The organism is Polynucleobacter sp. QLW-P1DATA-2, assembly GCF_001870365.1.
In the GTDB taxonomy this organism is placed as follows: domain Bacteria; phylum Pseudomonadota; class Gammaproteobacteria; order Burkholderiales; family Burkholderiaceae; genus Polynucleobacter.
In genome coordinates this window covers 1-112899 of the sequence record NZ_LZMQ01000001.1, presented here as the reverse complement: position 1 = coordinate 112899, position 112899 = coordinate 1, and the positions used below count along the sequence as shown (strand labels likewise).

Sequence of the window (112899 nt, the reverse complement as noted above, 5' to 3'; positions counted from 1 at the left end):
GTCTTTACGATTCAAGCCCTTTAATTGAGAGGGATCATTTACAACCATCACGCCCATGCCATAGGTACCCGCATCAGCCTTTACAACGACATATGGCTTTTCTTTAATACCGTACTCACGATATTTTTTTTGCAGTCTTCTTGAGCACCTGCTCTACTGCTGCTTGAAGCTCATCTTCACCTTTGCGCTCATGAAAATTGACATCGGAACAACTAGTGAAATAAGGATTAATCATCCACGGATCAATATCCACTACCTTGGCAAATTTCTTAGCGACTTCATCATAGGCAGCAAAGTGATTAGATTTGCGACGAACATGCCAACCAGCGTGTAAGCCGGGCAGGAGATATTGCTCATGGATATTTTCTAAGATTGGAGGAATTCCAGCAGATAAATCGTTGTTCAACAAAATAGAGCAGGGATCAAAATCCTTTAAGCCCAAGCGCTGTTTTTTCAGACCTAAGCGTGACAAAGGTTCCATCAATAAACGATTACCATCGGGCAACTCAATCCAGGTTGGCTTTTTAATTTCTTCAGAGAAAGTGCCCAGGCGAACGTTAAGTCCAGCCTGACGCAAGATTGAAGACAAGCGTGCAATATTTTGCAAATAGAAAGTATTGCGAGTGTGGCGCTCAGGAATGAGTAATAAATTTTTTGCTTCTGGGCAGATTTTTTCAATCGCAGCCATTGCGGCCTGAACGGCCAGCGGCAACATTTGAGGAGATAAGTTATTGAATCCGCCCGGAAATAAATTGGTATCAACCGGGGCCAACTTAAAACCAGAATTTCGTAAATCAACCGAGCAATAGAATGGCGGCGTATGCTCCTGCCATTCGAGCCTGAACCAACGCTCAATCGTCGGGGTTGCTTCAAGTACCTTTGACTCCAATTCGAGCAAAGGGCCGCTTAGGGCAGTAATCAGATGTGGAACCATCCCACCATTGTAAGATTTTTAAAAGAAAGACGCGGAATCCTAGGATTCCGCGCTTAAAAACTGAGCAGCCCACTAAGGCCGCCCAGTGAGGGGTAAATCTACTGATTAAGACTCGTATGCAGACTCACCATGTGAGCTGATATCCAAGCCTTCGCGCTCTTCTTCTTCCTTCACACGCAAACCGATCACGATATCGATCAATTTGAAGGCAATGAAAGAAACCACGCCAGACCAGATTACAGTTGTAATCACGCCTTGAGCTTGAATCCACAATTGGCTAGCAATAGAGTAGTCAGGAGCAACAGCATTTGCTACATAGTCCCAAACACCTGTACCGCCCAAAGCTGGATCAGCAAATACACCGGTCAACAAGGCACCAGAAATACCACCAACGCCGTGTACACCGAATACGTCCAAGCTGTCATCTGAGCCCAAGATTTTCTTGAGGCCAGTAACACCCCAGAGGCAAATTACACCAGCAAATACACCGATTGCAATTGAACCCATTGGGCCAACGAAACCAGCAGCAGGAGTAATAGCAACCAAGCCAGCTACGCAACCAGAAGCAGCGCCCAACATGGAAGGCTTACCTTTGAGAACCCACTCAGCAACAGACCAGCCCAATACAGCAGCAGCAGTAGCCAAATATGTATTCACGAAAGCCAATGCTGCGCTACCGTTTGCTTCGAGTGCTGAACCAGCATTGAAACCAAACCAACCGAACCACAAGAGTGCAGCACCAGTCATTACATAAACTAAGTTATGTGGCTTCATTGCTTCTTTGCCGTAACCAATACGCTTACCGATAACGAATGAACCAACCAAGCCTGCGATCGCAGCATTGATGTGAACAACAGTACCGCCAGCGAAGTCGAGAACACCTTTTTGCCATAACCAACCAGCACGAGCAGTAATTGCCTCGAGTGATGCAGCATCTTTGATGTCATCTGGACCAGGCCAGAACCAAACCATGTGAGCGATTGGCAAGTAGCTGAATGTGAACCAAATGATCATGAATACCAAGATTGCAGAGAACTTAGCGCGCTCAGCAAAGGAACCAATGATCAAGCAGCAAGTGATAGTTGCGAACACTGCTTGGAAAGCCATGAATACATACTCAGGAATCACAACACCCTTACTAAAGGTTGCTGCAACTGAGTCTGGGTTCATACCAGCCAAGAACAAGCGATCGAGTCCACCAATGAATGCTCCGCCTTCTGTAAATGCAAAACTGTAGCCATAGATTGCCCAGAGCACAGTAATTACAGAGAAGACCATAAAACATTGCATGCAGATTGACAGAATGTTTTTGCTACGTGTCAAACCACCGTAGAACAAAGCCAAACCAGGAAGCGTCATCAACAACACAAGTGCTGTAGAAACTAACATCCAAGCAGTATCGCCCTTGTTGCACTTTTCAGAGCAAAGTACGGGTGCAGGTTCTGCAGCTGCTGGAGTAGCGGCAGGAGCAGTAACTGCAGGTTTTTTAACTTCATCAGCATGCGCTGGTGAAGTAACAATCACACCAGTAGCGCCAATAGCCAAGGCCATAGCACCACCAGCAACGAGTCGTTTCATCCAAGTTAACATTTTGAACCTCTCTTTAAAGTGCTGACGCGCCGGTTTCACCGGTACGAATACGAATGACGTGCTCAACCGGTGAGACAAAAATCTTGCCATCGCCAATCTTGCCTGTACGTGCTGATTTTTCAATTGCTTCAATCGCACGCTCCAAAATGCCATCTTCAACAGCAGCTTCAATTTTTACTTTAGGTAAAAAATCAACCACATACTCAGCACCGCGATACAACTCGGTGTGACCTTTTTGACGACCAAAGCCTTTAACTTCAGTGACGGTGATGCCCGAAACTCCCACTTCTGAGAGAGCCTCGCGCACTTCGTCAAGCTTGAAGGGCTTGATGATTGCGGTAATTAATTTCATGTGTTTCTCCGTTCAGAGTTGGAAATTAGAAAGTCTTTGTTAAGGAAACTAAACCAGTTGATTTACCCAAGTTCTTACCTTGTGGGCTAACGTATGAATATCCACCTTGTACTGTTGCAGCATTGGTACCAACATAAGCAATGGCAGCTGATAAACCACCGCCAAAGTCTTTGGTTACACCCAACTTCCAGTCTGTGTAGCTATACAAAGTGCTATTACTCAAAACAGAGTTATAAGTTCCTTTGTTTGCTTGATTCCCAGCAACATACTGATAACCAATGTGGCCATTCAAAGCCAATCCCCAAACGCCAGTGTCATAGTTCAAAGTCAAATCTGGGTAGTAAGAACCAGTGGAGTTCACGTTACCGAATAATGTAGAAACGGCATATGAAACTTTACCGAAACCAGTAACCGGGCCAAAAGTAAAGTTTTGAGCAACATAAACTTCAGTTGTATTTGGGTTAACCATGTTCGCAGTTGTTGTTAGACCGCTAGTTGGATAGTAGTACTGGAGCACGCCCAAATCAGAAGCAAAACCTTCGCCGATCAATTCTTTCTTAATACCTGCATAGAAGTCCATCTCAATAGGGGCTGATACTGGTTTAACACCGGCATTAACTGCATTGTCGCTTACCCAGCTAATTGAACTGTTCCAGTTACCAATGTAGAAACCACTCTCGTGAGCGTAATCAAAGCCACCTTGGATGGCTGGCTTAAAGTTTGACTGGCTGATACCACGATAGCGATAGTCGTTTACGATTGTTACGTTTGCTGTAATTGGGCTTGCTTCAGGGGCTTCAGCTGCTGCCTCTTCTGCGAATACAGATGAGCACGCCAAGCCGCTCAACAATGCTACTGCTGCTGCAGACATTGCTTTCTTATGTAAAGTTTTCATCTAATGCTCCTTACTGGTTGTAATCAAAAAAATAGAAAATCGGTTAAATGCTTATTGCATGGGGTGATGATGAAGCTTTGCCTCCATGTCATTTGGAATTGAATCACTTTATTAATGCATATTCACTATCTTGGTGCATATATAGGCACCAAGATAGTGAATATATAGGGAATTTTCCCAAGAAACACCTATTAAGCCATCATTGTGGGTTCAACATAAAATACGAATGTGTGTGTTTTATACAACTCTTAACTCAACTGAAAAGCCCATCATGCAAAAACCTGGCGAAATCCTCGAACAAATCCAACGTATTGCTAACGATATGCAGAACAAAGTTGGGGATGCGATTCGTAATTCACCAGCACAGGAAATTGAAAAAAATGTGCGCGCCATGATGAACCAAGGTTTTCAGAAAATGGATCTTGTCACTCGCGAAGAGTTTGAGCTTCAGACCAAAGTACTTGCTAAGACTAGAGAAAAGCTAGAAGCGCTCGAAGCCAAAGTAGCTGCATTAGAAAAAGCGTAGTCACTTTTTCAGCATTCACTTCTGAGTTTTACTCTGGATAGAACTCGCTAAAGAAGTTTGCATACGCCTCTTGAGATAGAAATACTTTAGCGTTATCCACATTACTACCGGCATGTAAAACTGAAATTTGGTAAATCCATAGGCTCCCATTTCCCATGGAACGGGTTATCCAGCGAACCCTCATTACCTGTTGAAATTTTTCGTTCGACTTAAAAGCAATGAAATAGTCTTTACTTGGCAAACGATGATGGTCAGCTGTTTGATAAAAAGAGTCTTCAATAGTGACCGAGCCACCAGATGCTTTTGCCCGATCTACTACATTACTTTGTAGCTGACTAATTAATTTTGGTGCCAGCACAACTTGAGCATTAGTTAATTGAATCGCACTGATCGAATAAATATCATCTTCAACCTTCACTGCTTCAAGTGTTTGTAAGAACTCTTGATCCTGATACGGAATACGACGCTCAAGCTTGTCTGGCTTACCCGGAAACAATGCGTTATAGCCTTGTTCTGGAGACTGAACGGTGCGCCAATTGAGAGTAGGACTACATGCAGAGAGAAGAATAAATACCGCTAAAAAGATGCAGACTTTTAAAGCGCCTCTAAACAATGCCGGCTCCATGCGCCTGTTGATCTGCGTGATAACTGGATCGCACCATGGCACCTACTGCAGCATGAGAGAAGCCCATCTCATAGGCCCTCTCTTCAAACATCTTAAATACATCAGGGTGAACATAACGCGTAACTGGTAAGTGATGGCCTGATGGCGCTAGATACTGACCAATAGTAAGCATGTCGATATTGTGCTCACGCATATCACGCATGACCTCGAGAATTTCTTCATCCGTTTCCCCTAGACCCACCATCAAACCACTCTTGGTTGGGATATTAGGAAAGCGCTCCTTAAATTCTTTTAACAACTTCAAGGAATGGAGGTAATCAGCTCCGGGACGCGCTTGTTTATACAGACGAGGCACTGTCTCTAGGTTGTGATTCATCACATCTGGCAAACCTTGCGGAGCATGCTCAGCAAAGGTGTCTAGAGCTTTATCAAGACGTCCACGGAAATCAGGCACCAATACTTCAATACGGGTATTGGGAGACTGTGCACGCGATTGAGAAATGCAATCGACATAATGCATTGCGCCACCATCACGCAGGTCATCACGATCCACGCTGGTGATCACGACGTAATTTAATTTGAGTGCGGCAATAGTGCGCGCTAAGTTAGCGGGCTCTTTTTCGTCCAAGGGATCGGGTCTACCATGACCCACGTCACAGAATGGGCAGCGACGTGTGCACTTATCACCCATGATCATGAAGGTTGCAGTGCCCTTGCCAAAACACTCACCGATATTAGGGCAACTTGCCTCTTCACACACTGTGACTAATTCGTTTTCCCGCAAAATCTTTTTAATCTCAGCAAAGCGTGAGTTACCTGATGCGGCTCTTACCCGAATCCAGTCTGGCTTCTTTAGCACTTGCTCCAAAGGCACGATCTTGATTGGAATACGTGCAGTCTTCTCGCTCGATTTTTGCTTGCGGGTAGCATCGTATTGAAGATCTTGTCGCTCTTCTACTGATGGCTTGATATCGGTCTTATTTATGGTCATGGCATTAGTTGCTTTTGTAAGTGCTCCAAAAGCCTTTGGCTAATAGTGTCTATATTGTCCTTGATCCCAAGGGTTTGCATATCTACCGTCTTTAAGCCCTCATAGCCACAAGGGTGGATACGCCCAAATGCCTCTAAATCAGTAGCTACATTCAAGGCTAGGCCATGGTACGAGCAGCTTTTTGAGACTTTTAGACCAAGAGCAGCCACCTTTGCCCCAACCCATTCAACCGAGACGCCTGGCTGTTGGGATATATAAATTCCTGGGGCGCCAGGCTTTCTTTCTGCCTGAATACCAAAATGCGCCAAGGCATCGATCAGCGCTTGTTCAATACGGAAGACCAACTCTTTTACAAAAATCCCAAGTCGTTTGAGATCAAGCAAGAGATAGACAACGATCTGACCGGGCCCATGATAAGTAATCTCGCCACCCCGATCTACTTGCACCATTGGAATGTCATGACTTGGGGAATGCAGATTGCCTGCATCGCCAGCCAAGCCTAATGTAAATACCGGAGGGTGCTCCAAGAGCCATATTTCATCTGGTGTATCGCTATTACGCTCCCTTGTAAAGAGGCGCATTGCTTCATACGTTTCAGCGTAATCTACTAGACCAAGGTGCTTTACGAAAACCGTCATGAACTCTGATTAGAGAACGATGCTCACTAATGGATGGGTTGATAACGTACGATAAAGCTCATCTAACTGTTCGCGACTAGTCGCTGTAATGGGCAAAGTAATACCCAAATAATTTCCATCCTTTGATGGTCTCTGCTCTACCTTACTCTCGTCAAAAGTAGGATCAAATTGCTTAGCAATATGCACTATTGCAGGCAAATACTCTGGATTATTTTTTCCCATTACCTTGATAGGAAAAAGAGAGGGATACTCAATCAGTGATTTTTCTTCAGCCATATTTTTCTTTCTTATTCTGATTGTTTGCGATGGTCTGGCATACCTAACCAGGCACCAGAAATAATATTGCGAATGCAATGCAGACGACGATGGAAAAAATGGTCGGCGCCTGGCACTACTTGAACGGTGAGTTCTTGGGGACGCGCCCAATCCAAGACATCTATTAACGGAATAGTTTCATCGAGCTCACCGTGAATCAAAATCGTATCAGCAGGCACCTGAGCTAATGTCCACTTACCGGCCGCACTTCCTACCATGACTAGGCGCTCTGCAGGACGACCTAACTCGGCCAATCTTTGGACCAAGTGACTGCCAACAAAACTACCAAAGGAAAATCCAGAAACTACTAATGGCAAAGTATTCGCAGAGGCAGTCCACGCTTGATTGGCGCTAGCCTCGAGTTGAGACCAGCTTGATGGTGTTTGCATCCACTCAGTCACATGTAGCAAATCTTCTAACTCACCAACGCCGTTATCATGTACGCCCACTGTGCCACCAACACCACGAAAGTTTGGACGCACGCTCACATATCCCAACTGATTAAATGCTCGGGCCATAGTTTGGGCAACTTTGTTATCCATCGTACCCCCCATCAAAGGATGAGGATGCGCCACCAATGCCAGGCCACGCACCATAAAGGCTGGGTTAGTTTTTAATTCATCTGGGAGATCGATGGACATTTCCATTGAACCAACAAGACCATCAATCTGAATTACTTTGTTACGGCTATTCATGAACACACTTTCAACAAAAACTGAATTAACTTAGCTTTTCTAAGCCAATTGCAAACGCTCTACCGGTATACCCTGGATTAAATGGGATTGAATAATTTCTTCGACGTCCTCTTTATCAATCATGGTGTACCAAGTACCTTGTGGATAGATCACCATGACGGGTCCGTCAGCGCAGCGATCTAAACATCCCGCTTTATTCACCCGAATTTTTCCAGGGCCCGCAAGCCCGAGTTCTTTGACTCTATTTTTAGCGTACTCAAATAGGGCAAAAGCATTATGACGATCACAACAGTCTTCACCGTTACTACGTTGATTCAAGCAAAAAAATAAGTGATGTGAAAAGCTCATAGAAAAATTATATGTATCAATGTGTTGATTGAAGTTCTTTGGTGTTACGAATCATCCAAAAGAAGGCCATGGGTAACCATATCACTGAAACCCACTGCATCAACTCATTAAAGTGCAATAAACGTCCTTGGTTCCAATGTCTTAGGGTGAGTATGAAATAAGGATTATCGGGCAATACATTGATGGCGATGGTTACGACGATCAAACAGAGCATCGCTAAGTAGTACTTTGTGCTTTGACGTAAACGCAATGCCCATCGCAAAGCTAGGACTGCTAAACACATTCCCCAGAAAGCACCGGTAGTGAGCCATATCAAACTAAACTCCCCTCCAAACTGAAGGGCTGTAAACAATATCTTTAGCAAAACGGTGAAACCAAGCAAACCATTGAGGATTTGCCACTGAGGCGCTTTGGGGCGCATCCCTAGAGACAATAAAAGTGCCGCGCCCAACCAACAAAGGCCGGTAATCAGTGTTTCTTGCACCACTTGATTGATCACCGTTGTTCCCCAATCGATCGATCCGAAAATCACATGCCCCCAGCCACCAATGCCCAACCAAGAACTTTGGGGGTAAATCTGTGACCATGGAAATAAAAGACACAGCACACAGATTGCCCAATTCAAACCAAACCACTGGTCAAATCTACGCCGTAGGGCGCTTCCAGATAACCACTCGGGACCCAAAGGAATCGCCAATAAGCCGCCTAATAAGCCCCCAAATACATTGGCCCACCAATCCATCAAGCTCGGAATACGGGTAGGAACCCAAGATTGCAGAGTTTCGACACTAAAAGCAACGAGAGCGCTCAGACTAATGGCCATACCCAAGGCAACAAAATTTCGCCAACGTGGATATGCAGCAAAAACCAATAGAAACCCAAAGGGGATATAAGCCAGGATATTCGCTGAAACATCAAAGAGGGTAATAAAACGTGGCAAAGGAGCATCCACCCATGCCCACGCAGTAATTCCGTTTTGGAAGTCAAAATCGAATGGATTTAGGCTTATGTACAGGATTAGAAGGGCATACATGAGGCTAGAGGCTCTAGCCAGGGGCATAGCTTGTAGAGGCCATGCCAATTTGCGAGGACGCTGAACTTTCTCGTGCATTCCACAATTCTAGGTCAGACCTTTCTACAATGGCGAAATGACTGCTAATTGCATCCTTGAACGTGTTGCTGAAACCAAATCCACCAACGATGATCTTCTTGAGCGCTGGCGGGCTGGCGCGCTCATTGACCCCGTTGCTCGCATCACCCAAAAGCAGACAGCGGGTAAAGGGCGGGCTGGACGCGTCTGGGTAGCCAACCCCGAAGACTCTCTCTGCTTTTCAATGGCTTTTCCTTTCAGCAGAAGCCCTGCTGAATTAACGGGATTAAGTCTTGTGGTGGGTTTGGCAACTATTGAAGGTATTGCTAAGGCATGCCATCTTGAGCAGGATCTTCTTCATCATGCAGGGCTTCGCCTCAAATGGCCCAATGATTTATTGCTGAACAATGCAAAATTGGGTGGCATTTTGATTGAAGGTGGACAAGCAAAATCGGGTGAGCCTAGCTGGATGATTGTTGGTGTTGGCATGAATTTACGGAACGCCAGCGCCATAGAAAAAAATCTTGATCAAAGTGACATTAAAGTCAGCTCAATAGAGCAATTGCTACCCCCAGAAGTAAAACCCCTTGAAGCTGAATATCTTTGGCTAAGCTTAATTGATTCGTTTGTGAAGCATTTCAAAAACTTTGATCAACACGGTTTTGCAGCATATCAAAGTCAGTGGCTTAAATGGGATGCTTTTGCAGGTCAAAAAGTATGCATATCAGGGGCAGGAAAAGATCCCACCTACGGTATTGCAAGAGGAGTTGATGCCAAGGGAGCCCTTATGCTTGAGCAAGCAGATAAAACCGTTGCAATTTATGCTGGTGATGTTTCTCTCAGAATGCAATCATGAGTCTCTATTTAATATTTGATGTTGGCAATACCCGCTTGAAATGGGCTGCTGTTGAATCAAATCAACAGCCATCTGACCAACAGAAAAAATTATGGGCCTATTCAGGATCTATTAGCAGCGCTTCATTGCAATCGCCCGAGCACCGAGCTGAATTAGCTGATTACATCTCTAAGACCCTTCCAATGCCGAGCGCAATTGCCTTTAGTTGTGTCGCAGGTGAAGAAGCAATCATCAATCTCAAATCACTCTTTCCTCAATGGAAAGAGATTGCATGGAAGCAATTAAGCGGTGATAGTACTTTTGAAGGGATTCGCACCTTATACCAAGAGCCTAGCAAGCTTGGCGCAGATCGCATGGCAGCCATCATAGGAGCACGTGCATTATCCAAGAGAAATACTTTGATCATCAATGCCGGCACCGCTACAACCATTGATTTGTTGGGCTCTAACGGCGTCCACTATGGCGGCTGGATCTTGCCAGGCCTAAGCCTGATGCAAAAAAGCTTAGAGACCAACACAGCGCAGCTACCCCTGGCAATCCGCGGCGATGCTCACCATGGTTTTGGTGTTTGTACCAATGACGCCATTATTGGCGGTTGTGATGCCGCTCAAATTGGTGCTGTTCAATACGCGCTCAATATTGCAAAAGAAATGAATCACCCGATTGAAAAAGTATGGCTTGACGGTGGCAATGCCAAAGTGTTGGCAAAAGAAATTGGGCAGTTGAGCAAGCTTAATGCAGTCAACATTGAAATCAGCGAAGGCTTGGTATTGCGCGGTGTGTGGGCGTGGCTCTTAAAGAACTTATAAGAAATATTAAGAGCGGATTTTTCCTAGCAAGCTAGTAGTTGACCGCTCGTATAAAAAAGGAATGGCAATCGCCTTCCCGCCCCAGGTTTTTACAAGCTGGGTTTCTGCCAAGCTATCGATCTCATAATCGCCACCCTTTACGTAAATATCAGGGTGGATTTTCTCGATCAGATTAACGGGTGTTTGCTCAGTGAATAACACTGCCATATCAACACTCTCAAGAGCAGCTAATAAAGCCTGACGGTCTGCCTCAGAGTTAATAGGCCTGTCATCCCCCTTACCCAACATCCTGACTGACGCATCAGAATTCACTCCCACCACCAAACTTGCGCCTAGCGCTCGAGCTTGAGCTAAATAACTAGCGTGGCCACGATGCAAAATATCAAACACCCCGTTAGTGAATACTAAGGGTCTTGGTAACTTAGCAATTCGAGCATCGAGCTCTGCCAAAGGGCAAACTTTAGATTCAAAAGAGGGTGGGGGCAAAGTGCTCATAACTCCATATTAATGGCTTTACGTGAGGCCCTGCGATATTGCTCATAATGTCTTAGACTTGACGCCTAATCTGCAGAACAACGAAGAGACAATATGAACCGCATCGTAAGCAATATAGTAGTTGGCTGTCTTTTTACTCTTTTTATCTTTTTTCCAGGGATCAAGCTAGCAAATGCAGCCCCTAGCTGTAGCCCACTCTTATCCCATACTTTTCCACGCCTACAAGATGAGGCGCCACAAAATCTCTGCCAATATCAAGGTAAAGTCATTTTGGCAGTAAATACTGCCAGCTTTTGTGGATTCACCAGTCAATATGAGGGCCTAGAAAAAATCTATGCCAAATACAAAGATCAAGGTTTTGTAGTGCTTGGCTTTCCTTCGAATGATTTTGGTCAACAAGAACCCGGCAGTAATAAAGAAATCGCAGACTTTTGTAAAAACACATATGACGTGAAATTCCCTATGTTTGCCAAAACCGTAGTTTCGGGCAGCAATCCAAACTCTTTTTTCAAAATGCTGATTGCCAAAACAGGTACCACTCCAAAATGGAATTTCTATAAATATTTAATAGATCGCAATGGCAATGTCGTTGACTCTTTTGGTAGTGTCACTAAGCCTACTAGTAACTCCATAACGGATGAGATAGAAAAACTCCTGAAGGAAAAAGCGCAGTGATCAAAAAAAGAATTGCCATTATTGGCGCCGGCATCTCTGGTCTAGGCTGCGCATATGCACTAAGACAGCATCCTGAAATGGAAATCACCCTATATGAAGGTGGAGACCATATTGGTGGACATAGCAACACCGTTGACTTCACTTGCAATATAGCTGGTCAAGAAATTACACATGGCATAGACACTGGCTTCTTAGTTTTTAACCGTAAGACCTACCCCCGCTTAGTCAGACTTTTTGAAGAAATTAAGGCGCCCGTGGCCCCTTCTGAAATGTCATTTTCAGTGTCTATTGATGCTTCCGAAAAAAGTCCTCATCACCCTAAAATTGAATGGGCGGGGAATGACCTCAATTCTTTTTTTGGGCAACGGTCGAATTTGCTCTCACCATCCTTTTGGAGAATGGCATATGACATCTTGCGCTTCAATCGTATGGCCACCAAGCTTGCTCAGCAGCAGATAGATGCCGGCCACCACTATGCTGAGCCAGATGAAACAATTTCCAATTTTTTAGATCGAAACCGTTTTAGCCAAAGTTTCAGAGAGAATTACTTTCTCCCCATGATTGGCGCGATCTGGTCTTGCTCTGTTGAGCAAATGTTGGCATTTCCGATTCAGACCATGGTTCGTTTCTGCCACAACCATGGCTTATTGCAAATCCAGAATCGACCACAGTGGCTCACCATCAAAGGTGGTTCACGGGAATACGTTAAACGCATTGTGAGCGCCCTCGAGAAACACCAGATTGCGATTAAACGCGAAGCGGTATTGCGAGTCAATGCTAGTCAAGGTGATGCAGCCCAAGTTGAGGTCATTAGCTCATCGGGCTCTGCAATGTTTGATGAAGTGGTGATGGCCTGCCATAGTGATCAAACTCTAGATCTGGTTCATGGGATTGACCAGCAAGCCAGAAATATTCTTGCCGCCGTTCCTTACCAAAAGAATCGGGCCATTCTGCACACAGACACGCGCTTCCTACCCGAAGCAAAGCGCTGCTGGGCTGCCTGGAACTACACAGCAAAATCAGGCACCACGCCCTCCTCTAAACAGCACGTCAGCGTTAACTACCTCATCAATCGATTACAGCCATTACCCGAGCAATTGAAAAACACACAGATTATTGTGAGTCTGAATCCCGCATCCGAGCCAGACCCTAAGCTAGTTCATCAAGAGATTCACTATTCACATCCAGTATTTGATATGAATGCCATTCAAGCCCAAAAAGAATTGCCTCTGATTCAGGGTACATTCTCCATTTGGTATTGCGGGGCTTGGACAGGCTTTGGCTTTCATGAGGATGGATTGAGATCTGGTGAGCTAGTCGCAGAGGCCTTAATAGAAAATATTCGGTCACCACTGCAAAGCACTCCCAAGCAAGATGCCCGTTAAATGAATCAACCAAAGATCAACTTTGGAGTAGTGAAACATCGGCGTCTGCGACCGGCAAAGAATGCTTTTGGCTACGGTGTATTCACCCTATCTATTCCCATGCGGACAAGAAAGCAAAATCCCCGCCTGCTTCGCGATTGCGGCCTTCGCGACAATAGCTTAGGTATCTGCTCCTTCTTTGATAAGGATCATGGGCTTGGTGAGGCTGATAGCCTCTCTTGGATTGAAAATATTTTGCAAGAAAATGGTCTTCACAACATCGATGGAGAAATATGGCTGCATACCTTTCCTAGAGTGCTAGGTTACGTATTTAATCCCGTTAGCTTCTGGGTATGCACAAATTCTGATGGCTTAGTTAAAGCGGTGTTGGCTGAAGTAAATAATACTTTTGGCGAGCGTCATTGCTACTTATTGCATAAAGATTCAGGAGAGCCCCTGCAATCTGGAGAGACGCTTAGCAGTAAGAAGGTGTTTCATGTTTCGCCGTTCTGCGAAGTGCGAGGCGAATATCAATTTCGCTTTTTATTTTCCGAAGATAGTAGCTCAAAGAAAAACTCCGTATACCGCATTGAGCTTCATGAGGACGGACTGCCCCTCATTAATACCAGCATTAGCGGCACGGGTCGCCCCCTTAGCAAGTCCAACCTATACCTAGCCCTTTTACGCTACCCCCTCATGAGCCTTGGAGTGATTTTCCGTATCCATTGGCAAGCATTGAAATTATGGCTAAAAGGTGTACCCTTTCACTCAAAACCTAAACCACCGGAATTCGAAGTCAGCAGATGAATCGCCCTGGACAGACCTTACTTTCTCGACTGAATTTTTCACGACCGCAAACTAATGCGGTTCATTTGCGCAAACAAGACCTGTGCGCCAAAGCGCTTTTGGCCATCTTAGCGAAACTGACCAACGGTCACCTTAATCTGACCCTGCCCAACGGAGAGATAAAAGAATTTGGTAATCCATCAGATTCATTAAGGGCAGATATCCAAATCTTAGATTGGTCCGTATTTAAGCAGGTCATGTCACATGGCGATATTGGATTTGCAGAAAGCTATATTCGCGGGGAGTGGAATACTTCAGACTTAAAAGCACTCTTGGAATTAGCTATTCGCAATCGCACCATTCTTGAAAAGGCCATCTATGGCAGTTGGTATGGCTCAATCCTCTATCGCCTGAAACACTGGCTGCGGGATAACACCAAAACGGGAAGCCGTAAAAATATTCATGCGCACTATGACCTAGGCAACCCTTTTTATAGCTTGTGGCTAGACCCGAGCATGAGCTATTCCAGCGCCTGGTTTTCTCAAGGTGATCAGCAAACTCTTGCGGAAGCACAACGCGCCAAAATTAGACGCATTCTTGACTCTCTCAACACCAAGATGGGTGATCGAATTTTAGAAATCGGCTGCGGCTGGGGTGGAGTAATGGAAGAAGCATTGCTTAGCGGAAGAAACATTACGGGGCTCACTCTTTCAACCGAGCAAAAAGCCTACGCAGAAGATAGATTAGCAAAAATTCATCCCCAAACATCCCAGCAGGCTACTTTTGAGGTCAGGCTACAAGACTACCGTGATTGCCAGGAGCGGTTTGATGGCATTGCTTCTGTAGAAATGTTTGAAGCGGTTGGTGAAAAGCATTGGCCTGAATATTTTCAGACTATTGCTCAATGTCTGAAAGCTGGGGGTAAGGCTTGCATACAGACCATTGTGATTGCCGAAGAGCTATTTGAACGGTATCGCCACAATACGGATTTCATTCAGCAATATGTATTCCCCGGAGGCATGCTCCCTTCGTGCGCTAGCTTTAAAGCAAGTGCGGAAAAAGCAGGCTTACAGATTGAAGAAGAATTTGCATTTGGGGCAGATTACACTAAAACGCTATGTCTTTGGCGCGAGAGCTTTAATCAAAAACTTAAGGAAGTACGTCAACTAGGATTTGATGAAGCATTCATACGTCTTTGGAATTTCTATCTTATGTACTGCGCCGCCGGATTCTCAGAACGTAATATTGATGTTGTGCAATTTACGCTCAGCCACCAAACTATCAAAACATCTCCGGATGCCCTAAAAGCATGAAGCAGCGCGGAATTGATCATTTCTCAGGCAAGCGTGTTTGGGTCATTGGTGCCTCAAGCGGAATTGGTGAAGCGTGTGCCAATGCTCTGCTAGCACAGGGCGCTAAAGTTGCACTCTCTAGCAGAAGGGTCGAGCGCTTAAATGCAATTGCAGCGCAAGCACAAACAGATCAAGCACTCGTGATCCCTCTAGATGTCACTAATGATGATCAATTTCATGGCGCCTACCAAACACTCCTCAATACATGGGGTGGGATAGATCTACTCTTGTTTGTCTCTGGAATGTATATTCCTTTGCGTGCTGATGATTTTGAGATTCAAGCAGCAGAGCAAACGATTGAAGCCAACCTCCTAGGACCCATGAGAGCGGTGGCTTTAGTGCTCCCTGAAATGCTTAAAGCACATGCCGGCCATATCGCCATTGTTGGTAGCGTTGCAGGTTATAGCGGTCTACCTAAAGCCTTGGCATACGGGCCAAGCAAAGCTGGCATTATTAACTTTTGCGAAACGCTCTATTACGACTTACTTCCGGAAGGAGTAAGCGTGCACATGATTTCTCCGGGCTTTGTTGCAACCGAGGCTACGGCTCAAAATGATTTTGAGATGCCCGCGTTAATTAGCGCTGAGCAAGCAGCAACAGAAATTCTAAGCGGGATTCAAAGGGGAGAATTTGATATTCACTTCCCCAAAAGATTCTCAAGATTTTTGAAACTCTTGAGAATTCTGCCATACCCACTTTACTTTTGGATCGTGCGTCGCTTCGTCAAAATCTAAGCAATTGCAAAATAGAACTTCAATTTTTTGTAACTACTGCTTGTACTTATCTTTACGAATTTTATCTTCTAGATAATCCATCACAACCAATGCTTTAGCTTTAGTTCCAGCAATTGAAGGGGATGTGACATATTTACCCTGCATCACAATGGTTGGTACGCCATCAATTCGATAGGCCTCTGTCAATTGTTTTGCAGCTCTTGCTTTAGATACCACCGCAAAAGAGCGGTAGGTAGCTAAGAAGGTATTGCGATCAACCCCTTGTGAAGCAACCCAGTCAGCAATTTCAGGCTCTGTTAATAAGTGTTTATTTTCTTTATGTATGGCGTACATTACCTTTTCATTTAAGGCATCGCCCTTACCCATTGCCTCAAGCGCATAGTAAAGCTGGCTGTGTGGCAAAAAGTCATCACGAAAAGCTACTGGAACCCTGCGGAAGGCTACGTCTTTTGGTTGACGCTTAACCCATGCACTCAATTCTGGCTCAAAGTCATAGCAATGTGGACAACCATACCAAAAGAATTCAATCACCTCGACTTTACCCTTGGTCTCTACCGGCTGGGGGACTGGGAGGACTCGGTAATCAAAACCTTCTTCAATTTTTTGACCTTGCGCACTAGCGATGCCGCTCAAGAAAATTAAAGTCAGTACAAGAAATGCTCTTTTGCTAAATGAGATCATGATGTTTACTTTATTTGCTAGCTTTAATCAGGGCTGGTTTAATACCCATGCCATTTAATTTATCACGCGCAGGAGCGCTTTCCTCAACGCTGCCATAGGGACCTGATCGGACACGCCATAGCGTGTTGCCGTCACTAGTCACTTCACTCAATTGCGTTTGGATACCCTGAATAGCTAAAGCAGCTTTTTGTGCATCTGCATCTGCACGCTTTGTAAATGCACCTACCTGCAAGAAATAAATAGCGTCGCCTTTAGGAGTCTGGGCTGTAGTGTTTTCAGCTGGCTTTTTACCATTGACTAAATCGCCAATAGGATCGGCAGATGCCGCAGCGGGAGCCTTACCTTGTAGCGGTTTATTTAGATCCAATGGCTCTGCCGGTGCAGCAGATTCCCCTTCAGCAGGAGTGCTTAAAGATTTAATAGTTAACGGTAAATTAGGAGCCCGTACACCAGGTCTTTCTTGAGGGGTATTTTTAGAGAGATAGAAGGCAATCACAAATGCAATCCCTAGACCAGCACCCAAGCCCAAAACAAAGCCCAAGATAGTGCCGCCATATTGAGCCTGATTGCCCTGCTTCATGAGGCCAGCTTGTTGATTCGGTCTTTTCATCATTTCCTCATCTTACATATTCACTTCATATATTGCTACTACATCTTTGCCGGCGCAGAAACCCCTAAAACCTTCAAGCCATTTTGCAAAACTTGGCGGGTTGCTGACAGCAATGCAAGACGCGCTAGCTTCAAATTCTGATCATCCACCAACACACGATCCGCATTATAGAAAGTGTGGAAGTCACCCGCTAAATCACGCAAATAAAAAGCGAGGGCATGCGGAGCTAATTCAGCAGCAGCGTCGGTCAATACCTCAGGATACTCTGCAAGACGTCTTAATAAATGATCCGATGCCTTGCTTTGCAATAAAGAAAAATCAGCATTAGCTAGATCTGCGACCTTACCGTCCCATTGCTTCAAGATAGAGCTAATACGGGCATGAGCATATTGCACATAGAACACTGGATTTTCATCATTTTGCTGTAACGCCAAATCGATATCGAATACAAATTCAGTATCTGCCTTACGAGAGATCAAGAAAAAGCGTACAGCATCTCGGCCATGCTGTAGAGCCAATTCTCTTTCTTCAGGCGTCATTTCTGGAGTGATGCCACCAGACCACTCCACTAAATCACGAACAGTGACATAAGAGCCAGCCCGCTTAGAAATTTTCACTTCTTCACCGTGACGCATTACCGTCACCATCTTATGCAGAACATAATCTGGATAAGTCTTTGGAATATCCCATCCGCGCTTTTGCGCGACCCCCTGCAAGCCTGAGCGAACGCGTGCAATGGTGCCATGGTGATCGCTACCTTGCACATTGATAACCTTTGCAAAGCCACGACTCCATTTACTTGCGTGATAGGCTACATCTGGCACAAAGTAGGTAAAGCTACCATCTGATTTGCGCATGACACGATCTTTATCATCACCATCATCGGTAGTTCTTAGCCACAAGGCACCTTCACCTTCATAGGTTTTACCAATGCTCTGCAAGTCTTCTACGATTTGCTTAACGCTACCATCGGTATATAAAGATGATTCTAGGTAGTAGCAATCAAACTGAACGCCAAAAGTTTTCAAGTCTATATCTTGCTCATTACGCAAATAGGCAACAGCAAATTGACGAATCGCTTCAAGATCATCACGGTACTCGGGAGATGCTTTAAAGGCTGCAGCAATCTCGGCAATATATTCACCGTTATAGGCTTGCTCGGGCCAATTGGTATCACCCGGCTTTAAGCCATTTAAGCGTGCTTGAACTGATAACGCTAAATTAGCAATTTGTACGCCAGCATCGTTGTAATAAAACTCACGATGTACTTGTATTCCTTGGGTTGCCAATAGGTTTGCCAAGGCATCACCTAAGGCAGCCTGCCTGCCATGTCCAACATGCAATGGGCCTGTTGGATTTGCAGAGACAAACTCAATCATGGCGCTGGGAACTGAACCACTGCCTTGTTTGCTTTCACCAAAATGAGTGCCAGACGAGAGAATCTCTCCCACTACTGCCGTTTTGGCGGCATTACTGAGGCGGAAGTTAATAAAACCTGGGCCCGCAATGTCGCACGATGCGATCAGTTGATCAAACCCCGGTTGCTGTTGTAAACGCTCCACCAAGGCCTGCGCCAGCTCTCGCGGATTGAGTTTCCAGGCTTTGGATAGCTGCAATGCAATATTGCAGGCAACATCGCCATGATCAACCGCCTTAGGGCGCTCTAAACGGGGTACTGGGGGCTCTCCTAAGCCGCGCTCCTGAGCGAGGCTCTGTAGGGCTGCGCTCAGGATTTCAATTAAACGATTTTTATTGGTTAGCAACATAGATAAGTGAGTTTATCAGGTGGTAAGCTATTGAAATGATCTATCAATTCCGCTCCAAAGCTGGTCCAGACGTCATCATGCTGGCAGATCTGACTAAGCGAATCTTTGATATTTTGGGGCGGCCGCTTGAGCCCAGAGGCATTCTGACGGAAGAACAACTTCCCGCTCTAATTACCGCCTTGGAAACAGCAATTCTCAAAGACCTAGAGGAACGCTCCCAGGCTAAAGATGAGGCGGACGAAAAAGCTGAAAAACCCAAACTGGCAGACCGTCTTGGCCAACGAGCTTACCCATTTTTAGAACTCATGAAACAAGCAAAAGCCAAAAACGAACCTGTGATGTGGGGCGTTTAATCTATCAGGCTTGCTAATTGGCGACGAACATCTTCAACAGACTGGCCGCGTCTCTTAGCTAAATCCTCAACCTGATCAGCAGTCACTTTTCCAACGTTGAAATATTGCGCGTCTGGATGCGCCAAGTAAAAACCGCTCACGCTAGAGGCGGGATTCATTGCCATAGACTCCGTCAGGGTCATGCCAATATCTTCGGAACCAATTACCCTCAATAGATCTTGCTTCACTTCATGTGCAGGACAAGCAGGATATCCAGGTGCGGGACGAATACCGCGGTACTCCTCATTAATCATCTGATCATTAGTCAAAATCTCATCGGTAGCATAGCCCCATAAATCCGTGCGTACACGATGATGCATCAGCTCCGCAAATGCTTCGGCCAAACGGTCAGCTAAAGCCTTCAACATAATTGCGCTATAGTCATCGTGCTTTGCCTGAAACTCAGCAACTTTTTTCTCTACCCCGTGGCCAGTTGTTACAGCAAAACAACCAAGATAGTCTGAAACACCAGAATCTTTTGGTGCTACATAGTCCGCCAAGCAACGATTTGGTCGGCGTACACCGTCTACCACGGGACGCTCAGATTGCTGACGCAAGTTGTGCCAAACAAACAAAGGGTGTTCGCGCGCTTCATCGCTATACAAAACAATATCGTCACCAACAGTATTGGCGGGATAGAAAGCAACTACGGCGTCAGCTTGTAGCCACTGCCCCTTGATCAACTTATCTAGTAATACCTGGGCATCGGCATATACCTTGCGAGCCTCAACACCCACAACCTCATCATCTAAGATTGCCGGAAATTTACCTGCTAGGTCCCAAGTTTGAAAAAATGGCGTCCAGTCAATGTACTTAGCGATATCGCTTAGAGCAAAGTTCTTAAAGACACGACGTCCGATGAATTTTGGTTTTTCTGGAATATAAGCAGACCAATCAATCATCTCGCGATTCTTGCGTGCTGCCTCCAATGAAATTGTTGGTGCTGCTTTTTTATTCGCATGCTGTTCACGAATGCGAACATAGTCATCGCGCAAGTCTTGAATAAACTTCTTGGCGCTCTCGTCAGACAATAGGCTAGAGGCAACTGATACGGAACGAGAAGCATCTGGTACATACACCACAGGACCGTCGTAATGCGGGGCGATCTTGACAGCAGTATGTACACGCGAAGTAGTTGCACCACCAATCATCAATGGAATTTGACGCTCACGGAAATAATCATCGCGCTGCATCTCTTGGGCAACGTACGTCATTTCTTCTAGAGACGGTGTAATTAAGCCAGATAAACCAACGATATCCGCATTCTCTTCCTTAGCGCGCTTCAGGATATCTGCGCAAGGAACCATCACGCCCATATTGGCCACTTCAAAGTTATTACATTGCAACACTACCGTCACAATATTTTTACCGATATCGTGCACATCGCCCTTAACCGTAGCCATCACAATCTTGCCTTTGGCTTTCGCTTCGCCACCTGCAGCAATATGTTGACGCTTTTCTTCTTCAATATAAGGAATCAAGATAGCAACAGCCTGCTTCATAACACGTGCACTCTTCACCACTTGCGGCAAAAACATTTTGCCGGCACCGAATAAGTCACCGACGACATTCATGCCATCCATCAACGGGCCTTCAATCACTTCGATTGGCCTGCCTCCAGACCCCATAATCTCTGAACGAAGTTCTTCAGTATCCTCTTCGATGAAGGTTGTAATGCCATGTACTAAAGCATGCGTTAAGCGCTCGCGGACTAGCGCCTCACGCCATGCTAAGTTTTCGACTTGTTTTGCACCGCCACCCTTGAATTGATCGGCAATGTCTAACAAACGTTCAGTTGGCGTTTTTCCATCTTTTTCTTTAAAGCGATTGAGTACGACATCTTCAACGCGCTCACGTAACTCTGAATCCAAATCAGCGTAGACACCTAACTGACCCGCGTTGACAATACCCATATCCATGCCAGCTTGAATTGCGTGATAGAGGAATACTGTATGAATCGCCTCACGTACGCGATCATTGCCGCGGAAGGAGAAACTCACATTTGAAACACCACCGCTGACTTTAGCGCCAGGTAGATTTTCTTTAATCCAACGGGTGGCATTAATAAAATCTACCGCATAGTTGTCATGCTCCTCAATACCGGTAGCAATAGCAAAGATATTGGGATCGAAAATAATGTCTTCCGCTGGAAAGCCGATTTCATTGACGAGGATCTCATAACAACGTTGACAGATTTCTGTCTTACGCTTAAAAGTATCTGCCTGGCCGACTTCATCAAAAGCCATCACAACCGAAGCTGCACCATAGCGACGAATCAAGCGCGCCTGTTTACGAAAAGACTCTTCACCCTCTTTTAGCGAGATCGAATTGACAATTGGCTTGCCCTGAATACATTTCAGACCCGCCTCAATCACACTCCACTTAGAGGAGTCGATCATGATGGGAACGCGGGCGATATCAGGCTCTGATGCAATCAGATTTAGGAAGCGCGTCATTGCCGCCTCAGAATCCAACATCGCTTCATCCATATTGATGTCGATAACCTGTGCGCCGTTTTCAACCTGCTGTCTTGCAACTGCAAGCGCCTCATCAAATTGATTATTCAAAATCATCCGAGAGAATGCTTTGGAGCCGGTTACGTTGGTGCGCTCACCAATATTTACAAAACCAACAGCCGAAGTGACATTGAATGGTTCCAAGCCAGAGAGCTTCATTGGTGGCATTGCTTTACCTAACTTACTCATACAGACTCCTCTGCATTTTCACGATAGAAAGCGCGGGGCTTGCGTTTAGCAACTGCGTTAGCAATTGCACGAATATGGTCGGGCGTAGTGCCGCAGCAACCACCAACTAAGTTGACCAAGCCATCTTTTGCAAAACCATCAACCAAACTTGAAGTGATATCTGGTGTCTCATCAAAACCAGTGTCACTCATGGGATTAGGCAAGCCTGCATTGGGATAACAAGATACCGCTGTATCACAAATGCGTGAGAGCTCGGCAATGTAGGGGCGCATCAATGCAGCGCCAAGCGCACAATTCAAACCAAAAGTGAGCGGCTTAATATGACGTAAGCTATTCCAAAATGCCTCTACAGTTTGACCAGACAGAATACGACCGGAGGCATCAGTTACCGTTCCAGAAATCATTACAGGCAAGCGTTCGCCCGTCTCTTCAAAAAATTCATCGAGGGCAAACAAAGCTGCTTTTGCATTCAGCGTATCGAAAATAGTTTCGACTAAAAATAAATCCACGCCGCCTGCAAATAAACCTTCGATCTGCTCACGATAGGAGGCACGTAGTACATCAAACGTTACGTTGCGTGCGCCCGGATCATTTACGTCCGGTGAAATGCTTGCCGTCTTTGGTGTAGGCCCGATTGCCCCGGCTGCAAAACGCGGTTTATCAGGAGTGCTGTATTTTTCACAAGCTGCGCGCGCCAGTCTTGCGGAGACCTCATTCATCTCGCGCGCTAGACCTGCCATTTTGTAATCCTCTTGGGCTACAGATGTGGCACCAAAAGTATTTGTTTCGATAATGTCTGCGCCAGCATCTAAATATTGCTCATGAATCGTGCTAATAATTTGTGGCTGAGTCAAAACCAAAAGCTCGTTATTGCCTTTGATATCTCCGGGATGATCAGCAAAGCGATTGTTACCAGGCAAACCACGGTAATCAGCCTCACCAAGCTTGTACTGCTGGATCATGGTTCCCATCGCGCCATCCAATATGAGAATGCGCTGCTTTAACAGATCAGGAATTGCCTGACCGCGGGTGTAAGGCTGGGACAAACCATTAAATTGCATTGCTTAACCGGGATTAATCTCTAGAATCCCTTATTCTATTGGAAAAGCGACTTTTTATTTACCTCGGAGCCCTTATGTTTGGAACCATTCCAGAATTTAATCAAAGCCTAGAAATGTTTAAAACCATGTGGGGTCAAGGTGCAGCGGGTCAAGCTGGGCAATTCCCCTTCACAACTGATGCCTCAAAGGCTGCTGGCGGCTTTGGCTCAGCGTTTCCAGGCATGGATACTGAAGAGCTAGAGAAACGCATTAAGGACCTGAAAAGCGTCGAGAACTGGCTTAATTTGAATCTCAACATTCTCAAATCGACCATTCAGGGCTTAGAGGTCCAACACGCTACGATGATGGCCCTCAAGTCGTTTGGTGATGCCGTATCCGCAGCCGGTGCCGCTGCTGCCGCTCCTAAAGAGGAAACAACTGCCAAAACTAGCAGCGTCAAAGCTAAACCACGGAAAACCGCAACACGCCGTCCTCGCAAAGCCGGCGATCCAACTTTCCTCGACGAAGTAGGTAATTCAGATGGGCAATAGCCTCACCCATCGCAAATGTGAGTTGATGAATATCTAACTCGCGTTTAAATAAAACCGGCACTATCTCACGAGCAGTTGCCGGTTTTTTACATGCGCCCAGGGCTTCGGCCAAACGCTCATCATGATGGGCATTGAGTTGCGCAATCCTAGGCTTCATTCCAGTAAAAGGCTTACCATGAGAGGGCAGCACTAAAGTATCGTCAGGCAAGGGTAGATACTTTTCCAGTGATTGCAGATACAAACCTAAGGGATCAGCATCGGGGTCAGCATCATAAACACTGACGTTTGTGGAGATGCGCGGCAACAACATATCACCAGAAATTAAAACGCCCAGCTCTTTACAAAAAAGCGATGCGTGCTCAGGAGCGTGCCCATAGCCCATGATGATCTGCCAAGAATGACCCCCAATCAAAATCGATTCGCCTTCAATAATCCGACGATATTGACGCGGCACCCCTGGCACCATATTGCTGTAGTAGTTAGAGCGCGCCCGAATTTTTTCTAAATCCTCGGGAGTAGTTAAACCATGTTTCTGAAAGTGATCTGCTGAACCACCTCCTCCAGCACGCGCACCTATCGCAGCACCACCCTCTTTATGACTCAACCATTGCGCTGTTAAATAGTCTGTCATAGAAATCCATAGTGGTACATTCCACTTTTCACATAGCCACTGAGATAAGCCAATATGGTCTGGATGCATGTGCGTCACCAGAACTCGAAGCACTGGCAAGCCATCTAATTGGCTTTTGAAGATCAGCTCCCATGCGGCCTTCGTATCATCATTCGCGATTCCACAATCCACAATGGTCCAGCCGGCAACGCCGTCAATTTCATCGCGCAAGAGCCATAGATTGATATGGTCCAAAGCAAAAGGAAGGCGCATTCTCAGCCAACGTACTCCTGGTGCCACCTCAATGCTTTCGCCTATCTGCGGTAGATTCTCACCTAAGGGATAATGAATGGCACTCTCTGCGGGGATTTGTTTTTGGGTGCTCATGATGTATTTATCGCTCTTCTATTTGATCTAGGCTTGCTTTGACAACAGTTCCATCACCTTGCATTAATTGGTGCGACATTAATCCTGAGAATGGTTTTTGTCGAGGCTGCTATCGCACGCTAACTGAAATTGCAGATTGGTCGGAACTAAGCAACCCTGAGAAGCTTAAGATTTGGTCTCAACTAAAAACGCGCAAACCTCAAGCACCCCAATAACTCAATCGAATCATTTCTCAACTTCTTATTTATTAACGTCCACAATCAAACGACCGCGCACATTACCGGCCATGAGCTCTTGCGCATATTTCAAAGACTCTTCCAAAGTAATTTCGTGAGAGATCTCGTCTAACGTTTTACGATCAACTAATTTACTCAACTGCTCATAAGCGGCGATGCGTTTTTCACGTGGGACAGTGACACTATTGACACCATACAACGTAACGCCACGCAAAATGAATGGCGCAACGCTTGATGGAAAATCCATGCCTTGCGCAAGACCACAAGCAGCGACGGCACCATTACTTTTGGTCTGAGCGCAGGCATTCGCTAGAGTGTGACTACCAACACTATCCAAAACTGCGGCCCAACGCTCTTTTGCAAGCGGCTTACCTGGCGCAGATAAAGTGGCGCGGTCAATGACCTCAGCAGCACCTAATTTCTTCAAATAATCAGCTTCAGCCATGCGGCCTGTACTGGCAACCACGGTAAAGCCCAGCTTGCTCAACAAAGTAATTGCGAAGCTGCCAACGCCACCAGCAGCGCCGGTCACCAAAACCTCGCCATCACTTGGCTTTAGGCCATGTTTTTGCAAAGCCATGACACACAGCATGGCTGTATAGCCAGCAGTACCAATCGCTAAAGCTTGCTTAGCGGTAAAGCCTGTTGGTAAAGGAATCAGCCATTCAGCCTTTACTCGAGCCTGCTGAGCTAATCCACCCCAATGCCCCTCGCCCACACCCCAGCCGTTCAAAAGAACCATATCGCCTGCTTTAAAATCAGAACTGGCACTTTCAATGACCTCACCTGCAAAATCGATACCCGGGACCATTGGGAAGCTCCGCACCACAGGGCCTTTGCCCGTGATCGCAAGACCATCCTTGTAATTGAGGGTTGAATACAGCACTTTGACCCTCACATCGCCCTCTGGCAGGCTTGCCTCATCAGCTTGCCCCAACTCAGCGCGATAGCCCTGATCATCCTTATTGATCAATATTGCCTTAAACATATCTCTATCTCTTTCTCTCGGTGGAGGTATTTTCCCCGCAACAATTGCTTAATAGGTTTATCCTAACGAGCATTGTCGATTATGGAGGTTTCCATGAAAAAAATTCTACTATTAACTGCAGTTTCTGGCTTGATGCTTACTGGATGCTATTCCACTGAAATCAACATGTCCATGGGCAATATGCGTCTCATTAGCTCTAGCGCTAACCCGCAAGACGTGATGGATTTTGCAACCAAGACGTGTAAAAACGATTTCTATGAAGGCGCTAGCTTTTTATCCAAAGCCGGCAAGGAATATCGCTTTAAGTGCGTAAAAGCGGAAGAAAACGAAGTATTGATTCCAATTCCGGGAACTACGATCACTCCAGAAGTGAAAACAGAAGCAAAGTAAGCATAGTTGATGACCCCATTTACTTCGCAAGAATTACGCAAAGGCTTTGCATCTTTTGCAACAGGGGTCACAGTCATCACCTGTATGGATGAGGATCAAAATCCTCACGGCATCACTATTAGCTCTTTCAATACAGTTTCTCTTGAGCCGCCACTGATTTTATGGAGCCTTAAGAAGCATTCTCGCCTCATGCCATGGGTTGAGGTAGGCAAAACACACCTCATCCATGTTTTAGAACGCTCTCAAGAAGATTTAGCGATGCACTTTGCCACCGTCAAGCAAGATCAGTTTATGGGAATAGAACATAAACTAGCCGCCAGTGGCTTAACCCAAATTAATCACTGCGTCGCTTATTACGAATGTGAAACAGTATCCGTTCACATTGGCGGCGACCACAACATCATCGTTGCCAAAGTGATCAACCTTAAAAATCATCCAGAAAAAGAGCCCCTTATTTTTGCTCGTAGTAAATTTGTTGGCCTCGATTTCACGGAAATTCAATCAAACTAGTACCGATTAATACAAGCAAGGAAATGCCATGATGCGTTTATGGGGTCGCAAAAGTTCCATTAATGTTCAAAAAGTATTGTGGTGTCTTGCCGAGCTAGGACTTAAAGAAGGGGTTGATTTTGAGCGAATTGATGCAGGGCTTCAATTTGGCGTTGTTCGCTCACCAGAATTCTTAAAACTCAATCCCAACGGTTTAGTTCCCACCCTGGAAGATGGTGACCTGATTCTGTGGGAATCCAATACCATCATGCGCTACCTAGTCTCACAGCATGATCAAAATAAGCGCTTTCCATCTGATATTGCCTCTCAATATGGCTCAGAAAAATGGATGGATTGGCAAGTTGGAACAATGTGGCCGGTGCTACGCCCCACATTCATAGGGCTAACTAGAACACCCGCAGCAGACCGTAATCATGTTGTCATTCAAAAAGCCTATCAAGATACCAATGAATTATTTTCTTTGCTTGATCAAACGCTAGCTTCACAAGCCTATTGCTCCGGCAATCAATTTCACCTTGGAGATATTGTGCTGGCCTTATGCGTGCACCGCTGGATATTACTGAATGAGATCTTCCCCAAAGAGACAGGGATCAGAGCAGATCTTAAAAATATCAATCGCTGGCTAAAGCAACTTAAAACTGAAACACACTTTCAAGAATTTGCCGAGAAAGAACTCAACATTATCAGCAAGTGATATTGAGTTCACCCCTAAGGCAGTATTTACTCTTGATTAAATTTCCTCTGATGGTGATCTGCGCCCATGAAGAGGTACATCGCAGGCACCACAAATAAAGTAAACAGAGTACCAATTGATAGGCCGGTAAAGATCACAATACCCATCGATTGACGACCTGCGGCACCGGCTCCTGAAGCAATCACCAAAGGCAGAACACCCAGGACCATTGCAGCAGTTGTCATCAAGATCGGCCTTAAACGTTCACTCGCAGCTTCAATAATCGCATCAAGCTTGCTGCGCCCGCCTTTTTGCAATACGTTAGCGAACTCCACAATCAAAATACCGTGCTTACTAATTAAACCCATCAGCGTCACTAGCCCAACCTGCGTATAAACATTCAAGGTTGTAAAGCCCAGATTAATAAAGATAAGAGCTCCAAAGAGAGCCATTGGGACGGATACCAAAATCACAATCGGATCGCGGAAACTTTCAAACTGTGCGGCTAGCACCAAGAAAACAATCAAAATTGCAAAGAACATGGTGACCAAAAAGCCGCCAGATTCAGCCATAAACTGACGAGATGGGCCTGCATAGTCCATAGAGTATCCATTGGGCGCAACCTCTTTTAAGGTCTGACGCATATATTCCAATAAATCTGCCTGAGAAATAAATGGTGTACTCACCCCAGAAATCGTTGCTGAATTTAACTGCTGAAAGTGATTGATTGATTGCGGTACAACCTTTTGCTTAATACTTGCGATAGTTCTTGCCTGAATCATCGCGCCACTAGGGGTGCGAATGTAGTAATCCAAAATTTGATCTGGATTCAAGCGGTCTACTTGCTTTACTTGTGGAATAACTTTGTACGAACGGCCAGCAACCGAGAAGTAATTAACATATCCACCGCCCAAGGCTGCAGATAGCGCTGAACCCACTTGTTGCTGAGTCATTCCTAAGGCAGCCACTTTTTCACGATCAATCACCAAAACATCTTGGGGCTTATCAATCTTCAAATCAGAATCTACGAAGAAAAAGTTGCCGCTACGGCGTGCTTTATCCAAAACAGCTTGAGATACTTCATTTAGCTGTTCATAAGACTCGGTTGTATTAATGACAACTTGAACCGGCAAGCCCTGGGCGCCAGGTAATGCAGGGAATTGGAATGCTGCCACGCGAGCTCCAGCAATCGTATTCCACTTTTGCTGCATATCTTCTTGGAATTTGGTTGCGTTACGACTACGTGAACTCCAGTCTTTTAACAAAATACCGCCAAAGCTAGAGGTTGGACTCGTAATCTGAAATGCTTGCTCGTACTCAGGTTCAGCCGCAGCAATTGCATAAATTTGATCTGCATACGTCTGCATTTGATTTACTGTGCTATTGGGTGGCCCGGATGCCTGCATTAAAACGATACCTTGATCTTCTGTAGGGGCGAGTTCTGCGCGAGCTGTGGCATATAAATAAGCAACGCCGCCCAAAAGAATAGCTCCCATCACCATGATTACCTGCCAAGTACTCAATAGATCCCGTAAGGTAGTTTGATAACTGTGATGCACCTTGTCAAAAATTCGGTCAATCTTTTGCACAAAGGGAGATGCCTCTTGCTCTTCGGTAAAAATCCTTGAGCACATCATTGGTGAAAGTGTTAACGCAATTAATCCTGATACTGCGACCGCGCTAGCCAAAGTAAACGCAAATTCGGTGAATAGCGCACCAGTTAAACCACCCTGAAAACCAATTGGGATATACACCGCAATCAATACTACGGTCATTGCCAAAATCGGGCTACCTAATTCACGCGCGGCAATTAAAGAAGCCTCAAGCGGAGATTTACCCTCCTTCATATGCCTATCAACGTTCTCTACGACGATGATGGCGTCATCGACCACTAAGCCGATAGCCAATACGAGAGCCAGTAAGGTTAGCAAATTAATGGAATAACCGAGCACCTGCATTAAGAAGAAAGTGCCAATCAGGGATAGCGGCATTGCAATAACTGGAACAGCCACTGCACGCACACTTCCTAAGAAAAGATAGATCACGACTGTCACAATGACCAAAGCCTCAAGCAGGGTTGAAACTACCTCGTCAATAGAGCTGGTAATAAATTCAGTGGAGTCGTAAACAATTTTCCCATTCATGCCAATAGGTAGTTGCTTTTGAATGTCTGGCACTACGTCTCTAACACGCTGTGCAACATCTAATAAATTTGCCTGAGGTGCAACTTTGATACCAATAAATACCGACTGTTTTCCACTAAACGCCACATTGGTGTTGTAGTCCTCAGAGCCCAAAGAGACGCTTGCAACTTGATCTAGATAGACGATATTGACGCCGTCTTTTTTCACAACTAATTTACGGAATTCATCAAGCGTATGGAGATCGGTACCGGCTACCAAGTCAACCGACACCATATCTCCCTTGGTGCTACCCACTGCTGATAAGTAATTATTAGCAGACATTGCGCTGTAGACATCATCCGCTCCAACCCCCAAGCCAGCCATCTTTTCACGATCAAGCCATGCGCGTAAAGCAAATTTTCTACCGCCAATAATTTCAGCGTTCTGCACCCCTTCGACCGAATCCAGTTTTGGCTTTACAACACGCAATAGATAGTCGGTAATGGCGTTATTGGGTAGCTGATCGCTATAAAAGCCCATATACATAGCCGCAGTTGACTGGCCAACCTGAACCGTGAGCACCGGCTGCTGAGCTTGAGGCGGCAGTTGATTTTTTACTGCGCTAATCTGGGTCTGGATCTGGGTCAATGCCGCATTGGAGTCGTAATTCAACTTCAAAGTGGCAATAATGGTGGAAACACCACTGACACTAGTCGATGACAAGTAGTCAATCCCTTGCGCCTGCGCTATAGAAGCTTCTAGGGGTTGTGTAATAAAGCCGGCGATAGTTTCTGGATCTGCGCCATAGTAAGCCGTAGTAATAGTAACAATTGCATTTTGCGTTTGAGGGTATTGATTGACTGGTAAAGAACCAATCGCTTTCAAGCCAAATACCAATACGAGTGCACTAACCACCAGTGATAGCACTGGTCTGCGAATGAATATGTCGGTCCAATTCATCTGCTACTTATTCCTGCGGCTTAGGGTCAGGTGAATTTGCAGGCTGCACCTTATTATTCACAATGAGTGGTGTACCGTTCTTCAATTTCAGTTGACCACTTGTAACCACCGTATCGCCTTCATTAATACCTTTGAGAATTGCTACCTGGTCGCCACGAGTACTACCGGTAGTGACAAATACTTGTTGCGCCTCTAACGCTGGATTACCTTGCTTGTCTTTTTTACCAGTAGGCTTAGCAAGAAATACTGTTGATCCGTATGGGTTATAGGTCACGGCCGTTTGTGGCAAAGTCAATAACTTCACTTGCTCACCCAAATTAATATTCACATTGGCAAACATACCAGGCAGAATTTTCTTATCTGGATTAGCAATTTGTGCCTCAACCTGAATATTGCGGGTATTAGTATCTACTTTTGGGCTTACCGCAGTAATCTTGCCAGTAAAGCTGGCATCTTTAAATGCATCTGTAGTGACAACTACATCTTGCCCAACTTGAATTTGCTCAGCATTGCTTTGCGGCAAATTGAAATCTACAAAAATTGGATCCAAGGTCTGCAGCGTTAGTAACTTGTCACCTGGATTCACAAACTGGCCAGGATTAATCGACACAATACCCACGCGACCACTAAAGGGGGCTTTTAAATTCTTCTTGGCAACCAATGCGATCTGCTGCTCTACCTGCGCCTGCTTGGATTTGGCATCCGCTTTGCTAGTATCAAAGACATTTTTACTAATCGCCTGAATCGCAAGCTGCTGTCTATCGCGCTCATTAATAACTTTTGCAAGATCAGCCAAGGCTTTTAAGGAATTGAGTTGCGCTACATCAGAGGCATCGTTTAACTTGATAAGTAACTCACCCTCTTTCACATCTTGACCAGACTTGATAGGTACTGTCTGTACTAAACCGCCGATTTCAGTGCTCAGGTCTACACCCCTAAAAGCCCGGACGTTACCAACGCTCGTTAATTTAGGCTGCCACTCAGAAGTAGCAATCACCATTGTGGAAACGCTTGCAGGCGGCAATCCCATTCCTGATATGAAATGCTTAATCATGAAGGTCTTAAATTGATTAAAAGCAAAAATCAAACCGAGTAACAAGAAAACGCCGCATAACATGATGGTCATACGACGTTGGAGTGGCTCCATCGCCATGAGCTTAGCGTGTGCTTTTGTGCCGCGCCACTTGACACCGATGCGGGCATAAAAAGCTTTTACCTTTTCCCAAAGCACAATAGCCTTCTCACGCAATTTCCATTGCACGGCTTTCAGTTTCATCCATGCCCATAGAACAAGAACGGCAGCAATGAGCTTGCTCTTAATTGTTTCCAGAAGTTTCATTTTGATCTTTGTTCGCTATGTCTTTTGGTTTGAATGCGGGGCCTTCACGATTCCACCAGCCGCCGCCTAATGCTACAAATAGTGCCGCTGTATCAGAGAAGCGAGTCGCTTGCGCAGCCACAGACTTCACTTTTGCTTGTTGATACTGGTTCTGGTAGTACAAAACTGCTAAGTAACTTGCTGTGCCTAATTTGTATTGTTGCTGTACAAGGTCTAGCGTTTCATAGGCATAACGTTCTGCATCAGACGCAGCTTTTAATGCTTGAGCACCCGTCTCAAGTGCACGTAAAGCATTTGCAACCTCTTGAAAAGCATTCAGTACTGTTGCTTGATATTGATAGGCTGCCAATTCATAGTTTGCAATGGCACCCCGACGCTGTGCCAATAATTGCCCACCCTGAAATAAGGGCTGCAAAATACCTGCGCCAATAGACCATAAAGATGAGTTAGGGCCAAAGAGGGCTGCCGAGGTAAGTGCCGCAGAGCCAATTGAGCCAGTGATATTAAATTGTGGCAATAAGTTTGCTGTAGCCACTCCAACGAATGCGTTCTGCGCCTTTAACTGGGCTTCTGCAGCACGAACATCGGGGCGTTGACGGACCAAACTGGAAGGCACTGAGAGTGGTAATTTTTCTGGCAAATGCAGCTTGGTGAGATCAAATTTAGTAATAGCCGCATTACTAGGCAATTCACCGACTAGCACTGCTAATTGGTTTCTCGCAAAAGCTAGGTTTCTCTCGTAGTTAAATAAATCTACCTGAGAATTGGCCACCAAGGTTTGCTGTGAAGTCACATCAACTTTAGAGACTGTACCAATACGTAGCTGTTTCTCAGTCACTTCGGCAAGATTCGTTTGCGCTTTCAAAATTTCTTCAGTAGCCTGCATTTGTGCACGTAAGGCAGCCTCTTTCACAGCGCCCGTAACAACGTTTGCAGTCAACGAAAGGTAGGCGCCTTCTAATTGAAACTGAGCAACTTCTGCTTGTGCTTTTGCACCCTCTACAGCACGACGAGCCCCACCGAACACATCCAGCTTATAAGTGACGTTTACCGTTGTGTTGTAAAGATTGTAGGTATCAGAGCCATATGGAAGACCATAGATTGCAGCTGGTTGAAGTTGACGAGTAGCTCCTGCACCAACACTTACTGCAGGAAAATATTGACCGCCAATTTGAGCATTCACATTTTCTTGTGCGGCTCGCAACGCTGCATCTGCAGCACCCAAATTCGGATTTTGCTCCAAGGCTTTTTTAATCAGGGCGTCAAGCTCTGGAGATTTGTAGAGCTCCCACCATTGCGCTTCAATATCGGCGCCTTCTACAAACTCTTGATCTGTGCCGCCAGGAACACCCGGGGCTTTAGCAAGCTTCTGAGATAAGGGGCCTTCAGTATATGAAGTAGTTTTAGGGGCGTCTGGCTGTTTAAAGTCAGGACCAACTGCACATGCAGACACTGCCACCGCACAAATGAGCAGAAGTGAATAAAAACGAGCGCATGAAAGGGCTTTCGACAGAAACATAAATTACAACAAATATCCTCTTGAACAAGAGTTATTTGAACACAAAAATGAAAGGGGAGCCTCGTAAAGCCCTGATTTATCTACCTAAATTTGTTCACAACTGCGAACGAAAGTCAACTTAGGAAAATTATTCGACGGTCACGCTTTTTGCTAAGTTACGCGGCTTATCAACGTCAGTGCCACGCGCACAAGCCGTGTGATAGGCCAGAAGCTGAAGGGGGACAACATGCAAGATGGGTGACAGATTGCCATAATGCTCTGGTAAACGAATCACATGGATGCCCTCACTGCTAACGATTTCAGTATCTTGATCAGCAAAGACATATAACTTGCCACCACGCGCTTTTACTTCCTGCATATTTGACTTCAGTTTTTCTAACAAGTCGTCCTTAGGCGCAACAGTGACCACTGGCATCTTGTCAGTAACCAAGGCTAAAGGTCCGTGCTTTAACTCGCCAGCGGGATAAGCCTCAGCATGAATATAAGAAATTTCTTTTAACTTTAGGGCGCCCTCAAGTGCAATGGGATAGTGCAAGCCACGCCCCAAAAAGAGTGCATTTTCACACTTAGCAAATACATCGCTCCAAGCAATAATTTGCGGCTCAAGCGCAAGTACCGCATGCAATGCCTTTGGTAAATGACGCAGTTCTCTAAGCAGCTCTTTTTCTTTTTCAGCAGAAACTTTTCCTGCACGCTTTGCGATAGAAACAGCCAATAGATATAGCGCCAGTAATTGCGTAGTAAATGCCTTAGTAGAAGCTACGCCAATTTCAGCACCAGCTTTAGTTAAGAAGTGCCAATTCGTTTCACGAACCATGGCACTACTTGCCACATTACAAATTGCTAAAGTATATTGATGGCCAAGGGCCTTGGCATGACGTAAGGCAGCTAAAGTATCTGCCGTTTCGCCTGATTGAGAAACAACAACAATTAAGGTCTTTGGATTTAGCACCGTAGTGCGATAACGATACTCGCTAGCAATTTCTACCTGAGTAGCTATACCAGCAATATCCTCTAACCAATACTTAGCAACGCAGGCCGAATAGTAGCTCGTGCCACATGCCAGAATCAAAATTTGGTCGAATGCTTTCCAGTCATCTGGATTAGCGCCAAATAACTCTGGGCCAAAAGAGGCGATGTTAGCGAGTGTGTCGCCAATAGCCCTAGGTTGCTCAAAAATCTCTTTTTGCATGTAATGCTGATATGGACCAAGGTCGACAGAGTCAGCCTGTGCTGGCATTGGCTTACGATCACGCTCTACTGACTTACCAGATTGATCAAGCACTTGAATGCTATCCGCACTCAGAATGGCAACATCACCCTCTTCCAAGTACATCATCGAGTGCGCGCGTCCTGCCAGTGCTAAGGCGTCTGAGGCTAGAAAATTTTCTTGCTTACCGAGGGCAACTACTAGAGGTGAACCTACGCGTGCACCCACCAAAGTTTGAGGGCTATCTTGTGCAATAACACCAATTGCATAGGCGCCATGTAATTTTGGTAAAACTGCTTTCACAGATTTCGCAATATCTTTTTGATTGCTACCAACGTACTCCTGATGAATAAGGTGAGCGATTACCTCTGTGTCAGTTTCAGAAGTAAAAACGTAACCAGCTGCTTTTAATTCTGCACGAAGTACTTCATAGTTTTCGATAATGCCGTTGTGGACAACCGCAATCAAGCCATTTGAAATATGGGGATGTGCGTTTTGAGTATCAGGCTTACCATGCGTTGCCCAGCGGGTATGCGCAATACCTAAGGTGCCATGAAAATCTTTACCCTGTTCCGCCAACTCAGAGACGCGAGCTGTAGTGCGAGCTCGTTCAATCGGATGCTGAGGGTCATCGCCGTTTATTACTGCGAATCCACAAGAGTCATAACCGCGATACTCTAATCGGCGCAAACCTTCAACCAAAACATCCACAATGTTTGTATGAGAAGCTGCGCCAACAATACCGCACATTATCTTTTACTCCTAACCACTTTGTTAGGAGCTTTCTTGACCCTCTTTTTAGTTGCTACTTTTTTTATAGCAGCTTTTTTGGGCGCAGACTTTTTAGTCGTCACTTTCTTTACTGGACGCTGCCATTGCAAAGAGATTTGTTTGGCTCTTGATACCGTTAACTGATGAGGAGGCGCATCTTTGGTAAGAGTGGTGCCGGCGCCCAATGTCGCACCACGCCCAACGCGCACTGGTGCAACTAATTGAGTGTCCGATCCAATGAAGACATCATCCTCAATAATGGTCTGGTGTTTATTTACACCATCGTAATTACAAGTAATCGTGCCAGCACCAATATTGACTCTTGATCCAACAATAGAGTCGCCAACATATGCCAAGTGATTTGCTTTGCTATTCGCAGCAATTTTGCTGTTCTTCACCTCAACGAAATTGCCGATGTGCACATCGTTTGATAAGTCTGCGCCAGGGCGCAAACGAGCATAAGGACCAATCAATGACTCGCTACCTACTTTTGCACCATCTAAATGACTGTAGGCATGGATAGCTACATTTTTACCGATAGCACTGTTACGAATCACACAGTAAGGGCCAACCTTAGTGCCCGATGCAAGGGTTACAGCACCCTCAAATACACAACCTACATCAATAGAAACATCCGTGCCACAGTCCAGCGTGCCACGTATATCAATACGTGCAGGATCTGCAAGTGATACACCCGCATCCATGAGTTGATTGGCAATGTTCAATTGATAAACTCGTTCTAGAGCGGCTAACTGGTCTCGACTATTCACTCCAACAGTTTCAAATTCTTTATCTGCTTGGGTTGTACGAATCGGCACGCCATCTTTCACGGCCATTGCAATCACATCAGTTAAGTAATACTCGCCCTGAGCATTGCTTGCACGCAATCCTTTGAGCCATTTCTTAATGGAATTTGTTGGTAAAACCATAATGCCGGTATTAATTTCTTGGATTGCCTTTTGAGAAGATGTTGCATCCTTCTCTTCAACAATCTCTTTGACAGAGTCATCAGTATCACGCACGATACGACCATAACCCGTCGGATTGCTTAAGTTTTGAGTAAGAAGAGCAAGTGCAGAATCTTTGCCACGAACGCCATCAGCCAATTTAGCTAATTTAGTAAGTGTCTTTTGGGTGGTCAGCGGGACGTCGCCATATAAAACTAAAGTAGGCTCGTGAATATCTAGCTTTGATAAGGCTTGTAGTAATGCATGGCCAGTGCCCTTTTGTTGAGCCTGTAAAACAGTGCTGACCTTGCCAAACTTAGCATCTTCATTGGTGGCGTTTACGAGGAATGCTTTGACATCTACAGCGCCATGGCCAACCACCACAATAGGCCCATTTTTAGTGGACTTTCCTTGAAGGGATAAAGCAGTATCGAGGACATGCTGCAACAGGGGCTTACCCGCTAAAGTTTGCAGGACCTTGGGCAACGCGGATTTCATCCGCTTTCCTTGACCAGCAGCCAATATGACGATATTCATAGAAGGGGATTATAAGTCCCTTGAATGAGGGTTCCACAAGCCAATTCGTCCATTTCAGCCTCATCGATTGCCTTATCGCCCGAAGATCTGGCAGCAATTCCAGTTAACTCGGTAGAAATTTCTAAATTTTGGAAATCAAAAGCTTCGCCATCCATTAGATGGGAGGGAACAATGTGATGCATTGAGCGAAACAAGTTCTCTACTCGGCCAGGAAACTTCTTTTCCCAATCCCGGAGCATCTCTTTCATTACCTGGCGCTGCAAATTAGGCTGACTGCCGCATAAATCACAAGGAATGATTGGGAAGTTCATATCACCAGCGTAACGCTCTAATAATTTTTCTGGCACATACGCAAGCGGCCTAATCACAATATGCTTACCATCATCAGAGCGCAGCTTAGGCGGCATCCCTTTAAGCTTGCCCGCATAAAACATATTGAGCATCAATGTTTCTAGAATGTCATCGCGATGATGTCCTAAAGCAATCTTGGTAGCACCCAACTCATCAGCAACCCGATACAAAATACCGCGACGCAAACGTGAACATAAACCGCAAGTTGTTTTACCTTCTGGAATAACTCGCTTCACAATGCTATATGTGTCTTGTTCTTCAATATGAAAAGGGATATTTAGGCTCTTAAGGTAATTAGGCAATATCTCTGCAGGAAAATTGGGTTGCTTTTGATCTAAGTTGACTGCAACAATTTCAAAATGAATTGGCGCGCGCTCGCGCAACTTCATCAGGATATCGAGCATGGCGTAGCTATCTTTACCGCCCGATACGCACACCATTACCTTATCGCCATCCTCAATCATGCCAAAGTCACCAATAGCTTGCCCCACTAAGCGACAGAGTTTTTTCTCTAGCTTATTTTCCTCAAAGACGACTTTGCGAATATCACCCATAACAATTGAATTCTTCTTTTTTCTCTGAACTTTTAAACTGACTTCATTCGAAACATCTCAACACCCACCGAGTGACAGTCAGGATAAACATCTGGCTTAGCAGTGCTTACTCGTGCAGCCAATACCTTGGGATGCTGCAACATAGCCGAAACAATATCATCACAGAAGGTTTCCTGTAGCTGAATATGGCCTTGAGAGGCACGCGCCTTAATGGTCTCACGCATAAAGTCGTAATCAACCACTTCATCTAATTGATCGTTTGCTGGGGTATTTACAGCCAGTGGGATATACAAATCTACATTCAGAATGACGCGTTGTTCTGCTTTCTTCTCAAAATCATGCACTCCAATATTGATATAGATCTCATAGTCACGCAAAAATAAGCGGCGGCAATCAATGAGGGTAGGGTGAGAAAGAATAGCGTGCATGAATAATGGCTTTATAAATTTTCTAATTTGTTTTAAACATCACATCGCGTGATGAGGGCAATAAATGTTGGCCGCCGTCTACATAGAGAGTAGTGCCGGTAATGGCATTGGAGTCTGCTAAAAATACTGCCGCCTTAGCAATGTCTATGGGCGTAGAGGATTTACCAAGCGGAGTCATTTGGTGGGCTTTAGAGAAACCATCCTCTGTTTGATCTCCGGAAAGCAGGGAAATTCCTGGCGCAAGCCCAACTACCCTAAGGATGGGAGCAAAATCCATTGCCAACACCTCAACCGAAGTTGCCAGTGCGGCTTTAGATAAGGTATACGACAAATAATCTGGATTGAGATTGATGAGCTTTTGATCCAAGAGTTGAATAACCGATGGAAGAACATCTGATTTAGTGAGATTATTTTTATGGTACTCAAACATGAACTGAGATAACAAAATGGGTGCAGCTAAATTTATTTGCATGTGATCTTGCAAGCTTTTTGCACTCAGAGGTGAAGCAGAATTGGCGCGATCATATTCAAAAATGGATGCGCTATTTACTAAGCAATGTAAATTGGGGAACTGCTTGCTTACATCTACAAAGAGTGCCTTAACAGCTTGCTCATTCGCCAAATCAGCCTGAAACGCAGCAGCCTTCACACCAAGACCAAGAATTTGCGCTACTGTTTCTTGGGCTTCTTGCTCAGATCGCCCATAATGAACTGCCACATCCCACCCTTGACGAGCAAAATGCAAGGCAATTTCTCGACCCAGACGCTTAGCGGCGCCAGTCACTAAAACTGCTTTTTGTTGCGAGGACGGGTTGGTTGAACTAGGGTTCAATTAAATTCTCTTAGACTAGCGAGCTATGGATATTACCTTGACCAGCCTTGAAACGGAGCACAGCGAGCTTCTGAAGGCCAAAATAGCGTCTCAAATAGCCTCTCAAGGCGGCTGGATACCCTTTTCTCGTTATATGGATCTGGCCTTATATGAGCCTGGCATGGGCTACTACAGCGCCGGAGCCCATAAACTGGGCTCTGGGGGTGACTTCACTACCGCGCCTGAGCTGAGCCCTTTATTTGGAGCGGCTATCTGCTCCACCCTGATTCCCATCCTGGAGGGGCTCCAAGCGCAGGGACTACCCACCCAAATCCTTGAATTTGGAGCAGGTACTGGCAAATTAGCCTCCTCCATCTTGACCCGTCTACAGGATCTGGATTTCGCACTCGATTGCTACGACATTGTGGAAATTTCGCCGGACTTGGCACAACGCCAACAAGAACACATTAGCAAAACGATTGCACATTTGCATAGTCAAACTCAATGTCATTGGCTAAGCGAGTTACCCAAGGATTTCAAAGGAATCATTTTGGCAAACGAAGTTCTCGATGCGATTCCTTGTGATGCCATCATTTATCACAATGGATTTTGGTATTGGCATGGGGTTTCTTTTGAGAACAATAAACTCACCTGGAAAACAGGTGACCCTGTCACGCAGGAGCTACTTCCCAAGAGCCTAATCCATGGAAGCTTCTCAGACGGCTATATAACTGAATTACATACGCCCGCAAATGCATGGGTACGTCAAGTTGCAAGCCATCTTCATAGCGGCTTGTTTTTAACGTTTGATTATGGCTTTCCAGAGAACGAGTACTACCATCCGCAAAGACTTGAGGGGACGTTAATGGCGCACCATCGTCATCATGCTATCCAAGATCCATTTCACCTCCCCGGCCTATGTGACTTAACTAGTCATGTGGAGTGGTCACAAATTGCTCGTAATGCTCTTGCTGAAAATGTGGATGATGTTTACCTGACAAACCAAGCCGCCTATTTGCTCGATGCAGGCATTGGTGATATCGCTCTTGAAATCGGCGATCCAAGCAATCCAGAAATTTTCTTGCCCATCTCAAATGCATTACAAAAGCTTTTATCTGAAGCAGAGATGGGTGAATTATTTAAGGCGTTTGCATTCTCTAAAAACCTAGATCAGCTTTTGCCAGGATATGCGCTAGAGGATCTACCCGGACTTCGCGGTAGAAATCGACTGTAAGGCTTAAGCGTCGAGAGCTGAGGTAATAGCAGCCAATCTGGCTACTTCAAATGCACTGCCAATACGCTCGCCATTAGAGCGATCTTGTGCTTCAACCCCAGCAATGATCTCGGCAGTATTCAGCGCCTGTGCAGCGCGCATTGATTGAATGAGTGGCGTTACTTTTAATCCAATTGTGTCCGCAAGATCTAAAAGTGCTTGACCACGAGCAGGCTTACGCCAAACATCAGCACGATTAAACCAAGCCAATACATCAACCGCCTGAAAGGCGTCCTTACTTTTAATCAAGAATGCAATCAGTTCGCTAAAGATTTCGCAAAAGTCGCGAGTCTCAATAGGCATTCGTACATGCTCAGCCCATGACCGAATTTCTGCTGCAGGTACATGCATCAAAATAATTGCGCAGCGCTCATCAAGACTATTTCCCAGTGAATCCAAATGGGCAATTAACTCTTCACGAAATTCTTCTTGCGCAAGTTGTGTATTGACTGTTGGCGAAAGAATTGTTCTTGCTGCACCAGTATCTAACAATATTTGAAGCATATGCATCGGCTTGCTAGCAATCAATCCTCTGGCTAACTCTTGCCATATTCGCTCAGCTGAAAGCGCGTTTAACTCACCCGACTGAACAATTGCCTTTAATGCAAGCATTGTTTCGTCAGCAACTTTAAATTCGGGGAAACGTGCCGCAAAACGAGCAATACGCAACAGGCGTAAAGGATCTTCTGCAAATGCATCCGATACATGGCGAAATATCTTGGCAGCTAAATCGTCTTGACCGTTATACGGATCAATAATCGACCCCACCAAGGCTCCATCGGAATTCACCTCTCTTGCCATTGCATTAATTGTTAAGTCACGACGTTGTAAGTCTTGCTCCAAAGTGACTGATGAATCGGCATAAAAATGAAATCCCTTGTATCCCTTGCCAGTTTTACGTTCAGTTCGAGCTAGAGCGTATTCGGCTTGAGTCTCTGGGTGTAAAAAGACTGGGAAATCTTTTCCCACTGGACGAAAGCCTTTGCTAATCATCTCCTCTACGCTAGAGCCCACCACTACATAGTCAATATCGTGGATTGGCAAACCCATTAAGGCATCTCGAATGGCTCCGCCTACGGCGTAAATCTTCATTACTGCATACCCTCTAAGCTGCGACGATTCATTTTGAAGACCTCTACCAATGCATCTGTACCGTTCATAGGCAATACATTAGGCTGTTGCATGGATGCAATGTTATCGCGAGACATGAGAGTTGGGACAGGTAAGAGCTCAAATGCTAAGGCTTGCAAATATCCTACAAATCCTGGCACCGGGATAATTACGCATGAGGTTTTCACTTTGCGCGCTGCAAATTCAACAATCTCTTTTAAGGTGTATACCTTTGGCCCCACCAAATCATAAGACTGGTGAATAGTCTGCGGCATAGATAATGCTTTTACAAATGCGCCTGCTACGTCATCAACGCTCACTGGCTGAAACTTTGCCTGATAGTTGGCTAATGGCATCACTGGCAATAATTTAGTGAGCTTAGCAAATAAGTTTGTGAATTGATCTTGTGCTCCAAAAATAACGGAGGGTCTAAATATCGTCCAATCCAAGCCGCTGGCCTTTACCGCTGCCTCACCATCGCCCTTACTACGCTGATACATTGAGGGCCCCTTAGAATCAGCGCCAAGCGCACTCATATGTAAATAGCGCTTCACTCCATGCAGCTGCATTGCAGTAATAATATTTTTAGGCAAATCAACATGAGCTGACCTGAATACTTTGCCATACGGCTTGGCAGGCTTATCGTGCAGTACACCAACCAGATTGATTACGGCGCCTTTAGGCTTTACTCGCGCGCAAAGATTTTGTAACTCATGAAACTCATGAATGTCCGCCTCTTCAATATGTACTTTAGGCAGCGTACGTAGATCGCGACCTGTCGCAAGATGACTGGATGGAATTAATACTGAGTAACCAGCTCCTTGTAGTTGTGCAGCTAAAACACGCCCTACAAATCCGTTACCGCCAATCAGCAGAATATCGTATTGCATGGAATCCTTGGTTTAAGTATGTTTAAGGTAATTCAGATGGTGTTGCCGCTTTTGGAGTAATGACGCCTAAACGCTGCTTAAGTGACTGTGCCTGGCCATTCATGACCGATGAGTAGTAATTTGCATTAGACAGCACATTCTTCACATAAGTACGAGTTTCGTTAAATGGAATCGTTTCTGCAAAAATTGCACCCTCAGTTGGACCATTAAGCTTCTCACGCCAAGCCTTAGAGCGAGAGGGGCCAGCGTTATAGGCCGCAGAAGCCAAGACCCATGAACCATCAAGATCAATCAAAACCATATTGAGATAGTTACTTCCCAGAATCAGATTCGTATTGGTATCTGCCAACTTATCATTGGTGTAATTGGTCATGCCAATTTTCTTGGCGACATACTTTGCTGTATTGGGCATCACTTGCATTAATCCCGCAGCACCGACAGATGAAGAAGCATTCATGATGAAACGTGATTCTTGACGGATCAGACCATAGGCCCAAGCAAGATTCAAATCAATCTGTTTTGCAATTGGAGAAAGTTCGTCGCGATAAGGTGTTGGATAGCGCAGACTAAAGTCATGTTCCTGCTTAGTGCGATCGGCAGTATTCACTACGCGGTCATATAAATTGACCCGCTTGGCATATTCAGCAGCTGCGAGTAATTGCCTGTCACTCATATTTCGCAACTCCCAATTCCACTCGCGATTTCCTTCAAAGCGTAAATTCATGGCATACAAACGTTCGCCTCTCACAAAGCCCTTGCGGCTTCCCATCGCATCAATCTCTTGCTCAGTCACTTTAGTGCGTGTTGGGGCATGGTTTGATTTACCCAACTCCTCACGGGCTAACTGGCCATAAAAATTGTATTGCTCAGCAATGAGCTCAAAACTTTCTTTTGCTTTTGCATCCTGTCCATCTGCTTTTAAAGCGCGTCCGTACCAATAGGTCCACGCAGGATCCTTACTGCGTACAGCAGGATTCATACCATCGATAGCATTCTTAACCAGGGTCCAATCCTTGGCGCGCAGACCTGCCCGGACTTTCCATTCCTGCGACTCAACTGACAATAGTTCGTTATATCCAAGCTCTTGTTGCAGGCGATATGCATCATCCGCATTGGGATCTAACTTCTTCGCTAAAAATTGCCCAATCACACCCCAAGCTACGGCTTGATTCTCTTTGCTATAGCGCGAAGATGTCTGTAAAAAATCGCGGTAGGCTTTTGATGGGTCAGCCTTGGCTGCCTTCACAATATCCGCAATCGGATCATCTCCACCAAGACGCTTAGCCATGGTGTCAAAACCCTTTTCACTCGCAGCCCGACCAATTGCCTTCGCCTCACTTGGCGTCATTCCACCCGCCGCCACTAACGACGGTACGAGCTCCTGGCATGCCTGACCGAAATAACTCGGGTCCAATAGCACTGAACGTGAGTCCATTGCCAACTTAGTAGGATTCTCGCCTTGAGATAACTTCGATAGCAAGGAATAACACTTCACCTGCGTGTCATCATCCAACACAAATTTTGCGTACTCCACATCAAAACGTGCCCAATCTTTTCGCTTACCAAGCACTAGCAACCAATCATTACGCAGCCGATCAGCTAAGGCGGTGCCTTGATATTGATTGAGAAAGGCAACTACTTGTGCGTCTGCGGCGTAATCATTACGCGCACCACCAGCGCTATCAAATAATTGCGGTTTGATACGGAAATAGGCAACATAGTCATCAAAAGGATAGTTGGCTAAATTAGATGACAACTGCTGCGTACGAAAAACATCATTTTTTTTCGCAGCCTCACGCAAATCAATAAACATATGATCGTTGTCAGTAATTTCAGCCGGAGCAGCATTACTTTCGTAGGATTTAGGTAAATGTGGCTTTTTTACTTTTTCAGCGAATGCCTGAGGCGTACTTAGGGCTAGACCCAAAACAAAAATTTTGGCCCATTGACAACATATCTGCATTTTTAACTTCTTTTTCACCATCTAACCCTATATCGATGAGTTCAGCATTTACTTTGTAATAACTTGATTACTATATCTCTTAATTTTCGCCTGATAATGCTTGATATGCACGGTAATTCACTAAAAACTCTTCGCCAAGAACTATTAAAGCAACGCACGGAATTTGCAGGGGGAGAAAATTACACCCAAATTGCAGCTACCGTCATTGCTAACCTAAATCAGTTTCTGGTAACAGAGGGCAAATCCTTATCTTCTATCGCACTCTATTGGCCCATTCAAGATGAATTAGATTTGCGCCCCACATTAATTTCTTGGTCAAAAGATACAGCCCATTGCACATTGACTCTTCCATTTGCTCGTCCTGATAAGCACCTTGATTTTTATCAATGGAAAGATGGGGATAAGCTGATTGCTAGCAAACACGGAGTACCAGAACCGGATCCAAGTAATTTAGATAGACCAGCCATTAGTCCTGATTGCATCCTCATACCGTGTGTAGGCTGGTCAAGCTCAAGCGTTAATGGTGAAACGCATTATTGGCGCTTAGGTTATGGCGGCGGCTATTTTGATCGAACGCTAGCTGATCTCAGAAAGAAAAATTCCAAGCTCATTTGCATTGGGATTGGGTTTGATTGGCAGAAATTAGATGATTCTCAATGGGCAGCTCAAACGCATGATGAGCCTTTAGATATGCTGCTGACGGAGTCTGGTTTACATCGTTAAATTAATTTGTTAAATCCAAGTTATCAGCAATCGCTAAAACAGCATCCGCTTGATTCAAAGAGTAGAAATGCAAGCCTGGTGCCCCAGCAGTCAACAGTTGATCACATAGATCTGTCACCACTTCTTCACCAAAAGCGCGAATGGAAGCAATATCATCGCCATAAGATTGCAAGCGCAAACGAATCCAACGTGGAATCTCTGCACCACAAGCATCAGAAAAGCGTAACAACTGCGTGCTATTGGTAATCGGCATAATGCCGGCAATGACGGGTTGAGTTACCCCTAAGTCATAAGCCTCATCAACAAAACGAAAGTAAGCATCCGTGTTGTAAAAGTACTGCGTCACAGCGGAGTTGGCGCCTGCCTTCATCTTTTGTACAAAGAAATCGACATCGCTTGCAGGCGACTTGGCCTGTGGATGGGTCTCTGGATAGGCGGCTACATCAATATGAAACCAATCACCTGTTTCAGTTCGTATAAATTCCACCAATTCGTTAGCGTGATGGAATTCGCCATACTGACCCATGCCCGATGGTAAGTCGCCACGCAAAGCCACAATCCGCTTCACACCCAAAGCCTGATACTGCTTGAGCATCTCTCTCACACTTTCACGTGAGCTACCAACACAAGATAAGTGGGGAGCAACTGCAGCGCCTGCAGCATGTATATCGCTCACCACCTTTAATGTGCCAGATTGAGTAGAGCCACCGGCCCCAAAGGTCACGGAATAAAACGAGGGCTTGAGTGTTTCGCTGAAACGCTCACGCACTAGATGCAACTTATTCTCACCTTCAGGTGTTTTTGGAGGAAAGAATTCGACGCTTAATTCCATGATTTTGGGCCTAGGTATCTATTGAACAGTGATTGGATTAATAACGGTAATGGTCGGCTTTATATGGGCCTTCCTTGGTTACGCCAATATAAGAAGCTTGCTGATCTGATAACACAGTTAACTCTGCATTGAGGGTCTTGAGCTGCAAACGCGCAACCTTCTCATCCAAATGCTTGGGCAATGTGTAAACACCGATTGGGTATTTATTGGTTCCCACTGCATTCCACAATTCAATTTGGGCAATTACTTGGTTTGCAAATGAAGAGCTCATCACATAAGAGGGGTGACCTGTACCGCAACCAAGGTTTACTAAACGACCTTTAGCCAAAATGATGATGCGCTTTTCAGGCTTACCGTTGGCGGCCGGGAAAATCACATGGTCAACTTGTGGCTTGATCTCTTCCCACTTGTATTTTTCAATACCAGCAACATCGATCTCATTATCAAAGTGGCCGATGTTACAAACAATTGCTTGATTCTTCATCTTGGCCATGTGGTCATGAGTAATAACACGGTAGTTGCCTGTTGCCGATACAAAAATATCTGCTTTGTCAGCGGCGTAATCCATGGTGACAACGCGATAACCTTCCATCGCTGCTTGTAGTGCGCAGATTGGATCTACTTCAGTTACCCAAACTTGAGCTGATAAGGCACGCAATGCTTGTGCAGAACCTTTGCCTACATCACCATAGCCACAAACTACTGCAACTTTACCGGCAACCATTACGTCTGTTGCACGCTTGATAGCATCCACTAAAGACTCGCGGCAACCGTAGAGATTATCGAACTTGCTCTTAGTTACAGAGTCATTTACGTTAATTGCCGGGAACTTCAAGTCACCCTTAGCAAACATTTGGTACAGGCGATGTACGCCCGTAGTCGTTTCTTCTGTAACGCCTTTTACTTTTTCTAGGCGCGTTGAATACCAAGTCGGATCTTGTGCCAGTTTTTTCTTGATGGCAGCAAACAAAATTGTTTCTTCTTCGCTTGTTGGATTATTCAAGCAGGCTTGATCTTTTTCAGCGCGCGCACCAAGATGCAATAACAAAGTAGCATCGCCACCATCATCCAAAATCATGTTGGTATAGCCGCCATCCGCCCACTCAAAAATACGGTGCGTAAAGTCCCAGTACTGCTCAAGGGTTTCGCCTTTAATTGCAAATACTGGCGTACCGTTAGCAGCAATCGCTGCAGCAGCGTGATCTTGGGTTGAGAAAATGTTGCAAGAGGCCCACTGCACTTCGGCGCCAAGGGCCTCAAGTGTCTCAATCAATACTGCCGTTTGGATGGTCATGTGCAATGAACCAGTGATGCGCGCACCGCGCAATGGCTGTTGTGCAGCGAACTCATCACGAATGGCGATCAAGCCAGGCATTTCGGTTTCAGCAATCGCAATTTCTTTACGGCCAAAGTCAGCCAAAGAAATATCAGCAATTGCGCAACGCGTTGCTACAAAGTTATTTAAATCAGAAACGGTATTCATTAATGCTCCAGCTAAATACGATTCAACGCTGGAGTAGAAACTCGCTAGCCATCGAATCATGGGTTAGCGAGCGCAGTTGCAATGAGTAAACTTCGATTAAAAGTTCGCTCCCTTCAAGCCTGGGGAAGTGCTGGGTCTCAACATTCCTTGCAACGCTCCTTGAAGGTATGGCGTAATTGTAAACAATTACGCCATATTTCGTCTTAGTACACCTATAAACTACTTATTTACCGCTTAAAGACCTGCTGCAGCACGTAATGCAGGCGCTTTATCTGTCTGCTCCCAAGTAAATTCTGGTTCTTCACGACCAAAGTGGCCATAAGCAGCAGTTTTACGATAGATTGGGCGCAAGAGATTGAGCATCTTCACAATACCTTTTGGACGCAGGTCAAAGTGCTCAGATACTAATTGCGCAATCTTCTCATCAGAGATCTTGCCAGTACCAAATGTGCTCACCATGACTGAAGTTGGCTTAGCAACGCCGATTGCATATGAGATCTGAATCAAGCACTTGCTTGCTAAACCTGCAGCAACGACGTTCTTAGCTACATAACGACCAGCGTAGGCAGCGGAACGATCGACCTTGGAAGGATCTTTACCTGAAAATGCACCGCCGCCGTGAGGTGCAGCACCGCCGTAGGTATCGACAATAATTTTGCGACCAGTTAAACCACAATCGCCTTGTGGGCCACCGATAACAAATCGACCAGTTGGGTTTACCAAGAAATTAATCGCACCTTTAATCAAATGCTTAGGCAATACAGGTTTGATGATTTCTTCAATCACTGCTTCGCGCAACTTTTCAAGTGAGATATCTTCATCATGCTGAGTTGATAACACAACAGTATCAATAGAGTCTGGCTTGCCATCTACATAACGCAGGGTTACCTGTGATTTTGCATCTGGGCGCAACCATGTCAAACGGCCATCACGGCGCAGTTGTGATTGACGCTCTACTAAGCGGTGCGATAAGTGAATTGGCAAAGGCATGAGCTCTGCAGTTTCGTCGCATGCGTAACCAAACATCAGACCTTGGTCGCCTGCGCCTTGATCTAAGCCGTCATCATGGGCTTTATCAACACCTTGAGCGATGTCTGGACTTTGCTTGTCATACGCAACTAATACTGCACAACCTTTGTAGTCGATACCGTAAGCAGTATTGTCATAACCAATTTCACGCAAGGTATTGCGAGCTACTTGGATGTAATCAACATTAGCGTTAGTAGTAATTTCACCAGCCAAAACTACCAAGCCGGTATTACACAAAGTTTCTGCAGCAACACGTGCTGTTGGGTCTTGAGCCAAGATGGCATCAAGAATCGAATCAGAAATTTGGTCTGCTACTTTATCGGGATGACCTTCAGAGACCGACTCTGAGGTGAAGAAGTAATCATTTGCCATTGCATATTCCTTTAAAAATTAACACGATCTATGGGACAACTCGACGTGCCAGGAACCACAACGGCGACGCTTTAGCAGAATTTTTGAATCGCCCTGCAAGTTGTCTTAACTCAGCGATGGATCGATTTTATCTGAAAAGGGCCAAATTCATCAAGGTTTACTTAAATTTGGTCAATACAGCCGCTTTGAATATCATTGGGGGGTGTGCAAACTCCTACTAAAAATTAGCCTCAATACCATTGCTATGCTCCCCCTAGCGGTAGTGCAGGTATTTGGCGCTATCTTGGGTCTTCTTGCCTATGTGGGCTCTAAACAATATCGCACACTCTTTAGACCTCAATATGAGGCTGTAGTGAATGAGCACAAGCTACCTTTAAAGCTCTGGGAAGCAGTACGTGCATCAGGCATGCTGTTTTCAGATAGCTTGTGGATTTGGCGTAACCCTCAAAAAGCACTGAAATTGGTTGAGGTACAAAACTGGGATCTAGTTGAAGCAGCAATTCAAGAAGGGCATGGTCTTGTCATGCTGACCCCACATCTGGGTGGCTTTGAAATTATTCCGAGAGTATTGGCACAACATTTCCCTGCCACCATTTTGTATCGCCCATCCCGCCAAGAATGGCTTAACGAGGTTGTTGAAAATGGTCGTGCATACCCGAACATGCATTTCGTACCCACTAATCTCCATGGTGTTCGTCAAATGACAAGGGCGCTTACTCGAGGAGAAGCCATTGGCATTCTTCCAGATCAAGTTCCCAGTGGTGGTGAGGGCGTATGGGTCCCCTTCTTTGGTCGACCAGCCTACACAACACCTCTACCAGCCCGCCTTGCCAATCGTAACAACACGCCAGTAGTCATGTTTACGGCAAAGCGTAAAGCGATTGGCCAAGGTTGGCTCATGCAAGCCACTAGGCTCGCGCGTTTATCCGAAGATGCTAATGTTGCAGCCGCCGAACTCAATACTGCAATTGAAAACGCAGTCCTAGTCGCTCCCGAACAATTCATTTGGTCATACAACCGTTACAAGCATCCCGCTGGTGCAGAATTGCCTCCAAGCGCCTGATTATCTGTCTATCATTTTTAAATGACCTGGTTATCTAACCTCTTCAATTTCTTGGCGCTGAATGTATTGCGCTTATTTGCTTTTCTCCCTTATGGCATCACTATCTATTTTGGCTATGGTCTTGGTTGGCTGGCGGCCCACATTCCAAACGATCGCGCAAAAGTGGTTAAGACCAATCTACGCTTATGTTTTCCAAGCTTGAGTGAAAAAGAAATTGATGCCTTAGCACTTGAACATTGGAAATTATTTGGTCGCAGCGTGTTGGAGAGAAGTCGTATTTGGCTAGGTAGTGGAAAACAAATTACAGATATCGTAAGTATTGATTCTGCAATTACCTTAGGCGATCGCAAGCCGCGTCTTCTTATTAATCCCCATTTTGTTGGTCTTGAAGGTGGCTTCATGGCGCTCTCTGTATTGGCTAGCCAACATGACTGGCCAAGGGGTGCAGGCCTTTATCAAAATATGAAGAACCCTTTCTTCAATCAAAAGATGATTGAGTGGAGAAATCGTTTTGGCGGCAAATCCATCGAAAGACAAAGTCGTCTACGCGATCTGATTCGTGAGATTCAAACGGGTAATTTTATTTTTATTGCTCCCGATATTGATCTAGGTCCACGTGATTCTGTCTTTGTACCTTTTTTTGGCATTCCGACCAACACGATTACCTCTGTCTCGCGCCTAGCTAGATTAAGTGGTGCTGAGGTATGTCTGATGACCACGACCCTGAACCAAGATCGCAAAGGTTATACCTGTCACATCAGCAAGCCACTGCCAAACTTTCCAAGCGATGATGTGGAAAAAGATACGGTTCGCCTCAATCAATACATTGAGGCGCTTGTTAGAGAAAGGCCGGCAGAGTACTATTGGGTACATAAACGCTTTAAACATCGCCCTCCTGGCGAGCCGAGCCTTTACAAATAACGAGATATTTTGAGTAATCGCCTAAACAATGCCGGACGCAAACTACGCTTCACCAAAATGCATGGTGCTGGCAATGATTTCATTGTGCTCAATGGCATTGATCAGGATTTAAGTGACATCACTCGTGAACAATGGCAATCATTGGCTCATCGACAATTTGGCATTGGTGCAGATCAAATTCTTTTAGTAGAAAAAGCTACTCGGCCAGATGCTGATTTTCGCTATCGCATTTTTAATTCTGATGGTGGCGAAGTCGAGCAATGTGGCAATGGCTCTCGTTGCTTTGTACGCTTTGTACTTGATCAAGGTCTATCCACCAAAAATCCAATTCGTGTAGAGGTCGCACATACTGTACTTACCCTCAAATCTCATGCAGATGGCCAGGTGGAAGTGGATATGGGTGCGCCTATTTTTGAGCACAGCCATATCCCATTCAATGGGCATGGCTTAGCCAGCATGCAAGAGTTTCACGAAACACTGTATGCACTCCCCCTAGAGCATCCTGCGACACACGATAGCTTTGTTGGCGTCCTATCGATGGGTAACCCTCATGCCGTTCAAGTGGTTGGTGATATCGGGAGTGCTCCCGTACTACAAGAAGGCCCTGAAATCGAGAATCACTCTGCGTTTCCAAAAAAGGTGAATGCTGGCTATATGCAGATTGTTAATCGCAATGAAATTCAGTTACGCGTCTATGAGCGAGGCGCTGGAGAGACCCTAGCTTGTGGCACAGGTGCTTGCGCAGCTGTGGTTTCTGGCATCCGCAGGGGTTTAATAGATTCACCAGTCACAGTGCACACCCGCGGTGGCGATCTTCAAATCGCCTGGGGCGGGATTACCAATGAAATCGTTCAGCCCGTCATCATGACCGGGCCCGCCGTAACTGTATTTGAAGGCGAAACTGAAATCTAAGAAATCGTAGTACGTCGTTCTTAGATGCCGTATTTCTCGCGATAGGCTTTTACAGCCGGCAAATAATTTGTAAGCTGCGTATCGTTAGAAGCAGTTAAAAAGGACATCAAACCAGACAAGTTCGCAATCGAGATCACTGGCAAGCCAAATTCTTGCTCAACCGCTTGTACAGCCGATTTATCGCCAATCTCACTCGCAGTACCCGACCTTTCCATGCGATCTAATGCAATCAATACTGCCACAGGCTCTGCACCCGCTTTGCGAATCAAATCAACAGACTCCCGGACGGAAGTTCCTGCAGAAATAACATCATCAACGATGACAACCTTACCCTTGACTGGTGCACCTACCAGCACACCGCCTTCGCCATGATCTTTCGCCTCTTTGCGGTTATAGGCATATGAAATATTAACGCCGCTATCAGCCAAGGCAATGGCCGTAGCAGAAGCCAGCGTGATGCCCTTGTATGCAGGGCCGTAAAGCATGTCAAATGAAAGTTTAGATTCTTGCAGGGCCTTTGCGTAATAGCGGCCCAAGGCACCTAAGCGGAGCGCCATCATCAAATCCTCCCGCATTAAAGAAATAAGGCGAGAGTCTGCCGGCTTTGGTTTTAAACTCCCCGAAGGACAAAACCTTTGCTTCTAAAGCAAAACGAATAAAGTTATCTTGATTTGAATTATTTGAGCTCATAGGACTACATGTTACGCATCATTTCAGCGAACCTCAACGGTATCCGCTCTGCAGTTAAAAAAGGCTTCCTACCATGGGCTACTCAGCAAAAGGCGGACTTTATCTGTATGCAAGAGCTCAAGGCTCAGAGGGATGACCTGGAGGATGCCATTCTCAATCCTGATGGAATGCACGGTTTCTTTCACCATGCGGAGAAGAAAGGCTATAGCGGCTGCGGAATTTATACCCCACACAAGCCTGATGAAGTTCTCTATGGATATGGCAACAACGAGTTTGATGCAGAGGGTCGCTATGTAGAAGTCCGCTTCAAAGAGCTCTCAGTAATCTCGGTATACATGCCTTCAGGTTCTAGCTCTCCAGAGCGCCAGGAGGCCAAATATCGCTATCTAGATAGCTTCTTACCCCATCTGATCAAACTTAAAAAGTCCGGGCGAGAAATCGTGCTCTGTGGTGACGTCAATATTGCGCATCACGAGATCGATTTAAAAAACTGGAAAGGCAATCTTAAAAATTCAGGCTTCCTTCCAGAGGAGCGTGCATGGCTCACCAACCTCTTTGATAAAGTAGGTTACGTTGATGTGTATCGCAAGCTAGAGCCCGAAGCTGGAGACTCGTGCTACACGTGGTGGAGTAATCGTGGGCAGGCTTATGCAAAGAATGTCGGATGGCGTATTGACTATCACATCAGCACACCAGGTATTGCGGCTACTGCCAAAAAAACGGTTGTCTATAAAGATGAGCGCTTTTCAGACCATGCGCCATTGACTGTGGATTACGACTGGAACCTTTAAGCGAACTAAAAGAGGGAAGTTACTCGCCGTCTTTTTTAATCTGCACGACCTGAAAGTGAATGGTTGCCCAAATCAGCACAAGGACTGGCGCACCAATAATGGCAGTGCCATAGAAAAATGCCTGATATCCATAGTGATCAACAAATACGCCTGAGAAGCCTGCAAGCCACTTAGGCAGGAGCAGCATCATGGAGCTAAATAGCGCGTACTGCGTAGCTGAATAACGAATATTGGTCAGGGATGATAAAAAAGCAATAAAGGCAGCACTAGCAATGCCTGAGCTTAAGTTATCCGCAGAAATTACCCAAATCAAACCATGTAAATCATGCCCCTGCGTAGCAAGCCAAGCAAATAAAAGATTGCTTACAGCAGATAACACGGCACCGACAAACAAAATTCGTAAAACGCCAAAGCGCAGGGTAAGTACACCACCGACAAATGCGCCAATCAAAGTCATTACCACACCAAATACTTTACTGACTGCAGCAACTTCGTCTTTGGTGTAACCCATATCAACATAAAAAGGATTTGCCATGATGCCCATGACCACATCACTAATTCGATAGATGGCAATGAGCGACAAAATTAAGATGGCGTGCCAACGATAGCGATGAATAAATTCTGCAAAAGGCTCAATCAAAGTTTGATAAAGCCATGCTTTTGCATCACGTACCTTTGCCAACTCATAACGTGCGGGCTCTTTACTAAATAAGGTTGTTAGGACGCCAACCCCGATGGAGGCAGCCATACAAAGGTAGGCAAATTGCCATGCACTCGCATCGTAACCGGCACCCGTTTCAACCCTGGCAGCCAACCACAGAGCACCTGCGCCAGCCCAAATCAAAGCTAAGCGATAACCCGTTTGATAGGTTGCTGCAAGCGCTGCCTGATGATCACTATTAGCGGACTCAATACGAAATGCATCCAAAGCAATATCTTGTGTAGCGGAACCAAATGCCACCAGCAGTGCACACCAAACAATCGAGTTCAAGGCAAGCTTAGGATCTAGCGTCGACATTCCCACTAATCCAAGAATAATGAGCGCTTGTGCAAAAATGAGCCAGCTTCTTCTGCGCCCCAGCAACTTGGTTAAAAACGGAATTTGTACGCGATCGACTAATGGCGCCCATACCCACTTGAACGCATAAATTAAGCCCACCCAGGTGAGGTAACCAATCGTGCTGCGATCAATGCCTGCTTCACGCAACCAGAAACTTAAAGTTCCTAAAATCAATAACAGAGGGAGGCCAGCCGAAAAGCCAAGGAATAACATTCGCAGACAGGGCCATTCGAGATAGACTCGAAAGTCTTTTAGCCAAGATCGAACCGCCATTAACACCTTTGTACTTTTATCCTAGGCACGACATACGCGGAATAAAGCAAGGCTACCAAATAAATTTGGCATCAAAGTGACCTGTCGCCCATCGTGCAAGATGCATTGATCAAGTACTTTGAGGCCAAGACTAGATGCAAGCTTCTCAAAATCAGCTACAGTCAGTACGCGTACGTTCGGTGTGTTGTACCACTGGTAAGGCAGACTCTTCGATACTGGCATACGCCCAAGACCTACTGCTAGCCGATGTGACCAATGTCCAAAGTTAGGAAAGGACACAATCGACTCTTTGCCAACGCGCACGACTTCACGCAAAATCTTTTCAGTTTGGTGAATGGTTTGTACCGTCTGCGACAACACAACAGTATCAAAACTATTATCTTCAAAGAGCGCTAAACCGCCCTCTAAGTCTTGCTGAATGACGTTTAAACCTTTTTGCACACAGGCAAGCACACGCGCATCATCAATTTCTACACCGTAGGCATGCACTGGTTTTTGCTTTTGTAAAAACTCTAAGAAACTGCCGTCGCCACAACCCAGATCTAGCACCTGGCTATTGGATGCAATCCACTTAGCAATGGCCGCAAAGTCAGCGCGTTTCGTAAAATTGCTCATGACTGAACCTCGCGCATTTGCTGGAAATACGCTCTTACTAGATTGTGATAACGCTCATCATCTAGCAAGAAAGCATCATGACCATGGGGGGCATCAATCTCTGCGTAAGTCACTTCACTCTTATTGCTCAATAGAGACTGGACAATCTCTCGGCTGCGATTAGGGGGGAAGCGCCAATCAGTAGAAAAACTGATGACTAAGAACTTCGCATACACCTCAGCCAATGCGCGATTCAAACTACCATCATAGCGACGTGATGGATCAAAATAATCCAATGCACGCGTGATCAATAAGTAGGTATTCGCATCAAAGTAAGTGGAAAACTTATCGCCTTGGTGACGCAAATAACTCTCAACTTCAAACTCCACATCAAAGCTAAAGCGATAGTCGTTTGATTCACCATTAGGGCGCTGTAGTTCGCGCCCAAATTTTTCAGCCATATCATCATCAGATAAATAAGTGATGTGACCAACCATGCGAGCCAAACGCAGACCACGCTTAGGAACCACGCCATGCTCGTAGTAATTGCCGCCATGAAAATCTGGATCAGACAAAATGGCATTGCGTGCCACTTCATTAAATGCAATATTTTGGGCGCTCAGTTTTGGTGTGGAGGCAATCACCACACAATGTTCTAAGCGCTTGGGAAACTGAATGGCCCAAGCCATTGCCTGCATACCCCCAAGACTTCCGCCCATCACAGCAGCAAACTTTCGAATACCTAACTTATCAGCTAAGCGTGCTTGAGTATTCACCCAGTCTTCAACCGTTACCACCGGAAAATCTGCGCCATAAGGCTTACCGGATGCAGGATTAACGCTCATCGGACCAGTTGAACCAAAGCAAGAGCCTAAGTTATTTACACCGATCACAAAAAAATGATTGGTATCAACTGGTTTACCTGGGCCAATCATGTTGTCCCACCAACCAATATCTTGAGGGTCTTCTGGGCTAGGTCCAGCTACGTGGTGAGAAGCGTTGAGCGCATGACAAACTAGTACCGCATTACTTTTGTCAGCATTAAGTTTGCCGTAGGTCTCAATGACTAAGTCATAGCCAGATAACATAGCGCCACTCTGCAAAGGCAGGGGCTCAGCAAAATGGATAGTATTTCTAGAGAGGTTTAGCTCACTCATTCTGACAAGAGCAAGCGCAAACTAACGTCAGACGCATCTGTTGGCAACTTCTTAAAGCCGCTACGGGCAAATCGATGCCAACGTCCCAAGATAAAACTCATCAACATCGCGGCACGAATACTCACTTCTTCTTGACCCAACTGTGCCCATGCACCACCTTGAGTTTGAGCAATACGCAACGCTTGTTTGAGTGAGGCTTCTACGCGATCTAAGACTTGGGTAATTCGCTCTTGCAATCGATCATCTTCTTGCAACAAAGCATCGCCCAATAAAACACGTGTCATGCCAGGGTTCTTTTCTGCAAAGAACAAAAGCATTTGCAAAATACCGCGCGCTTGCGCAAGTCCAGATTCTTCTTTCTGATTAATCTGATTGATTAAACCAAATACGGTTTGCTCGATAAAAGAAATCAAACCCTCAAACATCTGGGCCTTACTCGCAAAATGGCGATATAAAGCTGCTTCAGAAACATCAATCTTGGCCGCTAAAGCCGCAGTAGTAACACGCTCACCCTTGGGGTTTTGCAACATCTCGGCGAGAACTTGGAGAATCTGCAGGCGACGCTCGCCTGGTCTCGGACGCTTACGTGTCTTGCCAGCATCAGCACTACTGCTGTCGATATCTGCCTGTCCAAGAGATTCACGCATGGCTATCTGCTTATCTAGAACGAATCATCGTACCGAACGCTTGCTCGGTCAAAATTTCTAACAACAAAGAATGTTCAATGCGGCCATCAATGATGTGCACTGAATTCACGCCACTCTTCGCAGCATCTAATGCAGAGGAGATTTTAGGCAGCATACCGCCAGAGATCGTACCGTCAGCAAACAAGGCATCAATCTCTCTTGCAGTTAAGTCGGTAAGTAGCTTGCCATCTTTATCCATCACACCAGGAATATTCGTCATCATGACCAACTTCTCGGCGTGCAAGATTTCAGCCATCTTGCCGGCTACCAAGTCAGCATTAATGTTGTAAGCCTGACCTTCTTCACTAAATCCGATTGGAGAAATCACCGGAATAAAAGCATCATCCTGCAATGCTTTTACAACCGCTGGGTTAATAGCCTCAATCTCACCAACATAACCAATATCCAGTTTTTTGCCCGGCTCTGTATCGCTAGGGATCATCATCTTCTTCGCATGAATGAGTCCGCCATCCTTACCAGTCAAGCCCACTGCCTGGCCGCCAAAGTGGTTAATGAGCATCACAATATCTTGCTGTACCTCACCGCCCAGAACCCACTCCACGACTTCCATGGTTTCATCATCGGTGACGCGCATACCCTGAATAAAGGTTCCGGTCTTGCCAATCTTCTTTAATGCTTCGTCAATCTGTGGTCCACCGCCATGCACAACCACTGGATTCATGCCAACTAGTTTTAGCAAGATCACATCGCGCGCGAAACTTTCTTTAAGGCGCTCTTCCACCATTGCATTTCCACCGTACTTAATAACGATGGTCTTGCCGTGATACGCACGAATGTATGGCAAAGCTTCAGCAAGAATCTCCGCTTTTAATAAGGGAGAAATGTCGCTCAGAGTAGGTAAATGCTTAGTCATTACAAATACACTTTATTCGCCAAATAATTTTTGACGGAGCTCGCGACGCTCTTGAGCCTCAAGAGATAAATTGGCTGTAGGCCTTGCAATTAAACGGTTCAAGCCGATTGGCTCACCAGTTTCTTCACACCAACCATAGTCACCAGATTCAATACGGCCCAGCGCTTGCTCTACTTTTTTCAATAATTTACGTTCGCGATCACGAGTGCGCAATTCCAATGCATGCTCTTCTTCGATCGTTGCACGGTCGGCTGGATCTGGAACTAAAATGTTTTCACGTAAATGCTCAGTGGTCTCAGAGGCATTTTTTAGAATGTCCTCTTTCAAGGTGAGCAGTTTTTGACGGAAAAAATCTAACTGCGCAGCATTCATGTAGTCCTTGTCGGACATCTTGAGTAACTCAGCCTCAGTTAAAGGTGTGCCTTTAGCTGTCTTAGTGCTGGTTGCTTTGCTGCTCGCTTTAGCAGCGCCTGCAGGTTTTGTTGCTGTTTTTACCGTCATCTCATTCTTTCTTGGGTTTAAAGCATTATTGCCTCATTCTGCCAAACTTTTGTTACCCATCAGCCAATATTCTTCAGTATTTAACAAACTTGACCGTGGCGGCGGATTGTACCCCAATCTTTTTAGGCCAAACAGCCCTCAAGCCCAGCCAGTAGGGTGTCCTTGGGCAAATCGATGCCGATGAAGACCATTCGGGTTTGCTTATGCTCAGAACCCCAAGGACCGGCCAAATCGCTGCCCATCATCTGATGAACCCCCTGGAACACCACTTTTCGGTTACTACCCTTCACATAGAGCACACCTTTATAGCGCAGCATCTTCTCTCCAAAGACCTCCAAAATGCCCCCCAGGAAGTCCTCAAGCTTTTTGTGATCAAAGGGTTTATCACTACGAAAAACAAAGGATTGGATGCGATCTGTGTGGCCTACATGGCCATGATGATGGTCATGGCTGTGATCGTGCCCACAAGTGCTGTGATCATGGCCGTGGTCGTGAGAGTGATCATGGCCACAATTGGCATGATCGTGATCATCCTGTTCCAAAAAATGCGGGTCGATATCTAATTTAGCGTTGAGGTTAAAGCCCTTGAGATCTAAAACGGCATTCAAAGGAACCACGCCTTTCGAAATAGCGCTGATCGGAGCTCTTGGATTCATGTGCATCAAACGCCCACGCAAGGACTCTACTTCAGCAGAAGAAACCAAGTCTGTCTTAGTAATAAAGATCTGGTCTGCAAAACCCACTTGGCGTTGAGCCTCTTCATGCTCGGTCAACTGTTGCTGACCATGTTTGGCGTCTACCAAGGTTACAACAGCATCTAAGACATAGTGATCGGCAACATCGTCATCCATAAAGAAGGTTTGGGCTACAGGGCCTGGATTAGCCACACCAGTAGTTTCAATTACGACGCGATCGAAACTGATCTTCTTATCTCTGCGCTGCTCCCAAAGCTCATTTAACGCCTCAACAAGGTCACCACGGATCGTGCAGCAAATACAGCCATTACTCATTTGCACAATATTTTCTTCGTGATCTTGAACCAAGATGTCATTGTCAATATTCTCTTCGCCAAACTCGTTTTCAATCACGGCAATTTTTTTGCCATGATCTTCAGTCAGAATGTGTTTTAGTAAAGTGGTTTTGCCACTCCCTAAAAAGCCCGTCAATATGGTTACCGGAATTAATGCCATGAATGATCCAATCAAAATCGAGATGTCTTACGTTCCCAGTGCGGGAAACCCACTATCTTACCGAGTTCTTTAGCCTTTGCCAGCCTTTGCCCGCGGATGCGCTTTATCGTATGCCTGAGCAAGATGCTGGAAATCCAGCGAGGTATAAATCTGGGTGCTGGCGATGCTGGCGTGACCCAACATTTCTTGGACAGCCCGTAAATCTTGTGAGGACTGCAAGACATGGCTCGCAAAGCTGTGGCGCATCATATGGGGATGCACATGAGTCGGCAGACCAGCGCGTATCGCTAAAGAACGCAAGCGTGCCTGCACGGTTCGGGGCGACAAACGTTTGCCGGTAGCCGATAAAAATAAGGCCAGCGACTCTTGGGCGTAAGAGCCGGCATCACGCATTTCTCGCCAAGCAAGCAAGGATTTCATCGCGGGTGAGCCTACAGGCACTGAACGCCTTTTCCCACCCTTACCTAAAACCGTTACTTCAGCAGCATCCCAATCTAACCAGCCAGCCGATTCATGCTGACGATCTTTGCTCTGCATCACATCGATACCCAGTAGCTCAGACAAACGCAATCCCGAGGAGTACAGCAAATCAATAATGGCGGCATCCCGAACAGACTCTAGGTCTTTCTTCTCTTCCGCCTCTTTCACCGCCTGATTAACCAAGGCAAGCGCCTGCTCCACCGATAAGGCTTTAGGTAAAGACTTCAAACGCTTAGGCGCCTTCACATCATCCACTGGATTAGCAATTAAATTACTTGTTAATTTGCCAGCACGCGCATCACGCCGCGCATCCTTTTCAGTCAGCCAGTCATACCAACCACGCCAAGCTGAGAGCGCCCTGGCAATGCTTCTTGATGATTTTTCTTTGGAATGCAAGCGCCCAGCCCAACGACGTATGTGTGCGTTGCTAACCTTTAATAATTCAACGTTATCTTCAAGTGCAAAGTTTTGTAGATCGCTAAGATCCATGCCATATGCTTTGAGCGTATGGGGAGATAGTTGACGCAATACATGTAGCTCATGCAAATACTCCTGCATGAGCGGATGAAGATCAGTCTGCTTTAACTTCATAAGCCTGGATACGATCCAAAGCTGCGGCAGTAAGTTCTGCAATTTGACGCAAATAGAAGGCGCCCATGTCTGCAGTAAATCGGGTTTCATCTTTGCTGGCTAGCATTAGTACTGCAGGTGATTGATTGACTCCAAGGCTCTTACCTATCGGCAGGCCAATGGCCACTAAGCTCTGCCACTCTGGATCAATCGTAGTTTGACTTGCCAATAAATCAATGCTGGCAGCAGCCAACTCTTTTGCCGAGCCGCACAAAGGAGTGTCAACCCAAGGTCCAAATGCAGAATTTGGTACTAGCAATTGCGCTGACTCCACTTCAAATACCTCAGCCAAGCCAGCAGTAATTGCCGCTTCAACATCAGACTTGTTGTTTGCCTTCATTAAACGCAATAACCAGGCCACTAAACTTTGTTGAGTTTTATCGTTTCGACTACCAAAGTGCAACATCTCACTTAAACGACGATTGAGCTCTTGATTCTGTGTACGCAGCACAGTCATCTGACGCTCTTGTAAAGAAATCGCACGATCTTCGTGTGGATGCTTAATTCGAATTTCGTTAAACAGATTGGCATAGCGCTCAAAGAAGCCCGGAGTTGCACGCAACCACTCAGCAACTAATTCTTCTTGCTCGGCCTGCTTTGGATCAATGGCGCTCATCTATCTCTTTCAGAAAATACTTTTGTTAACTTAACTTTTTACGCAGCAATTCATTGACCTGTCCAGGATTCGCTTTACCCTGAGAGACTTTCATAATTTGGCCTACCAAGGCATTGAATGCTTTTTCTTTACCAGAACGGAACTCTTCAACCGACTTCTGATTGGCCGTCAGGACCTGATCAATGATGGCCTCCAATGCCCCGCTGTCACTAATTTGCTTAAGGCCCTTAGCATCAATAATTTGATCAACCGTGCTAATAGATTTGCCTGCAATAGCCTCTTCCCAAAGAATTGCAAAAATATCTTTAGCAATCTTGTTAGAGATGGTGCCATCGGCCACTCTCGTCAGTAACGGCGCCAAATGTGCGGCTTGCAAGGGCGCATCTGCTGTAGCAATACCTGCGCGATTTAAAGAAGAAGCAAACTCTCCGGCAATTAAATTGGCAGCCGCTTTTGCTAAAGGCTTGCCAACGATTGCTAGCAACTCTTCAAAGACTTTTGCAGTGTCGCGATCCTGGGTTAATAACTGAGTATCGTAAGCACTCAAACCATAGTCTTGTTGCCACTGCTCGCGTAACTGGGCAGGAAGCGCTGGCATACCGTCGCGCACTTGAGCAATCCACGCATCATCAATGACTACGGGCAATAAATCGGGGTCTGGGAAATAGCGATAGTCGTTCGCATCTTCCTTGCTGCGCATGCTGCGCGTTTCCTGACGATCGGGGTCATAGAGGCGCGTTTCTTGAACGACTTTGCCGCCATCTTCAATTAATTCAATCTGACGGCGCACCTCATATTGAATTGCCTCCTCCAAGAAGCGGAAGGAGTTCAAATTCTTAATCTCACAGCGCGTACCAAACTCTGCTTGCCCTTTAGGGCGGACCGATACATTGGCGTCGCAGCGGAATGAACCTTCTTGCATATTCCCATCACATACGCCCAACCAAACGACGAGGGTATGTAAGGCCTTGGCGTATGCAACTGCCTCAGCCGCACTGCGCATGACAGGCTCAGTCACGATTTCTAAAAGTGGCGTGCCTGCACGATTTAAATCAATACCACTGGAGGGTTCGCCATGGGGACCCAGAAAGCCTTCTTCATGAACCGATTTGCCAGCATCTTCTTCCATGTGGGCACGAGTCAGTTGAACGACCTTGACATCATTTCCAACAAGGATTTCAAGCTGCCCGCCCACGACGACTGGGATTTCCATCTGACTAATTTGATAGCCCTTTGGTAAATCAGGGTAGAAGTAATTCTTACGAGCAAAAATACTAGCCGGTGAAATTTTTGCGCCTACTGCTAATCCAAAACGAATGGCATGCTCAACGGCTTGACGATTTAACACTGGCAATACACCGGGCAATGCTAAATCCACAGCACATGCTTGTGTATTTGGCTCTGCGCCAAAGCGTGTACTTGCACCGCTAAAAATTTTAGACTGCGTTTGTAATTGTGTGTGGGTCTCTAGACCGATAACGACTTCCCATTCCATCATGCCACCTCACCAGCTTGTCGCAAATGCCAATCTGTGGCTTGCTGATATTGATGCGCTACTTGCAATAAGCGCGCTTCAGAAAAATAGTTGCCAATGAGTTGCATGCCAATAGGCAGAGAACTTACATTAAATCCGCAAGGTGTACTCATTGCCGGCAATCCCGCCAAATTGGTTGAGAGCGTATAAATATCTTCGAGATACATTTGCACTGGATCTTTTGACTTTTCGCCCAGGCGCCATGCCACATCAGGCGCTACCGGCCCTAAGATGACATCGCACTCCTTAAATGCGGCCTGAAAATCGGAGGCAATAATGCGACGAATTTTTTGTGCCTGCAAATAGTAGGCATCGTAATAACCATGACAAAGAACGTAGGTACCAATTAAGATGCGGCGCCTTACTTCTGCACCAAAACCTTCGGTGCGTGACTTTTGATACATGTCACCTAGATCTTTGTACTCACTTGCACGATGACCATAACGAACGCCATCAAAACGACTCAAGTTGCTTGATGCTTCTGCAGGAGCTAAGACGTAATAGACCGGAATCGAAAGCTTGGTTTTAGGCAAGCTGACTTCGACCAACTTCGCACCCAAACCTTCTAAGGTTTTTGCGGCTTCATTTACTGACTTTGCAACATCTGGAGCCAAGCCTTCCGCAAAGAATTCTTTTGGCAAACCAACACGCAAACCTTCTAGCGGTTTTGCAGAATTTACGCTTCCCTCTTGCCAAGATTGGTTGAGGTAACGGCCATAGTCCTCACCAGAATCCGCAAGCGATGTTGAATCACGAGGATCATGTGAAGACATTGCCGAGAGGAGTAAGGCGCAATCCTCGGCAGTCTTACCCATCGGACCTGCTTGATCCAAGGAAGATGCATAAGCAATCATCCCGTAACGCGATACGCGCCCATAGGTAGGTTTGATGCCCGTCAAACCACAAAAGGCTGCTGGCTGACGAATGGAACCACCCGTATCGGTACCAGTGGCAATCGGAGCCAATCCCGCAGCAACTGCTGCCGCTGAACCACCTGAGGATCCGCCGGCAACGTAAGCAGCATTCCAAGGGTTTAAGACTGGGCCATAAGCCGAATTTTCATTAGAAGACCCCATGGCGAACTCATCCATATTGGTCTTGCCCAAGCAAACCATGCCAGCTCCCTTGGGATTATTTTCATCCGGAATCCCAAGGTTAGCGACCACGGTTGCGTCAAAGGGGCTTTGGTAGCCAGCCAAAATTTTGGAGGCTGCAGTCGACTTCCAGCCACGGGTAACGAACACATCTTTGTGTGCCACGGGAATGCCCGTCAATTTGCCAGCATTACCAGAAGAAATGAGTAAGTCTGCTTTATTAGCTTGCTCTAAGCTTAAGTGAGCATTCACATCAATATAGGCGTTCCACTGCTTTCCAGCCTCAATGCGGTCTAAAAAGTACTGGGTAAGCTCCTTGCTAGAGACCTCTTTTGCAGCAAGTGCTTTTGCCATTAATGCGATTGGGGTGTTGTGCCAGCTCATTCAATCACCCTTGGAACCAAGAAATAGCCATCCTGCTGGGCAGGGGCAGATTGCATGTTTTCAGCGCGATGGTCTGACTCGGTGACCTGATCAGCGCGCAAAGGCTGCGCCAACTCACGCAAAAATAGAATGGGGTGGGCAAGGGGTTCTAGGCCACTAGTATCGACAGCCTGCATTTCCTCAACCAGAGAAAAAATAGCCTGCAATTGTGGCAAAACTGCCTCTGCTTCTGCTTGGTTTAACTCAAGTCTGGATAGGTGCGCAATGCGCTGGACATCATCAAGTTTCATGGGACGAGAGTATCATTCCTATATATTTTTATTAACACCTTCTATTTTCCCACTACATCATGTTTGGTTTTTTCCGCAGCTACTTTTCCAATGACCTAGCCATCGACCTAGGAACCGCAAACACCTTAATTTATATGCGTGAGCGGGGTATTGTCCTCGATGAACCCTCGGTCGTGGCGATTCGCCAAGAAGGTGGCCCAAATGGCAAAAAGACCATTTTGGCAGTCGGAAAAGAGGCAAAAGCGATGTTGGGTCGTGTTCCAGGGAATATTGAGGCAATTCGCCCCATGAAAGATGGTGTTATTGCCGACTTCACGATTACCGAACAAATGCTCAAGCAATTTATCAAGCTTGTTCATGAAAGCAAACTTTTAAAGCCAAGTCCACGCATCATTATTTGCGTTCCTTGTGGATCTACCCAAGTTGAGCGTCGCGCGATTCGTGAGTCCGCATTAGGTGCTGGCGCATCACAAGTATTTTTGATCGAAGAGCCAATGGCCGCTGCAATTGGTTCCGGCTTACCAGTTTCTGAAGCTGCTGGGTCAATGGTGGTTGACATTGGCGGCGGCACAACCGAGGTTGGCGTAATGTCATTGGGCGGCATGGTTTACAAAGGCTCTGTGCGCGTTGGTGGCGATAAGTTTGATGAAGCCATCACCAATTACATCCGTCGTAACTACGGCATGTTGATTGGCGAGCAAACCGCTGAGTTGATTAAGAAGACAATTGGTTCTGCATTCCCTGGCGCAGAAGTGCGCGAGATGGAAGTGAAAGGCCGCAATCTTTCAGAGGGTATTCCTCGTAGCTTCACCGTTACTAGCAATGAAATTCTCGAAGCGCTAACAGATCCATTGAATCAAATTGTCACTGCAGTGAAAGCTGCTTTGGAGCAGATTCCACCAGAGCTAGCATCCGACATTGCCGAGCGCGGAATGATGCTCACCGGCGGTGGCGCCTTATTGCGCGACCTTGATCGCCTCTTGTTGGAAGAGACTGGTTTGCCTATTCATGTTGCAGAAGATCCGCTCACTTGCGTGGCTCGTGGTTGCGGTATCGCACTTGAGCGTATGGATAAGTTAGGCGGAGTGTTCTCGCACGAGTAAGCGACATACACGTCGAACAGGGAATTGCGACATAGCGCTCCACCACTTTTCAGACAGGGCATTCCGGCCTTACTTAAACTGATTGTCTGTCTGTCGATCAGCATCGCTCTGATGCTGATCGATTTTCGCTTCAAAGCACTCGATCCCATTCGTAATAATGTGAATTGGATTTTGCGTCCACTTGAATACGTCATGATGGCTCCCCGCAATGCATTCGAGGCTACATCAGAATATTTCACAACTCGTGGAACCTTAGATCAAGAAAATCAAGCCATGAAGGTTCGCCAAGCTGAGCTTTCATTACTTGCAAACCAATCCGAATTTTTGATGGTTGAGAATCAAAACTTACGTGAGTTAATGGCACTGCAAAAACAAGTTCCATTTAAAACATTACCAGTTGAGATTTTGTTCAATCCGCCCAATCCTATTTCACAACGCATTGTGATTAATCGTGGCAGCGATGATGGCCTCAAGCTAGGCAATCCCATTGCCAATGACGCCGGGATTCTTGGGCAGGTGGTTCGCCTTTATGAACGCTCTGCCGAGGTCTCGCTGTTAGAGGACCGAGACTTTGCAGTGCCCGTCCAGGTGGCTCGCAATGGCCTGAGAGCGGCTGTATTTGGTGCTGGGCGCGGCAATCCCTTGGAATTACGCTATTTACCCGTTGCCAGCGATCTAGAAGTTGGTGATATTTTGCTGACCTCTGGGATTGATGGTGTTTATCCCCCTGGATTTGCAGTAGCGGTCATTAGCAAGATCGAGCGCAATGCTGATAAAAATTCTTCTAATGTGTTTTGTGTGCCAGTAGCGGCAGTGAACCGCTATCGCCAAGCGCTAGCATTTTTGTATGACCCTAAATTTGACGCTAAAGCACCAACCATCAATAACAAGTCTGCATCAGGAGAGCCCCTCGGCAATAATCCGGGTCGTCGCCAAACACGCGCGCGAGGAATGCAATGATTGATTTCCAAAGCGGCTACATTCTGCGCCCGGTCAATCCGGTCTTTATTTACTTCAGCTTATTTTGTGCGCTTTTACTAAACCTATTGCCCATTGGCAACTATGGCTGGGTGCCAGATTGGCTAATCATTTGTATTGTGTTTTGGAACATTCATCAGCATCGCTATGTCAGCGTGATTTCAGCATTTATCTTGGGCTTGATGATGGACGTACACAACTCAGATTTACTAGGCTTACATGCCTTTAGTTATTCGCTGGTTGCCTACCTTGCCATCTCCTGGCATCGACGCATTGTGGCGCTGACCGTTCTCTCACAAGCGCTCCATCTACTCCCGATCTTTTTATTGGTCTCTTTGTTTCCTGTACTGGTTCATTGGGTACTTAGCGGAGAGTTTTACTGGTGGGCCCTCACTGGCGCTATTCAAGCCGTGATTGAGGCTTTGCTTTGGCCAATCGCAACACGAATATTGCTGGCGCCTCAACGTCGTCCAATTGACGTTGATCACAATCGTCCACTTTAAGAAGCTGTATGGTTTCTTTTAAAAAACCTGACCTCGATTCGTTCCAAGAGCGTATTCATATTGCGACCCTATTCGTTACTTTTTGCTTCTTACTTTTAGTAACGCGCCTAGTCTGGTTACAGCTAGTGAGCCATAGCAAGTACGCCCTACTTGCTGAGAGTAACCGTATTGCCCTGGTACCCGCTCCAGCAAACCGTGGACTGATCATCGATCGCAACGGTATTGTGATTGGTAGAAATTACTCTGCCCTCACCCTAGATGTAAATGCGGAAGAAGTAAAAGGCAATGTAGACCAGCTCATTAATGATCTTTCTGAAATCATCGATATCTCACCTAGAGATCGGCGTAACTTCAAGCGCTCCCTCGAAGATTCTCGCAATATGGGCACTTTCCCCCTGCGCTCAATGCTCAATGAGACCGAAACTGCCCGTTTTATGGCCAATCGCTACCGCTTTCCGGGGGTAGAAATCCGCGCAAGAAGCTTCCGGGAGTACCCCTATAACGAATTGGCGTCCCATTTAATTGGCTATATCGGTCGGGTTTCCCAGCGCGATAAAGAGCGCATGCAAAGCGAAATTGAGAACTCAAAGGCAGATGATCCTGATGCATTGCAGACATCCTTTTTGCCTGGCATTCAATATGTTGGAAAGATTGGCTTGGAGCAAAGCTATGAAAATGTTTTGCGTGGTGTACCTGGATACGATCAGGTCGAGATTACTGCGGGTGGTAAACCAGTGAGAACACTCTCAAGCTCACCTTCTGTGCCAGGTAAAAATATAGTGCTCTCAGTTGATATTAAGTTGCAGTATTTAGTGGAGCAGCTCTACGGAAATTTCCGCGGTGCATTTGTGGCGATTGAGCCTGAAACAGGCGATGTATTAGCTTTTGTTTCAAAACCCAATTTCAATCCGAATGATTTTGTCGAGGGCATTGACTCAGTAACTTGGAAAGAGCTAAACGACTCACCACAAAAGCCGCTATACAACCGCCCGCTAAAAGGTATCTATCCACCCGGCTCTACATACAAACCGTTTATGGCGCTTGCTGCACTGGAAAACAAAAAGCGCACTGCCTCACAAACGATTTTCGATCCTGGTTATTTTGATTTTGGTAACCATACTTTCCGCGACGATAAAAAGGGAGGTCACGGTACCGTTGACATGCAGAAATCCATTGTCGAATCTTGTGACACTTATTACTACATGCTTGCACGCGACATGGGTGTCAACATGATTGCTGACTTTATGAAGCCATTTGGATTTGGTCAGATCACAGGAATTGATTTACAAGGGGAAGCGAAAGGCGTCTTACCTTCAACCGAATGGAAACAAAATACTTTTAAAAAACCAGAGCAACAAAAATGGTATGAAGGTGAAACTATTTCTCTTGGGATTGGTCAGGGCTATAACTCTTTCACTATTTTGCAGCTAGCCCATGCAATGGCGAACCTCGCCAACAATGGCGTAGTGATGAAGCCCCATTTAGTCAAAGCAATTGAGGATCCATTTACTCGCAATAGAGTGCTAACGACCCCAAAAGAAAGTTATCGGATTGAATTGAATCCAGAGAATATTGAAGTGATTAAAAAAGCGATGATTGAAGTAAATCGCTCTGGCACATCAGCAGCAGCGTTTCAAGGTACAGGCTATGTGGCTGGAGGTAAAACAGGAACAGCACAAGTGTTTAGCTTGAACTCAAAAGATTACAAGCATGGAGCTACTGCTGAGTTCCTGCGTGACCATGCCTTATATATTGCATTTGCTCCTGCAGATAAGCCGACTATCGTCATTGCGATGGTTGTAGAGAACGCAGGCTTTGGTGCGCAATATGCAGCCCCCATTGCACGCAGCGCATTGGACTACTACATTGAAGGCAAATGGCCTAAGGAGGTTCCCGAATGGAAAAGAGCCCCTTAATAAAAATGAAGGCCGTTTTCTTTAGTTTTTTTGCTGGTTTGGATCGACAGCTAGGCCTGATTCTGCTTGGTCTAGCAGCTGTAGGCTTTTTTACTTTCTTATCTGCAAGTCAAAATACTCCCGTTCTAATTACAGATGAATTGCGCAATCTTGCGCTGTCATTTGTAGTGATGTGGATTGTTTCTCGCATTCCTCCAAAGTGGCTAGAGATGGGCGCAGTCTGGATTTATGCACTCGGCGTCACGCTCTTAGTTGCCGTTGCAGCATTTGGATTAATTAAAAAAGGGGCGCGGCGCTGGTTAAATATTGGCGTAGTAATTCAACCATCCGAGATCATGAAGATTGCAATGCCTTTGATGTTGGCTTGGTATTTTCAAAAGCGCGAGGGTCTTCAAAAGACTTGGGACTATGCCGTAGCAATCATCATTTTGGCCATTCCTGTTTTTCTGATTGCGCGTCAGCCTGATCTTGGAACCGCACTATTGGTTTTTGCTGCTGGACTTTACGTCATCATCTTGGCGGGGCTGCCTTGGAAATGGATATTGCCATTTGTATGCGTTGCCGTTATTGGCATTCTGCTCATTATTATTTTTGGTGGCACGATTTGCGCACATGAAGTGGTGTGGCCATTTGTACATGACTATCAGAAGCATCGCATCTGCACCTTGCTTGATCCGAGCAGCGACCCTCTAGGTAAAGGATTCCACACGATTCAATCAATGATTGCTATTGGCTCTGGTGGGTTCTTTGGTAAAGGCTGGTTTCAGGGGACACAAGCGCACTTAGAATTCATTCCAGAAAAGCATACCGACTTTGTCTTTGCAGTTTTCTCCGAGGAATTTGGTTTGCTTGGCAACCTAGTGTTACTTGCATTATTTTTTGCACTGATCAAGCGAGGTCTAGCCATTTCCGCAAGTGCGCCCAATTTATTTACACGACTACTCGGTGCTTCAGTCACACTTATCTTCTTTACCTATGCATTCGTGAATATTGGCATGGTGAGCGGCTTACTGCCTGTTGTTGGTGTTCCACTGCCATTTATTAGCTATGGCGGAACCGCTTTAGTAACACTGGGATTTGGGGCTGGCATCTTGATGAGCATTCATCGCCATCGTCGCCTAGTGCAAAGTTAACTCAACCATGGCGGATGTGCTTCTTCATATTCCGTAGGAAATAAAAAAGCCCGGCATGCCGGGCTTTTTTATCAACAAAGAAAGAATTACTTCTTACGCTTGTTAACTGAATCTTTAAATGCTTTACCAGCAGAAAACTTAACAGTTTTTGCAGCAGCAATTTTGAGTGGCTCGCCAGTCTTTGGGTTGCGGCCCATACGTGCAGCACGCTTACCAGATGCAAAAGTACCGAAGCCGATCAGTTGCACTGAATCACCTTTAGTAACAGCTTTGATAATTGTGTCGATAGCAGAATTCAATGCGAATTCAGCTTTTGCTTTAGAGATCTCCGCGTCGTCAGCAATCGCTGCGATTAGTTCGGCTTTGTTCAAGTGAAGCTCCTTATAGATATTGATGTCGGCGCACATTGCGCTTACATGATTTTAACCACAAAAAATTACAAAAATAAAGCTGCGGACAAGTAATTTTTTACTTCCCCCGCCTCTTAATCATTCAAAACTTCGATGCCGGAGACAAAATATTCTGTATCGCCAAAACAGGATGTTGGTAGTCCAACATGCTGAGAATATTTTAGGGCTACTTTTTTTCCTAAATTCTCATTGATTTTTTGCGCTACAGCATCTTCATGCACCGTAAAGAAGAATTTTTCCGACATCGTGCCCGGCATCGAAACCATTGCTAATTCACCTTCCCAGGTCTTGCAAATGTATCCGCGCTTGGAGAATTTCTGCACATATCCTGCCCGCTCCCCGCTTCCATAGCTCCAAGTCAGCATCAGCCAGGTATAGGCTGAAATACCCACTAAGCCAATTAAAACAAGGCTTAAGAGCCACTTTATAAAGCTATTCATACGGTCCCTCTCGATCTATATCCACATTAACCCTATGCGGGCAGCCATACTGCTTTGCTTTAAGTATATGAGGAACTCAACTCAAGAAATAGTCATTAAAAGGTTTGCTTACAAATTAGAATGTTAGTTATCACTTTAGATTGGCAGATCGAATGCAAGCTCGTCACATCATCTTTTTTATATTTATTGCCTCAGCAATTTATGTCTATTTCAGAGGAAAAGTGCGTTTTGGCGTGGTTCGATCGCTAACTGACTATCAAGTCTTACTTTCGCCAATCAATGCACTCCTCTACTTATTCTCCAAGGTAAAAGCGAGCGCCTATATTCCAGTAAGCCAGTTTCCTGAAATGAAGCCATTGCAAGATAACTGGGAAATCATTCGCGAGGAAGCGCTTTCTTTAAACGCAGATGGGGCCATTGCAGCAGCAACTGGGTACAACGATATTGGCTTTAATTCCTTCTTTAGGACTGGCTGGAAGCGTTTTCACCTCTATTGGTATGGCAAAGACCTGCCATCAGCACAAGCAAGCTGTCCCAAAACAGTAGCACTACTTAAGTCTATTCCCTCAGTAAAAGCGGCCATGTTTGCTTCTTTGCCTCCGGGGGCAACACTGGTAAGGCATCGAGACCCCTATGCTGGATCTCTGCGCTACCACATTGGATTGGTTACACCCAATGACCCCAAATGCTTTATTGAGGTTGATGGTGAGCGTTATTTCTGGAAAGATGGTGAACCCGTGATTTTTGATGAGACCTATATTCATTTCGCGGCCAATGAAACTGACCATCAACGCATCGTCTTGTTTTGCGATGTTGAGCGTCCTGTGTATACAAAAGCAGTGCAGCTACTCAATCGCTGGTTTGGGCGCTACGTCATGAGTGCTGCAGCCTCTCAAAACGTTGTAGGTGAAAAGGTTGGTTTTGTAAATGTCCTATTTACTTACTTTTATCACCTACGTGCTCAAGCGAAAAAACTGAAAGCAAAACATCGCTCTGTTTATTACGTAGGCAAATGGGTTCTAATTTTAGGAATTTTGTGGGCCATCTTTTGGTAGATTAAGGCTTTAATGCATCGGCAATTTGCTCTGCGGTAATAGAGCCCCAAATTTCTACTCGTTTCTGGCGGCTATTTTGACCCGAAAGAAATTGAATTTGCTTTTGAGGTACCTTCAATTGCTTGGACAACCAGGCCAATAAGAGCTCATTGGCTTTGTTTTCAAGGGCCGGAGCCTGCAAAGAAATTTTCAGGCAGCCATCATGCAAGCCAACCACTTTGGTCTGTTTTGCGCCCGGTTGGCAGTGCAAATGAAGGGCAATTCCAGTAGGGGTTTGTTTTAACCAAATCGGCGTCATTAAAGTACTTTAAACTCAAAGCATGCCATACAAAAATTCTCAAGCTCTTGATCACCTGTTTGCCAGTAATCGCCAATGGGCCGAGGGCATGGTTGCCAAAGATCCAGACTTCTTCAAGCGCCTAGTAAACCAACAGGCTCCGGGATACCTTTGGATTGGTTGTGCGGATAGCCGTGTTCCAGCAAATGAAATTGTGGATCTTTTACCTGGTGAACTTTTTGTTCATCGTAATGTGGCGAACGTTGTAGTTCATACCGATCTCAATTGCTTATCGGTCATTCAATTTGCGATTGACCTTTTAAAGGTTAAACATATTTTGGTAGTTGGTCACTATGGATGCGCCGGTGTTCATGCTGCGCTCAGTGATAGGCGCGTTGGTCTTGCTGACAATTGGTTGCGCCATGTAAAAGACGTTCATCAAAAACACGAGCGCTATCTCGGCGAAGTATTGCCTACCGCCAAACGTCAAGATCGCTTATGCGAACTCAATGTCATAGAACAAGTTGTGAATGTTTGCGAAACAACCATTGTTCAGGATGCATGGGCTCGCGGACAAGATCTCACAGTGCATGGCTGGGCTTATCGCCTAGATACTGGCCTTGTAAATGACCTGGGAATGTCAAGTAGCTCCACCGAAGAGATGCTAGAGCGCTACGCCAAATCTATTAAACGCTACGAATCAGAGTAAGGCGCGTTTGTTCAAGTCCTTAGCAAATTACGCGGGGGTTGCATTTCTAAAGCTCCTATCCCTCTTGCCCTATCAGCTCTTAGTGTCTATCGGCTATGGACTAGGCTATATCGCAGCCAGAATACCTGGGGATAGAAATCGCGTTGTTAAAACTAATCTCCATTTGTGCTTTCCCAATTTGAGCACAACGGAAATTGATGTACTCAGCAAAAAACATTGGCGCTTGTTAGGTCGTAGCCTGGTAGAAAAAAGCATCATTTGGTTGGGAAGCGAAAAACAATTAAGCAAAATGATTGAAGTGAAGTCTGCAGTAGATCTCTCAAGTCGCCAGCCACGCATTTTGGTCAACATGCATTTCACTGGAATTGAGGGCAGCATCATTCTGAGCGCGCTAGCAAAACGCATGGACTGGCCACGTACCTCTGGATTTTTTCAGAGAATGAAGAGTCCATTTTTCAATAAAAAAATAGTTGATTGGCGCAATCGATTCGGCGGCAATTCGATCGACCGTCAAGGCAATACCAAAGCCATCATTCGTGAAATTCGCAACGGGGACTTCATCATCATTGCACCGGATATTGACCTGGGTCTTAAGGACTCTGAATTTGTACCCTTCTTTGAGATTCAAACAAACACAATTACTACCATCTCCCGCTTAGCAAAAATTACTGGGGCGGATGTATGCATGATGATCACCACACTCAAGGATGATGAATCAGGGTATCTCTGTGAGATCAGCGCCCCTTTAGAGGATTTTCCAAGCGCAGATCCAAAGGCAGATACCGCTCGACTAAATCAATATTTTGAAAAAGAGATCCGACTTCGACCCGCCGAATATTATTGGGTTCATAAGCGCTTCAAAAATCGCCCCAATCACGAGGCCAGTCCCTATAGCCCTTCTGCGTAAAGGACTTTTGTCCTATCATTAGAGAATGACGCAACGTATTGGGCTATTTGCCGATCTTCACAGTAATTTAGAGGCTTTTGAAGCCTGCATGTCTAAAGCTCAAGAGCTTGGCGTAACCCGCATGGTTTTCTTGGGGGATCTAGTTGGCTATAACGCTGATCCGGCAGCCATCATTGATCGCATTGGCGACCTAGTAGAGTCCAAGAAAGCAATAGCCCTTCTCGGCAATCACGATGAAGCCGTATTCAAGGATTGTCAAAACCAAATGAATGCTAGCGCTAATGCCGCGATTCAATGGACCAAAAGCCAGTTGAATGAAGGTCATGTTCAGTTCTTAAAAAATCTGCCATTGATAGTAAATGAAGAGAAATTCTGCTTTGTTCATGCTTCTGCTCACAATCCTGCAGAGTGGAACTATGTTACCGATAGCATGAGTGCATGGCGTTGTGCGCAAAGCTCAGGTAAAAGCTACACCTTTGTGGGTCACGCGCATGAGCAGGCACTCTTTTATCAAAGCGCTGTGGGCAAACTGATTCGTTTTGCCCCGCATCCAGGAGATGAGATTCCCGTCCTACAACATCGTCAGTGGGTTGGTGTTGTTGGCTCCTTAGGTCAACCTAGAGATGGAAATCCAGAGGCATGTTTTGCTGTCTTTGAACCTGAGTCTGAGCTTATTACTTTTCACCGCACACCCTACGACCATTTTGCAGCAGCCGATAAGGTTCGCCAGGCTGGTTTGCCAGAGGATTTGGCCAATCGATTAATTACCGGCAAGTAATTTAATAATGCCGATCAAAACTGATATACAAGCAGTTGACGACATCTTCCAAGAAGGCAAAGTAGTAGATGGTTTTGTGCTCGGCAAAGAAGTACACCGTGGCGGCATGGCTAGCCTCTTTTCGGCCACCAAGGAAGGTATTGATATACCAATCCTACTCAAGATACCTAGAGTCGGCAGGGATCAGCCTGTAGAAAGCTTAATTGGTTTTGAGACTGAACTCACCATTCTGCGATCGTTAAAAAGCCCTTATGTGCCAAAGTATTTAGGCTCTGGAAACATGGCGACACGGCCCTATATTGCCATGGAGCGCGTCGAAGGCAGGCCTCTTGAAGATCTTATTAAAGAGGGCAAAGAGTTTACGGTAGACGAAGTAGTGCGTATTGGTGCAGACCTTGCGCAAGCAGTGCAATCGCTCCATGCACAAGATGCCATTCATTTGGACATCAAACCAGAAAATATTCTGATTGATGACAAAGGAAAATTAACCATCATTGATTTTGGTCTGTCGCACCATGACCGCTATCCTGATTTGCTTGCAGAAGAGATGCGCAAGGGTGTTGGATCTGCACCGTATATTTCTCCTGAGCAAGTGGCTGGTATTCGCACTGATTCACGCAGCGATATTTATTCAATCGGTGCGATTATGTACGAGCTGCTCACGCATGAGCTGCCATTTGGTAACCCACAAACGATGAGCGGCCTCAGAAAGCGCATGTGGGCAGAGCCATTTCCCCCGCGTGCACTTCGCACAGAAATTCCGCGTTGGTTACAAGAAGTCATTTTGAGATGTTTAGAGCCAAGGGCGGCGGATCGCTACCAAAGCGCAACCCAATTGCGTCAAGTGCTACGTGATCCCGATAGCGTGAAGATTACAGGGCGCGGCGAGCGCGTAGAGCCCCCCAGTTTTTGGGAAACATTCAAGCGCTGGTTTAGAGCGGCAGGATATGAGCCATCACCTAGCCCGCGCCCCAGCATGGGCAATCAAGATGCGCCTCTCATGGTTGCGGCTATTGATACGCGCCAATCAGATGAGGCCCTGCGTGACCGTATGCAAAAGACTGCAACGAACTTATTGCAAGCATATCCTGAAAGTCGTTTGGTATGCATCAGTACGATTGCAAGCACTCCAACCTATGAAGGCAAGCTTGAAAGTGAAACCGCCAGTGGGATTGTGCGTGGACATTTGGTGCAATTGATGGAGTGGGCTAAACCTCTGAAGCTGCCTCCAGAAAGAATCTCTTATCACGTACTAGAGGCAATGGATCCTGCAGCACGCATTGTCGAGTTTGCAAAAGACAATGATGCATCATTAATTCTGATTGGTGCATCGCATAAGCTGCCCAACAAAGTAACGCCTTGGAGAACCTCAATGACAAAAATTGTTGAGGAAGCTCCCTGCAGCGTTCATATTGTCAGGACTTAAAAGACTACTCTGGAAAACGTGGCAAACGCTCGCCCCCAATAGGTGCTGGACGTCTCGCCATATTCATTTCCATAGCTAAAAAAGTGTAATACCCAGCAATTCCAGCCAGATCAATAGCGCCTTTTTTCCCGAAGCGTTTTTCCGTTTTAGCAAAGGTCACATCTGATACCTGCTTGTATCTTTGTAACTCGATTGTGAAGTCATACACAATGGTTTGATCTTCGCTCATGCCCTCGGGACGCCTACCCTCTTTTAAGGCCTGAGCAATTTCTGGCTTAAGGCCCGCCTTTATAGCAATTGGATAGTGAACAGACCACTCATAATCTTGACTCCACTCACGCGCTGTAATCAATATTGCAAATTCACTGAGAGCACTATCAAACGCAGAGTTATAGCGGAGATAGTCGCCCATCGCGCGCGCATTATTCATGAGCTCTGGACTGTATATCAGCATTGCAAAAGGCCCCCAAGGAGCCTTTTTGCGAGCCGCTTCAAATTCTTGTGCGGCTTTTTTTTGTTCTGCCGTATATTGATCCACAGGAATCTCTGGAAGGCGAGTTTGTGCAAATACTCCGCTACTTAATGCCAATACCGAAAACAGTATTGGCCAAATGAATTTGAGATTCAAGTCGCCTCCAGAAAAAAGAATTACTTCATCTTGTCCTGTTGCTGATCCAGAATCAATTCTGGCTCCTGAGCGTCAATCCAACCGTCTCGATTCAGCACGGTAGTCAGTTGTTTTTGATCCAGCTCACCTGTCCACTTAGCAACGACTATTGTTGCAACTCCGTTACCAACTAAGTTAGTTAAAGCACGCGCTTCAGACATAAAGCGGTCGATTCCTAAAATGATTGCCAAACCAGCAACAGGCACATCACCTACCGCTGAGAGGGTGGCAGCCAAAACAATAAATCCGCTTCCAGTAACACCTGCAGCACCCTTGGAAGTAAGGAGCAACACTAACAATAGGGTCACTTCCTGCATGAGAGTCATCGGGGTATTTGTAGCCTGCGCAATAAATACCGCAGCCATCGTAAGATAAATAGAAGTGCCGTCCAGATTGAAGGAATAGCCCGTAGGAATCACTAAACCTACGCAAGTTTTCTTGGCGCCTAAGAGCTCCATTTTCTCCATCATGCGCGGTAAAACAGACTCAGATGAGGAAGTGCCTAAGACAATTAAAAGCTCTTCTTTAATGTAGCGTACGAATTTGAAAATATTAAAGCCATTGAATTTCGCGATGAGTCCTAAAACAATAAAAATAAATAGTAGGCAGGTTAAATAAAACGAGCCCATCAACTTTCCTAGAGAGAACAGGGAGCTGATGCCATATTTACCAATCGTGAAAGACATTGCACCAAACGCGCCGATTGGCGCAAATTTCATGATGATGCCAATCATGTCAAATAGAACGTGGGATGTTTTTTCAATGAGATCGAACACCATTGTTCCGCGACCGCCAAACTTATGCAGGGCAAATCCGAAGAGAATTGCAATGAAGAGAACTTGCAAAATTTCACCCTTAGCAAATGCGTCTACAGCGCTGCTAGGAATGATGTTCATTAAAAATTCTGTAGTAGTACCCATCTTGCCTGGGCCCGTATAAGCAGCAATTCCTTTGGTATCTAAACTAGCAGGATCGATATTCATTCCCGCACCAGGTTGCAATACGTTAACAACAACCAGACCGACAATTAAGGCAATAGAGCTAACAATCTCAAAATACAAAAGGGCGAGGCCGCCAGTTTTGCCGACCTTTTTCATGTCTTCCATGCCAGCAATGCCAAGAACCACCGTACAGAAAATAATCGGAGCGATGAGCATCTTGATGCCTTTAATGAAAGCATCTCCAAATGGCTTCATATCCGTAGCAATACTTGGATAGAAGTGGCCCAATAAAACTCCGATTACAACGGCTGTAAGTACCTGAAAATAAAGGACTTTATAAATTGGCGGTTTTTTTATAGTGACTGTCATTGCTTCTTCCTTTATTTAATAATGAGCAAATACTGGCGGAATGGATTAGCTAGATATTAACCCGTCCCAGAGTGGTGGTCGATACTCGATAATGCAGGGATGGAAGAAAAAGTACGCGTCTCTAAATTGCTATCCGAGCTGGGCCTATGTTCAAGACGGGAGGCCGACTCCTATATTGAGCAGGGATTAGTGACTGTAGATGGCGAGGTAGTTAATGAACTAGGGGTTCGCGCTTTTCGCCACCAAAAAATTGAGCTTCAGTCTGGTGCAAAAGCTCAGCAAGCGTCTCGCATCACTGTCATCTTAAATAAACCTGTCGGGTATATCTCTCACTTTGATGACGAACAAGAATATCAACCGGCTGCTTCTTTAATCACCCCAGAAAACTATTTCGGGCATCCGCTGGATAAAGGCAGAAGCCCACGCTTCAACACTAAAGGTCTTGCTCCCGCAGGTCGCTTAGATATTGACTCGACTGGGCTGCTGGTCTTAACCCAAGATGGCCGTATTGCTAAATTATTGATTGGCGAGAACAGCCCGATTGAAAAAGAATATTTAGTTCGCGTTGAGGGTGCGCTCTCTTTTGAAGATTTAGATCGCCTAAGACATGGTCTCGAACTCGATGGCGTTGAACTAAAGCCGGCGCAAGTAAGTTGGCAAAACGAGGATCAGCTGCGCTTTGTATTGCGGGAAGGTCGCAAACGGCAAATCCGCCGCATGTGCGAAATGGTTGGCCTCAAAGTGCTTGGCTTAAAACGCGTCAGAATGGGTCGTATCTCCCTCGGGCCTCTACCACCAGGCCAGTGGCGATTTGTAAGGCCTGAGGAGCAATTTTGAATCAATGCACCCGCTTATAATTGCTCCGAATCCAGAATAACTAGCGCAGAATTACCATCGATACCACTACCCCAAGCACTCCAGCCGCAGAAGTACTCAGACGTCGCAGCTTTGCCATCATCTCTCACCCAGATGCGGGTAAAACTACGCTGACTGAAAAGCTCTTGCTTTACGCAGGGGCAATTCAAATTGCGGGAAGTGTTAAAGCTCGAAAGGCTAGCAGACACGCAACCTCTGATTGGATGGAGATTGAAAAACAGAGGGGCATCTCTGTAGCGAGTTCTGTAATGCAGATGGAATATCGCGACTGCATCATTAATCTTCTAGATACCCCTGGCCACCAAGACTTTTCTGAAGATACCTATCGCGTCTTAACTGCGGTTGACTCGGCCTTAATGGTGATCGATGCTGCGAATGGCGTTGAGTCACAAACTCTGCGCTTATTAGAAGTATGTCGCGCACGCAATACACCTATCGTCACCTTTATTAACAAGATGGACCGCGAAGTGAAGCCGCCCATGGAGTTAATGGATGAAATCGAAACTGCGTTAGGCATTGAAGTGGTTCCGTTTACTTGGCCAGTGGGCATGGGTAAATCATTTGCTGGAGTCATTGATATTGCGAACTCCCGCATGCGCATGTTCAAGGCTGGTGAAGATCGAGTCACTGAAGACTCCCATGCGGTTGTAGATATTAACGATCCAGCGCTTAAAGTGCGCTTAGGCACTGATCTAGAAAACGCCCTAGCTGAGGTAGAGCTCATTAAGGAGGCGATGCCGGCCTTTGATCGCGAAGCCTTTTTGGCTGGACGTCAATCACCCGTATTTTTTGGCTCTGCCATTAACAACTTTGGTGTACGCGAGATTCTGAATACGCTCGTGGAATTAGCGCCATCGCCTGGCTCACGCAAAGCACTTCAACGCGAAGTGAGTCCTGCCGAAAATAAATTCTCAGCAGTCGTTTTTAAAATCCAAGCAAATATGGATCCCGCGCATCGCGATAGGGTCGCTTTTCTACGGATTTGCTCTGGCCACTTTGTGCGTGGTATGAAACTAAAGATCTGTCGCAACAGCAAAGAGGTGCGCACTAATAATGCGCTCTCCTTCTTGTCGCAACGCCGTGATATTTTGGATGAAGCATTTCCGGGCGACATCATCGGCCTACCAAATCATGGCTTGCTCCGCCTAGGCGACACGCTTACGGAAGGTGAGCAGCTGCAATTTACTGGCCTGCCATTTTTTGCTCCTGAAATTTTCCGTATGGTTGAGTCTGCTGATCCATTGCGATCTAAGCAATTAAGAACTGGCCTCATGCAACTAGGTGAAGAGGGTGCAATTCAAGTATTTAGGCCTATGACTGGCGGCACTATGCTATTGGGCGCCTTCGGTCAGCTGCAGTTTGAGGTAGTAAGCCATCGCCTACAAACTGAATATGGCGCTGAAGTGCGCTTGCTTCCGGCACGGTATAGCCTGGCACGCTGGGTTAGCTCTGACGATCCTGTTGCCTTAAAAAAGTTTATACAAGAGAACATTCATCGCATGGCTGAAGACGTTGTTGGTGCTTCGGTGTTTCTTGCATCCCATAAGTCAGAGCTTGATGTTGCACAACAGCGCTGGGAATCCATTCAGTTCCATGCTCTGAGAGAGCATGCTGGCCTCATCTACCAATCAGACTTGGCGGGCTAAGCAACGCTCTTATTGACGAGCTGTATTGCAATTAAAGACGGCGACTAATGACGAGTCGTTCTTTTTAAAAGAGGCTGTCTTGCCATATTGCGCACAATACGCATTTGCTTTTTGGGTAAGCTGATCAAGCGACTCTCCGCTACTGTTTAAAAAAGTCACATGATTTGCATCTGAAGCATCGGTATACACGGCCGCACATCCCACCAAGGCAAAGACGCCTGTCATGATTAAAAATCTCATTTTTCAACCTTTAATTTTTTTAGTATTTCTGTGGTTACTCTGCTTGCAAAGGGCCTGTAGATCAAGATGCAAATGATAGCTACTGGATAAGCTACGGACCAAACCTCAAACCACACTGAAAAGAAATTATCCGCAGCACCAACGCGAACAAAGGTGGTTGCCAAAGTAATGCTTGATGACATTAACAAGCCCATCACCAAGGAAAAAATAATGCCTGGAAGATTAATCATTCTCCAATCATAGCGCCTACTCTTTTAAGCTGTTATTCTGAATAGTGATCACTATCTCGCGCCCTAATTAGGGGAATCTCTTGAGCCTCACTCCTAGATTCATCACTCCTTTACTCTAGGAATATTCATGGCTGTAGGCCAAAACCAAAAGAACAGAAAAAACGATTCCATGCTCACAAAAACAGGCAAAACACGCCTAGGGCCCCTAAACTCAGCTCAGCTCACCAGCCTGATGGAAAAAAGCACCAAACCAAAAGAAAAGGGCAAAATTTTACGAGCGCTTAGTAAGCTCCAACTTGTTGCAGCATAAACATCAAGCCCCGATTTATCGGGGCTTTTTGCTATAGTCATTTATCTAACTCAAGAGTAAGCCTGAATGATTCAATTTCGCGACGATGCCAATATCACTGCTGAACAAGCAATTGATCTTTATATTCGATCAACTCTTGGAGAGCGCCGCCCCGTTCACAATAAAGAAACATTTGAGGCGATGCTCAAAAACGCTAATCTGACTATTACTGCCTGGGATGAAGACACATTGGTTGGGATTGCACGAACACTGACAGATTTTGCTTATGTTGCCTACCTGGCGGATTTAGCTGTTGATCAACAATATCAACACTCTGGGATCGGTAAACAACTCATTGCCAACACCCAATCTCGCCTTGGGCCAGAATGCATGATCGTGCTTCTAGCTGCCCCCAAAGCAAATGAGTACTATGAGCACATTGGGTTTGAACATAACCCGCGGGCTTGGGTGCTCAAGAAATAATAAAAAGCGTATTGCAGCTTTATTATTGCAACATGACAAAGACTCGATTTTGCTTAGTACGTCACGGCGAGACCGATTGGAATGCTCAGCATCGCCTTCAAGGCCACACAGACATTGATCTCAATCAACGCGGACTTATACAAGCAGCACAAATGGCGGCTGCACTCAAGACAATTCAACTTCAGTTTGATGTTTTATATACAAGCGATCTAACACGTGCCTATAAAACAGCCCTGGCAATAGAAAAGGTCTTTGGAGTTTCTGCAGTAATCGATCCAGATCTAAGAGAGCGGCATCTGGGAGCGCTACAAGGGCTCAGCACTCTAGAGGCGCCGCAGCTTGAACCAGATCTATGGGCTACACACTTAAGCAGAGATCTAGATCACAACTTAGGTGGCGGGGAAAGCATTAAGCAGTTTGCTCAACGCATTCATGGTGGGCTAGAAAAGATACGCCAACGGCATCTTGGTAAAACGATCTTGCTAGTAAGTCATGGTGGCGCACTAGATATGATGTATCGATTGGCTAGTAAACAAGCATTAGAAGCCCCCAAGGCTGTCGCCGTTCCGAATGCGTCTCTGAATTGGATCAGTCACGACAGCAACTCTTGGATAGTCGATAGCTGGGGAGATACCAGTCATTTAGAGGGTCTAACACTCGATAACCTCGACTTATAGGGGCAATTATCGGACCGCCCAAATAGTCTATGATGTTGCCATGAGGTCAATCCTATTACTGCTGCTGCTTGCTTTAGCAACGCCATCCTTTGCAATGGATGACGTGCCAGATGGACTCCCCGACCATATAGTTGGTGACATTGGCGCCGCTGTCTATACCTCGAATATGTCCATCGGTGCAACTGGCACTCAAAGCTTTGCGATGCCCTATGCATTTTTTGACTACGAACGGTTTTTTGCGCGTATTGATACTTTTGGCATCAAGACTGCCAAGATTGGTTATGGCTATTTGGAGCTAGCAGGCCAAGTGAACCTAGATAACTACAACCGTAAATCTACGATTAATGGCGCCACTTATTCCAAACAAGATCCGATTCCGCTTGGCATCGGAACCTTTCAGGAAACACCCATCGGTGGTTTTTTTATTCACGCCTACCAAGACGTATCTCGCTCTAATGGGCAGCTGTATCAGTTTTCTTATTTCGCTGAGATAGAAACGGCTAAGCAAATCAAGCTCTATCCAGAAATCGCTGTTGAGCGTTATAGCGGCACCTACGCTAACTACTATTATGGAGTCAGCGCAGCCGCATCCAAAAATTTAGGCTATCCGCAATACACTGTGGGGGCAACAAACAACTACACTGCGGGCCTCATGGTGGAAGTGCCAATTGTAGATAACTGGTACTTTAATGTTTTTGGTCGACGCAAATACTTAGGCAGCAATATCAGCAACAGCCCCATCATGGTTCGCTCTTTCCAAGACAGCGTTCTAGGATCTGTGGTTTATCGCTTTAAGTAGCCCACTTAACTACCAAGGTAAGGGTGGCAATAGCGGCTTTAGGCCAGCCTTCTGAATAGTTGGAGCAGCCTTAGGCGAGGCCAAATAAGCAATCAAATCTCTCGATGCATCAAGACTGCTCACATTGCTGGTGATGCCTGCTGAGAACAAAACGGTTTGTTGCACCTCCGCAGGAATTTCGCCGATGAAATCAATACCAGGGATTGGCATGAGCTCGCTGACCTGCTGAAAACCTAACTCAGCATCACCTCTTGCAACGACAGTACCAACGCGCTCGCTATAAATCTTTCTAGCAGTCTTACTCATCTGCTCTGCAATGCCCAGTTTTGGAAATACTTCTGTAGATAGATAAGTACCGCTTGCACTAGCTGAGTAGGCAATAGAACTTGCATTTAATAAAGCTTTTCAGCGCTGGTACCGTGCTGATATCGGGCTTTGGAGCGCCAGACTTGACTGCCGCACCGATTACCGAAGCCACTAAATCGACCTTGCTTCCAGGCTGCACTGCTCCGTTCTTAATAAAACCATCCAAAGCAGGTCCTGCAAGAATTAAGACGTCAAACTTTTCCCCCTTAGCAAGCCTGGATGGAATTGAATCAGGAGCGCCACCCATAGAGGATCCATAAGAAATAATCACTTTGTTAGTGGATTGTTTTTCTATATTCAGGGGCAAGCGATTTGAGCGCTTCAGCAAATGCTCCCGAAGTAATCACTTGGATTTCTGCTGCAGATACGGGGCTTACAAAAATTAATGCTGCGAGAGCAGCAAGTACAGCACTTCTTAAGAATTGAGGCATTTTCATTTTTGCTCCTAAATAATCAAATTACTTGCAATACCTTGCTTAGCGAATCGCCTTCATACGTTGGTAATTCGCCAATCTCTTCATATGGATGTCCGAGACGGTTCACCCAAAAGACATCGAACCCATACCACCTTGCGGCTAGCGCATCCCATGCATTACTAGAGACAAATAAAACCTCTGTCTTTTTGACCGGGAATGCTTTTAGCAATAGCTCATATGCCTGTGGCGCCGTTTTAAACAAGCGCACATCCTCAATGGTGACTACCTGATCAAGATATGGCTTGAGTCCATTGCTCTCAACTACAGTAGAAAGCATTTCTCTACTGCCGTTTGACAAAATAGCAGTGGCAATTCCTTGAGATTGAATTTGCTTAAGCACCTCAAGACTATCTTGAAAGCTGGTGAGCTTAGCGTATTGATCCATCAATCGTTTTTCATTTTCAGAGCTTAGCTCGAGCCCCATTCGCTTGCATACGTAACGCAAGGAGCGAATAGTAAGATCCCAAAATGGCAGGTAATACTTACTGCCTCCAGGACTTGGATCGCTCATAGTGACAAGGCGCGTGTATTCAATTTGGCGATCACGCCACATTAAAGCCAATGCATGGCCATGACTAGGAAAAAGTTCTTCAGCCAACTCCCCCATGGAATACACATCAAACAATGTTCCGTAGGCATCAAATGCGATTAACTTATACATAACTTCCTTTTAGGCACTCTTTCGTTATTGTCTTTTAAAAATACATTCTTGATTAAAGCTTGGTCTATAAATAAAACCACCCATGAGTGGTTTTATTGATTTGTTGCAGCAGGTTAAAAGTTGAATGGCGGACTACCGCCCGCCCTGACAATCCAAGGGCATTTCCCATAATGGCTTGCCCTGATCATAATTACAGTTCACGCCATCTGGTGAGGTCGTGCTGGCCAAGCAACCACCCAAAGTCAACGCTAGCAATATTAAAGAAAGAGTACTAAACAGTTTTTTCATAAGCATCCTCATGGAGGTTTATATGGTGATATTTACTAAGTGTTAGGCTTTAGCAGCCACTTCCACCGCTTTCTAATTTCTATTCTAATCCCGTAAGTAATTAAACACTATCCAAAATATGACTGCTATCAGATATAGATGATGTACATTAAAACCACCCGCAATGACTGGAGTCCTCATGAAGCTAAAATTCCTTGGTGCATTTCTTTGCACAACGCTACTATTAGGATGCAGCCCCAAAGCACCACAAACAAATTCCTCGCTTTCACTCAAACAAGTGATGGAGTGGGTAATTGATCCCAATGCAGACGTCATATGGGACTCCGTCAAATCGATTTCAAATGCGCAGGGAACCACTGAAATATATCCCCGAACAGATGCTCAATGGGAGGCCGTCAGAAATAGTGCAGCCACTTTGGTGGAGGCCGGAAACCTCTTAATGATCGAAGGCAGAGCTAAAGACAACAAGCAATGGATGGACTTCGCAAATCAACTGAGTAAAGCTTCTGAATTAGTACTGAAGGCCACCCAAGACAAGGATAAGGATGCCCTGTTTGATGCTGGCGGAAATATCTATAACGCTTGCAAGGCCTGTCACGATAGATATGCTGATTTTGATAAGCAAGCTAGTAAATAAAAAAAGACCACCCCGAAAGGTGGTCATCAATATTCAAAATGACTGTCATGAAGATTTTGAATAGCTACTGAACTGTATTTATAACACTGTTAATTTGCTAAATTCTTGGCTGCAATCAAGTAACGGGGCTTGATAGAACTAAAGTATTAGCATATAAATAAAGGGCTCTAGAGCTAAGGTTGTATACCGAAACTAGCAAACACTTTCTACGATGAGTCATTGCCAACTCAACATGAAAGGTTGCCAGCAATGAATCAAGAGTCTTCTCTAGAGCATGATAAAAATTACTTATCAATGATGAATCATCCTCGGATCCATGAGCTTGCACGCATCGTTGATTTCCCTCAAACGATAGAAGGGCCGCAACATGCAACGCAAATGAGTCTAAAAAATATTGCTCCAATTAAATTAGCAGCTCTGGCATAGGTGGCAATTTAAGTTTGTCGGCCAAGAAAGAAAAAACCACCCGAAGGTGGTTTCTATTTCTGATTGATAGCTAAGTGAAATAATCTGCGTTAAGGATGTTAGTCCTTAACCTTCACCACTCCCTTGTAGATTAAAACAGTAGCAATTAGGCCCATACCGCCTGCCATTGCCATCCAATAACCCGGGGAAGCTTTATCACCCGTTGTCTCAATAAGCCAAGTCGATACGAGAGGTGTAAAGCCACCAAACAGCGCCGTAGCTAAGCTATAGGCTAATGAAAAGCCAGTCGTTCGAATATGAATAGGAATGATTTCAGTAAGCGCAACGATAGTAGCTCCGTTATAACTACCATACAGAAATGACAGCCACAACTCCACCGCAAGCATGTGTTCAAAACTTGGATTTGCTACTAACCAATTTAAAGCCGGATAAGCAGTAAGCAATGCCAATGCAGAGAACAAGGCCATAATGGGCCAGCGACCAATTCTGTCTGATAGAGCGCCCATCACTGGTAACCAAATGAAGTTAGATAAACCAACAAATAATGTAATGATCAAGCTGTCAACGATGGACAGCTTCATGACGCTCTTACCAAATGTTGGCGTATAAACAGTAATCAAATAAAAAGATACTGTTGTCATCACAATCAACATCATTCCGGCAACCACTAATTGCCAGTTGATCGTTAACGACTTCATAATTTCTTTGAAAGTCGGGTGATGCTTCTTGGCGAGAAACTCTTCAGTTTCCTGTAATGAACGACGAATCTGAAATACGATTGGAATAATCATGCAGCCAATGAAGAATGGAATACGCCAACCCCAATCGGCAATCACTTCTTTGCTCATGGATTCATTGAGGATATATCCCAGCGCAGCTGAAAAGATAATCGCAACTTGTTGGCTGGCAGATTGCCAGCTGACATAAAAGCCTTTATGTCCAGGCGTTGCCATTTCAGAAAGATAAACAGATACGCCACCCAGCTCAACACCCGCTGAAAACCCTTGAAGTAGACGCCCTACCAATACCAATAAGGGGGCAAGTAAGCCAATCGTTGCATAACTTGGAATGAAGGCAACCATTGCTGTTCCTGTTGCCATAATGCCTAGTGTCAGGACGAGGCCTTTACGACGACCAATCCGATCAATATAGCCACCTAGCAATATTGCGCCCAATGGACGCATTAAAAATCCTGCTCCAAAGGTTGCAAAGGTCAGCATTAATGATGCGTACTCACTGTCGGTTGGAAAGAATGCCTTTGATATGTAGGTGGCATAAAAGCCAAACAGAAAAAAATCATACATCTCAATAAAGTTTCCGCTAGTAACGCGGATCACTGTTGAGAACTTAGATTGAGGTTTAGCTATAGCGGTCATTGCAGCCTTTGCTTTCTGTAGATGAGATACCAAAAGAAAATATACCGTCAATTACATTACTTCGGGAAACTACCAAGCATCGAATCATCAAAAGATGGTCAAGCCACATTCAGTCTTCCTCAATAGCTCAGGGCTCTTTGGTCTTAGACACCCATGTGGCCATCAATACAAACGCAACTAAGGCGCAAGCCCCTGAGAATAAGAATGCATACAACGGTGCAACAGATTCATATACCCAGCCAAAGATGAATGAGGCTGGAAATAGCATCAGTCCTGTGACTAAATTAAACCAGCCAAAGGCTGTTCCAGCCAAGCCCTTAGGGGCCATATCTGCCACCAAGGCTTTCTCCACTCCTTCGGTTGCGGCTTTAAATAATCCATAAATTACGAAGAGTCCAAATATTTGATAGATGGATATGCCTGGTAAACCCATCGCAATATAGAAAAAAGCAAACGCAATCCAAGCAATCAAAATAAATCGCTTACGACCGAAGGTATCTGAGAGTGCGGATAAGGGGGTGCCAAACAAAGTGGTGATTAATGAGATAGCTGCCCATAACAAAGGAATCTGTTCTTGTGGAACACCTGCCTCTCTTGCTCTCAGCAATAAGAACATGTCTGATGAATTCCCCAGAGCAAAGATACCCGCCACTACTAGATATCGCTTAAATTGATCGGGCATTCCCTCTAGTGACCAGCTAAAAGGAGCCGCTTTGGCGGCGGGCTCTCTTTCTGGCTCTTTAATACTTAAAGCAAGAGCAATAGTAATGACTGCCGGCACGATAGCCCACAGAAAAATATCTTTGAGCGGAACCCCCATTGACAAAAAGAGAGCAGCCAATAAGGGTCCGATAACCGCACCCGCGTTGTCCATTGAACGATGCAGGCCAAATGTGAGGCCCCGTTGATTTTCATGAACGCTCTCCGCTAGGAGCGCATCGCGCGGCGAGCTTCTAAGCCCTTTCCCCATACGATCCGTAAAGCGAATGGCCATGACCCATAGCCATGAATTAGCAATTGCAATGAGTGGCCTACCTATACCGGCAAGGGTATAGCCCAGCACAATCCAAGGCTTAGCTTTTTTAGTGCGATCAACAATGACGCCTGATACTAATTTGAAAATACTGGATGTGGCCTCTGCAATACCTTCAATAATACCAAGCGCTTTTGGTCCAGCCATCAATACGGACGCCAAATAAAGCGGCATTAATGGATAAAGCATCTCACTAGCCGAATCGTTTACTAAGCTAATAAAGCCAATAAGCCAAACGGTACGGGGAAGGGCAAGAATAGTTTTAAACATAACAAGCTCAATTTATCACCATCCCTCACTTTGATGTTATTTATAGTGCCGACATGCCTTTTTGCGTCGATCATTAAAGCTACTTAAGCTAGCAACTTATTTGCTCTGCCTTAGTAGTTGGCGTTTGCGATACACAATAGAGGTGAATTAAAAGTGATCTTGGGCTGACAGCTAATCAGAGAATTTTTCCAACGCATGCCAACCAAAACTTAATAGAGGGAGCATGTCCTTGGCAAAGTTAGTGACTTCCTTAATTAAGTCTTTTGAGCAAATCAATGATCGGGGCAACTGCTTCCTGATAATCCACCCTTTAAGCTTCATGGCGTCCTCTACATCTTTAGGAACATCATCAAAACCTCTGGGAATACGGGCTAAGGAGTATGAATAATCTAGCTCATAGCCCTTTCTTTTTAGAGACTTCTCAAGTGATAGCCAAGCTTTAGGGTTATCTAAAATTCCCTGCCTCAGTTTTTTTAGAACAGGGGGCTCAGGCTGCATATAGCCCGCAGCACATCTGCTTCCGAGCGGATCCAGGCGGAAATACAAAACACCTGATGAATGTTTATCCCCCGTTCTAGTAAACAAGCCGCTGGCATGCATGTTGTATGGGTGCTTAGCTTTTGAGAATCGCGCATCTCGATTAATTCTAAAGAGAGATCTTTTAGGGTCGCCCCATAGTGGCACGTCTTTTTGGGCAAGGCTATCAGACAGGGTCTCTGTAAAACGCTTCATAGGCTCACGCACAAACTGTTCGTATTCAGAGCGATGTTCAGCAAACCAAACTCTGTTTTGGTTATTAGTGAGCTCTTCTAGAAATTGGAAAGCTTTTGGATTAAAGCCTGTAAACGCGTTCATCAGATACCAGCCTTAATGTGAAACCGTATTAGAGAATAGATTGATTACTAAAACTCCACTAATAATGAGCCCGATGCCTGCTAAGGCTCCCATATCTAATTTTTGGCCAAGCCAAATCCAACCAACAATACCTACAAGTGCAACACCAGCTCCAGACCAGATCGCATAGGCAACTGAAATGGGCAGTTGATTGAGCACTTTTGATAAAAAATAGAATGCGCCTGCATAGCCTAAGACAACCAATAGAGATGGTATGAGTCTTGTAAAACCTTCACTGAACTTCAAAGCAGTAGTAGCCATTACTTCTGCGGCAATCGCTATTGCAAGATATAACCAAACCATGGAATGCTCCCGATGAATGTTTTACCTTACTTTATAAATGAAAAATACCCCAATGGGGGTTGAGATTGTCTGGGGATCCAATCAAAATGCAGTTCCCCAGGGGATGGAAAATTTATTTCCAAGATTTGGCCTGTTCGGACAAATGTTTTTTGAATATCGTAGCTATTGGTGATAACTTCTTGCCTTTAGGACTGACAATATGCCAGCTAGAATGTATTGGAAATTCTTTACATCTCAAAATAGCAACATCGTCCTGATCTGACTTTTCACCCAAAGAGTATTGTGAAAGTACTGCCAGTCCTAATCCGCCAATAACCGCCTGTTTAATTGCCTCATTACTCCCCAGCTCCAATCGGACGTCGGGCTTGAAATTTATTCGCTTGAAATGGGCGTCCGTTGTCATTCTTGTGCCAGAACCTTTTTCTCTGAAAATAAATTTTTCACTTTTTAACAAAGCCATATCAACATACTTTTTTTTAGCAAGTGCATGCTCTCTTGAGGCTATCAGCAACAACGGGTTTGGCATAAACACTTCGTCATCAATATCTAGATGAGCTGGTGGCTGAGACATGATGTAAATATCATCCAAGTTTTCCTCTAATCTATTAACCACACCATCGCGATTTAAAATTTCTAGAGAAATATCTATCTGCGGATACTTTGCACAAAAACTTCCCAAGATTCTGGGGATAAAATATTTTGCAGTACTCACTACGGCCACCTTTAATTTGCCGCGAGTTAATCCTTTTACGCTGTCAACCTCTTGCTCAAAAGACTCCCACTGACTTGAAATAGCTCTCGCTGTTTTTGCTAGTTCATGACCCATTTGCGTTAAATGAACTTTTCTGGCGACTATCTCATACAGCGATACCCCAACGGCATCTGTTATTTCTTTTAAACCCATAGAAGCCGTTGGTTGAGTGACATGAACCATCCTGGCGGCAGCACTTACGCTGCCAGTCTCAGCCAAAGCAAGAAATAATCGTAATTGTCTAAAGGTAATGTTCATAGGTTTTTATCTATATATAAATATCATATTATCGATTTTACTTTATATGAATATATTCCTAGAATTGCTGAAAAGGACAATTCATGACTAACTTACTAGACCCTTCCATTTTATTTTTCATCTTTGGTATTTTTGCTGGACTTGTTAAATCCAACCTAGAAATCCCTCAGCCCATCTCTCGCTTCCTATCGCTTTACCTCCTAATGGCATTAGGACTTAAGGGAGGATTTGCTCTAAATAAGTCCGGCTTTACCCCTGAGATTGCCATTAGTCTTGGGCTCGCAATTGCTCTAGCCGTTCTTATTCCACTGCTGAGCTATAACTTGTTAAAACATAAGCTAGATAAGCTTGATGCCGCTGCAATTGCTGCGACCTATGGGTCTATTAGTGCAGTTACTTTTATTACTACTACACAAGTATTAGATCAAAGTGGCATCGCCTATGGCGGACACATGGCCGCAGCAATGGCACTGATGGAATCGCCTGCCATTATCATTGCAATTGTTCTTGCAAATCGCATTCGGCAACAACGCCAAGGCACCACAACCTCCCATACATCATTGGGGAAGGTGCTTCATGAATCATTCACTGATGGTGGGCAACTACTCTTGCTGGGCTCACTAGTGGTGGGCTTGATTTCTGGTGACTCAGGCCACAAAGTAATGGCGCCCTTCTCTATTGATTTATTCAAAGGCTTATTAGCATTCTTTTTATTAGACATGGGCTTAGTTGCGGCTAGAAGCATTGGGGAACTCAAAGGAAAACCCCCCGTCACACTAGCGTTTGCTTTCATAGCGCCGCCGCTGCATGCGCTACTTGCGCTTGCCTTGTGCCACATGCTCTCTGTACCCCTAGGCGACACCATTTTGTTAATGCTTTTGGCGGCCAGCGCCTCATATATTGCTGTACCAGCCGTTCTTCGTCATGCAATGCCCGAAGTCAATCCCGCTTTATATATGGGCATGTCTCTAGGCATCACCTTTCCCTTGAATATTATTTTAGGCATTCTCATCTATAGCGCAATCGCTCGGTATTTTGCTTAAAGGATTTCGCTTTTAATATGTCAAAACATCTAAAACCTTATAACCGATTAAAGGCAAGCCTACTCACTCAACACGGCAAAGAATCAGTTATTTTCCCCGAACTGTTGAGTACTCATGGCCTGGAACTGATTCATGTATCTGGATTTGACACGGATAAGTTGGGAACATTTACGCGAGATATTTCTAGATATGGATCACAACTCGATGCCGCCAGAAAGAAGGCTAGGGTTGGCATGGAGCTATCAGGGGCTCAGATAGGTATCGCCAGCGAAGGCGCCTTTACCAACGATCCCTATACGGGACTACTTCCTTGGAATTACGAATTAGTGTTGTTGATTGACGATACTCGGAATATAGAAATTACCGGCTTTTTTGGAGGTGAAGCACAAAGTGCAAACAAACAAATATCAAGTTGGGATGAGCTTATTCCCTTCTTATCGGAGGCGCGATTTCCTAGCCATCAGTTGGTAGTCAGGCCTGACGATGAATACCACATTGAGTGCCGCAAAGGGATAGACTCAATTGAGTCGCTCAAAGAAGCATATGACTGGGCCACCAATCTGTCCAAAAAGGGCAATGTATTTGTAGAGAATGATTTACGAGCACACGCAAATCCAACTCGTATGGCAAATATATTAAAAGCCACTCAAGATCTAGCTAAAAAAATGGCTTGCTGTTGTCCAGAATGCATGTCTCCTGGATTCTCAATCACTGAAAGCAAAAAGGGTTTGCCATGCACTCACTGCGGAGTGCCTACTAACTTGCCGATAAGCAACATATGGTCTTGCGTAAAGTGTGATTACAAAAAAGAAGTCATGATTGCGAATCAAGCTGCTGCTGATCCATCAAGGTGTCATTACTGCAATCCTTGAGTCTTTATTTTTCTCCTAAGATGATTTTCATCATAGGTATTCGTGAAAAATCTTATCTTCAGACAAGCAAGAATCTAGATTGGGGATATACGAAGGGCTTAGCAAATGGTTTCTGAAAGTGTCCTGACTATTGACAGGCTAACGTTTCAGGGGGCTTATATTGACTAGCTCTTTGTGCCATAGACTCAAATCGTCCTCGAATACTATTTTTTATAAAGTATTCAACGATTGCCGTAGGTACGATTGAGCTGGGCTCTAATAGAGAGTCATATCTAAAGACTATCTTATCCTTTTCTTCCGTCAGTTTCCAAGTGCCCTTATACGATTTAGTGTCGCCACTGATTTGCTCAAAAGTGAGAGATTTATTTGCTAGCTCTGTATATTCCACCGTTGATTTCATCTCGATAGGGAAAAAGAGAATTTGCTCTTCAACCACTCTATACACGCGCACCTTGTTGCCTACTCTTGAAATAACTTTTGCCTCAACTATTCCCGGGATATTTTTTGAGCCCTCATAGTCCGTAATAAATGCATGGGCGCTGCAAATACTTGTTGGTAATGAATAGCTTGCCTGGATATGCAATCGACCATCGATAGAAGTGACGCTAACCTGAACATCAAAAGGATTAGTGCCCTCTTGAGCATAGCCGTGAGAGATAAAGAAGGTTAAAGCAAGCGCGAGCAACAGTTTCATTTACAGATTTTAGGGTCTTCTCTGTTTTATCGTTGAAGACGTTTTTTTGACAATCTATTAAAGCCCAATGGAGAAGGGCAAACTAGATACAATCGACAGCTTCCCGACGGAAATTTTGATATTTCTTAGTAACTGGGGTTGAATAAATTAGAGTTAGAGGAATTCTGGCTCTTTGACTCAATGATTATCTGTAACCCAATAAATCATCTTGCGTTCTCTTTTGTCCTTCCACAAAACGCTTGGTGCATATTCCAGCACCGCTATGACCACTTTGTTTTTTAGAATCAACTTGCATTTGATAAAGCGCGTCAAAACAATCCCTTCTGTTAACAAATTTTAGGGTATCTGTATGTGTTTGCTTGCCTTTATAGAAGTAGAAGAAATCTAGGGTCCAAAACTTGTCGCCCTGAATGCCTACATTACTTTGCTCAGTAGGTAGTTGATTGACACAAGAACACAGAAGGGTCGTGAGACAAAAAATAAATGGCTTATACACTTTGATGGGCTACTACTTACCAGCTTGAAGAGAATGCCATTAGTGTATCCAAATTACCCAAGCTAACGGGATCAAATTCCTTAAGCCCAAAAGAAAATAGTCCAATAAGTGGGCTATTGTTATTCCTGCTTACCGGGATGCCACCAACTAGAGCCCGAGAAAATTTAATCCTTGTCGGCATACTGCATTTCGCCATTACCAAATGACCAATTTTCTTTACTCACTTCAACCAAGTTTATAAAGATATCTTGGGGTCTGACTTTAAGGTTTTTTACTAAGGCCTCGCAAATAGCTTTATACAGATTCTTTTTAAGATCTGTAGATCTACCGAAGCTAATGGTTGCCTGAATAAAAATGATCTCCTCTGAATATTCAATGCCCAAATAGCTTTTTGGAATATTGAATTCTGATGCGTCGTGTCTAGTGATGATCTGAAACTTATCATCTTCTGGAACATTGATTTGCTCTCGCATCACGTTATAGACGATATCTCCGACTTGCTGCGCAAAGCTCTCAGAGAGTTTTTTACTTAAATCAATTCGGACCAATGGCATCTCTATTCTCCTAAGATCCATCTATCTTAAACAGATCCAAGGAATTGTGCCCAGTCTGAGTGAGTGCGCAATAAAAAACTACCCGAAGGTAGTTTTAATGTTTATTGGCTCAACTTTGAAACTGATATTGCCCTCTTGTCTATTACTAATAGTCCTTCACTGGGGCAAATAAGAACATTTCGGTATCTGGTGGGAGTGTATTCATATGCACCACTACTAGACACTTTCCACCTCGTATCGTCATATAGCGTAAATGTATCCATTGGATTGCCATAAAAACTGGCCGGCTCTTTTATGGATGACTTATAGCAAGCAACCTCATTCGCTTTTGATTCACGAGCAATTCCTTGGGGAGTCTGGGAAAAGGCGGGATTACCTAAAACCACAATAATAAAAGTCGCAAATAAACTCTTGGAGCCCTGAGAAATTATGGGTTTACTGGAACGATTGGTTGGCCAAAAAAGCATCCCAGAATGCTATCGGCTTAATTGAAAATGCTCTAGAACTATCGTTACTTAAATTTAAAATAATTATTTAGAATTTATATTGTTTTTAGAACGATAAGGATGTTTTTGTAAACCTAAGTTCTGATCGCCTTGCTTAAGTAATCAGATAGTTGTTGATAATGCTTTTCAGCTTTGGCAGTAATGTGAACCGATTTTCTTCGACCATCAGTCTTATCGCTAATAAGCTGGATAAAGCCTTTTCCGACCAAGCTCTTGAGGCGGCCATGGAGGGTTGCTTGAGATCCAAATTTCTCCAAAAGGATGACATCGCCAACCAACAACTTTTCACCATTCACCGAAGCAAGATAAATATGATTGAGCAGTTGCTCTTCAATAAAATCTAGCCTCTTACTAGCACTCATGCGGTCCAGAGAATCTAAGGCATTTAGGAATCGGGCGTAGGCTGAAGGTTTAATAGCTTTCATATCAAAATTTTACTCCTCCTTCGCAGGGTAAACACCAGTATGCTATGTGCTTTTAAATTCCATAATTATTCAATGCCATATTTACGGGCTTTCAGCCAATTTCTCCTCGAGGTCGCTATTAGCGCCGCCTTATATATGGCATTCTTTTACTTCAATCAATCCATCACAGCCCCACTAGAAGAGGCCAGGGGTGTTAATTGGATCTTTCTACCCGCAGGGCTTCGAATCTTTCTGACGCTGATATTGGATTACTCGGGCGCTATTGGTTTAGCTATTGCCTCTTTATTGATTAACTATATTGGCTTTTATGATTACGGTTTCACATCAACTTTAGGCATAGCCGTCATTTGTGGAGTAGCTCCGCTCCTAGGCAGACATTTTGTGATTCACAATTTAAAAGTACAGTCTGACTTAAGCAACATTTCATTAAAGCAGCTATTAGTGATCATCGTTGCTTATTCATTACTAAGTTCAGGGTTACATCAGCTTTGGTTTGCGGCTAGGGGATTAGACTCTGGAAGCTGGAATCATTTCGTTGCCATGTTCTGCGGAGACATTGCTGGATCAATACTATTTGTGGCCGCTATCAAATATGGCATTGACCTTGTTAAAGGTAGGCTGGGTAGAGATAATTTGATCGAGTAGTGCCTTTTTAAAAGATATTCAAAATTTACTCTATAGAAAAACCACCCGAAGGTGGTTTTAATCTTTCTTGGCAGTCCGGAGAAGAATCAACCATGGCCGAGAATGTCTGGTTCTAGTTCAGGACTTTTGTTTTGAAAAAGAAAATATTCCAACAATCACCAAGGCCGCCAATATTTCAGCAATTACAAAGCCCAATACATCACTGGGAGCAATCCCTACAAATGTATTTGTAAAACTTCTTGCTAAAGCAACGGCAGGATTAGCGAAGAAAGTGGATGAAGTAAACCAATAGCCAGCTGTGACTGTAAAGGCAACAAGCATTGGTACTCGATCTTTAGCCTCTTTGTCTCCAATTCGAATTACTGAGAGTAATACGAGCGTTGATATGAATTCACTCGCCCAAATACCGAAATCCGTTCTGACTTTGGTTGATTCTTGAATAATGGGCAAGCTGAACATTAAATGTGTGAGCCATATTCCAGCAATAGCACCTGTGAACTGGCAAGCCCAATAACCCAACATCTTTTTCGAATCAAGATGGCCCAATTTCCAAAACATCAAACTCACAACAGGATTAAAGTGAGCTCCGGAAATGGGTCCCAGCAAAGTAATTAGAACAAATAAGCCGGCGCCTGTCGCAATACTGTTACCAAGTAAAGCCACTGCCGCATTACCTGCGCCTAAGGTTTCACCCATAATTCCTGAGCCAGCAACGATTGCTAACAAAAGGGCTGTGCCTAAAAACTCACTGACATAACTTCTCATGCTTTTGTATGGATCTCTTTTAGGCTCATTGAATCTAACTTGTCTAAAGGCATAGATGCCAAAATCTCAATACGTTTTCTCAAACTAATCATCACATCTTTAAAGGCTTTACGCTTATCTTCATCAGTGCCTTGGACTTGTGATGGGTCAGGAAATCCCCAGTGAGCTGTTGCTGGATTACCAGGCCAAAATGGACATTGCTCACCAGCCGCATTGTCGCAAACAGTAATAATGAAATCCATCTTAGGAGCATCAGGCAGACCATATTCATCCCAAGACTTGGAGCGTAATTTACTCTCGTCGTAACCCATCTCTAAAGCCAACTCTCGAGCGAAAGGATTAATAGATGTTCCGGGAGTAGAGCCTGCTGAATAGCCAACAAATTTCCCATCTGAGTGAGTAGATGCCAGCGCTTCACCTAATACTGATCGGGCAGAGTTGTGAGTACACAAAAAAAGGATGTTGTATTGCTTCATTTGACTTTGGCTTTCTTCAAAGGTTTAATGGGAGTACAGGATTTACCACCACAGCAGTTATCTAATAAAAATTCGCTCAGCTTTTGAACTTGCTCGGCATTAGGTCTATAGATGAGATTGCGACTTTGACGCTCTACCAATAAAAGCTCGGCATCCAACAAATCTTTTAGGTGAAAGCTGAGGGTGGCATTCGGGATGCCGAGTTTTTCAATAATTTGACTTGGCGTTAACCCAAGGTCACCGCGCTGGACAATGAGGCGAAACACATTTAGTCGGGTCTCTTGCCCTAAGGCGAGAAAAGCAGAGATAGCGTTATCATTATCCATATTTCCAATTATATGGAAATATATGACAGTTTTATGAAATCTCGTTTCTAATAGACTCTCTTAGCAATTTCACCCTTAAATTAGTATTCATCCATGACCGATCTACCCAATATCGATAAAGCACTATTTCATAAGCCCAGTCTTGATGAATTAACTGTTCAATCTTCTCAAAGTCATCCGCCGAGAATCTTGCTTTTATACGGCTCATTAAGAGAGAGATCCTTTAGCCGCCTTTTAGCAGAAGAAGCTGAGCGAATCTTGAAAGCAATGGGTTGTGATACACGCTTTTTTAATCCCAAGGGTTTGCCACAAGTAGATGATGCTCCTGAAACACACCCCAAAGTAGTTGAGCTAAGAGAGTTGGTTCAATGGTCAGAAGGCATGGTTTGGAGCAGTCCCGAGCGTCATGGCGCTATGACAGGATTGATGAAATCGCAAATCGATTGGATACCACTGAGTGTTGGCGCAGTCAGACCCTCTCAAGGCAAGACTTTAGCTTTATTACAAGTGAGCGGTGGTTCGCAATCTTTTAATGCGCTCAATCAAATGCGCATTCTGGGAAGATGGATGCGGATGATCACCATCCCCAATCAATCATCCGTACCTAAAGCATTTTTAGAGTTTGACGACAATAACCGAATGAAGCCATCCGCCAATTACGATCGTGTAGTTGATGTGATGGAAGAGCTTGTTAAGTTCACCTTATTAACTAGATCAGTTTCAGGCTATTTGACTGATCGCTACAGTGAGCGAAAAGAAAGTGCTGAAGAGTTATCTAAGCGGGTTAATCAAAGATCTATTTAATTTGTCGTTTAAAACGACATCGACCGACACAGGGATGTTTAATTGATTTGTCCTTTTAAAGGACAGTTCTTGATGGGGATATCCGAGGCTAATGGCATCTAACCTTTTCCAAGCCCTGAATGAAAATAGCCCAACAAGTGGGCTATTGTGATTCTTGGTGGCCTGGGGCGAAATCGACCAGGGCTAAGGATGCCCAATCCTTAATCGATATTAAAAACCTTTTAACGCGCCACAATAATGGAAATCTTGATAGCGTTTTTTAGCACTAAAAAACATCATTAGAACTAAAGTACTACCCGCTCACACCAAGAAAATTGACTTAGGACAAGTTTTTCTAATTGGCCCAAGCGGAGTATTGACCCACCGCTAACAACATAATTGTGGGAGAAGAAAATGGGGATGAAACATTTAGTTGTCGGGTTTGTTATTGGATTGTTTGTAGGTGTCGTAAGCGCATCAACATTAGAGGTGGGCAAAATTGGTTTTACTAAAGACGGAATGATTGCTTACCTAAATCAAGCTTGCTCAAATTAAGAACAGTTTTCTCGCAGTAACCATCTTTGCCCGCTGTTGTGTGCGGGCATTTTTTGACCTCATTACAACGGAATCTCATTCGTCAGCCCAGATGAAAAAACACCTGCAGATTGTTTTAGCTTTTATTGGTGGCTCAAGGCGAAATCAACTGGAGTCTAGGATATACGACCCGCGACTTTTGCTACTTAAAGTAATAAAAGTCACGCGGGGAGAAAAATCACTTATAGTTATTAAAACTATAAAGGGTGCTATGAAAAAATTGCTTGTGCTAACGCTGTTAAGCTTGCTGGTTGCTTGCTCACAAAATCCTGACAACTTAACATTAAGTTGCTATGGTGCGGCTATTAAGGCCGAAGCAAAACAAGAGCTTGTTACGCCTCAGGTTACGCGAACTTATAAGTTCCAGAATTACAAGATTGATGATTATGAGTGTGCTCAACGAGCCAATATCATCAGTTGTAACTTTGTTAAAGAAGAAAACGGCACTAGAGAGCGTAAGCGCATCATTTACGATACAAGTACACAGTCATTCGCAGAAATTGATGCTATTTGGGCTGTTGGCGAAAAGATAAATGCTAATGAACGCAATATAACCAGAACAGAATTTATTGGTAGGTGCCAAAAACCCATCCTAAACTAAACACTCTTTTTTAGACAACATCTCTAGCCACGGGGAATGATAGAAAACCCAGAAGAAATGGCGTCTAACTCCGCCAAGTCATAAAAGAAAATAGCCCAACAAGTGGGCTATTGAGATTCTTGGCGGCCCAGGGCGAAATCAAACCGAGGCCAAGGAAGTCGATTCTAATTCTTGAGTCGTTCATTGCTTGGAAACAAATTCTTTCTTGACTCTTCATCGACCTCTGTCTTGAAGGGGTATTTGGCCTTAATGGCCTCAACAGCCTGGGCACTTGGCTTAGCGTTGATCTCATCCAATAGGCGTTTAACACTAGGCAACCTTTCCCAAGCGCCTTCGCCCAATACAAAAGGAATGACCCTAGCCCAACCCCATACTGACATATCCACAATGCCATATTCATCGAGCATATAAGCTTGCTTAGATAAGCGCTCTTCAATTAACAACCAATGACGCCATGCTTCAAAGTCATAACGATTGACCGCATATTCTTTTGGCTCTGGAGCAAAGTGCTTGAAGTGAACGGCTTGCCCACAATACGGCCCAATGCCAGTAGCAATAAACATGAGCCATGAATACAGCTCAGCATGTGCTTGTGGCGTATTCGCTGGCATAAACTTACCAATCTTTTCACCCAAGTAAAGCATGATGGCATTGCTATCAAATACCTTAATATCTCCATCAACCAAAGCAGGCGTCTTCCCATTAGGATTGATTGCTCTAAATTCTGGCTTATGTTGATCGCCCTTGCGAGTATCAGTCACAATAATTTCGTAAGGCGTATTGGTCTCTTCTAAATATAGGGCTACTTTTGCTGGATTAGGTGATGGGTGATAGTAGAGCTTGAGCATATTTTCTTTCATGAATTAAAGTGCTAACCAAAGAACTAAAGGCAAAGCTAGTAAAGATAACAAATGTCCGACGATGACAATCGAAGCGACTTTATCTGGCTCTTGTTTATATCGATCAGCAATCATATAGTTAAAAACTGCTGGGGGTAGTCCGGCAAACAATATCAATGTGCCTTTTTGAATAGGCTCCAAAGGAATTAGCATCAAAACTAGGTAGGTTACTAATAGGCGCGAGACTATAGACAAAATAGAGCCAATCGCTCCCACTTTAAGATGTTCAATCTTGCTATCGGCTAATCGAGTGCCCAGAGACAAAAGCATCAGGGGCACTAAGATGTTGCCGACCATTGATGCGGATATGTTTGCCCACTCTGGTAAAGATAAGTGAAGGTATGAAAATACAACTCCCAAAATGGTTGCCCAAACTAAAGGGCTGGCATAAATCAGCTTGGCATCTACCCTGCCACTCATGATTCCTACACCCACAGAGAAGTGAAGAATATTAGAAAGAACTAAAAGTAAAACGGCGGGTGCTAAACCATTTGGCCCAAAGGCAAGAACAGTTAATGGAATCCCAATGGGGCCCACATTACCAAACATCACAGAGGGCAATAAGGCCTTAGCACCAGTACCGGAATATTTTGCTAATGGCCAAATCAAAAGTCCTGAAAATATCACCACAATGGTTGCGGCCAAAACAAAGAAGCTGGCGCTTGTCAGCTCAAACTGCTTGGCTGATAACGACGTAAAGATTAAGCACGGCAAGGCTAAATCAATAATGATTTGGTTGGCGCCTGCCATATTCGGTTTTTTTACTCGCCCATAAATAAATCCCGCCAACACTATGGCAAAGATGGGCAAGGTAATACTGAGTATTCGTTCGATCATTTAATGACTTCTAAAACCTCAGTTAATGAGGTGCCTTCATAGTTTGGTTTTTCGCCAATTTCTTCAAAGGGATGATCCAAACGATTGACCCAAAACACATCAAAGCCATACCACTTGGCCGCTAGAGCATCCCAAGCGTTACTCGATACAAAAAGAATTTCTTCTTTCTTGACGGGGAATGCTTTTAGCAAAAGCTCATAGGCTTGGGGAGCAGTTTTAAATAGGCGCACATCTTCAATCGTCACAACCTTATCTAGGTAAGGCTTTACTCCATTGCTCTCAACTACGGTAGCAAGCATCTCTCTACTGCCGTTAGACAGAATGGCGGTAGATAAACCTTTTTCTTTAATAGCCTTGAGAACGCTCACACTATCTTCAAAGCCAGTGAGCTTGGCATACTGATCCATCAATCGCTTCTCATATTCTGGTGTGAGATTTAAGCCCATGCGCTTACAGACATATCGTAGCGATCGAATCGTCAACTCCCAAAATGGGAGGTAGTGTTTACTGCCGTTCGGGTTGGGATCGCTCATAGTGACAAGGCGGGTGTATTCAATTTGACGATCACGCCACATCAAGGCGAATGCTTGGCCATGCCCTGGAAATAATTCTTCTGCCAACTGCCCCATGGAATACACATCAAATAATGTGCCATAGGCATCAAAGGCTATGAGTTTATACATGCTGTCTCCTACTTTTATTATGAATTTGTATTGTCGTTTAAAACGACAAGTCAAGCACTGGCCCTAGATGAGCGTCGATTTAAGCGACGCTTTACTGGCACGGGGATGAATAATTGATTTGTCTTTTTAAAGGACAGTTCGTGATTGGAATAACCGGGACAAATGACGCCAACCCTACCTAACCATAAAAGAAAATAGCCCAACAAGTGGGCTATTCTGCTTCTTGGTGGCCCGGGGCCGAATCGACCAGGGCCGAGGATGCCCTAATCTATGGGCGCCAATTCAGCTCCAACAGGTCTTTTGTATCGGTTATATGACCACATATATTGATTTGGTTTTGATATTATTGACCCCTCAAAATAACGATTCATTTCTGTACAGGCATCAACCAAGCAATCCGGAAAAGCTTCTGTCATTAGTCGACTTTTAATGATCCAACCCCTCCCCAAACCTAGTCTTTCTGCTCCAACAAAAAGGGTTGCTACATTAGATTGACGGGATAATTTGATTGGAAATGAAGTTGTATAGGCGTATTGATTAAAAAATTTAGCCCATACTCCATCGCCAACACTAGGAACCTGGTCTGCTAATAGTCCAACTACCTCGCCCCTTACTAAGGCACGCTTAATTTGACGTACGCCACTAATATTTGCCTCAACAAATACCATTTGAAAATGCTGGCGAGATTTAAGCATTAACTTATTCACCCACCCATTTCGAGCTGGCCTATACATCACCGTCGCCCTTGTATATTGGGCAAAAATACGAGGCACAATTTCAAACCCACCAAAATGTGAAGCAAGAATAATTAATCCCTTTCCATTTTTGGATAACTCAATTATTTGATCTAAGTTTTCTATAGTTGCCTTATTAAGGGAAGACTTAGGATGCCGCCAAATCCATAAGGCGTCGGCAAACATCATTCCAGATTCAGTTGCCGCCCTCCACGGGGTAAATTTAAATCCACATTGATTCGCGGCGCTCTGATAATTTTTATATAGGCGCGACCGGTACCTAGGGGAGGACAAATAAATCAATATTCCTATACAGGCCCCAGCAATCTGAATAACCGCCAATGGAAGTGAGCTGAAAAGCCTTAATATGAAATACAACATTGGCCATTCTAGACGGTATCAATAAAAACCACCCGAAGGTGGTTTTGGTGTTTCTTGGTGGCCCGGGGCGGAATCGAACCACCGACACAAGGATTTTCAAACTAAAAATTCATTGTTTTCAACAGCTTAGACATTGTTTTAAACCTGCCGACAACTCAATTCACGATACGCAGAATGAAAATTGGAATCAGTTGGAATCTAATTTTTGCTCATTGGCATCGACAGTCATTACTAAATTAATTCCAATGCTTGACGCAAGTATTCGGCAGTTCTAACTAACTCAACTTTTTCCAATGACTCTATAAACTGCTCTGCCGTTAACTTTGGATTTTTTGCTCTTGCTCTTAAATGTTTTATCACTGTTAACGATGCAATTGAATCAAGCGTTAGCTGAAGCAGTATGAAATCATCAGGATGCAAAACTTCTATTCCATGCTCGTCAACAATATCAATTGGAAAATCTTTAATATTTTTAGTGACAATACAATCAGCATGGCCTGCAATAGCCGCGGCTAATACATGTCTGTCATCCTGATCCGGCAAAGCTAAAGCGGGAATTAATTTTTGATACTTTGAATTTGGAATTTGCCAATCAGGAATTGCTTTGTGCATATGGTCTAACCGATATTTTATTTTTTCATCAGTTAAATCGGGCTTATCTCTTTTTAATGAATTCACCCATTCACGATCTATATCATCTGTCCACTTTGCAGTGTATATGCCTTGCCATGCAAGCTCCATCAAGACATTTGCAATTGTTACTGGATAGAGTACACAAGCATCTAACACTGCCGTATATCTTGTATACCCTGCCATTTTTACTCAAGCCCCAATTCTTGAGATTGATCTATTAGAGCCTGCATAGCTTTGTCCTGCTCTTCTCGCATCCGATCTCTGTACTTCATAAGATCATCGTACTTAACTCGTCTATGCGAACCCACAATCGTATGTGCGATCTTTCCCTCTTTCAGTAATTTTGTAAAAAATGGTCGGGACACATTCAAAAGACTTGCGGCTTGAACTGTTGTTAATTCTCGGCCTTGCGGAACTAAAACAATAGTTTTTCCTTCCGCCATCGCTCCTAAAGTTCGCGCCATAAATTTAAGTACTTTAGGCGGCAACTCTAAAATTGGAGTCTCGGCTGTAATGCTATTTTCTTTCTCACCAAATAGCGCGATCTTATCTGCTCTAGAGTGGTCTAATGCGGCAATAATGCATCGCTGTGCCGCACGAGCTAATTCTGATTCTTTTTTATTAAGGATTGGTTCATCCAAAATCTTGTCAAGAATTGCAGTCACAATTTTTCCCCTACATAATTTGTAAATAATTTATTTACACACTCACACTATAACTGAAATAAGTGTAATAAGTGTAATAACCGAATTAGTAATGTGGTTATTTTGCCCTTAATGCTTGTTGCCCAGCCCTAATTTTCTGCTTTGCCTTTTCAACCTTAACAGCCTGCTTTGCCCTATCGGCCTGAGCTTGCAGTGATTTCACTCTTGTTTGCTCAGGCGTTGGCGGCTTCGGCTGGGAAAATTCATTAAATCTCATAACTATCCAATCTGTAATGGCTGGTGCGGAACATTTGAAGCTCCGAAGATTGCTTGGAACAATTTATATGCTTGGGCTTGATTCTGTGCGTACAGAATGGTTTCTACCCACATGCCGCCCGCATTGACTGTTGCCTTATATCTTTTCATGCAAGTATTTATCGGCGCCCCAAATGGGTGATGAGATAGCTCATCTCATCGTGACAACAGCTCGTTGTCACCAATAATGCTTCGGACAGCTGTCCTCCGTATATAGCCCTCAAGCTGTCGGGCTTAAATGATTTGGGGCGCCGATAAGCGTCCAATTCTTGGACGCTTCATTAAGCTCATGAACTTATTATTGATTTTGCCCAAAGAACTTGAAAGCGCGATCAATCGAATCCTCCGTTATTTGCTGATCGTATCTGTATCTAACCGTTGTATCACTTCCATCAACATAAGGCTGACTCTTGGTAAATCCGTCTTTTGTTGAACAATTCCAGCAATGGGTCGCTGTTGGGTATAAGTGATATTGAATTGGAAGTTTTTTTGCAATCATGCTTGAAATAACTTCACTATCTGCCTGAACTTTGCATTCATTGTCTTGGCCTGCCGCCAGCCATAACATTGGGATATTCATATCGTTAAATAAAAATGGAAAGTGCTCCTCTTGACCGCCAAAGGTTCCTTTTGGAAACATTCCACATCCGTAAAACCCAGCTACCGCCCTGTATCGCAATGGATCATTTGTGATCATTTTTTGAATTGCCGGACTTGTTAGAAACGAGCCGTTCATCGGACCCTCAGAGCCCCCAATTGCATACACGCGATTCTTATCTACATACGATTGTTTTGAGAGTTGCTCCAATAGGTCATAAGAGTCTTTAACCATTCGCCCCCAGCCAATTCTCTTGGGTCTAGTGCAGTTATGCTTCGCATTTCTATGGGTATCTAAAATAATTGCGGCATAACCCCTACTTAAACCCTCGGTCATTAAATACTTGTCGGACGCATCGGGTCCACCACAAGTGGGTATCACAACCAACACAGGGAAGGGGCCACTGCCATTGGGAATAAAAACTCGATTGGTGTAGGTAAAGTTATTGTCGTAAGGAACGGCCTTCATATCTAACTTAAGATCCGGATCTGCCTTGATTTCATCGGGAAATCTTGAAGCCCAAAATTGCGGGTTGGCATCATCCGCGGATAATGCCCAAGCCGAACAGACGCTTAAGTTGATTAAAAAAATTGAAGCCGCAATTTTTATCAGCATATTCACCATAGTTTGGGGGCAAGACATACGAAACTTTTTAATAATTTTTATAACCATATGGTTAGCTTAACATTTAAAAGTTATCTCTTGCCCCCAAGAGCATCAGTAAACACGCCTACTTAATGCTTAAATCCACTGCGTAAGCTTGCACTTGCCGTTTCGATCTGACCATCCAACTCACCAGCCTCAACGGCCTGCTTAACAGTCTCCAATGCTTTAATTAATTCATCTCCATTGGCAACTTCAATGCTTGGCTTTCCTTTAGCCAGCTCAATTGTCCAACTGCCGTATTTGACCGAAACACATACCTTGCCGTTCTCACTTACAAACCACCAAGGCTTAATTCGCTTGGGCATTTCAACCTGCTTTTTTAGACCCGTTTCGGCATCCTTATAGGTCTTATGTTTTAAAACCACGAATGGCTTTCCTTCAATTTGACTCTTGGCTAGTTGAATCTGCTCCCACAGCTTGCTAGATAGCTTGTTTCTGCGCACGACGATTACAGGCATGTGTGTGGGCTTTTTAATGGATACCAACTTCAAACTATTCAATGTGCTCATTTCTTCCTCCTATTAGTTAATGGGCATACATAGTTTGTTTTCGATCATTCATTTTGGTCGACCTATTTTTGCCAATCTCGTGTTTAAGGCTAATTTTGGATAGAAAAATAACGGTTTTTCTTAATTGAAGATAAATATTTTTGCGAGTTTCATAGTTGCATAAAAGTCGCAAGTAGAAACAAGTTTCAATAGTTACTAGTTGAGTTACTCATGTGGCAAATGACTAACTCTGAGCTGAAACAAAAAACTAGAAACATCTCTTTGAGATCTGCGACAGCACTCAATGCGACTTTTTTTGGATCTACTCCTTATGCAACTAACTCTCGCAACTCATAACATCAAGGAGAAAAATATGAGCACAAATAGAGCAATTGCAGTCCGTTTATTTATTAATGACAAATTCAACAGCACTTTTGGTAAAGGCTTATTTCGAAAAGCGATCTTTAACGGGACTATTGAGATAAAAAGCCCAAATACTAAATTCTTAATCGATCTATACCAATATAGCCAGTGGGAGGCATTGGCTAAGAATGACATTCAAATGCAAACAATTCGGGAATTAAGCAGTACCAATATTCCAACGGAAGATGATTTTTTATTTTCGTGGATCGTGCATTACGACCCTTCAACCAAGACAAAAACTGCTGTTAAAGGCTATCTTGTTTATTCACCACAAACGAATGAGCTTTATGTGAATATTAATAGCCCAGAGTTTGGAACGGTTGAGCAGTGGGAATTGAATACCCATCCCTGCAAAGCCGTCGGAATTGGTATTCCCGCAGTAATTGCCAGTACTGCCGACTTAGCAAACTGGTAATTCCCCCTCAAAAAAGCCCTACAAGCAGTGATCACTTCGATAACAAGTGTCGTGTTACACGACACTTATCAAATAGCGTGTAGGGCTGATTTGAACTATTTGCTTAAATCGTGGGATTTTCGCCACGAATTCTTAGCTAAATACATATAGAAAACCTAGTTAAGAAAAGTACACTTTTCTTAACCCAACAACCAAAACTATCGCTAAGTCATTGAATCTTGGAAGGTCTTTGCTTAGATAAATTAAGGTCGTCCTTTTTGAAATAAGAAAACATACTAATAGTGCTTTTTTATTTATTTAGGAGATGACAAATGGCGCAAGCAAAAACGCTTACACAAACAGAATTAGATCAAGTTCTACGATTTGCAAATGCAAAGCAATACCCCGAACGCAATCGCGCATTAATACTGACGAGCTTTTACTTAGGGCTTCGTGTTGCAGAAATTGCATCACTAAAGCGCGGGGACATTGTGAATGAAGACGGCTCGATCAAAAACGAGATCCGACTATCTAGCACCCAAACCAAAGGCGGCCATCCAAGAACCGTCTTTATTCCCGAAAAGCTAAAGCCCGAATATATTTGCTACCTTAAAACCCGTCATATCAGCGATCCATCTATTCCCTTCTTTCATACTGACAATAGGCTCGGGTTTAGTGCCAATGGCTTATGCGTATGGTTTTTCCAGCTCTATAGAAATTCAGGGATTAGCGGTGCATCTAGCCATAGCGGACGCAGAACCATGATCACAACACTTGCAAATAAAGGTGTTGGCGTTCGTGTATTGGCTGAAATTGCAGGCCATCGCTCTATAGCAGTTACACAAAAATATATAGACGCCAATCCCGAAATGATGAGAAATGCTATGAACCTAATTTAACTTTTAGTTGACGATCTTCAGCCTCCAATAGCGACTCATATTCCGTCATAGATCGCCTTGAAGGTTTCTTAGTTTTTAGTTTAACTTCGATTGATTTTTGATGGTCGCTCTCTAAATCATCCCCTGTATCCGCTCTCTTTATTTTCTTGCGAGAGTTGGATGGGTCTAGGATTGCATTTATTTTCTTTTCATTTTTGCCAACTTCAAGCAATTCCTTCCATGTTTGAGAATTTTTTAGAAATTGCTGTTGTTGAATCATCTGATAGTCAAACTTGCATGTGCTTGGCAAAGGTGAGAGGCTAGGAAAGCGTCCCCTTGCCGCATTTTCTGCAATGGTCAAAGCATCTTTCAGGTTTTTACTTACCAAAATACTTAAATAAGTTCTGACTGGTGCATTGGTGGAAGATTTCTTGCTATCCAATCGTATGTGCTTAGTCCACTTTGATCCTAGGCGAACAGACTTTCCAAGAACCCATAAGCTTTCCTTTTTAAACTGGCCGCCACTAAACATCGCCTTTTCGTGAACAAGTTTTAGGCGTTGATCTAATGAAGTTAGTCGAATCTTATTAACCTCAAGCTTCAACTTTTTCGAAGCATGGTGATTTTTTCTATCCAATTCAAGACGATCAAGAAGCTTTGAAAAATCCTGCATGAGCTGTTGCCTACTTTTTGATACATCAATACTCATCCAAATTTGATTGGTCTTAAGTGACAGATCGAACAAATTTGTTCCAACACTATCCCACCATTCACCGAAGCCACAAGAATAAATATCGCCAACCTTTTTATACAAAGACAATACCGCATTAAAGTCTTGCGGCTCTTCCGCTTTGGACACCTTCTGTTTAAGCCCAATCTTTTTATGTGCCAGCCAATAACTAGGACTTATCAATAAGTATTCAAAAAAATACTGATGTTCACCCAACAATTTCTCATTGGGTGGATAGGCCTTTACGGAAGTCTCGATTTTTGACATTTATTTCTTATACCAAATAGATATGTATGTATTTTAGCTAATGTTCCAGAAAAGCCAAAATCAATAAATTACTCCTATCAACACAGCAACTACTTACAGGCAATCCCGCCACCGCTGTTTTGATTTTTATAAGGAGTATTACCATGCGTTTAAATTCTGCGCAAAAAGATGTAATTGTTTCTGGAACTATTGGCAAGTTGGATGAATTAGTGACTCAGCGCAATGCTTGGCAAGTTAATTTGTACGACAAGTCGAACAAGGCTCTATATACATTGCTAGGTGATTGCTTGGATGTGTATTGGTCAATTAAAGGAAGTGCAGCCGAAAAAGAAATCTTGGATGGCATCAAGATTACTTTGAAAGCACGCGGCACCGAAGTGCAAAGCAGTACGCCAGTTCTAACATTACTTGTTAAGTATGTGTTTAATGCCGAGCGTCGTCGTGCATCAACCTATTCACGCACATTGCGTGTTGCAGTTAATGAAAAGATTAACGGTAACGGATTTGCTGAATGGGTGGCTAAGCATGGTGGCATTGAAGAAATCACCAACTCAAAAGGTGCTACTGAAGAAACGCTTAAAAAGCGGGCGATGATTTGCAACAAGGTTGAAGAAGTCAAAGACCTGCTTATTGGCCGCGTAGATAAACCTTTAAGCATTGTCCCAAAAACAAATCTTGTTTTACCTGCTGACAGCTCCGAATACACACTTTTGCTGGGAAAAATGCTTCCTAGCGGGGAAACAAAAGTGCTAAGCGTTGTGCCTAACTCTAGCAGTGCAATGCTTGATCAGGCAATTCGCAAAATTGCCGAGGCTTTGATAAAGCAAATTGAAGAGTTTGCACACAAAGAATCGGAGAAGCTTGCCGAAGAAGCGATGGCAAAAGCTGTCAACGATGCAATGTATCAGATGTTTGCTTAATCAACTTAGCGGGGAGTATTTCTCCCCGCATTTTTAGGAGAATTTCATGTCTTATTATTTGAAGTACGAACCAAAGGCCTTGTCCGAGGTAGTTATTAGCAGTAATCTTGTTAAAGCCAAGTTAAACGGATATATTGCTGGCAATAACAAACAACCGCTAATTCTTCACGGAACTTATGGAACTGGGAAAACAACCATTGCAAGACTTTTGCCCGATGCAATCGAAGGTAAAAAAGCAGATGTTGAGTATCTTAAGGCCACGGAATTTAGCACCGTCTCCGATGTAAACACCCTATTCAGTGCTCCACCAAGCTATTATCAGCTGTTTACACTGAATAATCAAAAGCGATTTTATCTCATATCCAATGAGATTAATTTCACGCCCAAGGCCGCAATAGCCTTTAGGGATATTGTTGATAATGCCTGCGCTCATACGCAATTAATTTTCACCACCAATGATCTTGAACGCATTGATCGAGGATTAAGAGATCGTAGTATTTGCTTACACATTGAGCCAGCCAAGCCAAATGATTGGCTTGAGCGTGCCAAGATGATTTTGGCAAATGAGGGCGTAAGCGTGTCTGACAATATGCTTTTGGATGTATTGCATACGCAGTTGCAAACCAATACTAGCAACAGAAAATTGCTGGAAGTTCTTGAGAATTTTGTTTACGAAGTTAAAAACAAAGGTCAAGGCGGCAATACTGTTCTTACAACACCCGAATTAATGCCTGCCTAAAGTACAGGTGTCGTGTAACACGACACCTGTATCAAGCCAACTTATCTGCATTCATCATCGGCGTTAGTTTTGAATAATGTCTTTCTAACATCGCCACACTTGTACCCATTTGCCTAGCCAAGGTGTGTATATCAACACTTTCGGTTAGTGCAAATGTAGCGTATGTATGTCTCAAACTATATAAAGTTCTGTTTCTTCCTGCAACATCTTTTGCCAATCCCGAATCACGCATTAGCTTTCTAAAGACACCTTCCATTCTGTGCGGGGCTCTGCCATCTGCATAGCAGAATATCAATCGATCCAATCTTGCTTCAATTAATTCATCTAGATTGCTGTAGGGCAATTTCTGCCACTTCATCAATCTTTCAAATGTTTCTTTTAGCTTGTGCCTACCAATTAGAAAGCGCGGACCCGTCTTGCCTGTAACCCATATCCGCAAATACTTTTGATCTTCAATCCAGTGCCACTGTATGTTCTTCCATCGCAAAGGCATGACTTCAGTACCATGTCTTGCTCCTGTATATAAAAGAAACTCTACATAAGCACGACATACAGGATGCATTAATCGCTCTATAGCCATTCTCCCTGTTTGCTCCCACTCAACCATGTATTCCAACAAGTAATTAATTTCTTCCTTGCTAAAAGCAGGGCGGGCTTGGCTAGGCTTACCTTTTGCATCAAGTGTTGGCGCGCCAACATCACTAATAAAGCCTTTCTTAATTGCTAGCTTGATGACACGATTAAAGGCGCTGGCATGATTACGCTTGGTACTGCCGACAGGAATCTTGCCCATTTGGCTAGCTCGCCAAGCTTCAAAATCCCTAATCACCTCTTCTGTAATTGTTCCCACTTCATGCTTGCCAAAAAAGGGTAGGAGGTATTTCTTGATCGCAAATGCATAGTCGTTATAAGTGACCCTGCCACTACCATTCGCTTTGATCTTCTCCATGTTCTCAAGCTCAGCCATAGCGATTTGAGAGAAGGTGCTTTGGGTGGGCGATAAACCTCGATCTATACGCTTTTGGATACGATGATAGGTTTCAATTGCAGGTACTTTGGCAAGCTGGAGATCCTCTTGGCCTGTACTAGCCACATACCACTTGCCTGACGCCAACTTAAATCGGCAATACCACTGTCTAGATTTGGGACGCTTGAATAGACTGACTTCACCATCCAGCAACTTCGTGAGAACAGGATCAAATACTGGATTTGTTTGATTGAAAAGGTATTGAAGGTTATTCAGCTCAAGTGTCCTGTTACACGACACTTGTAGCTTAACTTCGATTTAGGATTTGGGCGATCTAAATTGTTGAGTTACTGAACTGACCTGATTTTTAGTACCACTCCAAAAGAGAGGATTTTTGATAATCTTCAACTTAAAGGAGTGTTAAATATGGCTAAAGGTCAGCGTCTCAAACCCGAGCAAATCGTCACCTTATTGCGTCAAATTGATGTTCTTACAACCAACGGCAAAACCCTAGCCCAAGCCTGTAAAGAAGTGGGCACAGTCGAGCAAAGCTATTACCGTTGGCGCAAGATATATGGCGGCATGAAGGTCGACCAAGCTCGCAAGTACAAAGATCTAGAACTGGAAAATACCCGCCTCAAAAAACTGGTTGCCGATCTCTCCTTGCGAGAAGCGATGCTCAAGGAAGTTATCAAGGGAAACTTCTAAGCCCTGCTAGGCGTAAAAATGCAGCGCAGCTGCTCATAGACAAGTATTTG

General features: G+C 44.7%; 126 protein-coding genes, 2 pseudogenes and 1 riboswitch (1 of these 129 only partly in view). Of the genes and pseudogenes, 48 read left to right on the top strand and 80 right to left on the bottom strand.

Translation table 11 applies throughout. From position 1 onward, the window contains the following. From gshA to A9236_RS00605, 4 genes and pseudogenes are all read right to left on the bottom strand, one after another. Positions 1-934: pseudogene (gene gshA / locus A9236_RS00620) on the bottom strand (glutamate--cysteine ligase); it reaches 366 nt to the left of the window's first position. Positions 935-1039: 105 nt separating this feature from the next. Continuing rightward, positions 1040-2524, bottom strand: a complete 1485-nt coding sequence (locus A9236_RS00615) for an ammonium transporter (RefSeq protein WP_071466243.1) — start codon at positions 2522-2524, stop codon at positions 1040-1042. Between the two features lie 13 nt (positions 2525-2537). Continuing rightward, positions 2538-2876: a P-II family nitrogen regulator gene (locus A9236_RS00610; RefSeq protein ID WP_011903792.1), complete on the bottom strand. Its 339-nt coding sequence runs from the start codon at positions 2874-2876 to the stop codon at positions 2538-2540. A gap of 25 nt (positions 2877-2901) precedes the next feature. After that, a complete protein-coding gene (locus A9236_RS00605) occupies positions 2902-3771 on the bottom strand; it encodes a TorF family putative porin (protein ID WP_071466244.1) in 870 nt (289 codons plus the stop codon). 271 nt (positions 3772-4042) lie between these two features. On the opposite strand from A9236_RS00605, the gene A9236_RS00600 reads away from it, so the two are divergent. Next, positions 4043-4297 carry an accessory factor UbiK family protein gene (locus tag A9236_RS00600; protein WP_071466245.1) on the top strand — a complete coding sequence of 85 codons (255 nt, stop codon included), beginning with the start codon at positions 4043-4045 and terminating at the stop codon, positions 4295-4297. 28 nt (positions 4298-4325) lie between these two features. Here the strand turns inward: A9236_RS00600 and A9236_RS00595 are convergent, their stop codons facing one another. The 7 genes from A9236_RS00595 to A9236_RS00565 are packed head-to-tail and all read right to left on the bottom strand — an operon-like array spanning position 4326 to position 9020. Next, a complete protein-coding gene (locus tag A9236_RS00595) occupies positions 4326-4922 on the bottom strand; it encodes a hypothetical protein (protein ID WP_236638643.1) in 597 nt (198 codons plus the stop codon). Continuing rightward, positions 4903-5913: a lipoyl synthase gene (gene lipA / locus A9236_RS00590; RefSeq protein ID WP_071467679.1), complete on the bottom strand. Its 1011-nt coding sequence runs from the start codon at positions 5911-5913 to the stop codon at positions 4903-4905. The genes A9236_RS00595 and lipA overlap by 20 nt, the downstream gene beginning before the upstream one ends. Further along, entirely contained in the window at positions 5910-6551 is a 642-nt protein-coding gene (gene lipB / locus A9236_RS00585; protein ID WP_071466260.1) for a lipoyl(octanoyl) transferase LipB, read from the bottom strand. Before lipB ends, lipA begins: the two co-directional genes overlap by 4 nt. 9 nt (positions 6552-6560) lie before the next feature. Further along, positions 6561-6827, bottom strand: a complete 267-nt coding sequence (locus tag A9236_RS00580) for a YbeD family protein (protein ID WP_071466261.1) — start codon at positions 6825-6827, stop codon at positions 6561-6563. Between the two features lie 11 nt (positions 6828-6838). Further along, a complete protein-coding gene (locus A9236_RS00575) occupies positions 6839-7561 on the bottom strand; it encodes an alpha/beta hydrolase (RefSeq protein ID WP_071466262.1) in 723 nt (240 codons plus the stop codon). 39 nt (positions 7562-7600) lie between these two features. After that, positions 7601-7909 carry a ferredoxin gene (locus A9236_RS00570; RefSeq protein WP_071466263.1) on the bottom strand — a complete coding sequence of 103 codons (309 nt, stop codon included), beginning with the start codon at positions 7907-7909 and terminating at the stop codon, positions 7601-7603. A 16-nt stretch (positions 7910-7925) separates the two neighbouring features. Further along, entirely contained in the window at positions 7926-9020 is a 1095-nt protein-coding gene (locus tag A9236_RS00565) for a VanZ family protein (RefSeq protein WP_071466264.1), read from the bottom strand. Between the two features lie 37 nt (positions 9021-9057). On the opposite strand from A9236_RS00565, the gene A9236_RS00560 reads away from it, so the two are divergent. Together A9236_RS00560 and A9236_RS00555 are read left to right on the top strand one after the other, a co-directional pair. Beyond that, entirely contained in the window at positions 9058-9855 is a 798-nt protein-coding gene (locus A9236_RS00560) for a biotin--[acetyl-CoA-carboxylase] ligase (RefSeq protein ID WP_071466265.1), read from the top strand. Next, positions 9852-10664 (top strand): type III pantothenate kinase, encoded by an 813-nt coding sequence (locus A9236_RS00555; protein ID WP_071466266.1) that lies wholly within the window; start codon positions 9852-9854, stop codon positions 10662-10664. The genes A9236_RS00560 and A9236_RS00555 overlap by 4 nt, the downstream gene beginning before the upstream one ends. A 6-nt stretch (positions 10665-10670) precedes the next feature. On the opposite strand, the gene rfaE2 is transcribed toward A9236_RS00555, so the two are convergent. After that, entirely contained in the window at positions 10671-11159 is a 489-nt protein-coding gene (rfaE2, locus tag A9236_RS00550; RefSeq protein WP_071466267.1) for a D-glycero-beta-D-manno-heptose 1-phosphate adenylyltransferase, read from the bottom strand. 93 nt (positions 11160-11252) lie between these two features. On the opposite strand from rfaE2, the gene A9236_RS00545 reads away from it, so the two are divergent. From A9236_RS00545 to A9236_RS00525, 5 genes are all read left to right on the top strand, one after another. Continuing rightward, the gene (locus A9236_RS00545) at positions 11253-11834 is read left to right on the top strand and encodes a glutathione peroxidase (protein WP_083393540.1); all 582 of its coding nucleotides are present in this window, start codon (positions 11253-11255) and stop codon (positions 11832-11834) included. Continuing rightward, entirely contained in the window at positions 11831-13219 is a 1389-nt protein-coding gene (locus A9236_RS00540; protein ID WP_071466268.1) for an NAD(P)/FAD-dependent oxidoreductase, read from the top strand. Before A9236_RS00545 ends, A9236_RS00540 begins: the two co-directional genes overlap by 4 nt. After that, entirely contained in the window at positions 13220-14005 is a 786-nt protein-coding gene (locus tag A9236_RS00535; RefSeq protein WP_071466269.1) for a DUF1365 domain-containing protein, read from the top strand. A 65-nt stretch (positions 14006-14070) separates the two neighbouring features. Further along, positions 14071-15297, top strand: a complete 1227-nt coding sequence (locus A9236_RS00530; RefSeq protein ID WP_236638642.1) for a cyclopropane-fatty-acyl-phospholipid synthase family protein — start codon at positions 14071-14073, stop codon at positions 15295-15297. Further along, positions 15294-16070: an SDR family oxidoreductase gene (locus A9236_RS00525; protein WP_071466271.1), complete on the top strand. Its 777-nt coding sequence runs from the start codon at positions 15294-15296 to the stop codon at positions 16068-16070. The genes A9236_RS00530 and A9236_RS00525 overlap by 4 nt, the downstream gene beginning before the upstream one ends. 33 nt (positions 16071-16103) lie before the next feature. Here the strand turns inward: A9236_RS00525 and A9236_RS00520 are convergent, their stop codons facing one another. The 3 genes from A9236_RS00520 to argS are packed head-to-tail and all read right to left on the bottom strand — an operon-like array spanning position 16104 to position 19127. After that, positions 16104-16751, bottom strand: a complete 648-nt coding sequence (locus A9236_RS00520) for a thiol:disulfide interchange protein DsbA/DsbL (protein ID WP_071466272.1) — start codon at positions 16749-16751, stop codon at positions 16104-16106. A 10-nt stretch (positions 16752-16761) separates the two neighbouring features. Beyond that, positions 16762-17361, bottom strand: coding sequence for an SPOR domain-containing protein (locus A9236_RS00515; RefSeq protein WP_071466388.1), 600 nt, complete (start codon positions 17359-17361; stop codon positions 16762-16764). Positions 17362-17399: 38 nt separating this feature from the next. Further along, positions 17400-19127 carry an arginine--tRNA ligase gene (argS, locus tag A9236_RS00510; RefSeq protein WP_071466273.1) on the bottom strand — a complete coding sequence of 576 codons (1728 nt, stop codon included), beginning with the start codon at positions 19125-19127 and terminating at the stop codon, positions 17400-17402. Between the two features lie 35 nt (positions 19128-19162). On the opposite strand from argS, the gene A9236_RS00505 reads away from it, so the two are divergent. Next, positions 19163-19480, top strand: coding sequence for a DUF1840 domain-containing protein (locus A9236_RS00505; protein WP_071466274.1), 318 nt, complete (start codon positions 19163-19165; stop codon positions 19478-19480). Here the strand turns inward: A9236_RS00505 and metH are convergent. Both metH and A9236_RS00495 read right to left on the bottom strand, forming a co-directional pair. Next, positions 19477-22224, bottom strand: a complete 2748-nt coding sequence (gene metH / locus A9236_RS00500) for a methionine synthase (protein WP_071466275.1) — start codon at positions 22222-22224, stop codon at positions 19477-19479. The genes A9236_RS00505 and metH overlap by 4 nt on opposite strands. Further along, positions 22221-23285, bottom strand: a complete 1065-nt coding sequence (locus A9236_RS00495; RefSeq protein ID WP_071466276.1) for a homocysteine S-methyltransferase family protein — start codon at positions 23283-23285, stop codon at positions 22221-22223. The genes metH and A9236_RS00495 overlap by 4 nt, the downstream gene beginning before the upstream one ends. Positions 23286-23359: 74 nt before the next feature. Between A9236_RS00495 and A9236_RS00490 the strand changes: the two genes are divergently transcribed. Further along, positions 23360-23815 carry a PhaM family polyhydroxyalkanoate granule multifunctional regulatory protein gene (locus A9236_RS00490; RefSeq protein ID WP_071466277.1) on the top strand — a complete coding sequence of 152 codons (456 nt, stop codon included), beginning with the start codon at positions 23360-23362 and terminating at the stop codon, positions 23813-23815. On the opposite strand, the gene A9236_RS00485 is transcribed toward A9236_RS00490, so the two are convergent. After that, positions 23727-24812, bottom strand: coding sequence for an MBL fold metallo-hydrolase (locus tag A9236_RS00485; RefSeq protein WP_071466278.1), 1086 nt, complete (start codon positions 24810-24812; stop codon positions 23727-23729). The two genes, A9236_RS00490 and A9236_RS00485, sit on opposite strands and share 89 nt — an antisense overlap. A 38-nt stretch (positions 24813-24850) precedes the next feature. Between A9236_RS00485 and A9236_RS10825 the strand changes: the two genes are divergently transcribed. Then, positions 24851-25027: a DUF1289 domain-containing protein gene (locus A9236_RS10825; RefSeq protein ID WP_083393541.1), complete on the top strand. Its 177-nt coding sequence runs from the start codon at positions 24851-24853 to the stop codon at positions 25025-25027. 25 nt (positions 25028-25052) lie between these two features. Here the strand turns inward: A9236_RS10825 and A9236_RS00480 are convergent, their stop codons facing one another. Continuing rightward, on the bottom strand, positions 25053-26036 hold the full coding sequence (locus A9236_RS00480; protein ID WP_071466279.1) for an MDR family oxidoreductase: 984 nt from the start codon (positions 26034-26036) through the stop codon (positions 25053-25055). Between the two features lie 93 nt (positions 26037-26129). Between A9236_RS00480 and A9236_RS00475 the strand changes: the two genes are divergently transcribed. Genes A9236_RS00475 through A9236_RS00465 form a run of 3 tightly spaced genes read left to right on the top strand, consistent with a single transcriptional unit; the run spans position 26130 to position 27630 of the window. Next, the gene (locus tag A9236_RS00475) at positions 26130-26426 is read left to right on the top strand and encodes a hypothetical protein (protein WP_071466280.1); all 297 of its coding nucleotides are present in this window, start codon (positions 26130-26132) and stop codon (positions 26424-26426) included. Between the two features lie 9 nt (positions 26427-26435). Further along, positions 26436-26936 (top strand): flavin reductase family protein, encoded by a 501-nt coding sequence (locus A9236_RS00470; RefSeq protein WP_071466281.1) that lies wholly within the window; start codon positions 26436-26438, stop codon positions 26934-26936. A 28-nt stretch (positions 26937-26964) separates the two neighbouring features. After that, a complete protein-coding gene (locus A9236_RS00465) occupies positions 26965-27630 on the top strand; it encodes a glutathione S-transferase family protein (protein ID WP_071466282.1) in 666 nt (221 codons plus the stop codon). A gap of 26 nt (positions 27631-27656) precedes the next feature. On the opposite strand, the gene A9236_RS00460 is transcribed toward A9236_RS00465, so the two are convergent. The 8 genes from A9236_RS00460 to A9236_RS00425 form a co-directional block, all read right to left on the bottom strand. Beyond that, a complete protein-coding gene (locus A9236_RS00460) occupies positions 27657-30692 on the bottom strand; it encodes an efflux RND transporter permease subunit (RefSeq protein ID WP_071466283.1) in 3036 nt (1011 codons plus the stop codon). A 7-nt stretch (positions 30693-30699) separates the two neighbouring features. Further along, on the bottom strand, positions 30700-31839 hold the full coding sequence (locus A9236_RS00455; RefSeq protein WP_071466389.1) for an efflux RND transporter periplasmic adaptor subunit: 1140 nt from the start codon (positions 31837-31839) through the stop codon (positions 30700-30702). Between the two features lie 169 nt (positions 31840-32008). Beyond that, positions 32009-33550 (bottom strand): efflux transporter outer membrane subunit, encoded by a 1542-nt coding sequence (locus A9236_RS00450; protein ID WP_071466284.1) that lies wholly within the window; start codon positions 33548-33550, stop codon positions 32009-32011. Between the two features lie 127 nt (positions 33551-33677). Next, on the bottom strand, positions 33678-35510 hold the full coding sequence (gene glmS / locus A9236_RS00445) for a glutamine--fructose-6-phosphate transaminase (isomerizing) (protein WP_071466285.1): 1833 nt from the start codon (positions 35508-35510) through the stop codon (positions 33678-33680). Continuing rightward, positions 35510-37015: a bifunctional UDP-N-acetylglucosamine diphosphorylase/glucosamine-1-phosphate N-acetyltransferase GlmU gene (glmU, locus tag A9236_RS00440; RefSeq protein ID WP_071466286.1), complete on the bottom strand. Its 1506-nt coding sequence runs from the start codon at positions 37013-37015 to the stop codon at positions 35510-35512. The genes glmS and glmU overlap by 1 nt, the downstream gene beginning before the upstream one ends. Continuing rightward, the gene (gene ttcA, locus A9236_RS00435; RefSeq protein WP_071466287.1) at positions 37012-37920 is read right to left on the bottom strand and encodes a tRNA 2-thiocytidine(32) synthetase TtcA; all 909 of its coding nucleotides are present in this window, start codon (positions 37918-37920) and stop codon (positions 37012-37014) included. The genes glmU and ttcA overlap by 4 nt, the downstream gene beginning before the upstream one ends. 32 nt (positions 37921-37952) lie before the next feature. Further along, positions 37953-38348, bottom strand: coding sequence for a dihydroneopterin aldolase (locus tag A9236_RS00430; protein ID WP_071466288.1), 396 nt, complete (start codon positions 38346-38348; stop codon positions 37953-37955). Between the two features lie 22 nt (positions 38349-38370). Next, positions 38371-39180, bottom strand: coding sequence for an SDR family oxidoreductase (locus tag A9236_RS00425; RefSeq protein ID WP_071466289.1), 810 nt, complete (start codon positions 39178-39180; stop codon positions 38371-38373). Positions 39181-39205: 25 nt separating this feature from the next. Between A9236_RS00425 and A9236_RS00420 the strand changes: the two genes are divergently transcribed. After that, a complete protein-coding gene (locus A9236_RS00420; protein WP_071466290.1) occupies positions 39206-40393 on the top strand; it encodes a class I SAM-dependent methyltransferase in 1188 nt (395 codons plus the stop codon). Positions 40394-40396: 3 nt separating this feature from the next. On the opposite strand, the gene A9236_RS00415 is transcribed toward A9236_RS00420, so the two are convergent. Genes A9236_RS00415 through A9236_RS00405 form a run of 3 tightly spaced genes read right to left on the bottom strand, consistent with a single transcriptional unit; the run spans position 40397 to position 44395 of the window. After that, complete coding sequence (locus A9236_RS00415) at positions 40397-41524, bottom strand: polynucleotide adenylyltransferase (protein WP_071466291.1); 1128 nt, start codon at positions 41522-41524, stop codon at positions 40397-40399. Next, positions 41524-42432 (bottom strand): complex I NDUFA9 subunit family protein, encoded by a 909-nt coding sequence (locus A9236_RS00410; protein ID WP_071466292.1) that lies wholly within the window; start codon positions 42430-42432, stop codon positions 41524-41526. Before A9236_RS00410 ends, A9236_RS00415 begins: the two co-directional genes overlap by 1 nt. A 22-nt stretch (positions 42433-42454) precedes the next feature. Continuing rightward, positions 42455-44395: a lytic transglycosylase domain-containing protein gene (locus tag A9236_RS00405; RefSeq protein WP_083393546.1), complete on the bottom strand. Its 1941-nt coding sequence runs from the start codon at positions 44393-44395 to the stop codon at positions 42455-42457. Positions 44396-44491: 96 nt separating this feature from the next. On the opposite strand from A9236_RS00405, the gene A9236_RS00400 reads away from it, so the two are divergent. Further along, on the top strand, positions 44492-45118 hold the full coding sequence (locus A9236_RS00400; RefSeq protein ID WP_071466293.1) for a 5-formyltetrahydrofolate cyclo-ligase: 627 nt from the start codon (positions 44492-44494) through the stop codon (positions 45116-45118). Position 45119: 1 nt separating this feature from the next. On the opposite strand, the gene metF is transcribed toward A9236_RS00400, so the two are convergent. The 3 genes from metF to metK form a co-directional block, all read right to left on the bottom strand. Then, on the bottom strand, positions 45120-45950 hold the full coding sequence (metF, locus tag A9236_RS00395; RefSeq protein WP_071466294.1) for a methylenetetrahydrofolate reductase [NAD(P)H]: 831 nt from the start codon (positions 45948-45950) through the stop codon (positions 45120-45122). A 37-nt stretch (positions 45951-45987) separates the two neighbouring features. Further along, entirely contained in the window at positions 45988-47433 is a 1446-nt protein-coding gene (gene ahcY, locus A9236_RS00390) for an adenosylhomocysteinase (protein WP_071466295.1), read from the bottom strand. A gap of 61 nt (positions 47434-47494) precedes the next feature. Beyond that, positions 47495-47600: riboswitch (S-adenosyl-L-homocysteine riboswitch) on the bottom strand. Positions 47601-47667: 67 nt separating this feature from the next. Continuing rightward, positions 47668-48834, bottom strand: coding sequence for a methionine adenosyltransferase (gene metK, locus A9236_RS00385; RefSeq protein ID WP_071466296.1), 1167 nt, complete (start codon positions 48832-48834; stop codon positions 47668-47670). A gap of 202 nt (positions 48835-49036) precedes the next feature. Between metK and A9236_RS00380 the strand changes: the two genes are divergently transcribed. From A9236_RS00380 to dapF, 3 genes are read left to right on the top strand one after another with little or no spacing between them, the layout of a single operon-like run. Next, positions 49037-49897: a lysophospholipid acyltransferase family protein gene (locus A9236_RS00380; protein ID WP_236638641.1), complete on the top strand. Its 861-nt coding sequence runs from the start codon at positions 49037-49039 to the stop codon at positions 49895-49897. A gap of 21 nt (positions 49898-49918) precedes the next feature. Next, positions 49919-50818 (top strand): lipid A biosynthesis acyltransferase, encoded by a 900-nt coding sequence (locus A9236_RS00375; protein WP_071466297.1) that lies wholly within the window; start codon positions 49919-49921, stop codon positions 50816-50818. A gap of 57 nt (positions 50819-50875) precedes the next feature. After that, positions 50876-51730: a diaminopimelate epimerase gene (gene dapF / locus A9236_RS00370; protein ID WP_071466392.1), complete on the top strand. Its 855-nt coding sequence runs from the start codon at positions 50876-50878 to the stop codon at positions 51728-51730. A gap of 20 nt (positions 51731-51750) precedes the next feature. Here dapF and pyrE read toward each other — a convergent pair. Next, positions 51751-52420, bottom strand: a pseudogene (gene pyrE / locus A9236_RS00365) (orotate phosphoribosyltransferase). Positions 52421-52428: 8 nt separating this feature from the next. Here pyrE and A9236_RS00360 point away from each other — a divergent pair. Further along, positions 52429-53211 (top strand): exodeoxyribonuclease III, encoded by a 783-nt coding sequence (locus tag A9236_RS00360; RefSeq protein ID WP_071466299.1) that lies wholly within the window; start codon positions 52429-52431, stop codon positions 53209-53211. Between the two features lie 19 nt (positions 53212-53230). On the opposite strand, the gene A9236_RS00355 is transcribed toward A9236_RS00360, so the two are convergent. From A9236_RS00355 to gatC, 12 genes are all read right to left on the bottom strand, one after another. Further along, the gene (locus A9236_RS00355; protein ID WP_071466300.1) at positions 53231-54544 is read right to left on the bottom strand and encodes an MFS transporter; all 1314 of its coding nucleotides are present in this window, start codon (positions 54542-54544) and stop codon (positions 53231-53233) included. A 21-nt stretch (positions 54545-54565) separates the two neighbouring features. Further along, positions 54566-55159, bottom strand: a complete 594-nt coding sequence (gene metW, locus A9236_RS00350) for a methionine biosynthesis protein MetW (protein WP_071466301.1) — start codon at positions 55157-55159, stop codon at positions 54566-54568. Next, positions 55156-56295 (bottom strand): homoserine O-acetyltransferase, encoded by a 1140-nt coding sequence (locus A9236_RS00345; RefSeq protein WP_071466302.1) that lies wholly within the window; start codon positions 56293-56295, stop codon positions 55156-55158. The genes metW and A9236_RS00345 overlap by 4 nt, the downstream gene beginning before the upstream one ends. Beyond that, positions 56292-56942: a nucleoid occlusion factor SlmA gene (slmA, locus tag A9236_RS00340; RefSeq protein ID WP_071466303.1), complete on the bottom strand. Its 651-nt coding sequence runs from the start codon at positions 56940-56942 to the stop codon at positions 56292-56294. Before slmA ends, A9236_RS00345 begins: the two co-directional genes overlap by 4 nt. A gap of 10 nt (positions 56943-56952) precedes the next feature. Then, positions 56953-57855 carry an acetylglutamate kinase gene (argB, locus tag A9236_RS00335; RefSeq protein ID WP_071466304.1) on the bottom strand — a complete coding sequence of 301 codons (903 nt, stop codon included), beginning with the start codon at positions 57853-57855 and terminating at the stop codon, positions 56953-56955. A 12-nt stretch (positions 57856-57867) separates the two neighbouring features. After that, positions 57868-58356: an RNA polymerase-binding protein DksA gene (gene dksA / locus A9236_RS00330; protein WP_083393544.1), complete on the bottom strand. Its 489-nt coding sequence runs from the start codon at positions 58354-58356 to the stop codon at positions 57868-57870. Between the two features lie 122 nt (positions 58357-58478). Beyond that, positions 58479-59546 carry a GTP-binding protein gene (locus A9236_RS00325; protein WP_071466305.1) on the bottom strand — a complete coding sequence of 356 codons (1068 nt, stop codon included), beginning with the start codon at positions 59544-59546 and terminating at the stop codon, positions 58479-58481. A 69-nt stretch (positions 59547-59615) separates the two neighbouring features. Beyond that, the gene (locus A9236_RS00320; protein WP_071466306.1) at positions 59616-60617 is read right to left on the bottom strand and encodes a tyrosine recombinase XerC; all 1002 of its coding nucleotides are present in this window, start codon (positions 60615-60617) and stop codon (positions 59616-59618) included. Further along, entirely contained in the window at positions 60598-61272 is a 675-nt protein-coding gene (locus tag A9236_RS00315) for a DUF484 family protein (protein WP_071466307.1), read from the bottom strand. The genes A9236_RS00320 and A9236_RS00315 overlap by 20 nt, the downstream gene beginning before the upstream one ends. 25 nt (positions 61273-61297) lie before the next feature. Continuing rightward, on the bottom strand, positions 61298-62767 hold the full coding sequence (gene gatB, locus A9236_RS00310) for an Asp-tRNA(Asn)/Glu-tRNA(Gln) amidotransferase subunit GatB (protein ID WP_071466394.1): 1470 nt from the start codon (positions 62765-62767) through the stop codon (positions 61298-61300). After that, positions 62767-64284, bottom strand: a complete 1518-nt coding sequence (gene gatA / locus A9236_RS00305) for an Asp-tRNA(Asn)/Glu-tRNA(Gln) amidotransferase subunit GatA (protein WP_071466308.1) — start codon at positions 64282-64284, stop codon at positions 62767-62769. The genes gatB and gatA overlap by 1 nt, the downstream gene beginning before the upstream one ends. After that, the gene (gene gatC, locus A9236_RS00300) at positions 64281-64574 is read right to left on the bottom strand and encodes an Asp-tRNA(Asn)/Glu-tRNA(Gln) amidotransferase subunit GatC (RefSeq protein ID WP_071466309.1); all 294 of its coding nucleotides are present in this window, start codon (positions 64572-64574) and stop codon (positions 64281-64283) included. The genes gatA and gatC overlap by 4 nt, the downstream gene beginning before the upstream one ends. A 59-nt stretch (positions 64575-64633) precedes the next feature. On the opposite strand from gatC, the gene A9236_RS00295 reads away from it, so the two are divergent. From A9236_RS00295 to rodA, 5 genes are read left to right on the top strand one after another with little or no spacing between them, the layout of a single operon-like run. Then, the gene (locus A9236_RS00295; RefSeq protein ID WP_068319852.1) at positions 64634-65677 is read left to right on the top strand and encodes a rod shape-determining protein; all 1044 of its coding nucleotides are present in this window, start codon (positions 64634-64636) and stop codon (positions 65675-65677) included. Between the two features lie 24 nt (positions 65678-65701). Continuing rightward, positions 65702-66637: a rod shape-determining protein MreC gene (gene mreC, locus A9236_RS00290; RefSeq protein WP_083393545.1), complete on the top strand. Its 936-nt coding sequence runs from the start codon at positions 65702-65704 to the stop codon at positions 66635-66637. Next, positions 66634-67158 carry a rod shape-determining protein MreD gene (gene mreD / locus A9236_RS00285; RefSeq protein ID WP_071466311.1) on the top strand — a complete coding sequence of 175 codons (525 nt, stop codon included), beginning with the start codon at positions 66634-66636 and terminating at the stop codon, positions 67156-67158. Before mreC ends, mreD begins: the two co-directional genes overlap by 4 nt. Before the next feature lie 8 nt (positions 67159-67166). Next, the gene (mrdA, locus tag A9236_RS00280; RefSeq protein WP_071466312.1) at positions 67167-69074 is read left to right on the top strand and encodes a penicillin-binding protein 2; all 1908 of its coding nucleotides are present in this window, start codon (positions 67167-67169) and stop codon (positions 69072-69074) included. Continuing rightward, a complete protein-coding gene (gene rodA, locus A9236_RS00275; RefSeq protein ID WP_071466313.1) occupies positions 69056-70207 on the top strand; it encodes a rod shape-determining protein RodA in 1152 nt (383 codons plus the stop codon). The genes mrdA and rodA overlap by 19 nt, the downstream gene beginning before the upstream one ends. Positions 70208-70293: 86 nt before the next feature. On the opposite strand, the gene A9236_RS00270 is transcribed toward rodA, so the two are convergent. Together A9236_RS00270 and A9236_RS00265 are read right to left on the bottom strand one after the other, a co-directional pair. After that, the gene (locus tag A9236_RS00270) at positions 70294-70614 is read right to left on the bottom strand and encodes an HU family DNA-binding protein (RefSeq protein WP_011903860.1); all 321 of its coding nucleotides are present in this window, start codon (positions 70612-70614) and stop codon (positions 70294-70296) included. Between the two features lie 77 nt (positions 70615-70691). Further along, positions 70692-71057, bottom strand: a complete 366-nt coding sequence (locus A9236_RS00265) for a hypothetical protein (RefSeq protein WP_071466314.1) — start codon at positions 71055-71057, stop codon at positions 70692-70694. Positions 71058-71209: 152 nt separating this feature from the next. On the opposite strand from A9236_RS00265, the gene A9236_RS00260 reads away from it, so the two are divergent. Next, entirely contained in the window at positions 71210-72112 is a 903-nt protein-coding gene (locus tag A9236_RS00260; protein ID WP_071466315.1) for an aspartyl/asparaginyl beta-hydroxylase domain-containing protein, read from the top strand. 1 nt (position 72113) lies between these two features. Here A9236_RS00260 and A9236_RS00255 read toward each other — a convergent pair whose 3' ends face one another. Continuing rightward, positions 72114-72410, bottom strand: coding sequence for a DUF167 domain-containing protein (locus tag A9236_RS00255; protein WP_071466316.1), 297 nt, complete (start codon positions 72408-72410; stop codon positions 72114-72116). Between the two features lie 22 nt (positions 72411-72432). On the opposite strand from A9236_RS00255, the gene can reads away from it, so the two are divergent. From can to A9236_RS00235, 4 genes are read left to right on the top strand one after another with little or no spacing between them, the layout of a single operon-like run. Further along, entirely contained in the window at positions 72433-73098 is a 666-nt protein-coding gene (can, locus tag A9236_RS00250) for a carbonate dehydratase (RefSeq protein WP_071466317.1), read from the top strand. 7 nt (positions 73099-73105) lie between these two features. Next, a complete protein-coding gene (locus A9236_RS00245; protein WP_071466318.1) occupies positions 73106-74005 on the top strand; it encodes a lipid A biosynthesis acyltransferase in 900 nt (299 codons plus the stop codon). Between the two features lie 25 nt (positions 74006-74030). Beyond that, on the top strand, positions 74031-74783 hold the full coding sequence (locus tag A9236_RS00240) for a metallophosphoesterase (RefSeq protein WP_071466319.1): 753 nt from the start codon (positions 74031-74033) through the stop codon (positions 74781-74783). Positions 74784-74790: 7 nt separating this feature from the next. Then, on the top strand, positions 74791-76209 hold the full coding sequence (locus A9236_RS00235; protein WP_071466320.1) for a protein kinase: 1419 nt from the start codon (positions 74791-74793) through the stop codon (positions 76207-76209). Between the two features lie 4 nt (positions 76210-76213). Here the strand turns inward: A9236_RS00235 and A9236_RS00230 are convergent, their stop codons facing one another. Beyond that, positions 76214-76837 (bottom strand): carboxymuconolactone decarboxylase family protein, encoded by a 624-nt coding sequence (locus A9236_RS00230; RefSeq protein WP_071466321.1) that lies wholly within the window; start codon positions 76835-76837, stop codon positions 76214-76216. Positions 76838-76857: 20 nt separating this feature from the next. Next, complete coding sequence (locus tag A9236_RS00225) at positions 76858-78186, bottom strand: dicarboxylate/amino acid:cation symporter (RefSeq protein ID WP_201721691.1); 1329 nt, start codon at positions 78184-78186, stop codon at positions 76858-76860. 99 nt (positions 78187-78285) lie between these two features. Here A9236_RS00225 and A9236_RS00220 point away from each other — a divergent pair, with 99 nt between their 5' ends. Together A9236_RS00220 and A9236_RS00215 are read left to right on the top strand one after the other, a co-directional pair. Next, the gene (locus A9236_RS00220) at positions 78286-79023 is read left to right on the top strand and encodes a pseudouridine synthase (protein ID WP_071466323.1); all 738 of its coding nucleotides are present in this window, start codon (positions 78286-78288) and stop codon (positions 79021-79023) included. Positions 79024-79079: 56 nt separating this feature from the next. Next, positions 79080-80708 (top strand): peptide chain release factor 3, encoded by a 1629-nt coding sequence (locus A9236_RS00215; protein WP_071466324.1) that lies wholly within the window; start codon positions 79080-79082, stop codon positions 80706-80708. Positions 80709-80717: 9 nt separating this feature from the next. Here A9236_RS00215 and A9236_RS00210 read toward each other — a convergent pair whose 3' ends face one another. Together A9236_RS00210 and A9236_RS00205 are read right to left on the bottom strand one after the other, a co-directional pair. Next, on the bottom strand, positions 80718-80948 hold the full coding sequence (locus tag A9236_RS00210; protein ID WP_071466325.1) for a hypothetical protein: 231 nt from the start codon (positions 80946-80948) through the stop codon (positions 80718-80720). After that, complete coding sequence (locus tag A9236_RS00205; RefSeq protein ID WP_071466326.1) at positions 80945-81178, bottom strand: DUF2798 domain-containing protein; 234 nt, start codon at positions 81176-81178, stop codon at positions 80945-80947. The genes A9236_RS00210 and A9236_RS00205 overlap by 4 nt, the downstream gene beginning before the upstream one ends. Positions 81179-81554: 376 nt before the next feature. Between A9236_RS00205 and A9236_RS00195 the strand changes: the two genes are divergently transcribed. The 3 genes from A9236_RS00195 to A9236_RS00185 are packed head-to-tail and all read left to right on the top strand — an operon-like array spanning position 81555 to position 83426. Further along, positions 81555-81950, top strand: a complete 396-nt coding sequence (locus A9236_RS00195; RefSeq protein WP_071466328.1) for a GNAT family N-acetyltransferase — start codon at positions 81555-81557, stop codon at positions 81948-81950. Between the two features lie 32 nt (positions 81951-81982). Beyond that, the gene (locus A9236_RS00190; protein WP_071466329.1) at positions 81983-82627 is read left to right on the top strand and encodes a histidine phosphatase family protein; all 645 of its coding nucleotides are present in this window, start codon (positions 81983-81985) and stop codon (positions 82625-82627) included. A gap of 40 nt (positions 82628-82667) precedes the next feature. Then, positions 82668-83426 carry a MipA/OmpV family protein gene (locus A9236_RS00185; protein WP_071466330.1) on the top strand — a complete coding sequence of 253 codons (759 nt, stop codon included), beginning with the start codon at positions 82668-82670 and terminating at the stop codon, positions 83424-83426. A 9-nt stretch (positions 83427-83435) separates the two neighbouring features. Here A9236_RS00185 and A9236_RS11505 read toward each other — a convergent pair whose 3' ends face one another. From A9236_RS11505 to A9236_RS00175, 4 genes are read right to left on the bottom strand one after another with little or no spacing between them, the layout of a single operon-like run. After that, the gene (locus A9236_RS11505; RefSeq protein ID WP_369821193.1) at positions 83436-83750 is read right to left on the bottom strand and encodes a substrate-binding domain-containing protein; all 315 of its coding nucleotides are present in this window, start codon (positions 83748-83750) and stop codon (positions 83436-83438) included. A 40-nt stretch (positions 83751-83790) separates the two neighbouring features. Then, positions 83791-84099 carry a substrate-binding domain-containing protein gene (locus A9236_RS11500; RefSeq protein WP_369821192.1) on the bottom strand — a complete coding sequence of 103 codons (309 nt, stop codon included), beginning with the start codon at positions 84097-84099 and terminating at the stop codon, positions 83791-83793. Then, a complete protein-coding gene (locus A9236_RS11495) occupies positions 84068-84229 on the bottom strand; it encodes a hypothetical protein (RefSeq protein WP_369821191.1) in 162 nt (53 codons plus the stop codon). The genes A9236_RS11500 and A9236_RS11495 overlap by 32 nt, the downstream gene beginning before the upstream one ends. A 16-nt stretch (positions 84230-84245) precedes the next feature. Further along, positions 84246-84929 (bottom strand): haloacid dehalogenase type II, encoded by a 684-nt coding sequence (locus A9236_RS00175; protein WP_071466331.1) that lies wholly within the window; start codon positions 84927-84929, stop codon positions 84246-84248. 466 nt (positions 84930-85395) lie between these two features. On the opposite strand from A9236_RS00175, the gene A9236_RS00170 reads away from it, so the two are divergent. Together A9236_RS00170 and A9236_RS11035 are read left to right on the top strand one after the other, a co-directional pair. Continuing rightward, the gene (locus tag A9236_RS00170; protein WP_071466332.1) at positions 85396-85854 is read left to right on the top strand and encodes a cytochrome c; all 459 of its coding nucleotides are present in this window, start codon (positions 85396-85398) and stop codon (positions 85852-85854) included. Positions 85855-86103: 249 nt separating this feature from the next. Beyond that, complete coding sequence (locus A9236_RS11035; RefSeq protein WP_161485593.1) at positions 86104-86280, top strand: hypothetical protein; 177 nt, start codon at positions 86104-86106, stop codon at positions 86278-86280. Between the two features lie 98 nt (positions 86281-86378). Here the strand turns inward: A9236_RS11035 and A9236_RS00165 are convergent, their stop codons facing one another. The 5 genes from A9236_RS00165 to A9236_RS00145 all read right to left on the bottom strand — a co-directional run bounded on the left by A9236_RS00165 (position 86379) and on the right by A9236_RS00145 (position 91165). Then, on the bottom strand, positions 86379-87656 hold the full coding sequence (locus A9236_RS00165; protein ID WP_071466333.1) for an MFS transporter: 1278 nt from the start codon (positions 87654-87656) through the stop codon (positions 86379-86381). A 127-nt stretch (positions 87657-87783) separates the two neighbouring features. After that, positions 87784-88959 carry an MFS transporter gene (locus A9236_RS00160; protein WP_071466334.1) on the bottom strand — a complete coding sequence of 392 codons (1176 nt, stop codon included), beginning with the start codon at positions 88957-88959 and terminating at the stop codon, positions 87784-87786. A 171-nt stretch (positions 88960-89130) separates the two neighbouring features. Then, the gene (locus A9236_RS00155; RefSeq protein ID WP_071466335.1) at positions 89131-89814 is read right to left on the bottom strand and encodes a DUF2461 domain-containing protein; all 684 of its coding nucleotides are present in this window, start codon (positions 89812-89814) and stop codon (positions 89131-89133) included. Positions 89815-89826: 12 nt separating this feature from the next. Next, complete coding sequence (locus A9236_RS00150) at positions 89827-90156, bottom strand: multidrug efflux SMR transporter (protein WP_071466336.1); 330 nt, start codon at positions 90154-90156, stop codon at positions 89827-89829. Between the two features lie 112 nt (positions 90157-90268). After that, on the bottom strand, positions 90269-91165 hold the full coding sequence (locus tag A9236_RS00145; protein WP_071466337.1) for a LysR family transcriptional regulator: 897 nt from the start codon (positions 91163-91165) through the stop codon (positions 90269-90271). 83 nt (positions 91166-91248) lie between these two features. Between A9236_RS00145 and A9236_RS00140 the strand changes: the two genes are divergently transcribed. Continuing rightward, positions 91249-92208: a sodium-dependent bicarbonate transport family permease gene (locus A9236_RS00140; protein ID WP_071466338.1), complete on the top strand. Its 960-nt coding sequence runs from the start codon at positions 91249-91251 to the stop codon at positions 92206-92208. Between the two features lie 17 nt (positions 92209-92225). Next, positions 92226-93080: a DUF6671 family protein gene (locus A9236_RS00135; RefSeq protein ID WP_071466339.1), complete on the top strand. Its 855-nt coding sequence runs from the start codon at positions 92226-92228 to the stop codon at positions 93078-93080. Between the two features lie 127 nt (positions 93081-93207). Here the strand turns inward: A9236_RS00135 and A9236_RS00130 are convergent, their stop codons facing one another. The 3 genes from A9236_RS00130 to A9236_RS00110 form a co-directional block, all read right to left on the bottom strand. Continuing rightward, positions 93208-93774, bottom strand: a complete 567-nt coding sequence (locus A9236_RS00130) for an SRPBCC family protein (RefSeq protein WP_071466340.1) — start codon at positions 93772-93774, stop codon at positions 93208-93210. Between the two features lie 660 nt (positions 93775-94434). Further along, positions 94435-94824 carry a tautomerase family protein gene (locus A9236_RS00120; RefSeq protein ID WP_071466342.1) on the bottom strand — a complete coding sequence of 130 codons (390 nt, stop codon included), beginning with the start codon at positions 94822-94824 and terminating at the stop codon, positions 94435-94437. Between the two features lie 580 nt (positions 94825-95404). Further along, positions 95405-95755 carry a hypothetical protein gene (locus tag A9236_RS00110; RefSeq protein ID WP_071466344.1) on the bottom strand — a complete coding sequence of 117 codons (351 nt, stop codon included), beginning with the start codon at positions 95753-95755 and terminating at the stop codon, positions 95405-95407. A gap of 72 nt (positions 95756-95827) precedes the next feature. Here A9236_RS00110 and A9236_RS00105 point away from each other — a divergent pair, with 72 nt between their 5' ends. Beyond that, positions 95828-96400 (top strand): hypothetical protein, encoded by a 573-nt coding sequence (locus tag A9236_RS00105; protein ID WP_236638640.1) that lies wholly within the window; start codon positions 95828-95830, stop codon positions 96398-96400. A 117-nt stretch (positions 96401-96517) separates the two neighbouring features. Here A9236_RS00105 and A9236_RS00100 read toward each other — a convergent pair whose 3' ends face one another. From A9236_RS00100 to A9236_RS00090, 3 genes are read right to left on the bottom strand one after another with little or no spacing between them, the layout of a single operon-like run. Then, complete coding sequence (locus A9236_RS00100; protein WP_071466346.1) at positions 96518-97165, bottom strand: MIP/aquaporin family protein; 648 nt, start codon at positions 97163-97165, stop codon at positions 96518-96520. After that, a complete protein-coding gene (locus tag A9236_RS00095; protein WP_071466347.1) occupies positions 97162-97641 on the bottom strand; it encodes an arsenate reductase ArsC in 480 nt (159 codons plus the stop codon). Before A9236_RS00095 ends, A9236_RS00100 begins: the two co-directional genes overlap by 4 nt. Next, the gene (locus tag A9236_RS00090; protein ID WP_071466348.1) at positions 97638-97967 is read right to left on the bottom strand and encodes a helix-turn-helix transcriptional regulator; all 330 of its coding nucleotides are present in this window, start codon (positions 97965-97967) and stop codon (positions 97638-97640) included. The genes A9236_RS00095 and A9236_RS00090 overlap by 4 nt, the downstream gene beginning before the upstream one ends. 93 nt (positions 97968-98060) lie before the next feature. Here A9236_RS00090 and arsH point away from each other — a divergent pair, with 93 nt between their 5' ends. The 3 genes from arsH to A9236_RS00080 all read left to right on the top strand — a co-directional run bounded on the left by arsH (position 98061) and on the right by A9236_RS00080 (position 99945). Continuing rightward, positions 98061-98771 (top strand): arsenical resistance protein ArsH, encoded by a 711-nt coding sequence (gene arsH, locus A9236_RS00085; RefSeq protein WP_071466349.1) that lies wholly within the window; start codon positions 98061-98063, stop codon positions 98769-98771. A gap of 393 nt (positions 98772-99164) precedes the next feature. After that, positions 99165-99305 carry a hypothetical protein gene (locus A9236_RS11030; RefSeq protein WP_161485592.1) on the top strand — a complete coding sequence of 47 codons (141 nt, stop codon included), beginning with the start codon at positions 99165-99167 and terminating at the stop codon, positions 99303-99305. Between the two features lie 91 nt (positions 99306-99396). Further along, a complete protein-coding gene (locus A9236_RS00080; RefSeq protein WP_071466350.1) occupies positions 99397-99945 on the top strand; it encodes a hypothetical protein in 549 nt (182 codons plus the stop codon). A gap of 164 nt (positions 99946-100109) precedes the next feature. On the opposite strand, the gene A9236_RS00075 is transcribed toward A9236_RS00080, so the two are convergent. The 10 genes from A9236_RS00075 to A9236_RS00040 all read right to left on the bottom strand — a co-directional run bounded on the left by A9236_RS00075 (position 100110) and on the right by A9236_RS00040 (position 106844). Further along, positions 100110-100793: a glutathione S-transferase family protein gene (locus A9236_RS00075; RefSeq protein WP_071466395.1), complete on the bottom strand. Its 684-nt coding sequence runs from the start codon at positions 100791-100793 to the stop codon at positions 100110-100112. Positions 100794-100808: 15 nt separating this feature from the next. Continuing rightward, positions 100809-101681 (bottom strand): AEC family transporter, encoded by an 873-nt coding sequence (locus tag A9236_RS00070; protein ID WP_071466351.1) that lies wholly within the window; start codon positions 101679-101681, stop codon positions 100809-100811. Continuing rightward, complete coding sequence (locus tag A9236_RS00065) at positions 101678-102364, bottom strand: haloacid dehalogenase type II (protein ID WP_071466352.1); 687 nt, start codon at positions 102362-102364, stop codon at positions 101678-101680. The genes A9236_RS00070 and A9236_RS00065 overlap by 4 nt, the downstream gene beginning before the upstream one ends. 263 nt (positions 102365-102627) lie before the next feature. Beyond that, complete coding sequence (locus A9236_RS00060; RefSeq protein ID WP_161485591.1) at positions 102628-103284, bottom strand: lipid A biosynthesis acyltransferase; 657 nt, start codon at positions 103282-103284, stop codon at positions 102628-102630. A gap of 426 nt (positions 103285-103710) precedes the next feature. Next, positions 103711-104295 (bottom strand): putative toxin-antitoxin system toxin component, PIN family, encoded by a 585-nt coding sequence (locus A9236_RS00055; RefSeq protein ID WP_071466354.1) that lies wholly within the window; start codon positions 104293-104295, stop codon positions 103711-103713. 2 nt (positions 104296-104297) lie between these two features. Beyond that, positions 104298-104777 carry an excisionase family DNA-binding protein gene (locus A9236_RS00050; protein ID WP_236638639.1) on the bottom strand — a complete coding sequence of 160 codons (480 nt, stop codon included), beginning with the start codon at positions 104775-104777 and terminating at the stop codon, positions 104298-104300. A 97-nt stretch (positions 104778-104874) separates the two neighbouring features. Continuing rightward, entirely contained in the window at positions 104875-105033 is a 159-nt protein-coding gene (locus tag A9236_RS11190) for a hypothetical protein (RefSeq protein ID WP_201721782.1), read from the bottom strand. Between the two features lie 2 nt (positions 105034-105035). Continuing rightward, complete coding sequence (locus A9236_RS11140; protein ID WP_201721690.1) at positions 105036-105182, bottom strand: hypothetical protein; 147 nt, start codon at positions 105180-105182, stop codon at positions 105036-105038. Between the two features lie 187 nt (positions 105183-105369). Then, positions 105370-106284, bottom strand: a complete 915-nt coding sequence (locus tag A9236_RS00045; RefSeq protein ID WP_161485590.1) for a dienelactone hydrolase family protein — start codon at positions 106282-106284, stop codon at positions 105370-105372. 119 nt (positions 106285-106403) lie between these two features. Continuing rightward, positions 106404-106844, bottom strand: coding sequence for a DUF6641 family protein (locus tag A9236_RS00040; protein WP_071466356.1), 441 nt, complete (start codon positions 106842-106844; stop codon positions 106404-106406). A 352-nt stretch (positions 106845-107196) separates the two neighbouring features. Between A9236_RS00040 and A9236_RS00035 the strand changes: the two genes are divergently transcribed. Further along, positions 107197-107661 carry a hypothetical protein gene (locus A9236_RS00035; RefSeq protein ID WP_071466357.1) on the top strand — a complete coding sequence of 155 codons (465 nt, stop codon included), beginning with the start codon at positions 107197-107199 and terminating at the stop codon, positions 107659-107661. A gap of 311 nt (positions 107662-107972) precedes the next feature. Next, positions 107973-108539, top strand: a complete 567-nt coding sequence (locus A9236_RS00030; RefSeq protein ID WP_071466358.1) for a site-specific integrase — start codon at positions 107973-107975, stop codon at positions 108537-108539. On the opposite strand, the gene A9236_RS00025 is transcribed toward A9236_RS00030, so the two are convergent. Continuing rightward, a complete protein-coding gene (locus tag A9236_RS00025) occupies positions 108523-109515 on the bottom strand; it encodes a hypothetical protein (protein WP_071466359.1) in 993 nt (330 codons plus the stop codon). The genes A9236_RS00030 and A9236_RS00025 overlap by 17 nt on opposite strands. A gap of 143 nt (positions 109516-109658) precedes the next feature. Here A9236_RS00025 and A9236_RS00020 point away from each other — a divergent pair, with 143 nt between their 5' ends. Together A9236_RS00020 and A9236_RS00015 are read left to right on the top strand one after the other, a co-directional pair. Continuing rightward, positions 109659-110435: a hypothetical protein gene (locus A9236_RS00020; RefSeq protein ID WP_071466360.1), complete on the top strand. Its 777-nt coding sequence runs from the start codon at positions 109659-109661 to the stop codon at positions 110433-110435. 46 nt (positions 110436-110481) lie between these two features. Beyond that, positions 110482-111174 carry a hypothetical protein gene (locus A9236_RS00015; protein ID WP_071466361.1) on the top strand — a complete coding sequence of 231 codons (693 nt, stop codon included), beginning with the start codon at positions 110482-110484 and terminating at the stop codon, positions 111172-111174. Between the two features lie 31 nt (positions 111175-111205). Here the strand turns inward: A9236_RS00015 and A9236_RS00010 are convergent, their stop codons facing one another. Continuing rightward, positions 111206-112441, bottom strand: a complete 1236-nt coding sequence (locus A9236_RS00010) for a tyrosine-type recombinase/integrase (RefSeq protein WP_236638638.1) — start codon at positions 112439-112441, stop codon at positions 111206-111208. Positions 112442-112567: 126 nt separating this feature from the next. On the opposite strand from A9236_RS00010, the gene A9236_RS00005 reads away from it, so the two are divergent. Then, positions 112568-112849 carry a transposase gene (locus A9236_RS00005; RefSeq protein ID WP_071466399.1) on the top strand — a complete coding sequence of 94 codons (282 nt, stop codon included), beginning with the start codon at positions 112568-112570 and terminating at the stop codon, positions 112847-112849. Positions 112850-112899 lie beyond the last annotated feature (50 nt).

Bases quoted from the DNA above. Each gene is read 5' to 3' on its own strand.
- rodA (WP_071466313.1), top strand. From the start codon at position 69,056: ATGGAAAAGAGCCCCTTAATAAAAATGAAGGCCGTTTTCTTTAGTTTT.
- ahcY (WP_071466295.1), bottom strand. From the start codon at position 47,433: ATGAATACCGTTTCTGATTTAAATAACTTTGTAGCAACGCGTTGCGCA.
- A9236_RS00345 (WP_071466302.1), bottom strand. From the start codon at position 56,295: ATGAGTGAGCTAAACCTCTCTAGAAATACTATCCATTTTGCTGAGCCC.
- A9236_RS00535 (WP_071466269.1), top strand. From the start codon at position 13,220: ATGAATCAACCAAAGATCAACTTTGGAGTAGTGAAACATCGGCGTCTG.
- A9236_RS00205 (WP_071466326.1), bottom strand. From the start codon at position 81,178: ATGATTAATCTTCCAGGCATTATTTTTTCCTTGGTGATGGGCTTGTTA.
- A9236_RS00090 (WP_071466348.1), bottom strand. From the start codon at position 97,967: ATGGATAATGATAACGCTATCTCTGCTTTTCTCGCCTTAGGGCAAGAG.
- A9236_RS00605 (WP_071466244.1), bottom strand. From the start codon at position 3,771: ATGAAAACTTTACATAAGAAAGCAATGTCTGCAGCAGCAGTAGCATTG.
- A9236_RS00520 (WP_071466272.1), bottom strand. From the start codon at position 16,751: ATGATCTCATTTAGCAAAAGAGCATTTCTTGTACTGACTTTAATTTTC.
- A9236_RS11495 (WP_369821191.1), bottom strand. From the start codon at position 84,229: ATGAAAATGCCTCAATTCTTAAGAAGTGCTGTACTTGCTGCTCTCGCA.
- A9236_RS00185 (WP_071466330.1), top strand. From the start codon at position 82,668: ATGAGGTCAATCCTATTACTGCTGCTGCTTGCTTTAGCAACGCCATCC.
- A9236_RS00430 (WP_071466288.1), bottom strand. From the start codon at position 38,348: ATGCACGCTATTCTTTCTCACCCTACCCTCATTGATTGCCGCCGCTTA.
- gatC (WP_071466309.1), bottom strand. From the start codon at position 64,574: ATGAAACTTGATGATGTCCAGCGCATTGCGCACCTATCCAGACTTGAG.
- A9236_RS00595 (WP_236638643.1), bottom strand. From the start codon at position 4,922: ATGGAGCCGGCATTGTTTAGAGGCGCTTTAAAAGTCTGCATCTTTTTA.
- ttcA (WP_071466287.1), bottom strand. From the start codon at position 37,920: ATGGGTGATATTCGCAAAGTCGTCTTTGAGGAAAATAAGCTAGAGAAA.
- A9236_RS00025 (WP_071466359.1), bottom strand. From the start codon at position 109,515: ATGTCAAAAATCGAGACTTCCGTAAAGGCCTATCCACCCAATGAGAAA.
- A9236_RS00495 (WP_071466276.1), bottom strand. From the start codon at position 23,285: ATGCAATTTAATGGTTTGTCCCAGCCTTACACCCGCGGTCAGGCAATT.
- A9236_RS00160 (WP_071466334.1), bottom strand. From the start codon at position 88,959: ATGTTTAAAACTATTCTTGCCCTTCCCCGTACCGTTTGGCTTATTGGC.
- A9236_RS00570 (WP_071466263.1), bottom strand. From the start codon at position 7,909: ATGAGCTTTTCACATCACTTATTTTTTTGCTTGAATCAACGTAGTAAC.
- A9236_RS00505 (WP_071466274.1), top strand. From the start codon at position 19,163: ATGATCTATCAATTCCGCTCCAAAGCTGGTCCAGACGTCATCATGCTG.
- A9236_RS00045 (WP_161485590.1), bottom strand. From the start codon at position 106,284: ATGCTGATAAAAATTGCGGCTTCAATTTTTTTAATCAACTTAAGCGTC.
- A9236_RS00105 (WP_236638640.1), top strand. From the start codon at position 95,828: ATGCCATATTTACGGGCTTTCAGCCAATTTCTCCTCGAGGTCGCTATT.
- arsH (WP_071466349.1), top strand. From the start codon at position 98,061: ATGACCGATCTACCCAATATCGATAAAGCACTATTTCATAAGCCCAGT.
- A9236_RS00360 (WP_071466299.1), top strand. From the start codon at position 52,429: ATGTTACGCATCATTTCAGCGAACCTCAACGGTATCCGCTCTGCAGTT.
- mrdA (WP_071466312.1), top strand. From the start codon at position 67,167: ATGGTTTCTTTTAAAAAACCTGACCTCGATTCGTTCCAAGAGCGTATT.
- A9236_RS00075 (WP_071466395.1), bottom strand. From the start codon at position 100,793: ATGCTCAAGCTCTACTATCACCCATCACCTAATCCAGCAAAAGTAGCC.
- A9236_RS00320 (WP_071466306.1), bottom strand. From the start codon at position 60,617: ATGAAGTTAAAGCAGACTGATCTTCATCCGCTCATGCAGGAGTATTTG.
- mreD (WP_071466311.1), top strand. From the start codon at position 66,634: ATGATTGATTTCCAAAGCGGCTACATTCTGCGCCCGGTCAATCCGGTC.
- A9236_RS00150 (WP_071466336.1), bottom strand. From the start codon at position 90,156: ATGGTTTGGTTATATCTTGCAATAGCGATTGCCGCAGAAGTAATGGCT.
- A9236_RS00210 (WP_071466325.1), bottom strand. From the start codon at position 80,948: ATGAGATTTTTAATCATGACAGGCGTCTTTGCCTTGGTGGGATGTGCG.
- A9236_RS00140 (WP_071466338.1), top strand. From the start codon at position 91,249: ATGACTAACTTACTAGACCCTTCCATTTTATTTTTCATCTTTGGTATT.
- lipB (WP_071466260.1), bottom strand. From the start codon at position 6,551: ATGACGGTTTTCGTAAAGCACCTTGGTCTAGTAGATTACGCTGAAACG.
- A9236_RS00400 (WP_071466293.1), top strand. From the start codon at position 44,492: ATGCTTGATATGCACGGTAATTCACTAAAAACTCTTCGCCAAGAACTA.
- A9236_RS00170 (WP_071466332.1), top strand. From the start codon at position 85,396: ATGAAGCTAAAATTCCTTGGTGCATTTCTTTGCACAACGCTACTATTA.
- A9236_RS00015 (WP_071466361.1), top strand. From the start codon at position 110,482: ATGTCTTATTATTTGAAGTACGAACCAAAGGCCTTGTCCGAGGTAGTT.
- metW (WP_071466301.1), bottom strand. From the start codon at position 55,159: ATGAGCAATTTTACGAAACGCGCTGACTTTGCGGCCATTGCTAAGTGG.
- A9236_RS00220 (WP_071466323.1), top strand. From the start codon at position 78,286: ATGGAAGAAAAAGTACGCGTCTCTAAATTGCTATCCGAGCTGGGCCTA.
- A9236_RS00450 (WP_071466284.1), bottom strand. From the start codon at position 33,550: ATGTTTCTGTCGAAAGCCCTTTCATGCGCTCGTTTTTATTCACTTCTG.
- lipA (WP_071467679.1), bottom strand. From the start codon at position 5,913: ATGACCATAAATAAGACCGATATCAAGCCATCAGTAGAAGAGCGACAA.
- A9236_RS00035 (WP_071466357.1), top strand. From the start codon at position 107,197: ATGAGCACAAATAGAGCAATTGCAGTCCGTTTATTTATTAATGACAAA.
- dksA (WP_083393544.1), bottom strand. From the start codon at position 58,356: ATGACGGTAAAAACAGCAACAAAACCTGCAGGCGCTGCTAAAGCGAGC.
- A9236_RS00155 (WP_071466335.1), bottom strand. From the start codon at position 89,814: ATGAACGCGTTTACAGGCTTTAATCCAAAAGCTTTCCAATTTCTAGAA.
- A9236_RS00480 (WP_071466279.1), bottom strand. From the start codon at position 26,036: ATGTTTAAGGCAATATTGATCAATAAGGATGATCAGGGCTATCGCGCT.
- A9236_RS00175 (WP_071466331.1), bottom strand. From the start codon at position 84,929: ATGTATAAGTTAATCGCATTTGATGCCTACGGAACATTGTTTGATGTG.
- A9236_RS00475 (WP_071466280.1), top strand. From the start codon at position 26,130: ATGAAAAAAATTCTACTATTAACTGCAGTTTCTGGCTTGATGCTTACT.
- A9236_RS00030 (WP_071466358.1), top strand. From the start codon at position 107,973: ATGGCGCAAGCAAAAACGCTTACACAAACAGAATTAGATCAAGTTCTA.
- gatA (WP_071466308.1), bottom strand. From the start codon at position 64,284: ATGAGCTGGCACAACACCCCAATCGCATTAATGGCAAAAGCACTTGCT.
- A9236_RS00465 (WP_071466282.1), top strand. From the start codon at position 26,965: ATGATGCGTTTATGGGGTCGCAAAAGTTCCATTAATGTTCAAAAAGTA.
- A9236_RS00080 (WP_071466350.1), top strand. From the start codon at position 99,397: ATGAAAAAACACCTGCAGATTGTTTTAGCTTTTATTGGTGGCTCAAGG.
- A9236_RS00470 (WP_071466281.1), top strand. From the start codon at position 26,436: ATGACCCCATTTACTTCGCAAGAATTACGCAAAGGCTTTGCATCTTTT.
- A9236_RS00610 (WP_011903792.1), bottom strand. From the start codon at position 2,876: ATGAAATTAATTACCGCAATCATCAAGCCCTTCAAGCTTGACGAAGTG.
- A9236_RS11035 (WP_161485593.1), top strand. From the start codon at position 86,104: ATGAATCAAGAGTCTTCTCTAGAGCATGATAAAAATTACTTATCAATG.
- A9236_RS00165 (WP_071466333.1), bottom strand. From the start codon at position 87,656: ATGACCGCTATAGCTAAACCTCAATCTAAGTTCTCAACAGTGATCCGC.
- metF (WP_071466294.1), bottom strand. From the start codon at position 45,950: ATGGAATTAAGCGTCGAATTCTTTCCTCCAAAAACACCTGAAGGTGAG.
- A9236_RS00460 (WP_071466283.1), bottom strand. From the start codon at position 30,692: ATGAATTGGACCGACATATTCATTCGCAGACCAGTGCTATCACTGGTG.
- A9236_RS00295 (WP_068319852.1), top strand. From the start codon at position 64,634: ATGTTTGGTTTTTTCCGCAGCTACTTTTCCAATGACCTAGCCATCGAC.
- A9236_RS00040 (WP_071466356.1), bottom strand. From the start codon at position 106,844: ATGAGCACATTGAATAGTTTGAAGTTGGTATCCATTAAAAAGCCCACA.
- A9236_RS00525 (WP_071466271.1), top strand. From the start codon at position 15,294: ATGAAGCAGCGCGGAATTGATCATTTCTCAGGCAAGCGTGTTTGGGTC.
- A9236_RS11030 (WP_161485592.1), top strand. From the start codon at position 99,165: ATGGGGATGAAACATTTAGTTGTCGGGTTTGTTATTGGATTGTTTGTA.
- A9236_RS00145 (WP_071466337.1), bottom strand. From the start codon at position 91,165: ATGAACATTACCTTTAGACAATTACGATTATTTCTTGCTTTGGCTGAG.
- A9236_RS11140 (WP_201721690.1), bottom strand. From the start codon at position 105,182: ATGAAAAGATATAAGGCAACAGTCAATGCGGGCGGCATGTGGGTAGAA.
- glmS (WP_071466285.1), bottom strand. From the start codon at position 35,510: ATGTGCGGTATTGTTGGCGCAGCTTCTCATACAAACATTGTGGATGTT.
- A9236_RS00190 (WP_071466329.1), top strand. From the start codon at position 81,983: ATGACAAAGACTCGATTTTGCTTAGTACGTCACGGCGAGACCGATTGG.
- A9236_RS00100 (WP_071466346.1), bottom strand. From the start codon at position 97,165: ATGAGAAGTTATGTCAGTGAGTTTTTAGGCACAGCCCTTTTGTTAGCA.
- A9236_RS11190 (WP_201721782.1), bottom strand. From the start codon at position 105,033: ATGAGATTTAATGAATTTTCCCAGCCGAAGCCGCCAACGCCTGAGCAA.
- A9236_RS00095 (WP_071466347.1), bottom strand. From the start codon at position 97,641: ATGAAGCAATACAACATCCTTTTTTTGTGTACTCACAACTCTGCCCGA.
- A9236_RS00260 (WP_071466315.1), top strand. From the start codon at position 71,210: ATGCAAGCTCGTCACATCATCTTTTTTATATTTATTGCCTCAGCAATT.
- dapF (WP_071466392.1), top strand. From the start codon at position 50,876: ATGCATGGTGCTGGCAATGATTTCATTGTGCTCAATGGCATTGATCAG.
- metK (WP_071466296.1), bottom strand. From the start codon at position 48,834: ATGGCAAATGATTACTTCTTCACCTCAGAGTCGGTCTCTGAAGGTCAT.
- A9236_RS00065 (WP_071466352.1), bottom strand. From the start codon at position 102,364: ATGTATAAACTCATAGCCTTTGATGCCTATGGCACATTATTTGATGTG.
- argB (WP_071466304.1), bottom strand. From the start codon at position 57,855: ATGACTAAGCATTTACCTACTCTGAGCGACATTTCTCCCTTATTAAAA.
- A9236_RS00235 (WP_071466320.1), top strand. From the start codon at position 74,791: ATGCCGATCAAAACTGATATACAAGCAGTTGACGACATCTTCCAAGAA.
- A9236_RS00565 (WP_071466264.1), bottom strand. From the start codon at position 9,020: ATGCACGAGAAAGTTCAGCGTCCTCGCAAATTGGCATGGCCTCTACAA.
- A9236_RS00255 (WP_071466316.1), bottom strand. From the start codon at position 72,410: ATGACGCCGATTTGGTTAAAACAAACCCCTACTGGAATTGCCCTTCAT.
- A9236_RS00415 (WP_071466291.1), bottom strand. From the start codon at position 41,524: ATGAAGATTTACGCCGTAGGCGGAGCCATTCGAGATGCCTTAATGGGT.
- A9236_RS00420 (WP_071466290.1), top strand. From the start codon at position 39,206: ATGGATATTACCTTGACCAGCCTTGAAACGGAGCACAGCGAGCTTCTG.
- A9236_RS00195 (WP_071466328.1), top strand. From the start codon at position 81,555: ATGATTCAATTTCGCGACGATGCCAATATCACTGCTGAACAAGCAATT.
- A9236_RS00545 (WP_083393540.1), top strand. From the start codon at position 11,253: ATGAACCGCATCGTAAGCAATATAGTAGTTGGCTGTCTTTTTACTCTT.
- A9236_RS00355 (WP_071466300.1), bottom strand. From the start codon at position 54,544: ATGGCGGTTCGATCTTGGCTAAAAGACTTTCGAGTCTATCTCGAATGG.
- A9236_RS00265 (WP_071466314.1), bottom strand. From the start codon at position 71,057: ATGAATAGCTTTATAAAGTGGCTCTTAAGCCTTGTTTTAATTGGCTTA.
- gatB (WP_071466394.1), bottom strand. From the start codon at position 62,767: ATGGAATGGGAAGTCGTTATCGGTCTAGAGACCCACACACAATTACAA.
- A9236_RS00515 (WP_071466388.1), bottom strand. From the start codon at position 17,361: ATGAAAAGACCGAATCAACAAGCTGGCCTCATGAAGCAGGGCAATCAG.
- rfaE2 (WP_071466267.1), bottom strand. From the start codon at position 11,159: ATGAGCACTTTGCCCCCACCCTCTTTTGAATCTAAAGTTTGCCCTTTG.
- A9236_RS00070 (WP_071466351.1), bottom strand. From the start codon at position 101,681: ATGATCGAACGAATACTCAGTATTACCTTGCCCATCTTTGCCATAGTG.
- glmU (WP_071466286.1), bottom strand. From the start codon at position 37,015: ATGAATATCGTCATATTGGCTGCTGGTCAAGGAAAGCGGATGAAATCC.
- A9236_RS00575 (WP_071466262.1), bottom strand. From the start codon at position 7,561: ATGAATAGCCGTAACAAAGTAATTCAGATTGATGGTCTTGTTGGTTCA.
- A9236_RS00455 (WP_071466389.1), bottom strand. From the start codon at position 31,839: ATGGAGCCACTCCAACGTCGTATGACCATCATGTTATGCGGCGTTTTC.
- A9236_RS00315 (WP_071466307.1), bottom strand. From the start codon at position 61,272: ATGAGCGCCATTGATCCAAAGCAGGCCGAGCAAGAAGAATTAGTTGCT.
- A9236_RS00485 (WP_071466278.1), bottom strand. From the start codon at position 24,812: ATGAGCACCCAAAAACAAATCCCCGCAGAGAGTGCCATTCATTATCCC.
- A9236_RS00405 (WP_083393546.1), bottom strand. From the start codon at position 44,395: ATGCAGATATGTTGTCAATGGGCCAAAATTTTTGTTTTGGGTCTAGCC.
- A9236_RS00325 (WP_071466305.1), bottom strand. From the start codon at position 59,546: ATGGCATTAATTCCGGTAACCATATTGACGGGCTTTTTAGGGAGTGGC.
- A9236_RS00130 (WP_071466340.1), bottom strand. From the start codon at position 93,774: ATGAAACTGTTGCTCGCGCTTGCTTTAACCTTCTTTATCTCTCACGGC.
- A9236_RS00055 (WP_071466354.1), bottom strand. From the start codon at position 104,295: ATGGCAGGGTATACAAGATATACGGCAGTGTTAGATGCTTGTGTACTC.
- A9236_RS00120 (WP_071466342.1), bottom strand. From the start codon at position 94,824: ATGCCATTGGTCCGAATTGATTTAAGTAAAAAACTCTCTGAGAGCTTT.
- A9236_RS00020 (WP_071466360.1), top strand. From the start codon at position 109,659: ATGCGTTTAAATTCTGCGCAAAAAGATGTAATTGTTTCTGGAACTATT.
- A9236_RS00490 (WP_071466277.1), top strand. From the start codon at position 23,360: ATGTTTGGAACCATTCCAGAATTTAATCAAAGCCTAGAAATGTTTAAA.
- A9236_RS00555 (WP_071466266.1), top strand. From the start codon at position 9,852: ATGAGTCTCTATTTAATATTTGATGTTGGCAATACCCGCTTGAAATGG.
- A9236_RS00600 (WP_071466245.1), top strand. From the start codon at position 4,043: ATGCAAAAACCTGGCGAAATCCTCGAACAAATCCAACGTATTGCTAAC.
- A9236_RS00005 (WP_071466399.1), top strand. From the start codon at position 112,568: ATGGCTAAAGGTCAGCGTCTCAAACCCGAGCAAATCGTCACCTTATTG.
- argS (WP_071466273.1), bottom strand. From the start codon at position 19,127: ATGTTGCTAACCAATAAAAATCGTTTAATTGAAATCCTGAGCGCAGCC.
- A9236_RS00580 (WP_071466261.1), bottom strand. From the start codon at position 6,827: ATGGCTGAAGAAAAATCACTGATTGAGTATCCCTCTCTTTTTCCTATC.
- can (WP_071466317.1), top strand. From the start codon at position 72,433: ATGCCATACAAAAATTCTCAAGCTCTTGATCACCTGTTTGCCAGTAAT.
- A9236_RS00135 (WP_071466339.1), top strand. From the start codon at position 92,226: ATGTCAAAACATCTAAAACCTTATAACCGATTAAAGGCAAGCCTACTC.
- A9236_RS00060 (WP_161485591.1), bottom strand. From the start codon at position 103,284: ATGTTTGCCGACGCCTTATGGATTTGGCGGCATCCTAAGTCTTCCCTT.
- metH (WP_071466275.1), bottom strand. From the start codon at position 22,224: ATGAGTAAGTTAGGTAAAGCAATGCCACCAATGAAGCTCTCTGGCTTG.
- A9236_RS00225 (WP_201721691.1), bottom strand. From the start codon at position 78,186: ATGACAGTCACTATAAAAAAACCGCCAATTTATAAAGTCCTTTATTTT.
- slmA (WP_071466303.1), bottom strand. From the start codon at position 56,942: ATGCGTGAATCTCTTGGACAGGCAGATATCGACAGCAGTAGTGCTGAT.
- A9236_RS00240 (WP_071466319.1), top strand. From the start codon at position 74,031: ATGACGCAACGTATTGGGCTATTTGCCGATCTTCACAGTAATTTAGAG.
- A9236_RS00270 (WP_011903860.1), bottom strand. From the start codon at position 70,614: ATGTGCGCCGACATCAATATCTATAAGGAGCTTCACTTGAACAAAGCC.
- A9236_RS00375 (WP_071466297.1), top strand. From the start codon at position 49,919: ATGACCTGGTTATCTAACCTCTTCAATTTCTTGGCGCTGAATGTATTG.
- A9236_RS00560 (WP_071466265.1), top strand. From the start codon at position 9,058: ATGACTGCTAATTGCATCCTTGAACGTGTTGCTGAAACCAAATCCACC.
- A9236_RS00110 (WP_071466344.1), bottom strand. From the start codon at position 95,755: ATGAAAGCTATTAAACCTTCAGCCTACGCCCGATTCCTAAATGCCTTA.
- A9236_RS00410 (WP_071466292.1), bottom strand. From the start codon at position 42,432: ATGCAATACGATATTCTGCTGATTGGCGGTAACGGATTTGTAGGGCGT.
- A9236_RS00615 (WP_071466243.1), bottom strand. From the start codon at position 2,524: ATGTTAACTTGGATGAAACGACTCGTTGCTGGTGGTGCTATGGCCTTG.